General features: G+C 53.6%; 101 protein-coding genes and 1 tRNA gene (1 of these 102 running past the window's edge). 42 read left to right on the forward strand and 60 right to left on the reverse strand.

Annotation, left to right across the window (positions count from 1 at the left end; all coding sequences use genetic code 11):
• The 9 genes from HYT79_03555 to HYT79_03595 form a co-directional block, all read right to left on the reverse strand.
• On the reverse strand, nt 1-2,800 hold a 2,800-nt coding region (locus HYT79_03555; GenBank protein MBI2069655.1), incomplete at its 3' end, for a HEAT repeat domain-containing protein.
• A gap of 72 nt (nt 2,801-2,872) precedes the next feature.
• Nucleotides 2,873-3,280, reverse strand: a complete 408-nt coding sequence (locus HYT79_03560; protein ID MBI2069656.1) for a DUF2203 domain-containing protein — start codon at nt 3,278-3,280, stop codon at nt 2,873-2,875.
• Between the two features lie 71 nt (nt 3,281-3,351).
• On the reverse strand, nt 3,352-4,173 hold the full coding sequence (locus HYT79_03565; GenBank protein MBI2069657.1) for a hypothetical protein: 822 nt from the start codon (nt 4,171-4,173) through the stop codon (nt 3,352-3,354).
• 91 nt (nt 4,174-4,264) lie between these two features.
• Entirely contained in the window at nt 4,265-5,008 is a 744-nt protein-coding gene (locus tag HYT79_03570; GenBank protein MBI2069658.1) for a tetratricopeptide repeat protein, read from the reverse strand.
• Nucleotides 5,005-6,933 carry a protein BatD gene (locus HYT79_03575; protein MBI2069659.1) on the reverse strand — a complete coding sequence of 643 codons (1,929 nt, stop codon included), beginning with the start codon at nt 6,931-6,933 and terminating at the stop codon, nt 5,005-5,007. Before HYT79_03575 ends, HYT79_03570 begins: the two co-directional genes overlap by 4 nt.
• A gap of 7 nt (nt 6,934-6,940) precedes the next feature.
• Nucleotides 6,941-7,603 carry a tetratricopeptide repeat protein gene (locus HYT79_03580; protein MBI2069660.1) on the reverse strand — a complete coding sequence of 221 codons (663 nt, stop codon included), beginning with the start codon at nt 7,601-7,603 and terminating at the stop codon, nt 6,941-6,943.
• A complete protein-coding gene (locus tag HYT79_03585) occupies nt 7,600-8,616 on the reverse strand; it encodes a VWA domain-containing protein (GenBank protein ID MBI2069661.1) in 1,017 nt (338 codons plus the stop codon). Before HYT79_03585 ends, HYT79_03580 begins: the two co-directional genes overlap by 4 nt.
• A complete protein-coding gene (locus HYT79_03590; GenBank protein ID MBI2069662.1) occupies nt 8,613-9,647 on the reverse strand; it encodes a VWA domain-containing protein in 1,035 nt (344 codons plus the stop codon). The genes HYT79_03585 and HYT79_03590 overlap by 4 nt, the downstream gene beginning before the upstream one ends.
• Entirely contained in the window at nt 9,644-10,666 is a 1,023-nt protein-coding gene (locus tag HYT79_03595; GenBank protein ID MBI2069663.1) for a hypothetical protein, read from the reverse strand. The genes HYT79_03590 and HYT79_03595 overlap by 4 nt, the downstream gene beginning before the upstream one ends.
• 58 nt (nt 10,667-10,724) lie before the next feature.
• Here HYT79_03595 and gabT point away from each other — a divergent pair, with 58 nt between their 5' ends.
• From gabT to ychF, 4 genes are read left to right on the forward strand one after another with little or no spacing between them, the layout of a single operon-like run.
• The gene (gabT, locus tag HYT79_03600) at nt 10,725-12,110 is read left to right on the forward strand and encodes a 4-aminobutyrate--2-oxoglutarate transaminase (GenBank protein MBI2069664.1); all 1,386 of its coding nucleotides are present in this window, start codon (nt 10,725-10,727) and stop codon (nt 12,108-12,110) included.
• An 8-nt stretch (nt 12,111-12,118) separates the two neighbouring features.
• Nucleotides 12,119-13,651 (forward strand): gamma-aminobutyraldehyde dehydrogenase, encoded by a 1,533-nt coding sequence (locus HYT79_03605; GenBank protein ID MBI2069665.1) that lies wholly within the window; start codon nt 12,119-12,121, stop codon nt 13,649-13,651.
• Between the two features lie 29 nt (nt 13,652-13,680).
• Nucleotides 13,681-14,715 carry a 23S rRNA (adenine(2503)-C(2))-methyltransferase RlmN gene (gene rlmN, locus HYT79_03610; GenBank protein MBI2069666.1) on the forward strand — a complete coding sequence of 345 codons (1,035 nt, stop codon included), beginning with the start codon at nt 13,681-13,683 and terminating at the stop codon, nt 14,713-14,715.
• 14 nt (nt 14,716-14,729) lie between these two features.
• A complete protein-coding gene (gene ychF, locus HYT79_03615) occupies nt 14,730-15,818 on the forward strand; it encodes a redox-regulated ATPase YchF (GenBank protein ID MBI2069667.1) in 1,089 nt (362 codons plus the stop codon).
• A 1-nt stretch (nt 15,819) separates the two neighbouring features.
• Here ychF and HYT79_03620 read toward each other — a convergent pair whose 3' ends face one another.
• From HYT79_03620 to HYT79_03640, 5 genes are all read right to left on the reverse strand, one after another.
• The gene (locus HYT79_03620; protein ID MBI2069668.1) at nt 15,820-16,113 is read right to left on the reverse strand and encodes a hypothetical protein; all 294 of its coding nucleotides are present in this window, start codon (nt 16,111-16,113) and stop codon (nt 15,820-15,822) included.
• 9 nt (nt 16,114-16,122) lie between these two features.
• Complete coding sequence (locus HYT79_03625; GenBank protein ID MBI2069669.1) at nt 16,123-16,416, reverse strand: AbrB/MazE/SpoVT family DNA-binding domain-containing protein; 294 nt, start codon at nt 16,414-16,416, stop codon at nt 16,123-16,125.
• A 96-nt stretch (nt 16,417-16,512) separates the two neighbouring features.
• Entirely contained in the window at nt 16,513-16,782 is a 270-nt protein-coding gene (locus HYT79_03630; protein ID MBI2069670.1) for a hypothetical protein, read from the reverse strand.
• 54 nt (nt 16,783-16,836) lie between these two features.
• On the reverse strand, nt 16,837-17,448 hold the full coding sequence (locus HYT79_03635) for an NYN domain-containing protein (GenBank protein ID MBI2069671.1): 612 nt from the start codon (nt 17,446-17,448) through the stop codon (nt 16,837-16,839).
• A gap of 104 nt (nt 17,449-17,552) precedes the next feature.
• The gene (locus HYT79_03640) at nt 17,553-18,977 is read right to left on the reverse strand and encodes an aldehyde dehydrogenase family protein (GenBank protein MBI2069672.1); all 1,425 of its coding nucleotides are present in this window, start codon (nt 18,975-18,977) and stop codon (nt 17,553-17,555) included.
• An 84-nt stretch (nt 18,978-19,061) separates the two neighbouring features.
• Between HYT79_03640 and HYT79_03645 the strand changes: the two genes are divergently transcribed.
• Complete coding sequence (locus HYT79_03645) at nt 19,062-19,640, forward strand: GNAT family N-acetyltransferase (protein MBI2069673.1); 579 nt, start codon at nt 19,062-19,064, stop codon at nt 19,638-19,640.
• Here HYT79_03645 and HYT79_03650 read toward each other — a convergent pair.
• From HYT79_03650 to HYT79_03670, 5 genes are all read right to left on the reverse strand, one after another.
• Entirely contained in the window at nt 19,582-20,523 is a 942-nt protein-coding gene (locus HYT79_03650; protein MBI2069674.1) for a hypothetical protein, read from the reverse strand. The genes HYT79_03645 and HYT79_03650 overlap by 59 nt on opposite strands.
• A 60-nt stretch (nt 20,524-20,583) precedes the next feature.
• The gene (locus tag HYT79_03655; GenBank protein MBI2069675.1) at nt 20,584-22,008 is read right to left on the reverse strand and encodes a sodium:solute symporter family protein; all 1,425 of its coding nucleotides are present in this window, start codon (nt 22,006-22,008) and stop codon (nt 20,584-20,586) included.
• 14 nt (nt 22,009-22,022) lie between these two features.
• Nucleotides 22,023-22,970, reverse strand: a complete 948-nt coding sequence (locus HYT79_03660) for a tetratricopeptide repeat protein (GenBank protein ID MBI2069676.1) — start codon at nt 22,968-22,970, stop codon at nt 22,023-22,025.
• A complete protein-coding gene (locus HYT79_03665; GenBank protein MBI2069677.1) occupies nt 22,967-24,298 on the reverse strand; it encodes a glutamate-1-semialdehyde 2,1-aminomutase in 1,332 nt (443 codons plus the stop codon). The genes HYT79_03660 and HYT79_03665 overlap by 4 nt, the downstream gene beginning before the upstream one ends.
• Nucleotides 24,299-24,377: 79 nt before the next feature.
• On the reverse strand, nt 24,378-25,571 hold the full coding sequence (locus tag HYT79_03670; GenBank protein ID MBI2069678.1) for a hypothetical protein: 1,194 nt from the start codon (nt 25,569-25,571) through the stop codon (nt 24,378-24,380).
• A gap of 127 nt (nt 25,572-25,698) precedes the next feature.
• Between HYT79_03670 and HYT79_03675 the strand changes: the two genes are divergently transcribed.
• Nucleotides 25,699-26,664, forward strand: coding sequence for a PorV/PorQ family protein (locus HYT79_03675; protein ID MBI2069679.1), 966 nt, complete (start codon nt 25,699-25,701; stop codon nt 26,662-26,664).
• Entirely contained in the window at nt 26,664-29,075 is a 2,412-nt protein-coding gene (locus tag HYT79_03680) for an SBBP repeat-containing protein (protein ID MBI2069680.1), read from the forward strand. The genes HYT79_03675 and HYT79_03680 overlap by 1 nt, the downstream gene beginning before the upstream one ends.
• A 12-nt stretch (nt 29,076-29,087) precedes the next feature.
• Here the strand turns inward: HYT79_03680 and HYT79_03685 are convergent, their stop codons facing one another.
• From HYT79_03685 to HYT79_03705, 5 genes are all read right to left on the reverse strand, one after another.
• The gene (locus tag HYT79_03685; GenBank protein ID MBI2069681.1) at nt 29,088-29,855 is read right to left on the reverse strand and encodes a hypothetical protein; all 768 of its coding nucleotides are present in this window, start codon (nt 29,853-29,855) and stop codon (nt 29,088-29,090) included.
• Nucleotides 29,852-31,354 (reverse strand): FAD-dependent oxidoreductase, encoded by a 1,503-nt coding sequence (locus HYT79_03690; GenBank protein ID MBI2069682.1) that lies wholly within the window; start codon nt 31,352-31,354, stop codon nt 29,852-29,854. Before HYT79_03690 ends, HYT79_03685 begins: the two co-directional genes overlap by 4 nt.
• Nucleotides 31,355-32,758 (reverse strand): amino acid permease, encoded by a 1,404-nt coding sequence (locus tag HYT79_03695; protein ID MBI2069683.1) that lies wholly within the window; start codon nt 32,756-32,758, stop codon nt 31,355-31,357.
• Nucleotides 32,759-32,915: 157 nt separating this feature from the next.
• On the reverse strand, nt 32,916-33,629 hold the full coding sequence (locus tag HYT79_03700; GenBank protein ID MBI2069684.1) for a 7-cyano-7-deazaguanine synthase: 714 nt from the start codon (nt 33,627-33,629) through the stop codon (nt 32,916-32,918).
• Nucleotides 33,630-34,529, reverse strand: coding sequence for a DUF58 domain-containing protein (locus HYT79_03705; GenBank protein ID MBI2069685.1), 900 nt, complete (start codon nt 34,527-34,529; stop codon nt 33,630-33,632).
• Nucleotides 34,530-34,566: 37 nt separating this feature from the next.
• On the opposite strand from HYT79_03705, the gene HYT79_03710 reads away from it, so the two are divergent.
• The 4 genes from HYT79_03710 to HYT79_03725 all read left to right on the forward strand — a co-directional run bounded on the left by HYT79_03710 (nt 34,567) and on the right by HYT79_03725 (nt 51,357).
• Complete coding sequence (locus HYT79_03710; GenBank protein MBI2069686.1) at nt 34,567-35,964, forward strand: M20/M25/M40 family metallo-hydrolase; 1,398 nt, start codon at nt 34,567-34,569, stop codon at nt 35,962-35,964.
• A 25-nt stretch (nt 35,965-35,989) separates the two neighbouring features.
• Nucleotides 35,990-37,477: a tetratricopeptide repeat protein gene (locus HYT79_03715; GenBank protein ID MBI2069687.1), complete on the forward strand. Its 1,488-nt coding sequence runs from the start codon at nt 35,990-35,992 to the stop codon at nt 37,475-37,477.
• Between the two features lie 307 nt (nt 37,478-37,784).
• The gene (locus HYT79_03720) at nt 37,785-44,921 is read left to right on the forward strand and encodes a hypothetical protein (GenBank protein MBI2069688.1); all 7,137 of its coding nucleotides are present in this window, start codon (nt 37,785-37,787) and stop codon (nt 44,919-44,921) included.
• Nucleotides 44,922-45,111: 190 nt separating this feature from the next.
• Complete coding sequence (locus tag HYT79_03725; protein ID MBI2069689.1) at nt 45,112-51,357, forward strand: hypothetical protein; 6,246 nt, start codon at nt 45,112-45,114, stop codon at nt 51,355-51,357.
• 24 nt (nt 51,358-51,381) lie between these two features.
• Here HYT79_03725 and HYT79_03730 read toward each other — a convergent pair whose 3' ends face one another.
• The 4 genes from HYT79_03730 to HYT79_03745 all read right to left on the reverse strand — a co-directional run bounded on the left by HYT79_03730 (nt 51,382) and on the right by HYT79_03745 (nt 53,928).
• Nucleotides 51,382-51,792, reverse strand: coding sequence for a PIN domain-containing protein (locus HYT79_03730; GenBank protein ID MBI2069690.1), 411 nt, complete (start codon nt 51,790-51,792; stop codon nt 51,382-51,384).
• Nucleotides 51,783-52,034, reverse strand: a complete 252-nt coding sequence (locus tag HYT79_03735) for a ribbon-helix-helix protein, CopG family (GenBank protein MBI2069691.1) — start codon at nt 52,032-52,034, stop codon at nt 51,783-51,785. The genes HYT79_03730 and HYT79_03735 overlap by 10 nt, the downstream gene beginning before the upstream one ends.
• 62 nt (nt 52,035-52,096) lie before the next feature.
• Nucleotides 52,097-53,092: a MoxR family ATPase gene (locus tag HYT79_03740; protein ID MBI2069692.1), complete on the reverse strand. Its 996-nt coding sequence runs from the start codon at nt 53,090-53,092 to the stop codon at nt 52,097-52,099.
• On the reverse strand, nt 53,077-53,928 hold the full coding sequence (locus HYT79_03745) for a class II glutamine amidotransferase (GenBank protein MBI2069693.1): 852 nt from the start codon (nt 53,926-53,928) through the stop codon (nt 53,077-53,079). The genes HYT79_03740 and HYT79_03745 overlap by 16 nt, the downstream gene beginning before the upstream one ends.
• Nucleotides 53,929-54,006: 78 nt before the next feature.
• Here HYT79_03745 and HYT79_03750 point away from each other — a divergent pair, with 78 nt between their 5' ends.
• Nucleotides 54,007-55,410 (forward strand): aspartate ammonia-lyase, encoded by a 1,404-nt coding sequence (locus tag HYT79_03750; GenBank protein ID MBI2069694.1) that lies wholly within the window; start codon nt 54,007-54,009, stop codon nt 55,408-55,410.
• 126 nt (nt 55,411-55,536) lie between these two features.
• On the forward strand, nt 55,537-56,385 hold the full coding sequence (locus HYT79_03755; protein MBI2069695.1) for a hypothetical protein: 849 nt from the start codon (nt 55,537-55,539) through the stop codon (nt 56,383-56,385).
• Here the strand turns inward: HYT79_03755 and HYT79_03760 are convergent.
• The 6 genes from HYT79_03760 to HYT79_03785 all read right to left on the reverse strand — a co-directional run bounded on the left by HYT79_03760 (nt 56,382) and on the right by HYT79_03785 (nt 60,518).
• Nucleotides 56,382-57,425 (reverse strand): zinc-binding dehydrogenase, encoded by a 1,044-nt coding sequence (locus HYT79_03760; GenBank protein ID MBI2069696.1) that lies wholly within the window; start codon nt 57,423-57,425, stop codon nt 56,382-56,384. The genes HYT79_03755 and HYT79_03760 overlap by 4 nt on opposite strands.
• Before the next feature lie 12 nt (nt 57,426-57,437).
• Nucleotides 57,438-57,995, reverse strand: a complete 558-nt coding sequence (locus HYT79_03765) for a type 1 glutamine amidotransferase (protein MBI2069697.1) — start codon at nt 57,993-57,995, stop codon at nt 57,438-57,440.
• A gap of 17 nt (nt 57,996-58,012) precedes the next feature.
• Nucleotides 58,013-58,438 carry a TraR/DksA family transcriptional regulator gene (locus tag HYT79_03770; GenBank protein MBI2069698.1) on the reverse strand — a complete coding sequence of 142 codons (426 nt, stop codon included), beginning with the start codon at nt 58,436-58,438 and terminating at the stop codon, nt 58,013-58,015.
• A 68-nt stretch (nt 58,439-58,506) separates the two neighbouring features.
• The gene (larE, locus tag HYT79_03775; GenBank protein ID MBI2069699.1) at nt 58,507-59,346 is read right to left on the reverse strand and encodes an ATP-dependent sacrificial sulfur transferase LarE; all 840 of its coding nucleotides are present in this window, start codon (nt 59,344-59,346) and stop codon (nt 58,507-58,509) included.
• Between the two features lie 10 nt (nt 59,347-59,356).
• Entirely contained in the window at nt 59,357-59,869 is a 513-nt protein-coding gene (locus HYT79_03780; GenBank protein MBI2069700.1) for a hypothetical protein, read from the reverse strand.
• A gap of 52 nt (nt 59,870-59,921) precedes the next feature.
• Complete coding sequence (locus tag HYT79_03785) at nt 59,922-60,518, reverse strand: hypothetical protein (GenBank protein MBI2069701.1); 597 nt, start codon at nt 60,516-60,518, stop codon at nt 59,922-59,924.
• A 21-nt stretch (nt 60,519-60,539) separates the two neighbouring features.
• On the opposite strand from HYT79_03785, the gene HYT79_03790 reads away from it, so the two are divergent.
• Entirely contained in the window at nt 60,540-61,559 is a 1,020-nt protein-coding gene (locus HYT79_03790; GenBank protein ID MBI2069702.1) for a hypothetical protein, read from the forward strand.
• 167 nt (nt 61,560-61,726) lie between these two features.
• Here the strand turns inward: HYT79_03790 and HYT79_03795 are convergent, their stop codons facing one another.
• Together HYT79_03795 and HYT79_03800 are read right to left on the reverse strand one after the other, a co-directional pair.
• Nucleotides 61,727-62,494, reverse strand: a complete 768-nt coding sequence (locus HYT79_03795) for an NAD(P)-binding domain-containing protein (GenBank protein MBI2069703.1) — start codon at nt 62,492-62,494, stop codon at nt 61,727-61,729.
• Between the two features lie 106 nt (nt 62,495-62,600).
• Entirely contained in the window at nt 62,601-63,305 is a 705-nt protein-coding gene (locus HYT79_03800) for a M48 family metalloprotease (GenBank protein MBI2069704.1), read from the reverse strand.
• A 73-nt stretch (nt 63,306-63,378) separates the two neighbouring features.
• Here HYT79_03800 and HYT79_03805 point away from each other — a divergent pair, with 73 nt between their 5' ends.
• The 4 genes from HYT79_03805 to HYT79_03820 all read left to right on the forward strand — a co-directional run bounded on the left by HYT79_03805 (nt 63,379) and on the right by HYT79_03820 (nt 64,597).
• On the forward strand, nt 63,379-63,852 hold the full coding sequence (locus tag HYT79_03805; GenBank protein ID MBI2069705.1) for a cyclic nucleotide-binding domain-containing protein: 474 nt from the start codon (nt 63,379-63,381) through the stop codon (nt 63,850-63,852).
• Between the two features lie 59 nt (nt 63,853-63,911).
• A tRNA-Gly gene (locus HYT79_03810) sits at nt 63,912-63,982 on the forward strand.
• 121 nt (nt 63,983-64,103) lie between these two features.
• A complete protein-coding gene (locus HYT79_03815) occupies nt 64,104-64,385 on the forward strand; it encodes a hypothetical protein (GenBank protein ID MBI2069706.1) in 282 nt (93 codons plus the stop codon).
• 23 nt (nt 64,386-64,408) lie between these two features.
• Nucleotides 64,409-64,597 carry a type II toxin-antitoxin system HicA family toxin gene (locus tag HYT79_03820; GenBank protein MBI2069707.1) on the forward strand — a complete coding sequence of 63 codons (189 nt, stop codon included), beginning with the start codon at nt 64,409-64,411 and terminating at the stop codon, nt 64,595-64,597.
• 72 nt (nt 64,598-64,669) lie between these two features.
• On the opposite strand, the gene HYT79_03825 is transcribed toward HYT79_03820, so the two are convergent.
• The 4 genes from HYT79_03825 to amrB are packed head-to-tail and all read right to left on the reverse strand — an operon-like array spanning nt 64,670 to nt 67,511.
• Entirely contained in the window at nt 64,670-65,473 is an 804-nt protein-coding gene (locus HYT79_03825) for a hypothetical protein (GenBank protein ID MBI2069708.1), read from the reverse strand.
• A 45-nt stretch (nt 65,474-65,518) separates the two neighbouring features.
• Nucleotides 65,519-65,923, reverse strand: a complete 405-nt coding sequence (locus tag HYT79_03830; protein MBI2069709.1) for a retroviral-like aspartic protease — start codon at nt 65,921-65,923, stop codon at nt 65,519-65,521.
• A 44-nt stretch (nt 65,924-65,967) separates the two neighbouring features.
• Nucleotides 65,968-66,213: a hypothetical protein gene (locus HYT79_03835; GenBank protein MBI2069710.1), complete on the reverse strand. Its 246-nt coding sequence runs from the start codon at nt 66,211-66,213 to the stop codon at nt 65,968-65,970.
• A 53-nt stretch (nt 66,214-66,266) separates the two neighbouring features.
• A complete protein-coding gene (gene amrB, locus HYT79_03840) occupies nt 66,267-67,511 on the reverse strand; it encodes an AmmeMemoRadiSam system protein B (protein MBI2069711.1) in 1,245 nt (414 codons plus the stop codon).
• Nucleotides 67,512-67,596: 85 nt separating this feature from the next.
• Between amrB and HYT79_03845 the strand changes: the two genes are divergently transcribed.
• Nucleotides 67,597-68,469, forward strand: a complete 873-nt coding sequence (locus HYT79_03845; protein MBI2069712.1) for a hypothetical protein — start codon at nt 67,597-67,599, stop codon at nt 68,467-68,469.
• Here the strand turns inward: HYT79_03845 and dusB are convergent.
• Nucleotides 68,396-69,406 carry a tRNA dihydrouridine synthase DusB gene (gene dusB, locus HYT79_03850; protein ID MBI2069713.1) on the reverse strand — a complete coding sequence of 337 codons (1,011 nt, stop codon included), beginning with the start codon at nt 69,404-69,406 and terminating at the stop codon, nt 68,396-68,398. The two genes, HYT79_03845 and dusB, sit on opposite strands and share 74 nt — an antisense overlap.
• Nucleotides 69,407-69,619 carry a hypothetical protein gene (locus HYT79_03855; GenBank protein ID MBI2069714.1) on the reverse strand — a complete coding sequence of 71 codons (213 nt, stop codon included), beginning with the start codon at nt 69,617-69,619 and terminating at the stop codon, nt 69,407-69,409. It lies immediately after the preceding gene.
• A gap of 29 nt (nt 69,620-69,648) precedes the next feature.
• Here HYT79_03855 and maf point away from each other — a divergent pair, with 29 nt between their 5' ends.
• The 12 genes from maf to pip all read left to right on the forward strand — a co-directional run bounded on the left by maf (nt 69,649) and on the right by pip (nt 88,559).
• The gene (gene maf, locus HYT79_03860) at nt 69,649-70,269 is read left to right on the forward strand and encodes a septum formation protein Maf (GenBank protein ID MBI2069715.1); all 621 of its coding nucleotides are present in this window, start codon (nt 69,649-69,651) and stop codon (nt 70,267-70,269) included.
• Nucleotides 70,270-70,373: 104 nt separating this feature from the next.
• Nucleotides 70,374-76,742, forward strand: a complete 6,369-nt coding sequence (locus HYT79_03865) for a hypothetical protein (GenBank protein ID MBI2069716.1) — start codon at nt 70,374-70,376, stop codon at nt 76,740-76,742.
• A gap of 178 nt (nt 76,743-76,920) precedes the next feature.
• Nucleotides 76,921-80,082, forward strand: a complete 3,162-nt coding sequence (locus HYT79_03870) for a tetratricopeptide repeat protein (GenBank protein MBI2069717.1) — start codon at nt 76,921-76,923, stop codon at nt 80,080-80,082.
• Nucleotides 80,079-83,228, forward strand: coding sequence for an OmpA family protein (locus HYT79_03875; protein ID MBI2069718.1), 3,150 nt, complete (start codon nt 80,079-80,081; stop codon nt 83,226-83,228). The genes HYT79_03870 and HYT79_03875 overlap by 4 nt, the downstream gene beginning before the upstream one ends.
• Complete coding sequence (locus tag HYT79_03880) at nt 83,228-83,839, forward strand: MotA/TolQ/ExbB proton channel family protein (protein ID MBI2069719.1); 612 nt, start codon at nt 83,228-83,230, stop codon at nt 83,837-83,839. Before HYT79_03875 ends, HYT79_03880 begins: the two co-directional genes overlap by 1 nt.
• Nucleotides 83,840-83,853: 14 nt before the next feature.
• Nucleotides 83,854-84,408, forward strand: coding sequence for a methyl-accepting chemotaxis protein (locus HYT79_03885; protein MBI2069720.1), 555 nt, complete (start codon nt 83,854-83,856; stop codon nt 84,406-84,408).
• Nucleotides 84,401-84,805, forward strand: a complete 405-nt coding sequence (locus tag HYT79_03890) for a response regulator transcription factor (protein MBI2069721.1) — start codon at nt 84,401-84,403, stop codon at nt 84,803-84,805. The genes HYT79_03885 and HYT79_03890 overlap by 8 nt, the downstream gene beginning before the upstream one ends.
• Nucleotide 84,806: 1 nt before the next feature.
• Complete coding sequence (locus tag HYT79_03895; GenBank protein MBI2069722.1) at nt 84,807-85,238, forward strand: biopolymer transporter ExbD; 432 nt, start codon at nt 84,807-84,809, stop codon at nt 85,236-85,238.
• Nucleotides 85,222-85,632 carry a biopolymer transporter ExbD gene (locus HYT79_03900; protein ID MBI2069723.1) on the forward strand — a complete coding sequence of 137 codons (411 nt, stop codon included), beginning with the start codon at nt 85,222-85,224 and terminating at the stop codon, nt 85,630-85,632. The genes HYT79_03895 and HYT79_03900 overlap by 17 nt, the downstream gene beginning before the upstream one ends.
• Nucleotides 85,632-86,663, forward strand: coding sequence for an energy transducer TonB (locus HYT79_03905; GenBank protein MBI2069724.1), 1,032 nt, complete (start codon nt 85,632-85,634; stop codon nt 86,661-86,663). The genes HYT79_03900 and HYT79_03905 overlap by 1 nt, the downstream gene beginning before the upstream one ends.
• Nucleotides 86,664-86,675: 12 nt before the next feature.
• The gene (locus HYT79_03910; protein ID MBI2069725.1) at nt 86,676-87,602 is read left to right on the forward strand and encodes a hypothetical protein; all 927 of its coding nucleotides are present in this window, start codon (nt 86,676-86,678) and stop codon (nt 87,600-87,602) included.
• 9 nt (nt 87,603-87,611) lie between these two features.
• On the forward strand, nt 87,612-88,559 hold the full coding sequence (pip, locus tag HYT79_03915; GenBank protein MBI2069726.1) for a prolyl aminopeptidase: 948 nt from the start codon (nt 87,612-87,614) through the stop codon (nt 88,557-88,559).
• Here the strand turns inward: pip and HYT79_03920 are convergent.
• Nucleotides 88,549-89,523, reverse strand: a complete 975-nt coding sequence (locus tag HYT79_03920; GenBank protein ID MBI2069727.1) for an AI-2E family transporter — start codon at nt 89,521-89,523, stop codon at nt 88,549-88,551. The two genes, pip and HYT79_03920, sit on opposite strands and share 11 nt — an antisense overlap.
• A gap of 67 nt (nt 89,524-89,590) precedes the next feature.
• Here HYT79_03920 and HYT79_03925 point away from each other — a divergent pair, with 67 nt between their 5' ends.
• Together HYT79_03925 and HYT79_03930 are read left to right on the forward strand one after the other, a co-directional pair.
• Complete coding sequence (locus HYT79_03925; protein ID MBI2069728.1) at nt 89,591-89,926, forward strand: DUF971 domain-containing protein; 336 nt, start codon at nt 89,591-89,593, stop codon at nt 89,924-89,926.
• Nucleotides 89,927-89,959: 33 nt separating this feature from the next.
• Nucleotides 89,960-90,928, forward strand: coding sequence for a haloacid dehalogenase-like hydrolase (locus HYT79_03930; protein ID MBI2069729.1), 969 nt, complete (start codon nt 89,960-89,962; stop codon nt 90,926-90,928).
• A 2-nt stretch (nt 90,929-90,930) separates the two neighbouring features.
• Here the strand turns inward: HYT79_03930 and HYT79_03935 are convergent, their stop codons facing one another.
• Complete coding sequence (locus tag HYT79_03935; GenBank protein MBI2069730.1) at nt 90,931-91,254, reverse strand: hypothetical protein; 324 nt, start codon at nt 91,252-91,254, stop codon at nt 90,931-90,933.
• A gap of 85 nt (nt 91,255-91,339) precedes the next feature.
• Here HYT79_03935 and HYT79_03940 point away from each other — a divergent pair, with 85 nt between their 5' ends.
• The 6 genes from HYT79_03940 (at nt 91,340) to HYT79_03965 (ending at nt 98,961) form a co-directional block, all read left to right on the forward strand.
• Nucleotides 91,340-92,089: a tetratricopeptide repeat protein gene (locus tag HYT79_03940; GenBank protein ID MBI2069731.1), complete on the forward strand. Its 750-nt coding sequence runs from the start codon at nt 91,340-91,342 to the stop codon at nt 92,087-92,089.
• 98 nt (nt 92,090-92,187) lie between these two features.
• Complete coding sequence (locus HYT79_03945) at nt 92,188-94,698, forward strand: carboxypeptidase regulatory-like domain-containing protein (protein MBI2069732.1); 2,511 nt, start codon at nt 92,188-92,190, stop codon at nt 94,696-94,698.
• Nucleotides 94,692-95,204, forward strand: coding sequence for a prepilin-type N-terminal cleavage/methylation domain-containing protein (locus tag HYT79_03950; GenBank protein MBI2069733.1), 513 nt, complete (start codon nt 94,692-94,694; stop codon nt 95,202-95,204). The genes HYT79_03945 and HYT79_03950 overlap by 7 nt, the downstream gene beginning before the upstream one ends.
• Entirely contained in the window at nt 95,201-96,538 is a 1,338-nt protein-coding gene (locus tag HYT79_03955; protein ID MBI2069734.1) for a hypothetical protein, read from the forward strand. The genes HYT79_03950 and HYT79_03955 overlap by 4 nt, the downstream gene beginning before the upstream one ends.
• Before the next feature lie 30 nt (nt 96,539-96,568).
• Nucleotides 96,569-98,239 (forward strand): fused MFS/spermidine synthase, encoded by a 1,671-nt coding sequence (locus HYT79_03960; GenBank protein ID MBI2069735.1) that lies wholly within the window; start codon nt 96,569-96,571, stop codon nt 98,237-98,239.
• A gap of 20 nt (nt 98,240-98,259) precedes the next feature.
• Nucleotides 98,260-98,961 carry a DNA alkylation repair protein gene (locus tag HYT79_03965; GenBank protein ID MBI2069736.1) on the forward strand — a complete coding sequence of 234 codons (702 nt, stop codon included), beginning with the start codon at nt 98,260-98,262 and terminating at the stop codon, nt 98,959-98,961.
• Nucleotides 98,962-99,038: 77 nt separating this feature from the next.
• Here the strand turns inward: HYT79_03965 and HYT79_03970 are convergent, their stop codons facing one another.
• Together HYT79_03970 and HYT79_03975 are read right to left on the reverse strand one after the other, a co-directional pair.
• On the reverse strand, nt 99,039-100,418 hold the full coding sequence (locus HYT79_03970) for a cytochrome P450 (protein MBI2069737.1): 1,380 nt from the start codon (nt 100,416-100,418) through the stop codon (nt 99,039-99,041).
• A gap of 31 nt (nt 100,419-100,449) precedes the next feature.
• Nucleotides 100,450-101,415, reverse strand: coding sequence for a hypothetical protein (locus HYT79_03975; protein ID MBI2069738.1), 966 nt, complete (start codon nt 101,413-101,415; stop codon nt 100,450-100,452).
• Nucleotides 101,416-101,516: 101 nt separating this feature from the next.
• Between HYT79_03975 and HYT79_03980 the strand changes: the two genes are divergently transcribed.
• Complete coding sequence (locus HYT79_03980; GenBank protein MBI2069739.1) at nt 101,517-102,113, forward strand: hypothetical protein; 597 nt, start codon at nt 101,517-101,519, stop codon at nt 102,111-102,113.
• Nucleotides 102,114-102,139: 26 nt separating this feature from the next.
• Here HYT79_03980 and HYT79_03985 read toward each other — a convergent pair whose 3' ends face one another.
• Together HYT79_03985 and HYT79_03990 are read right to left on the reverse strand one after the other, a co-directional pair.
• The gene (locus tag HYT79_03985) at nt 102,140-102,445 is read right to left on the reverse strand and encodes a type II toxin-antitoxin system PemK/MazF family toxin (GenBank protein MBI2069740.1); all 306 of its coding nucleotides are present in this window, start codon (nt 102,443-102,445) and stop codon (nt 102,140-102,142) included.
• Nucleotides 102,446-102,497: 52 nt separating this feature from the next.
• A complete protein-coding gene (locus HYT79_03990; protein MBI2069741.1) occupies nt 102,498-102,752 on the reverse strand; it encodes a hypothetical protein in 255 nt (84 codons plus the stop codon).
• Nucleotides 102,753-103,168: 416 nt separating this feature from the next.
• Between HYT79_03990 and HYT79_03995 the strand changes: the two genes are divergently transcribed.
• Entirely contained in the window at nt 103,169-103,849 is a 681-nt protein-coding gene (locus HYT79_03995; protein MBI2069742.1) for a hypothetical protein, read from the forward strand.
• 259 nt (nt 103,850-104,108) lie between these two features.
• Here HYT79_03995 and HYT79_04000 read toward each other — a convergent pair whose 3' ends face one another.
• The 12 genes from HYT79_04000 to HYT79_04055 all read right to left on the reverse strand — a co-directional run bounded on the left by HYT79_04000 (nt 104,109) and on the right by HYT79_04055 (nt 114,779).
• The gene (locus HYT79_04000; GenBank protein ID MBI2069743.1) at nt 104,109-105,158 is read right to left on the reverse strand and encodes a zinc-binding dehydrogenase; all 1,050 of its coding nucleotides are present in this window, start codon (nt 105,156-105,158) and stop codon (nt 104,109-104,111) included.
• Nucleotides 105,155-105,730: a GTP cyclohydrolase I FolE gene (gene folE / locus HYT79_04005; GenBank protein ID MBI2069744.1), complete on the reverse strand. Its 576-nt coding sequence runs from the start codon at nt 105,728-105,730 to the stop codon at nt 105,155-105,157. The genes HYT79_04000 and folE overlap by 4 nt, the downstream gene beginning before the upstream one ends.
• Nucleotide 105,731: 1 nt before the next feature.
• Nucleotides 105,732-106,676, reverse strand: a complete 945-nt coding sequence (ispH, locus tag HYT79_04010; protein MBI2069745.1) for a 4-hydroxy-3-methylbut-2-enyl diphosphate reductase — start codon at nt 106,674-106,676, stop codon at nt 105,732-105,734.
• Nucleotides 106,676-108,178, reverse strand: coding sequence for a leucyl aminopeptidase (locus HYT79_04015; protein ID MBI2069746.1), 1,503 nt, complete (start codon nt 108,176-108,178; stop codon nt 106,676-106,678). Before HYT79_04015 ends, ispH begins: the two co-directional genes overlap by 1 nt.
• A gap of 18 nt (nt 108,179-108,196) precedes the next feature.
• Nucleotides 108,197-109,267 carry an Mrp/NBP35 family ATP-binding protein gene (locus tag HYT79_04020; GenBank protein ID MBI2069747.1) on the reverse strand — a complete coding sequence of 357 codons (1,071 nt, stop codon included), beginning with the start codon at nt 109,265-109,267 and terminating at the stop codon, nt 108,197-108,199.
• A 33-nt stretch (nt 109,268-109,300) separates the two neighbouring features.
• Complete coding sequence (locus HYT79_04025) at nt 109,301-109,936, reverse strand: LysE family transporter (GenBank protein MBI2069748.1); 636 nt, start codon at nt 109,934-109,936, stop codon at nt 109,301-109,303.
• Nucleotides 109,937-109,972: 36 nt separating this feature from the next.
• The gene (locus HYT79_04030; GenBank protein ID MBI2069749.1) at nt 109,973-110,899 is read right to left on the reverse strand and encodes a cobalamin-binding protein; all 927 of its coding nucleotides are present in this window, start codon (nt 110,897-110,899) and stop codon (nt 109,973-109,975) included.
• Nucleotides 110,900-110,932: 33 nt separating this feature from the next.
• The gene (locus HYT79_04035; GenBank protein ID MBI2069750.1) at nt 110,933-111,709 is read right to left on the reverse strand and encodes a hypothetical protein; all 777 of its coding nucleotides are present in this window, start codon (nt 111,707-111,709) and stop codon (nt 110,933-110,935) included.
• Nucleotides 111,710-111,855: 146 nt separating this feature from the next.
• Nucleotides 111,856-112,197 (reverse strand): hypothetical protein, encoded by a 342-nt coding sequence (locus HYT79_04040; GenBank protein ID MBI2069751.1) that lies wholly within the window; start codon nt 112,195-112,197, stop codon nt 111,856-111,858.
• Nucleotides 112,198-112,219: 22 nt separating this feature from the next.
• Nucleotides 112,220-112,972, reverse strand: coding sequence for a class I SAM-dependent methyltransferase (locus HYT79_04045; protein ID MBI2069752.1), 753 nt, complete (start codon nt 112,970-112,972; stop codon nt 112,220-112,222).
• A gap of 23 nt (nt 112,973-112,995) precedes the next feature.
• Nucleotides 112,996-114,240 carry a 1-acyl-sn-glycerol-3-phosphate acyltransferase gene (locus tag HYT79_04050; GenBank protein MBI2069753.1) on the reverse strand — a complete coding sequence of 415 codons (1,245 nt, stop codon included), beginning with the start codon at nt 114,238-114,240 and terminating at the stop codon, nt 112,996-112,998.
• On the reverse strand, nt 114,240-114,779 hold the full coding sequence (locus HYT79_04055; protein ID MBI2069754.1) for a thioredoxin family protein: 540 nt from the start codon (nt 114,777-114,779) through the stop codon (nt 114,240-114,242). Before HYT79_04055 ends, HYT79_04050 begins: the two co-directional genes overlap by 1 nt.
• A gap of 71 nt (nt 114,780-114,850) precedes the next feature.
• On the opposite strand from HYT79_04055, the gene HYT79_04060 reads away from it, so the two are divergent.
• On the forward strand, nt 114,851-115,343 hold the 5' portion of the coding sequence (locus HYT79_04060) for a glycosyltransferase family 4 protein (protein MBI2069755.1). 650 nt of this gene lie beyond the right edge of the window; only the first 493 of its 1,143 coding nucleotides appear in the window; its start codon is at nt 114,851-114,853; its stop codon lies off the right edge, out of view.

Here is a 115,343-nt window from a genome sequence, read left to right on the forward strand (position 1 = left end):
ATTTGGCGCCGTTACCGCGATCAAGCGCCTGCCGGGCCAAAGCTTTTGTTCTTGGGCTGGAAGTTTTTTCGGCAAGAGCGGCGACATCCGGGCAATCATCGCGGCTTAGAGAGGCTAAGGCGGCCACGGCCGCATCCCTGACCGTGTAGTCCGCGTCTTCCAGGATATCGCGGGCGATGCCGCAGAGTTTTTTATGTTTTGCCCAACCCAGGCCGACGACCGCCCATCGGCGCACGTCGCGATCCGGATCAGCGGCGCTTCCAAGCAACAGACGATCCGCCTCAGCCGCGGTTTGTTCAAGGGTTTTGATTCGTTCTTGCAGCCATGCCTGCGTTTGAGACGCTCGGGCGCTTAAGAGTTCGGCTGCCCGCGCCGTTTGATCGGCGGATGGGTTGTCTTGGGAAAGTCCGGGGACAAAGGCGGCCCATTCGTTTTTGGGAATTCCTATTTCGCTGAGAATAGTCAGCATTTCGATTTTCTGTTCCCGCGCCAGCCATTCGATGATTTTTTGTTTTTGATAAGGATCAAGCGCGCGGCGAAGATCGTTGAGTTTTTCGGCATGTTTGAGTTCGGCCAGCCGCGCCAAGCCTCGGGCCCCCTGGAGCCGGACTTTCCAGGAGGAATCTTTGAGGGCGGCCGTGAAAATATCCTTGGCCGCCGGTGTTCTCGCTTGAGCCAGAAAATAGCAGGCCCGGGCGCGTTCGATTTCCGTTCCCCCCCGCGCTTTGGCGGCCAGGGCCGCAAAGGCTGGTTGGCCCATCATCACGAATAGTTCTTCAAGATGAAGCAAAGAAAAAACATTGTGCGGATTAAAAAGAGTCGTCAGGATGGGTAATTTTGATTCATCGGTGTTTTGCCAAATAATGGCTTTGGCTTGGAGGCTCAGGCGTCCGCCGGAAGCTGCGGCGGCCAACAATTCGGCTATTCGCGAGCGGCCATCGAGGCGTTCGGCTTGAGCCAGGCGCTTTTTTAGGTGAGCGTCTTTCTTGTCGAGATCACGCAGATAGCCGGCGGTCGAATCCTTTTCAATTTCGAAGGCAGGTTGAAAATCCGAATTTTTGTTTTCCCAGCGGCCGAATCCGCGCTCGCCCTGCGGGCGCGTCCAGGGGCGCGAGGAGATGGTTTGCGTGATCGCGTCTCGGTCGCCTTGCGCGTCCAGCAAGAGCCCGATGCCGAAGGATTGCCGTTTTTCATCCCAAGAGCCGAAACCGAGCCCGCTGCTTGAGGCGATGTATTGATCGTTGCCTGAGCCGTCTAAGAGAAGCCCGACGGCTGAAGCGTTGGACGCGCCGATTTGAAGAAAGGCATTGGCATCCGTGGCATAAGCGTCGTTGCCTGCTCCGTCCCAGCAAAGGCCCAGCGCATAATCATGCCCCGAGCCAAGGCTCACCGCCCAACTCGCGTATTGATCATTGCCCGAGGCATCGAGCAGGGTTCCGGCCGCATAATGAACGCCTGATCCCTGGGCGTAGCGCCGGGCCTGGTAGCGGTCATTGCCGGAGCCGTCGAACAACAGGCCCCAACCCAGCCAGTAACCGCCGCCTTGGGCAAAATAATCGGCGATGTAAGCGTCATTGCCCGAGGCATCGAGCAGGAAACCGATGCCGCCGGCCGCTAAATCGCGCCAGCCATAGCCGAAACCCTGCGCCAGGCTTTGATAAACCTCTCCCTGCTTGAAGGGGCCGTAGTTTTCCTGCAAACCCCGCGGATCGAGTACGTGGCCGAGGGCGATATAGGCGTCATTGCCTGAGGCGTCGGATAAAAGGCCCAAGCCACCCGGCGCGCCCGCCCCTTGTCCGAAATAACCCAGGCGATAGATGTCTGCGCCGTTGCGGTCGATGAGCAGACCCAAACCCCAGGCTCCGGCTCCTTGCGCAAACGCCCGGGCGACGTACGCATCATCGCCTTCTTGGTCCTCAAGGATGCCGACGCCGAACAGGCCGCAGCCCTGGGCCATATCTTGCGCCGAATAAACATCTCGTCCCTGCGCGTCGATTAAAATATCGATGCCGTAAATACCGCAGGCCCCAGGCCCCCTGTAAACGTCGTTGCCGCCTAAATCAATAATGACGCGCACGCCCTGAGCTTCATCGAGTTCATAAACGTCGTTGCCGCCTAAGTCGAGCAGCAGCAAGGCCGGACCCTGATGTTGATCTGCTCCTGTTCCGGCAAGAACAATGGGTCCGTAGGGCGTCTCCAAGCGCGAGGGTTTGACGGCCGAAGGCTCGCGGCGCGCGATTTCTTTTAATCGTTCCAGTTCAGCTTCAAGAACCGTGGTCAGTTCACGGGCATTAAGGATAACCTGCGCCTTTGGGAATCCCTCAATGGTTTTGAACCGTTGTTCGGTTTTCTCCCACCAAACTTCTTGCGGCGGTTGGAGATTCTCCAACGGCGCTTCATCACCGATGAGCTGGGGTTTGATGTAATCGAGCAGTTCCCGGCGTTTGCTTGCCGGAATTGCGGACCAAAGGGTTTGATTTGTTTCAGCGGCGCGCCCGATCGCGTGAATAATCCGGGCAAGCGGTTCCGGGATTTCAGCCGGAATTTCGATTGAAACGGCCGGCTGCGCGCCGCCGCTTTTGGCGCGGCCGCCAAGCAATTGAAGCGATTCATCGAGCAGCCCGGAAATTTTTTCCCGGCGGATGATATTGAGTGCTTGGGTTTGGGACTTGGATAAAGCCGATGACGGATCATCAAGTAAAGCCGCTGGCCATGAGAGCCGGAAAGGATCGGGGATTTGCTCGTGTCTTAATTTTAAATCAGAGCGTTCCAGGTGCATACGTTGGAGCGTGTCCGTCAAAAGCTCCCCATGCAATGGCTGCCCAGCCGTTAGGACCGCCGCGAGGATAAGGGTAATCAATCGGTGAAGGGTCTATTCGACGTCTTTGTAGAGGACGTGGGTCGGCAGAGGTTTGCGGCCGGCATAGCCTTCTTCAAGGCCGTGATAGCAGGAAATATTTTCTTCGCCGTATTTCCAGCAAAGATAGACCTCGCGGCCGTTGAGGCGGTAGGGAAAATCCACCAGGCATGGGTCGAGGCCCTTGGCCATGGCGCCCATTTTGCCGATTTGTTCAAGCTGTTCTTTGATCTGGGCGACCAGAAATTCGGCTTGAGCCCGGGCAATGGCCACATTGGCGGCATTGGCCTTGGGGCTTTTTTCCAGACGATGGTAATCCATCACTTTTTTTCTGGCCTGGGTTTTGAGTTTGAGCACCCAGCTCATGATTTCCTGGAGCCGGGGAAGCAGGGACTCCGCTTCATCGTGTGAAAAATACCTCACATCTTCATTATAGCGAAATCGCCGGACTTGGGGCTTGGCAACGAAGAATTCAGCGCCGCGGTTGCGCGAGGCTATTTCGAGCGGCTATTGTTTTGGGCGTTTTTATCGGCGCGGGTGACGGATTCAAGCTCTTGAAGGTCGCTTTCAAGCGAGCGCGCCGTCCTGACCAACCCGACGATTTCGTCATTGGCTTGGCGCGAGAATTCGACAGCCCTCTGCATTTCATCCGTTTCCCCGTGGCTGACGCCGGCGCGCATGAGAAGGCGGGCATGTTTGATTTTCGGCAGATGCGTTTGTTGAATCAGGTGGCCGTAGCTGGCCATTTTGTTTCTGATGTCTTGAGCCCGGATGGCATAATCTTCGGCTTTATAGGCGTTGTCCTGCCAATGAGTGATCGAATGCGTGTAGTGGCCGTAATCCTGGCGATTAGCCAGATAATCCAAATGGCCGCCCAACTCTTTCAAGCGATTATCCCAATAAGCGCTGATCTGGCTGGCTTTGGCCGATAGTTGACCGAAGGCTTTGAGCGATTTCGAGGCGAAGTCTTCATGGCGTTTGATTTCCCGTTCGACTTTAATGCGTCCGGTGGTATAGCGAACGTCCACGTGACCATCGTGATAATAAAGGGAAGACGGCCCCTCCTCCGGTTGAGAGCCGTAGGTCATCAGCAGAGTCGCTCCCGGGCTTGAATCTTGCGTGGGGCTAAACAGCGGGCGAGCCTCCAATTCCCGCTCGCCGTCATAATGGTCATGGTGAGCGTTGTTGTGATGTTGTAGATCGTTGTGAGAACGGGCCGAGTGATGGACGCATCCGGAAAGGGCGACGCCGGCGGCTAAACAAAAAGAAACCAGGTTGTTTGGTTCGCGATTCGTTTTAGGAGCGTATTTCTGCATGTTGCCTCCTGATTTCCGGCCGTTTCTCCCCTCCGACGGCCTTCTAATTGGTTATCAGGAAAGCGGCATTTTTTCAAGGGGTAATTTTTCACTACCTCAACCAGCCTCGCAGCTTTTCTTTGCGCGTTTCAATGAGCGTCCAGGCGTCTTTTTTCTCCAGGATGCGCACGAAACGTCCTTCGGGAATCTGCACCGTCACCGGCAGGTTTTCCGAAGGGCCGGAGCGAAGCAGCCCCGGGACTTTAATGACGGCCCATTCGCGCCGCCCGGCCAGCACGTGAGAAGCGGCTATGGCCGATGTCAGCGCCAGCGTCGCGCTCAGAGCCCAGAGCCCTTGGCGGACGGTGTCGGTCATTTTCAGGCCGATTCGAAATTTGGCGGCGATCAACGCCAGAGCCAGCAGCCACCAGCAAATCAGGCTCAGCGCCACCCATTCCGTTTTGGTCAGCACATGCCAAACCAGGTAGAGCCCCACCGGGACGCCGGGCGGCGCAAAGACATCGCCGGTTTTTTGCGCGGCCAAATTAAGATTTTTGACGATGTTGGGGTTCCTTGGATTAAGTTCAAAGGCTCGCCAGTAATATTCCAGAGCTTCGGGATAACTGTTCGCCCTGAAATGGGCGTTGGCGGCATTGTAGTGGGTTTCCCAGAGAGCCGGATGTTCCTGCGCGGCGTGCTGGTAAAACTCGGCCGCTTTGGAGAAATCCCCGTCTTTGTAGGCTTGGGCCGCTTCCAGCCAGAGAGCCGGAAAGTGTTCGTCATGCGACTGGGCGAAACCAACGCAGGAGAAGGCCGCGTGAATGATGAGCGCCGCGACAATCGTCATGATCCTCATTTGCGCAGCTTCTCCAAAATAGTTTTGAGGCGCTGGACATTGCCCAGAAGCTCTTCAAGCATGGCCGGGCTTTTTTCTTTGGCCGGCGCAAAGCGCAGGAAATGAATGGTTTCCAAAGTGCGTCCGATCAACTCCTCTTCTTCATGCGAAATGCTTCCTGCCGCTCGTCTTGAAATTTCAGCGACTACGGCTTTCGACGTCAATTGAACGGCGGAGAGGCCTAATAATTCATGGACGGCGCTTTCCAGGGCGGTCCCCAAATGGCTTAAGGCGGGCACCGTATCGCCTTTTTTAGCCAGGGATTGGGCCTGTTTGACCGCGTCCGAGAGGCGTTCCAAAGGGCGCTTTTTGCGCAACTGTTTTTTTTCTTTCATGGTTTGCGCCAGCGTCATGGCCAGCCACAGGGCCAAGGGCAAAGGGCCGGTCACGGGCCAGGAGCGGGCTAGGCGCGTGATGGCTGCGGCCAATGGCCGGGGCGCGGGCGTTTCTTCGATGATGAATTCGATATCCTCGCTGATTTTTTTTGTCTCTTTGGAGGAGCCTGTTCCCGAGGCCTGGCGGATGGGTTCGCCGGTGACCTTGAGCGCCATGGGCGGGGTTTCTTTGCGCGCGTATTCTTTTGTTTTCGGATCGAAGTAGACGAAACGAATCGGCGGGATGGTCAGCGTCGGCCGTCCGGGAACCTGCGGGATGAGGAGCATCTTATAGACTTTTTTTCCGGTGATGACGCCCTTGTCCTTTGAGATGGTTTCTGATTTTTCGGTCTCATAGGACCTGAAGACGCCGTCGAGATTGGGATAGTAGGGGCTGGGCAGGCTCCGGATATTGCCCTGGCCGGAGATCGTGACCGTCATGGTGAGCGATTCGCCGACTTTGATATCCTTTTTATCGAGTTCCGCTTGGATGTCGAATTGCCCGACCGCGCCGGAAAAATCCTTGGGGCGGCCTTGCGTCGGCAGGGGCAGGCCGGTGATGGCCACGGGTTTAGTTTCCAAGGCATGCGTTTCCCCGCCGCCCATGCCTAGGAATTGCTGTAAAAATTTAGGGTCGAAGGGATCCGTGCCCAACCCCGCGCCGTGACTTTCCAACTCGACCCTGATTTTAGCCGGACCGATTTCCAATTTTCCGCTGGTGGTCGGGAACAAAATCATCGGAATCTCCGTGACATGATAATTGACGCCGTTGATCGTCGCCGGGTAGGTTTTTTGCGGTAGTTCTTCATGCCAAAAACCGCTGACATTGGGCGGCGCATATTGCGGCTGGGATAAAAATCCGACGCGGGTGTGAAAGTAAACCGCGAATTTGACGGGTTCGCCCACGAAGGCTTCTTTTTTGTCCGTTCTGGCATCCACGAACACAATGGGCGCGGGTTCGGCCGATTGCGGCGCGGACGGCGCCGCGCCGGGCGAGGGGGCTGATTTCTTGGGAGCGCCGCCTCCCTGCTGGCGCGCTTGCTTGTCGTTGAGCATGTCCTGAAGAGAGCGCCGGAATGCCGGCGCGGGGAATGCTTTCAAGACTCCCTGCGGGGTGCCGGGAATCTGCATATTTTTTTGATCAGCGATCTCCAGGCTGACGATTTCCGACGTGATGGCTTGGCCCCCGCCGACGTCCAGGCGCGCCGGACCCAATTTATACGATCCGGGTTTGGATGCGGAGAGAACCAGGGTGTAAACCACGGACGTCGTCATGTTCCAGTTGACGATTTCTATTTTTTGGCTTTTTGACTGAGAGAGGACGGAAAATTCCGGGGGTATGGTGATCTTGGGCTCCCCTAATCCGCCGGCGCTGCCCACGACCGCCACTTCCATCGCCACGTTTTCACCCAAGGCCATTTTGCCCTTTTCAAGGCGCAGGGTCAGCTTGATATCCGCCGACAACGGCGGGACGATTGCCATGGCCGGCAACAATAACAGAAACAGCCTCAAAACCCGCCTACCAGTCATTATCCACCGTGGGCTCTTGCGGCTTTTTCCGTTTCATTTTGCGGGCTTGATTCATCTGTTCCTGCTCGTAGCTTTGCAGCAGGGATTCCATCTCCTGTTGCTTCATCTGAGGCTGCTGCTGTTGGTTTTGATCCTGTTCGTTTTTGTCGTCGTTTTGATTTTGCTCTCCCCCGCCGCCGCCTTGTCCGCCCGGATTGTTTTGATTGTCCGGGGGCTTCACTTGGCGCATGGCCAGCGCCAGGTTGTGGCGCGCTTCTTCATCCCTGGGATTCAAGAGCAGGGCTTTTTTATAAGCCTCGATCGCCTCCTCCATTTTGCCTTGGCGAAAGTAGATATTGCCCGCGTTGTAGTGGCTTTCCGCCTGCAGCTTGACGTCTTTGCCGGCGAGGCCTCGGGATTGATTGAACGATTGCGAGGCGGTTTCCATGTCGTTGAGTTTGTAAGCGGCGCAGCCTTTGTTGAATTGAATGACGGGATTTTTCGGATCGAGATTCCCCGCCTGATTGAATGAATTCCATGCGGATTGATAATCGCCTTTTTTGTATTCGTCCACGCCTTTTCTAGTCGGCGCTTTCCAATTGGCGCCATAGGACAAGCTCATGGGCAGGAAGGCTGCCGGCAACAGGAGAAAAAACTTTTTGGGCGTCTTCATTTTCTTTTTCTTTCGGGAAGCGCGAATTCGGCCAGCAACAACAAGAAGCCCAGGCCCAGCGGTATCTGGTATCTGTTCTCCAGCCTCATTTCTTGTCCTTTGCCTTTTTTGGCATCCGCTTCTTCCGCGATATTTTTTAACTCGGCCTGGGGATCCGTGTTGTTATCGAGCCGGATGAAGCGCCCGCCTGTCTGGCGCGCCAATCCCTCCAGGGAATCCCCTTTGGCCCTGGTCAAGACCGTCTGTCCGCTCCTATCTTTTTTATACCCTAAAAAGTTCCCATTTTCATCCCTCTGTGGGATGGGCTCCCCTTCCGGGCTTCCGGTCCATAACACGGAAACGCGGATGCGGTTTTTGACCAGCTCGCCGATCATGGCCCGCGCGTCGCCTTCATGGTCTTCCCCGTCCGTGGCCACGAGAACATGGCGGTCGCCGCCGGCTTTAGACAAAATCGCTTGGGCTGTTTTCAGGGCGGCGGCGATATTGGTGCCTGGATGAGGCAGAGTGCCGGGCGCCACCGTTTCAAGAATAAAGCGCAGGGCATTGGCGTCCAAGGTCAGCGGGCATTGCAGATAAGCGCGCCCCGCGAACGTCACCAGGCCCACTCGCATGGGCGCCTGGCCGTTTTTTTTCGTGAAGGCCTCCACCATTTCAAGCTTCGAGCGTTCGAAACGGTTGGGCTTGACGTCCTGGGCGAGCATGGATTCCGACACATCGAGACAGATCATCAGATTGCTGCCCAGCAGCGGCACGTCCCGGCTTTTGATCCCCCATTGCGGTCCGGCCATGGCCAGGGCGATCAAAAGAAGCCCTGCGGCGACAAGAACGGCTTTTGATCCGCGCCGGTCCGACGACTCATCTCCGGCCAGCGCGCGTCGCAGTTTCGGCGCAGCCACGATCAGGGAAAGAAGCCGCCGGCGTTTGCCCGGTATCCAGCGCGTCAAGGCCAAGGCCGACAGCAGAGCGTAGAAAACGAGCCATAAGAATTTGGGGAAGGCGAAAATATCCATCATGGCAGCGTCAGCAGCAGCGTGCCTCGCAAAAGAATTTCCGTTCCCAGGAAAAACATGGCCACCAGCAGCAGCGGCGGATACAATTCTTCGAACTGATGCCGTTTGGGCGGCGTGACCTCGGTTTTCTCAAGCCTGTTGATTTCATCGAAGATCGCTTTGAGCTCGGAAAGCTCGCTGGCGCGGAAATATTTGCCGCCGGTCGACTCCGCGATTTTAATCAGGGTTTCTTCGTCGATTTCTTCTTCCGGGCGGTGCACGTAGCGCGTGCCGAAGATCGGATCCACGACCGGATAAATTCCCCCGCCTTTTCGTCCTGCGCCGATCGTATAGACCTTGACCCCCATGGCTTGGGCGGTTTTGGCTGCGGTCATGGGATCAACCGAGCCCGCGTTGTTTTTGCCGTCCGTCAGAAGAATGACGGTCTTGCTTAAACTCGGGATTCTTTTTAAATGCGTGAGCGTGGTCATCAGGCCCGATCCGATCGCGGTTCCTTCCGTCTGCGTCATGCCGATTTCAATGTGTTTTAGGAACGTGCCGACCGCCTCCTTGTCCAAGGTCGGCGGGCAGACCAAAAGGCCGGCCCCGCCGAAAACAACAAGCCCCATCCTGTCCGTTTTTCTTTTTTCGATGAAATCAGCCGCGATTTTTTTCGCGGCCTGCAGGCGATTGAAAGGCTGGAAATCGAGCGCTTCCATGGAAGCCGAGGTGTCGAGGGCCAGGATAATATCCACGCCCAGCAAAGGCTCCATTTCTTCGACGGTTACTTTTTGCGGCCGGGCCAGGGCCAGGGCCAGGGTGATGAAGGCCAGGAATCTCAGAACGCCCAGGGCGGCCGGCGTCGAATGGCGGGGTTCCAAGCCGAATTTTTCTTTCAGCAGGGCCCAGGAAAAAAGGGCCTTCGAATAAAGAATCGTGGCCTTGGGGTTGAAGCCCCGGCGATCGAGCATAATAATGAAGAGGAAACAGATGATGACCAGGCTCAGGGCGGCAAGACCCAGCCAGGGCGTCGCTAGAGTGATGCCGGTGGTCATTGACGATCCCCGCCGTCGGTTTGGGCTTCGGTTCGAGGGGGTTGTCCGGACGCCGGCTCAGGGTCGGGCGCCCGGCGATGATCGCCGACGAAGGCGGCCAGAGCTTCAATCACTTGTTCATTTTCTTTCACCGCCGGCGCATATTGAGCAAATTTAGCCAAATCCATTATTTCTAAAACATCTTTCAGGCGCACGAGGGCCGGCAGTTGAATGTCCAAATCATGGCGCTCGGCATGAAGCAGGCGCAGCAGTTCTCCGGTGGTCAGGCTTTGCGTGTCCAGGCCGAAGCGCCCGTCAAGGTAGCGGCGAAAAGCCTCGCTCAAAGCGAAGTGAAATTCCCGGAAACGCCGCGCCTGAATCAGTCCTGCGGTCTGAAGTTTCGCCAACTCGCGCTCGAAGCGCTCCTCAGGCGGCAAGGTTTCTTCAATGCGCGCCGCCGCTTCATTGAGGCGGCGGTTTCTGGCCCGCCACCACGCGTAGAGGGCCAGCAAGGCGAGGAACAGGCCTAACGACAGAGGGATGGCGATCCATGGCTGTTCCCAGAAATAACGCGGCTTGCGCGGGGTTTTGATGTCCTGCAATTGAGTCGGGTCCTTGGATTTCTGCGTTGGATCGAGAATGTTCAGCGGAATGGGCGGGGTTTTGATGATGGTGCCCGGAGCGTTTTCCGATTTGGTCGCGATCTCGATGGCCGGCATTTCGACGTCGCCGAGTTTAAACGGCAGAACCGTAACTTTAAGTTCGGTGACGGAAAAGCCACCTTCCTGTTTGAGTTTGGCCTGGAAATCCCATAGAACAAAATCGCCCCATTGAGTCTTTCCGGCTTGCCATGAAGAAAGGTCGAGTTTGATATTACCGGGCAGACGAATCGTATAGCCGATCTCAAGGGGCTCGGCCAGCAGCACTTGCGTTGTTTTGGGCGTGGCCTCAACGCCGATGGTGCCTTGGGCCGAGGCCAAGGTTAAATTGAAGAGAGCCCAGGCAATAGAGCCCCCAAGACTTCTCGCTCCCCGCGACATAAAAAATATTGTAACTTTTCATTACCGATTTCTATTCGGAGAATTGAGGCCTGATGAAATGAAAACATTGAACGAGAGAACCCTTAAACATTCGCCGGCGCCCGGCGGGCAATCCGCGCTTTGGTCCCGGCGCGAAGCCTCCGTTTCCAGGGCCCTTTATCACTACACCCGCATTTTTGCGGACCGGGCCAAGGGCGCGGTTTTGTGGGACACGCAAGGCAAGCGCTATTTGGATTTTGCGGGAGGCATCGGCACGTTAAACGTCGGCCATTGCCATCCCAGAGTCGTGGCCGCGATCAAGGAGCAGGCCGAGCGCTTTTTGCATACCTGTTTTCATGTGGCGCCTTACGAAGGCTATGTGCGGGTTTGCGAGCATTTGACTAAAGTCGCGCCCGGAAATTTTCCAAAAAAAGCCGTTCTTTTGAGCACCGGGGCCGAGGCTGTTGAAAACGCGGTTAAAATCGCCCGCCGCTACACCGGGCGCGAGGGCATTGTCGCTTTTAATTTGTCTTTTCATGGGCGCACGCTCATGGCTTTGACCTTAACCGGCAAGGAAAAGCCCTATCGCGACGGATTCGGGCCTTATGCCCCTGAGGTTTACCACAGTCCTTATCCTTATCCGTACCGCACGCCCGCGGGAGTGAGCGCGGATAAGGCGGGCGCTTATGCTTTGGAGCGGCTCAATGAGCTGTTCGAAGTCAAAGTTGATCCAAAGCGCGTGGCCGCCATGATCGTTGAACCGGTGTTGGGCGAGGGCGGTTTTGTGGTGCCCACGCCTGATTTTTTGCCCGGCTTGCGCAAGCTCTGCGATCGTCATGGGATTGTCCTGATTTTCGATGAGGTCCAGACCGGCTTCGGCCGCACCGGAACAATGTTCGCCGGCGAACATGCCGGCGTTGTCCCTGATCTGATGACCGTGGCCAAGTCGTTGGGCGGCGGGCTTCCCCTCTCCGGCGTTGTCGGTAAAGCCAAAATTATGGATGCCGTCAGTCCGGGCGGACTCGGCGGCACATACGGCGGGAATCCTTTGGCTTGCGCCGCGGCGTTGGCTGTTTTTGAAATATTCGAAGAAGAAAATTTGCTCAAGCGGGCCCAAGCGATCGGCCGTTTGATTGAAAAACGCTTCAAGGCCTGGGAACGGCGTTTTGATTTTGTGGGCGAGGCCAGAGGCTTGGGCGCCATGCAGGCGCTTGAGCTGGTGGCTGAGCCCAAAACCAAAGCGCCCTTGCCCGAGGACATCATGCGTTCGATCCTGGATCAATGCGCGGATCGAGGATTGATCATTCTTAAGGCCGGGCTCTATAACAACGTCCTGCGCAGTTTGGCGCCGCTTGTGGCTTCGGATCAAGAAGTCGAAGAGGGTCTGGATATTTTGGAGTCTGTTCTATCGGGCCTTAGGGTTAAGGCAAACAACGGGCATCGCTCATCGAGCGTCAAACGTTAGGAGGTTTTATGGCATCCGATATTCTTTCCAAAGAAAAGGGCGCGAAAGTCAAGGTTCACAAAATGTTGATCGGCGGGCAATGGGTGGGGCCCAGCAATGGCTCGACGAGGGGAATTCTCAATCCGGCCACAGGCAGGAATATAGCGGTTGTCCCCGAAGCCACGTCCGTTGATGTGGATAAAGCGGTTCAGGCGGCTCGAGCGGCTTTTGAAGACGGACGCTGGTCGAAAAAATCACCCGGCGAGCGCTCCGCGGTTTTGTGGCAATTGGCGGCCAAAATCGAAAGCAATATGGAGTTGTTGGTTGAAACCGAACTGGCCAATTGCGGCAAACCGATTAAGCTGGTTAAAGACGGCGATATTCCTTTTGCTTTGGACAATGTCCGGTTTTTTGCCGGGGCTCTGCGCTGCTTGGACGGCCGCGCCTCGGGCGAGTATGTGCCCGGGTATATGAGCCTGATCCGGCGTGAACCCGTGGGCGTGATTGCCTTGGTGGCGCCGTGGAATTATCCCTTTATGATGGCGGTTTGGAAAATCATCCCGGCATTGTCGGCGGGCAACAGCGTGGTGTTTAAGCCTTCGGAATTGACGCCCTTGACCGCGATTGAGTTGGGCCGGTTGGCGCTTGAAGCCGGTTTGCCCGAGGGCGTGCTGCAAATCATCACCGGCGCCGAAGAAGCCGGCAAAGCGCTCACCGCTCATGCCGGAGTGGACATGATCTCTTTTACCGGGGACACGCAAACCGGCAAAAAAATCATGGCTCAGGCCGCTCCGACCTTAAAGCGGCTTCATCTGGAATTAGGCGGTAAGGCTCCGTTCATTGTTTTTGGGGACGCGGATTTGGAGGCCGCGGCTCAAGGCGCGGTTGTGGGTTCCCTGGTCAACACCGGCCAGGATTGCACCGCAGCCACTCGCCTTTATGTCGAGCAAAGCGTGTATCCCAAATTTTTGGAACGATTGTTGGCCTTGATGAAAACCGTCAAAGTCGGCGATCCTAAGAATAAGCAAACGGATGTGGGGCCGCTGATTTCTCAAGAGCAGCGCGAACGGGTCGAAGGTTTTGTGGAGCGGGCCGTCAAGGCCGGAGCCAAGGTGCTGACCGGCGGCCGCCGGCCTTCATCCGACGAAACCGCGGAAGGTTTCTTCTACGAGCCGACCGTCATCGTTGAGGCCAAGCAGGATTCGGAAATCGTGCAGAATGAAGTGTTCGGTCCCGTCGTTTGCGTTCTTCCTTTCAAAGGTGAGAGTGAAGCCGTGTCCAAAGCGAATGATATTCGCTATGGCTTAGCCGGCAGCGTATGGACCAAAGACATTCAAAAAGCCTTGCGGGTTTCAGCCGCGCTCAGGTTCGGCACGGTGTGGATCAACGATCATTTGCCGTTGACTTCTGAAATGCCCCATGGCGGTTTTAAATCCAGCGGTTTCGGCAAGGATTTGTCGATTTACGCTTTGGAAGAGTACAGCGTGGCCAAGCATGTGATGGCCGACATGAGCGGAGCCGCCAGAAAGCCTTGGCACTATACGGCCTTCGGCCAGCCTTAACGCTTTAACGGGCGCAGGATTCTTATCTTATGAACCCTAAAAAAATCGCTGAATTTATGGAAGTGGCCGGGGAGCCTGCTTATCGCACCAAGCAGGTGTTGAGCGCGTTGTGTTCGGGCGTGGCTTCCTACGAAGAAATCACGACCTTGCCTAAAGGCTTGCGCGAGCGCATGAAATCCGAATTGCCCCTTCTTTCTTTTAAAGCCGTTGAGGTTTTGGTTTCCGCAGACGGACTCGCCCATAAAGCTCAATTGGAATTGGCGGACGGAAAAATGATTGAAACCGTTTTGATGCAGCCCAAACCCGGTCTATGGAGCGTTTGCGTCTCCTCTCAAGTGGGCTGCGCCTTAAAATGCAGTTTTTGCGCGACCGGGTTGATGGGATTTATACGCAATTTGACGGCTGAGGAAATTTGGGATCAATTTCTTTTTTGGCGGCAATACCTGCGCACGAAGAAAGTCGACGCTTCGCCGTCCAATGTCGTTTACATGGGCATGGGCGAGCCCATGCTCAATTTTGACGCGGTCAAAGAAAGCATCCGCAGGCTGACGGATCCGGAACTCTTCGGCTTGGGGCAGCGTTCGATTTCCGTGTCCACGGCCGGCATCGCCCCGGGCATCGAACGCTTTGCCGAGGAATTGCCTCAAATCAATTTGGCCTTGTCCTTGCACGCGGCCAATGACAAATTGCGCGAGAAGCTGGTCCCCCTCAATAAAAAGTACCCGCTCGAAGAGTTGAAGAAAAGCCTGGCGCGTTATTTTGAAACGAACAAAAGAAAAGTTTTTCTGGAGTACGTTCTTCTGGCGGGCGAAAACGATCAGGAAGAGCATGCCAAGGAACTGGTTCAATTCGTCAAAAGCATGAAATCCCCCCATCTTCTTCACGTAAATTTGATTGTTTGGAATCCCACGGAAACGCATCATCGGTCAACCGACCGGGATACGGCTAAAAAGTTCAGAAACTACCTCATTAATCGCCATGTCAGCTCCACCATCCGTAAAAATTTAGGCACGGATATCGCGGGCGCCTGCGGACAGTTGGTCGTCCGTTCAAGTCAGAGCTAGGCTATACTCCACCCATGGAAATCGGCATCGTCGGCCTTCCCAATGTGGGTAAATCAACGCTGTTTAACGCCCTGACTTCAGGGCACGCGGCCAGTTCTAATTATCCGTTTACGACCATCGATCCCAATGTGGGCGTGGTTTCGGTGCCGGACGCGCGCTTAAAGCGTTTGACGGAGATTTTTAAATCCGAGAAAACCGTTCCGGCCGCCATCCGTTTTGTGGATATCGCGGGCTTGGTGCAAGGCGCCAGCGAAGGACAAGGTCTGGGCAATAAATTTTTGGCCAATATTCGCGAGGTGGACGCGATTGTTCATATTGTGAGGTTTTTCAGCAATCATGACGTGGTCCATGTGATGGGCGGGGTGGAGCCCAAGCGCGATATTGAAGTCATCAATACCGAGCTGGTCTTGGCGGATTTAACATCCGTCGAAGTCCAATTGGATAAAGCTCAAAGCCAGGCTAAAAGCGGCGAGAAAACGGCCATCGAGCGCTATGAGTTGGCGAAAAAAATTCATGTGGTGCTGGCCGAGGGTAAACCGGTTCGCTCCATGGGTTTACCCCAGACTGCGACGCGCTCATTCGGGCTTTTGACGGACAAGCCTGTCCTTTATGTGGGCAATACGGATGAGCCCGGCAAGGCGGACCCGGCCTTGGTCAAGGCGGTTGAGCAAGTAGCCAAAGAAGACGGCGCCGGCCTTTTGGTTCTTTGCGGCAAATTGGAAGCTGAAATTGCCGAACTCGAAGGCGCGGAGCGGGAAATGTTTTTAAAAGAAATGGGTTTGACTCAGAGCGGATTGGACCGTTTGATTAAAGCGGCCTATGAGCTTTTAGGGCTCATCACATTTTTAACCGCCGGGCCCAAGGAGACCAGAGCCTGGACCATTACCAAAGGAACATTGGCGCCTCAGGCCGCCGGCAAAATCCATACCGATATGGAGTCGGGTTTCATTCGTGCGGATGTTTACCGCTTCAGCGATATGGATCGACTAGGTTCCGAAGCCGCGCTGCGCGAAAAGGGTTTGATCCGTTCCGAAGGCAAAACCTATGAGTTTCAAGACGGCGACGTCGTCTTTTTTCACTTCAATCCGCCGCGCGGGAAATAATTTAAGGTTTTTTGAGGCAGTCGTCATGATTGTCCGTGTTGCGCAGGGTAATCTCGCCTGAGCCTGGGCCGTATTCCCAGGTAAAACGATACTGTTTGTTGATGTAGGCCTCGAAGATCTTGCCGGCGTAATCGCCTGCCGCATGCTTGACTTCATGCGTTTGCAAAGAGGGGTGTCGTGGATTGGTTTCAAGCAATTGCAAACGTCGCGTTAGTTGTTGATAAATCGCAGCCGGGAGTTTAATAGCCTGCCTTTCAAAGCGCCCGGTCGTGAGCAGCCTGAATTTTTGGGGCACTTGCTTTACTTACGGACGATGCTTTTTACGTTGAGAATTTAGGTAGGCGACGAGGCGTTGAGCGCTCCGGTGTCGGTGCACTTTCCTCGTGCGAATGTCGCGAGAAGCCTCTCGTTCGCCCTCTTGCCATTGCTTGGTCCAGAAAAACAATTGGTTGATAGGAATAGAAACTTCAGGAATCAGCAAGATGGCGCCATCCTCTCTGCGTTCGCAGAGGAAGGAGTTGGTATTTTTGGGCACAAAGTTTTTGGGCAAGGTAATTTGATTGCGTCGTCCCAATCCAAGATGCGCCTGTGGCGTCATGATCTAAGTTTAGCCCAAGAATCATTATCCGTCAAGCGGATATTCCGCAAATCAGGGAAGCGGTTTGTGAACGCCAGGATCATTTTAACCGCGTTTTTATTCTTTATTGTTCTTAGAGAGAGTCAAAAAGCATAATGCTGCAGACATTAACACGAGAATCCATTGAATCGTTAGCCTTGGAATGTCAACGCGCGCAATCGTATCAGCATATGAAGGAAGGGATGGATTAAATAAAAAACCGTAACCAACAGAACCTGATACCCCCCCTCCTAGAAAATGCGCCCAGGGTGGAAAAAGCCCCATTGACACCATTAAAATTAAACTGACTGCCAAGATAGTTTTTAACCCTGAATTCTTTATATTCATAAAATCAACCAATTTTTTGATCGCAGTTTCTGGGGATGTTTTCTTTTGTCCTTTTCAAGGCTTGGCCAACGCTCTTTTTGTCAAATCCAGAGGTTTTGATTTTCGGATGACACCCGACTCGTCATCGGTAAATGTGATGCTTTCGTAGAAATTCTCCAGAGAAATAAAGGCCCCGATATCTTCAGCCCATTGTTTTAGGCGGGGATTGCATGTTCTCTCCCACGCGAGGACTTCGATGCCCCATCCTTTTTTATGCATACGTTCCAAGTCGGCATGAAAACCGACGCCATCAAGAAATCCCTTGCCGTCCCCTGTTAACATAACGGCAACGCCGGCTTGGCCGTTGTAATCGAATGCTTTCCTGAGCATATGAACCTGCAACGCCTGGTCGACGGCTTGCTCTTTTTCCGTTTGGGATCCACGTTCGTAGAGTTCTACTCTGACACCCGTTTGTTCTAATTTGTTCCAAATGTGGCGCAATTGGGGAGGTATTGAGCCGACAGCTATAGCGAACTCGAGAGGGCGGTTTGCCTTAGCCAAATCTAGAAGCTTTTGAAAATCAATACGTATTTTGTAGTAGGCGTCTCCACCCTCTTTTTCTGCGGCAACAGTTTTAGCGCTTACAAAGATATTGGAATTGTCCCAAAAGATGAATACTTTTTTCATTAGATTGATCTATTTTATCAAAGGACCAGGTTGCATAAAAGAGCCAGCTCATTTAACCTTTTTTTGGTTAACAACAAAGGAAAAGAGGTGTTTGTTTCTATTTTTTAAGCCGTTGGTTTAATGACCACCATTCGCAGGTTGGTCATTTCTTCGATGGCAAAGCGCACGCCTTCCCTGCCTAAACCGGACAGTTTATTGCCGCCGTAGGGCATATGATCCACGCGGAAAATCGAGGTGTCGTTGATCATCACGCCGCCGGCATTAATTTTTTTGACGGCTTTTAAAGCCTTGGCGATATTTGAGGTGTAAATGCCGGCTTGGAGGCCGTAGTCGGAATCGTTTAAGAGAGCCAAGGCTTGGTCGAAATCCTTGTAAGGCACCAGAGAGACAAGGGGCGCAAAAACTTCCTGGCACATCACTTTCATTTTTTCCGTGACATTGCCTAAAACCGTGGGCTCCACAACCGCGCCCCGGCGTTTTCCCCCGGTTAATACTTTGGCTCCCTGGCCGAGCGCCTCTTTAATCCAAGCTTCGGCGCGCACGGCTTCTCCCTCGCTGATCATGGGCCCGACATCGCAGTCTTTGTCAACCGGATTGCCCACCTTAAGTTTAGCCGTGGCCTCAACAAAGGCTTTGGAAAAAGGCTCGAAGATATCCTGATGCACGTAAAGCCGTTGAAGGGACAAACAAACCTGCCCTGAATTGGCGAAGGCGCTCATCACGCATCTGGGCACAGCCGCTTTCCAGTCCGCGTCCGCTTCAACGATCGTTGCGCCGTTGTTCCCCAGCTCCAGCGTGATTTTTTTCAAGCCTGCGCGCCGTGTGATGGTTTCGCCCACTGACGGGCTGCCGGTGAACGTCACCATGGCCGGACGTTTATCTTCAACAAGCCAGTTGCCGACGGTTGAGCCGCCGCCGACAACGACGTGAAAAACGCCCTCGGGCAGACCGGCTTCTTTGAGAATTGCCCCTAACTTAAACGCGGTTAACGGCGTTGTTGTCGCCGGTTTTAAAACCACGGCATTCCCTGCGGCCAAAGCAGGAGCCACTTTATGGGCCACAAGATTGAGCGGAAAATTAAAGGGACTGATGGCTGCGATCACGCCGATCGGCGTTCGTACGTAAAAACCCAGACGCCCTTCGCCTGCGGACGAGGCATCCAGAGGGATTGTTTCCCCGTGAATGCGTTTGGCTTCTTCAGCCGCGAATTTGAACGTTTCAGCGGCCCGGTCCACTTCAATAGTCGAATATTTCCAGGCCTTGCCTGCTTCGCGGCAAATGGTTCTCGCGATATCTTCTTTGTTTTTCAAAAGAAGCTGAGAAACCGTTTCTAGGATTTTCGCCCGGCGATGAGCGGGCAATTCAGCATAGGACTCGAAAGCTTTTTGAGCTTGGGCCAAGGCCCGGTCCACATCTTCTTTGGAGGCTTCGGGAACCCGGCCAATCGACTCGCCGGTGTATTTATCCAGAACCTCAATGCTTTTCGAGGCCTGGGCAACCTTCGGTTTTTCTTGAGTTTTAGGGCTCATATTCCCATGATACCACTTACTATTTTGTTCGATTTTTAAACTAAAGCACCGATTCCGGTCAATCCCAAAGACTATACTGTCGTCATGGAGCTCGTGCCTTGTGCCGCGGAAGATATCACGCTGACGCAAGCTTTAGAATGCGACCCCATCGTCATGAAAGAGCTCGGCGGACCGATGCCAAAAGAGCGGATTCCGCAAATCCACTCTAAGCGCTTGAAAAAAATGGCCGAAGGCAGCTGCTGGTGGTTCAAAGTCGTGCCTAAGACGGTCTCTGATGCCGTGGGAACCGTCGTTTTATGGGATAGCGAATACCACGGCAAGCCGATTAATGAAATCGGTTGGATGATTCTTCCCGCGTTTCAAGGTCGCGGTTACGCCAGCGCCGCGGTGCGGCTTGTTCTCAACAAGGCCAAGGCCGAGCAGCGCTTCAGTCCGTTGCACGCTTTTCCGGGCATCACCAACGCGGCGTCAAATGCAATCTGCCGTAAGGCCGGCTTCGTCCAGTTTGAGGAGTGCGACATCGACTATGCCGGGCGTTCGCTGCGATGCAATCACTGGCGGATCGACTTGAGGGATAGCGCTGATGCGGGCGACGGCGCGTCCTTCAATGCGCGCCCTGGCAAAAACTGCCTGCCAGAACCGCGCCTCGGCAGTTTTCCATGATGGATTCCCAGTCCCGTTCCGTAAGCGCAAAAAGATAAATCTCATCGTTGTCAAAATCGCCACGCTCGGGGTGATAGCAGTGGACATCGCAGCGGCCTTCGGGCGTTGGGTTGGCCTCGATGCGGGCCCGCAATTCTACGCTGGCTTCTTCTTGGAAACGGTTGTTGAGCTCATCAACGACGGCCTGGGCTTCACCTGACAGAGGAATGGCGCCCGCCCGGGTCACGGCCCGCCCTTCGATGCGCACCCGGGGCTCGAACTCACCGAGGTATTCAACAAGATCTTCCTTATCGGCCTCCCTGATCCAGGTTATGTCTTGCGGGGAAGCTTGGGGTTCGTCCGGAGGGACCGGTTCTTTGGATTTCGACGCGTTCGCATCAGCGTTTTCCAAGGTTTGCCAATTTGTCCGTTCAAACCAATAGCGGCCTTTCTTACCCCGGACGATCCACCAGGTATCGTCCGAATTCATGCGTTCGATGGTTTCGTGGCGTTGAGTCCAGGCATCGCCGGCTTGCTCAAGCTGTTTCCTGAGTTCCTTGAGCGCTTCGCGGCGTTCGCGCATTGGATCGAGCAGGGCATAGAGTTTCCCTCTGTGGGCCATGAGTGTCATCCTGTAAACCCAAGGATAAAGCAGAACGCCGGAAATCGGACCCTGCATGACAACATTGCCGGCTCCGGGGAATCGATAGGTGCGAGGATCCCTGAGCATGCCGATGGTTCTTGCGTCGCCCACTTGCGCTTTTGCCGGGTATCGCGGATACACCCAGCAAACGGAAAATTCAGCCGGAAAATCGGCCGTTCGTCCCGGATGGATTTCGCAATCGTCCATGGCATTGGCCGCAGAGCCGACACCGACTAAGAAGAGCGCCAGAAAAATCCGCATTTTACACCTGCTTGAGGGTAACAGGGGCGTAGTTGAAGCGCAAGAAGAGCGTTTTGATTTTTAGGCGACGGCCGGAACGCCGGGCCTCGCTCCAACTTGTTTTGATTGCGGGCCCAACAGGCTCAAGGCGGCCATGGCGGCCGCGCTGATCAAAAAAGCGAACAATTTGTGAGGATAGTTCTCGGGCATGGTCAGCGTCAGAAGAATCCAAGATGCGACCCCGGCCAGGGCGCTGGCCACGGCGCCTGGTCCCGTGGCCCGTTTCCAGTAAAGCCCGGCGACCAGCGGCACGACCAGGCTCACCAGCATCAAAGTCCAGGCTTCTTGGCAGAGCTTGTAGATATTCTGGAAGTACAGCGCCAACAGCAGAGAGCCGATCCCTATGACCGGAACGGAAAATTTGCACCAGGCGAGTTTTGTTTTGTCATCAACGCCTTTTTTGAAATAAGGCATGAGGTTATTGCCGATAATGCTAGCCGGAGACAAAATCGCGCTGTCGGCCGAGCTCATGATCGCGGATAAAAGCGCGCCCACCATCAGCGCAATCAAGGGCGCGGGCAAAGAACCCAGGATTAATTCGATCAATACGGAATCCCCTTTTTCAGCGGGCACGATCAAGCGTCCGAAAATGCCCAGGAGCACGGGCAAAAGCCCGATGGTCAGATACATGAAGCCGGAAACCAAAGCGCTCGCCTGAGCCACGCGCTCGTTTTTGGAGGCAAAAATACGTTGGATTAAATCTTGGGCGGGGATAGAGCCCAGGCCTACAATCATCCAGGATTGGGCGTAATTAGCCCAATCAAACCAAGAGGCATTCCTGGGGTAGAGATGGAAAAAATCAGGAGGGATTTGCGCTTTGGCCGTGGCAAAACCACCCAGTTTATTCATCACCATAGGGTACATGATCAGAAAACCCACGAGCAGAATCCCCATTTGAAAAACATCGGTCACCGTATCCGCCCACATGCCGCCGGAGTATGTATAAATCAGAACAACGGCGGTGGCGATCAAGACGCTGGGCATTCTGGGCAGGCCGGTCAGGGTTTCCAGGATAATGCCGAAGGCCAAGAGTTGTCCGCCGATCCAGCCCATGTAAACCGGAATGTAAAGGGCGGCGGAAAGTTTGCCGAATGTTTGGCCGAAGCGTTGATCAAAAAAATCGACGATTGTTTCCATATTCAACCGGTAAAGGGTGCGCGCAAAGAAAAGACCGGTCAGAATGAGGCAGAGGGCCGCGCCAAAGGGGTCGATAATAACGCCTAAAAGCCCTTTGTGATAGGCCGTGCCTGATGAGCCCATGCAGGTTTCGGCTCCGAACCAAGTGGCGAATGTGGTGCCCACGGCCATCCACAAAGGCAGGCGCCTGCCGGCCACAATATAATCGGCCGTGTTGTTGACCTTTTTGCTTGCCCAAAAACCGACGCCGAGCATCATGGCCATGTAGCAGCCGACTCCGGCCGCGATCCAAATTTGAATTGTTGTCATATTTCCCTTATTATTTATCGTTTCATGCAATGTTCGCGGGTTTCCGTGTGCACCCGTCCGCCGAAGTCAGTGAGCGTCAGCAGGGATTGGTTATACAGCTCCCTTGCGTCCCATTCCTCGTCGTTAAAAACAGCTTTCAGCAAAGCGATTTTTCTGATTCGGTTTTCCAAATCTTCGCGGTAGGCCGGGCAGCTTTTTCGTGAAGAGCCGTGACAGGCCAGCGTGAGGATTTTATCGTCCTTAAAAAGATTCTCGGGTTTGATGCCGATGACGGTTGAGTCCGGATAAAAAAATCCGATTTCAGCGGCCGCGGCTTCGGCCAAGAGTTCGCGGCCGGCTAAATCCAGCTTTGACGAGAGCTTGCCTCCTTTAAGCTCGCGGCAGGTTTTTTTGATAAAGGTCCTCTGGCGTTCTTCAAGCGGCATTGTTTCCGGCGGTAATTCTTCAACGGTTTCGCCTAGGATGTCTTGAGGATTTTTTCCGGCGGCCCGGGCTGCTTCCGCGATTGTCTCCGAAAGTCGTTTCACCGTTTTATCGTTGGAGCCCAAGACGCTTTTGCGGATGTCGAGCGCTTGCTTGTAAACGGCGAGGGCTTGATCGTATTCGCCGAGTTTTTCGCGCATTTCCCCGATGCATTCGTAGTCCAGGGCCACATTGACATGGTATTTGGTGCGCAGTTTTCTGTCCGTTTCAACCAAGCGCTCGCAGACCCCGATGGCTTCACGGTGTTTTTTCATGGCGCGAAAATACAAGGCTTCCAGGTTCAATATCTCGGCGACTTCCCGGCTGATTTTTCCTCTGGCTTTTTCGGCGGAAGCGCGGGCTTTTTGAACCGCGGTCAATCCCTGGTCGTATTGTTTGCGTTCATAAAGATCGTGGGCTTGAGTAAATAGCCGGCGCCATTCTTGGCTGAAAGCCGGAGGCGTCATGGAAACCAAGAAGCAGATGATAAAAAGAATCAAGGAACGAGCGTAGGCGCGATTTTTTCGAAGACGGCCAGGTGACGGTCGATATCGGCTTGGGTATGTTGAACGGAAATCGTCCATTGTTCATCCCAGCCGTAAGGCGTCGGGATGATCCCTTCATTGCACATGCCGAACCAGTAGCGTTTCCAAATTTCTTTGTTCGTTTGTGCCCACGTGCGGTAGTCGCGGACTTGTTCAGGCGTGAAATGGACCGTTCCAATGGGGCCGATCTCAGCCATGTGCCAGGGCAGACGGTTCTTTTTCATGATATCCGCGTAGCCGGACATCAGGCGCTTGTTTAAGGCCTGGGTTTTCGGGTACACGTCTTTGGTCAAAATATCGCGGCAGGTGACGGCGCCGGCTTTGATGCAAAGAGGATTGCCGTTGTAAGTCCCGACATGGCTGACCGAAAAATTTTCTAAAACCGACATCACTTCTTTTTTGCCGCCGAAGGCGCCCAGCGGGAGGCCGCCGCCGATGGTTTTAGCCAGGCAGATAAGGTCCGGTTTCAGCTTGTACGTTTCGCAGGCCCCGCCCCAAGCGATTTTAGCGCCGGTTTTGACCTCGTCCAGAATGAGAAGGGCGCCGTTTTGATGGCAAACATCCAGCAATTTTTGCAGAAAGTCATCCTGAGGCAGGCAGACGCCGGTGTTCATCATCACCGGCTCTGAAATCACCGCCGCGATTTGCCCGGGGTATTTTTTAAAGAGGCGCTCGACGGATTCCAAGTTGTTGAAGCCGGCGATCAGCGTGTTATTGAGGGTTTCTTCCGGAATGCCTAATGAGCCAGGCACCAGATTGGGAGCCGAGGGTTCCCCGATTTCCTTCAGGTCGGGCTTTGTGCTGGCTAAAACATAATCGTGACAGCCGTGGAAACCGCCTTCAAATTTGATGATTTTGTTTCTTTTGGTATAGCCGCGCGCGGTGCGGATGGCGTGCATGGTGGCTTCGGTGCCGGAATTGGTGAAGCGCACCAGGTCCATGGGAAAGCGCGACAGCAGGTTTTCCGCCAGATCGATGTCATGGCGGTGCGGCATGGTATACATGGAGCCTTCTTTCATCTGGGCATTGACCGCTTCCAAAATTTTGGGGTGAGCGTGGCCGACGAAGAGAGCGCCGAAGCATAAGCCGAAATCCAGATATTCATTACCGTCCGCGTCCCAAATGCGGCTGCCCTGGGCCCGTTCGATAAAAATGGGATTGGGATCAATAGCGCGATAATGGCTTTCCACCCCCAAGGGCAGGAGTTTTTTGGCCTTGGCATGGAGTTCCTGCGATTTGCGGGAGCGTTCAACCCAGCGCCGGAGAACGTCTGTTGATGTCACGGTTTGAGTTAACACGGGTTCATTTTATCTTGTTCTTTTGATGGCGGGAATGGATAACCGGCGAGGCCGGGTCTATACCTTAAGAAGAAATTTCTGTTTTATACGCTCTTAGAACGCGCCGCTTCATGATGGTTTCAAGCCGCTCGCGGCGTTTTCGTTCCAAGGGATAATACTCCCGGATTTTTTTCTTGGCCATCGCGCCTAAAGAGCCCGGCGGCGTGGGGAGATTTTCAAAATCCAGCTTGAGCGTCAATATTTCGTGAAAAATGACGTCGAGTTCGGAAACGGGAGAATAAAGCCCGGCGGCGGCCATCAGCGCGCCCCGAGCCTGAAAATTAGGCCAATTGGCCCCCGGCATTTTGAAAAGCCTCAAACAATCATAAACCAGCGCCAGCCGGTCCGGCTTATTTTGAAGATGGGCTTTCAGTGCGCTCAGAAAAACGCCGTGATGATAGCCCTCGTCTTGGGCGATGGGAACATAGTAATCGGCCATGAAGGGATCGATGGGTTGTCTTTTTTCCTCTTCGCTTAAGCGGTTCAACGGGTCCAGCCTTGGAATTTTGCCCAAAAAATAGCGGATCGCCTGCTGGTAGGTGCGTTGGGTCAGGAATTCTTGGATCGTAGCGTACGTTAAAGCCTCAAGAGGTCCGGCGTAGACCCCAAACTTAATGTGAAATTCGGCCATATTAATGGCTTTTTGCTCCAAGTCATAATCCGCGGGCAGATCATCCTGAATACTCATGACAAAAGCGGTCCCCAGTTGATGGTCAAACTCATCGGCGACCCAGTATTTAAGGAAGGGGGCCATGCTGGGCAGGTGCAAGCCCTTGTTGTGGTGCTCGTCGAGCATACGGACGAAATAGGCCAAGCCGGATTCCGTGCTGACGATGATGAGTTTGACCGCGGCCGCGACCGGGTCCTGGACGGGCCGGAAGCCGTACTCGCGCGTCCAACGGGCTATTTCTTCGGGCGTGAAAGAGCGGTCTGCCTCTTTGCGTTTGATCTCCAAGTACGCTTGAACGGCCTCCGGGCTCCTCCCCTCGCAGGCCATGTGAAGTTTGCGTTGTTCGGCAAGGGTCTGCCAGCCCCGGCGGCCGCGCACGCTTTCATCTTGCCGCATCCTGGCTTTTTCAATAAGACCATGGACGACGTCGGTCAACTCCGGATCCAAATAAGAAAGCTCTTGAGGATACTCCAGAAGGCCGGTGTCCTGGCTTGGAGTTTTCAAGACCAGGGATGCGTTTGGTTCGGAGGCTTCCAGGACAGGAGGCACCAATTATTTTACAAAGAATTCACTCTACCATCGGCCCCAATGTGCCGGCTGAGTAAATTCACATTGAAATAAGGGACAATGGAAGCTAGGCTTCTAAAAGGTGTTTTCGTTATTGTTCGGAGGGAGAATGAGGCGCTTAGGGGCGCTTGTTTTGGCGTTGTTGGCGTGCACGACGGCGGCGCGGGCGGTCAGTTTTTCCGAAAAGGCAAAAGGAACTTCCTCCGCGCAGGTCTTGAGGCTGGCCCAAGGCGCTCGCGCCATCGGCATGGGCGAGGCTTATGCCGCGTTAGCCGATGATCCTTTCGCCCTCTATTGGAACCCGGCCGGTTTAAATCATATCCAGCGTCCTCATGCCGCCGGATTCATGCATGCCTTTTACGTAGCGGACATCAATTTTGGTTATGCGGCTTGGATCAGCCGGTTACCCGGCGCCTTCGGTCGTTTGGGGGCCGCTTATCAGTACCTTAATATCGGCAAGATCGATCAGACGGATGATGGCGGCTTGGCATTGGGCAGCTATTCGCCTAAAGATACGGTCGTGACCGTGGGTTGGGCGGGTGCGCCTTTTTCGTTGCCGATCGGCATCGCCGCCAAACATGTCTCCTCAAAAATCGTCGCATCGGCTTCGACTTATGCGTTCGATGTCGGCGTCAACAGCCCGGTGCGCTTTTTGCGGGACCGTCTGGCGTTTTCTGCCGTCGCCAAAAATATCGGCTCCGGGCTTAAATTTCACACCGAAAGCGATCCGTTGCCTCTTGAACTGCGTTTGGGTTCGGCATTCACTCTCTATGACACCATGGCCGAGACATCATTGGATGTCAGCCGCGAGCGCGCGGTCGTTACCGTTGATGTTGTCGCAGTCAGGGACAACAAACACGCCGTAGCCGTCGGGATCGAGCACGCCAAAATCATGGGCAGTCCGATGACGGGACGCGCCGGATTCAATTCAAGAAGCTTCGACGATATCTCCGGCATGGCCGGTTTATTCATGGGTTTTGGCGTGGAGGTCAAAAGCGTTAACATTGATTATGCGTTGGCGCCCATGGGCCATTTGGGATTGACGCACAGGATTTCAATGGGGTATAGCTTCTAATGGGACGAGTTTTATGTCTACTGGCCGTCCTGGCCGCCTCTTATGGCCATGCAACCACCCTGGTTCTGCGTTCTTCCGCCACGATTGACGCCAGCGCCAGCACGACGGACGAGGATAAGGCGTTGGCCGTCGCTTGGGATGCAACCGCCAATGCTGTGTATGCGGCGGGCTCTTTGGATTTCGGAACATTCAAGGAATTCATCGTAGCGAAGTACAGTTCTTCATTGGTTTTTCAATCCAGCGTGACGATTCGCAGTTCAGCTTCCGGCGCTTCGGCGCAAGCCAGCGGTCTTACGGTGGACTCCAGCGGCAATGTTTATGCCGTCGGCTACATCGGGCAGTCGTCGACAGGTAATGATATTTTTGTCGCCAAATTTAATTCATCCCTTGTTCTTCAGTCGAGCGCCACGCTCAGCGGGACTTCGTCGTCCGATAATGATGCGGGCCAGGGCATCGCCTTGGATTCCAGCGGCAATGTCTATGTCACGGGTTACGTTACGCAAGGCGCGCAGCTTGAGAATATTTTTGTAGCCAAGCTTAATTCTTCTCTCGTGTTGCAAACATCGGCCACCATTAACAGCCCGACGGGCGTGGATAATGACCGAGGCCACGGCGTTGCCGTGGACTCCAGCGGCAACGTCTATATTACGGGATATGTGCGGGATTCCAGCGCAAACGGCTTCGAGAACATCCTGGTGGCTAAATACAATTCTTCGCTTGTTTTACAATCCAGCGCCGTCATCAACACGGGGTCGACGGATATCGGCTATGGGATTGCCGTTGACGCAAGCAGCAATGTTTACGTAACGGGGGCCGTCAACGGCACGGTCGATACCAATATTTTTGTGGGTCGTTTCAACACATCGCTTGTTTTTCAAACAAGCGTGACCCTCTCCCAGGCGACGCCGGATGTTGACGATGGACGCGCCATTGCACTGGATAGTTCGGGCAACGTTTATGTCGTCGGTCAAACGAGGGAGAATGTCGGCGGTACCAATATTTACGTCGCCCAATTCAACTCTTCATTGGCGTTGCAATCCAGCGCCACTATTTCCACCAGCAATATCATTGAATTCGGCTACGGCGTTGCCGTCGATAACAGCGGCAATATATTTGCGGCGGGTTATGCGGCAAATTCATATACGGATATGTATGTGGCCAAGTTGAGCGCCCCTTCGAGCGTCCCCGTGCTTTCCGGGACCGGGATCGGAACAAGTTCGATTACCTGGAGCTGGGCGATTGATATTTCCTCTCAAACGGGCTACCACGTGGCGTATGCCACGAATACGACGAGCTATGTTTCGACGTCCACGTTGGCGTCATCGGCGACATCGTTTACGGAAACGGGCCTCTCCACGAACACCGCCTATTCGCGCGTCGTGATTTCTTTGGAACCGGCGAGTAATTCCACCTCTTCCGCAAAAACAGTTTATACGCTCGCGGCTGTGCCCGGAAATTTGGCGGCGAGCCAGGTTTTTGTCAGTTCGATTGTTTTAACTTGGTCTGCGAACACCAATCCAGCGGGAACGACTTATAAATTGGCCTATTGGCTGGCGGGCAATTCAACGACGACGGTCGAAACGACGGATTTAACGACTACGCTAAGCAGTCTGGGCGGCGGCAATACGTATTATTTTCAGCTTTACGCCAAAAACGGCGATGGGGTTTTGACGGCGGGGACGACTATTATTTCGACCGTCACTCTCTCTGCGCAACCGACCGTTCAAACCGTGACCCCGGGCACAGCCGCGACAATCACTTACAATCCCTCTCCCGGCGAGGTTACCGTATCGATTCCGGCCGGCACTTATACGCAAAACGTGGATTTTACGGTCACAACGCCCGGATCAATCCCCGCTGCGACAAGCCCTCTGGCCGACCTTAAGGGCACGGGCGTTGCGGTTGAAATTACGCCGACCCCTGTTTTAACCGCCCAGTCCGACATTACAGTGACCATCAACTACCGTGATTCGGATGTTACGGGCATGGATGAAAACCGTTTGATTTGCGCCCGCTACGACGCCTTACGCGTATTCTGGGTTCCGGTTATCGATTCGACGCCGGACCCGGCCAATAACAGAGTCACTTGCCGGACGCGCGCATTTTCTATTTTCCAGATCATGGAGGCAACGGCGCAGTCGACATTTAATCAAGCCAAGATTTTCCCCAACCCTTTTATCCCTTCCAAGGGGCATACGGAGGTCAAATTTTCGAATTTGCCGGCGGACAGCACCTTGACGATTTATACGTTGAATGGAGAAAAACTTGCTGATTTCAACGCTTCATCCGGCGGCTTGGCGACGTGGAACGCGAGGAATTACTGGGGCGAGCGCATCGCCAGCGGAATTTACCTCATTCATATTCAAGCAGGCCCCGCAAGCAAGGTATTTAAGTTGGGGGTTGAGCGCTAGTGGACGCGTCCTCTAAAAACTCGCGCTGAGACCGCCTGAAAACATCGTATCAGGCGCCCCTTTCGATAAGCCGAAACCCAAGCTGCTGAGAATTTTCAGCCGGGAAGCGACATTGGCGGATAAAGCCATCTCAATTAATCGCGACGATGATTCTCCGGCGATCAGCGCGGTTTTGTTTTCAAAAAGAACGCCCAATTCCGCGGAGCCGATGCGCCGGCCAAGGCCGAACGCCACGGTCGTCTGGTTGCTGAGGTCCTGCCCCGGAGGATCGCCGATAAAGGCGTAATCCCAATTGAAATAACCGATCCAATGTTCGGCGGCTTGATGGCTGATATCTATGCCGATGCCGAAGTCGTGCTCCCCGGTTCCGAGCCCGTGTTTTTCATCAGCCGTCGGCCATTTGATCCTGGCCGTGAGATCGAGATTAGGGGTGGCATCGGTTTGCTGTAAAAGATAATAGCGGCCTTGGGTGACGACATCGGCTAAACCGGATTCGGAACGGACGGATAACTTTCTGCGTCCGCTTTGGGTGCGGTGGGCCCGGCCTGCGATGAATGAAGCTTCGTTGGTCGTTTCAACGGACAGGAGTCCGGTTGTGACGGAAGCATCCCAAGCGTCCCATTGGCGCCGCAGCGTCAACGGGTAATACCAGGTTTTAACCGGCGTCAGGCCTCCGTATTTACCGCTGGCATAAGAGGCCGAGCCGCTGAAACGCCAAGTCTGCCCATGGGCCTGCGCAGCCGTCAGCAATGCAATGAGAAGGGCGGTAATCTTGATCAAATATGTTTGGCGGCTTTTTGAGCCGCCCGGATGCCGGAGAGGCCGGCGTAGGCCAGATCCGAGAGTTCCCCCATGGAATCGGAGTGGGCGAAATAAATCGGAGGAAAATCGCGGCCCGCGACAGGCTGAATTTTGGTCAGAAAGCCGGGCGTGGACATATACATGGGATGGCCCCGGCGGTAAATGCGCACTTCTTCAAGATGTTTGAGCCAGCCGGGGAATAAATCCGTCAACTCTTCGACCGCTGATTTGGCCATGGCCAAGACTTTTTTATCCTCGAGCAAGTCCTCGCGAAGGGATTCGGGCTTGGGGGCGTAAACCGTGATGATTTGGGGGCGGTTTAAATCTCCCCCATCCGCGTGTGTGACCCAGTCTGCGGGGATGAAATCCGTGAGGTTTTTGCTCCCGATAATCCAGTTGTCGTAGTTTTGGTTATAGACGACTTTGTTGAAGCACAGGTTGTAAACGAGAAAAGGCGCGAAGCGGACATGGCCCATGGCCGTGACTTGATCGAGCGGCAAGTCCTCAACGATATATTTGGTGATGAATTTGGGCGTGGCCATGACCACGGCTTTGGCTTGCACCGTCCGGGGTTTGCCTTTAAGCATGTAACTGACCAGAACCTTTCCGTTTTGTTTACGAACTTTATAAACGGCGGCGTTCAACAGAATTCTGTTTTGAGCTTCCGGGCTCAGGTGTTCGTAAATTTTCCTCGAACCCATGCCCATCCCACCTTCGAAACTATAGCGTTCGCTTTGCCACCAATCACGCGCCGCTTGAATGCCCAAATAAGCCGATGTGTCTTCGCTGACCGCGCCCCAATTGGACGGACCGAACGCATCCCAAAAAGCCTTCAATTCCGGCGTGTAATTTTTAAGGATTTCGGAAAACGGCATACGATCCAAACGCTCTTTTTCCTGTTCGATGTCGATGGGGCCGATATGCCGGCAAAATTCCCGCATGCTTTCTTTGACGGAATCGGGATAGGGCAGTTTGTCGAGATTGGGATTATCGACCTTTCCGTTCCAGAAATCTTTAACCCAGACGCCGTTGAAATAAGCGGCGTCCACGCCTTTGATGAGTTTCATGTCGAATTTCCATCGTTTGAAAATGGCGTCGACTTCCGGGCTGAAAATACTGGCCCATGCCGCGCCCGTCGAGTAGTTCAAGCCGCGCCAGGATTCGGTGTAAGCGTTGCCGCCGACGTGGTTTTCTTTTTCAAGGAGAAGAAAATCCGAGTTTTGAATCTCATCGGCGGCCGCCAAACCGCTGGGGCCTCCGCCGACGATCACGATGTCATGGACGGCGGAGGGTTCGGGCAAGGGCAATTCGTGGCCGTCTTTGACTTGATGGCAAACTTTATTCGTTTCGCTTGTGAGTTTTCCTTTAGGGATTTTTTTGCGGCCAGGCTCAGCCTGCGCGCTCATCGGCCAGGGGCAAGCAGCCACGGCGCCGGCGCTGATGACCCACTTGATGAACGACCGGCGTGATAAATTCATTTACGTGGGCATGGCCTGCGCTGATTTTGGCGCATGGGGCGCCGTGGTCATCAATTCTTCCTCCGTGGCTGTCAGCTTCAATGGGCCTTTGAAATGTTTTTTAGCCCAAGCAAAATAGTAAATGACCAAGGCCGCCAGGACGCCGGCGAATGAATAACCAGCCAACTGGTTGGGAGGCGCGATAAAAAGAATGGAGACGAAACAGACCCACAATAGAGCCACGATATTAACGGGGGCTCCCCAGCGGCCCAAATTCCACGGGCCGAAGTTTTTCCAACGGCCGTTTAAACGCGCCCTTAAGCCCAGAAAAACAGGCATAACATAAGAAACATAGAGTCCGATCACGCTCATGGAAACAATGGCGGTATAGGTTTTGGAATAAATCGCAATGGCAAAGGCGAGCGCCACCAGGACCCATGTGGCCACGGCCGGGGTTTTATGGGAGGGGCTGATCGTGGCTAGTCGCCGCCAACCGGGGATCCCTTTGTCCCGGGCGAAGGCGAAGAGCATGCGCGCCGAAGAAGTCAGCGAGGAAAGGCCGCAAAACCACATGGCGCCTAAAACCATCCATAGAATCGCATTGGCCGTCCATCCGCCCAGTGCGTTCGTAAAGATGTAGAGGTAGGGGTTCTCAGCCTTGGCCGTAGCAGGCAAGTCGCCGATGGCCAGGGTTGTCACCAAGTTCAGAATGAAACCGACGATTCCCGAGATTAAGACGGCCAGAAACATTCCCCAGGGAGCGTTTCTTCTTGGATCAACCGTTTCTTCGGTGATATGCGCGGAGGCGTCATAGCCGGTCAATGTCCATTGGGGCTGCAGAAGCCCGACAAGAAACGCCCACCAGAAAGGATAAGAGGATGCGGTCCAAGTTTCCTTGAAAGCGAAGGAGACGGGTTTCATCGGCGCGAACAAAAGCAGGGCGCCCACGAGCACGGCTGAGCCGACAATATGATAAACGACGCTGAAATCATTAAGCCAAGCCACGATTCGGATGCCGTAATGATTGAAAACGCCGTGGGAAATTAAAACCAGGGCGTAAACGGTCAAGAAAACGGTTTGGGTTTGAGGCAGGCCAAGCAAAGGCACGGCAAATAGAGCGATGCCGTAATCAATGCCCGCTAAAATAGCGACTTGGCCCGCAAAATTAAACCACGCGGTGAACCAGCCCCAGCCCGGACCCCCCAAGGCCGAAGACCAATGGTACATGGCTCCGGCCGTGGGGTAAGCCGACGCGATTTCCGCCATGCTGGAAGCCACGAACAGCGTAAATATCGTGACAATGGGCCAGCCCCAGCCGTACACCATGGGCCCGCCGTAAGAAATGCCGTGCCCGTACATGGTGGCTGCGCCGGTGATGATCGAAATGATGGAGAAGGAAATGGCGAAATTGGAAAATCCTCCCATATCGCGCAAGAGTTGCTGCATATAACCCCAGTGCCGCAACTCAAGGTTGTCTTTTTTGATTTGTTCTTCGCGTGTTAAAGTGGGCATGGTTCGGACAACTCCTCTGGCTGCATATTTCCCCCTCGTTGTTCGACGAGGATTTTAACAAAATCGTTGATTAATCCGGCCATTTGTGGGCGGCCCAGTCGACAACCGGCGGTTTGCGGGCGTAATCTGTTTGGTCCGGCACGCCGGCTAAGACAAAGGCTTTCTGGCGCTCCGCGCATTTGTTGCAGCGATTGCCGCAGTGACGGCCGTTGATGGGCCGGGCGCAGGATAGGGTCAAATGAAGCGGCAGGTTTCGCCCCAGCTGGACAACCGCGGTTTTATTCAGGCCGGCCAAGGGCGTTATGATTCGGAGTTTGAATCCGAATCCTTTGTTGATCATCGTCTCAAAATTTCGAAAAAACGCTGGTTGAGAGTCGGGGTAAGGGTTGTTTTTCAATAAACCCAGGGCAATGGTGGAAAGTTTGTGTACGAAAGCATTCGTCGCTGCTGCCGTCAAAAGAGCGATATTGCGACCGGGGATGTAATTGGCCGAGTAACCGGCGTTGTAATGGGGATGATAGCCTCGGGGGCCCCAATGCTGATCCAGGAGCCTCCGGATCGGGAAATCAATGCGTACGGTGGTTTTGATCTTAGGTGAATTGATGGCCCTTAAAAATCGTTTCAGCGATTTAAATTCAGCTTCTTCCCAGGGATGCCCGTTGGCGATGAACAGAGGATGGATTTCACGGGCCTGACGGGACAAGCGGGCGAGTAAAACGCCGCTGTCTAAACCGCCACTGACTAAGGCCGTGATTCCGGCGTTGTTCGTTGTGCGGCCGGACATTTATCGTGCGCGGGTAAGTTTTTTTTGCTGACGGCGCCTAAAGAAGGCCATGAGGGCGTCCGTAAAGTCTTTATCGGTCGATAGTTCCAAAAGGTCGATGCCGGATCGCCGGAAAAATTCCCTCATTTCTTCTTTCCATTGCGCGGTTGATTCGGATAAGTAAGATAAATGGTCTTCGCGGCGCAGGTCGAGCTCGCCGATTAAGCCCGGGTTCTCGGCGTCTTCCAGAATCACGCGGGCCGGCAAAACCGGCAGCGTTTCCTCCGCCGGATCGTCCACGGAAACGGCGATGACGTCGTGTTTTTTACCCAAAATGCCCAATTCCGTTTCAAAACCGGTGTCCAAGAAATCGGAAATCAGAAAGACGATGGAACGTTTTTTGATCATTTGCAAAAGAAAGCGCATGCCCAAGCGCAGATCGGTTTTTTCCGATGAGGGTTGGAAGGCGACGAGTTCGCGCATGATGCGCAGGGCGTGGCTTCGGCCGCTCCTGGGAGGCAGAAAGAGTTCGGTCTGATCCGTGAATAAAAAAAGCCCGACGCGGTCTTTGTTTTTGAGCGCCATATACGCCAGAAGCCCGGCCACGTCCTGAACGAGCTCGCGTTTAGCGCGCTCTTTGGACCCGAAGTCCTGGGAGCCGGACAAATCGATGGCCAGCACCACGGTCAATTGCCGTTCTTCGATGAAGCGTTTGATGTAGGGCTTGCCGCCCGAGCGCGCCAGCGCCCTCCAGTGCATGGCCCGGATATCGTCGCCCCATTGATAATCGCGCACATCGGAGAATTCGATGCCGCGGCCCTTGAAAACCGACAAGTATTGCCCGGCGAAGATTTCCTCAACGAGCTTAGCGCTCGTGATTTCAAGACGCCGGACTTTGGCTAACAGATCCGCGCTAAGCATAAGACGGAAATTACTATAGAAAAGTTATAGTTGACGGATGCGATTGTTTTTATCGGCGTTATTTTTCCTGGGAAGTTTTGCCGCTCAGGTTGAGGCGCGCGGCGATTTTCTTGAGCGCCAATCGCGCGAATTCCTCGGGGCCTTGATTCGTCTTGACACATCCAACCCCCCCGGCAATGAGATCATTGCCGCGAATTATTTAAAAAATCATTTGGATCAGGCCGGCATCGAATCCCGTATTTATACCTCGACGGGAACGCGTTCGAGTTTAATCGCCCGGCTGAAGAGTTCCGGAGCGAAGAGGCCGTTGGTTTTAATGTGCCATAGCGATGTTGTGCCGGCCGATCCCAAGGAGTGGTCCACTCCTCCGTTCGAAGCCGTGGAAAAGGGAGGCTATCTCTACGGCCGAGGCGCCGCGGACATTAAAAGCATGTGCGCCGTGGAATTGGCGATTTTGCTTCATCTGCATCGCGAAAAAATTCCGCTTCAACGCGACGTTATTTTTTTCGCCCAGGCGGATGAGGAAAACGGCGGCGGCGATCGCCATATCGAGTGGTTGCTGAAGAATCACTGGGATGCTTTCGGCAACGCGGAATTCGCGGTGAATGAGGGCGGTGAAACGGCTTGGAATGGACGCCGCGTCACCGAGGTGCGCGTTCAAGCCGCGGAAAAAGAGTATTTGGACATCAAATTTGAAGCGCGGGGCGAATCGGGCCACTCATCGATCCCCAGGGAAGGGAACCCTGTCGTTTCCGTGGCCAGGGCCGTGGCCCGCTTGGGCGATTATAAGGCCCCGGCTCGGCTCTTGGATATTGTCCGGCAGTTTCTAAGCCGCCAGGCTGAGTTGACTCAGGATCGGGACCTAAGAAAAATTATCGAAGCGGTTCTTAAAGCGAAGCCGGGTCCGGAGTTGGATGAGGCTGCGGACCGTTTGGCCGTATTGAAGCCAGATTTTGCGGCCATGCTCAGAGACACGTTGGTCCCGACGATTCTTCAAGCCGGTTATAAACCCAATGTCGTTCCGGCCTCGGCCCAGGCTGTTCTTAATGCGCGCCTTTTGCCGGGGCGTTCTGTTGAAGCGTTTATTCAGGAATTGGTGCCTGCGCTTGAGGACCCTGTGATTGAAATTAATTACGAGGCTTCCAAAAGCCGCGAGGCCGGCCCTATGCCGACGGACACGGAGCTTTATCGCTCGGCCCAAAGCGCGGCCAAAAAAGTACTGCCCGGAGCCGCTGTCATGCCTTTTATGTCCGCATGGACCACCGATTCCCAAGACTTGCGCGCCCGCGGCGTGATTGTTTATGGCATCGATCCCCCTCTTTCCGCGGATGACGCCGAGCGCGTTCATGGCAAAGATGAGCGCATCAATTTAGAAGCTCTTGATCTTTACGCCAAATACCTGCTTGAAATCGTTCTTCAAGTCGCCAAGCGATAGGGGGCAGACGCCAAAAATTGACAATGTGTTGTCAATTTCTGCTATCTGCCCCCTATTTGTTTTTGGCGTTGGCTTGGCCGTTTACCTCAACACCTTGGGCAATGATTTCGTTTATGACGATATTCGCGCCATCGTTAATAATCCCGCGATTTGTGATTGGCGCGGGATTCCAGGTTTGTTTTTTCAGAGTTATTGGTCGTCCTCCGCCGAAGCCATTTACCGGCCCCTGACCGTTATCAGTTTTGCGCTGAACTATGCGTTATTCGGTTTGACGCCCTGGAGTTTTCATCTAGTCAACGTTGTTATCCATGCGATTAACTCCACGCTGGTTGCCGTATTGTTGAGGCGTTTGACCGGCGAAATGACTGCCTTAATGGCCGCTTTGCTGTTCGCGGTTTTACCCATCCACACCGAAGCCGTGGCTAGTATCGTGGGTCGCGCCGAACTTTTAGCCTTCGCTTTTTCCATCCTTTTTTGGCTGACCCATAGCAAGGGACGAAAAATTTGGGCCGCATTCTCTTTGGCGATGGCTCTTTTTTCCAAAGAAAACGCTTTGGTGATTTTGCCTTTGGTTTTTCTTTGGGAACATTTGCCGTTGGAGAAGGCGCGGATGAGGAGTCATTATGCTTGGTTGATTTATGCGGGGGTCGCCTTCGCTTGGCTTCTTTTGCGCCGCTTGGTTCTGGGACAATGGGGCCTTGACCTCGAATTTCAGTATTTCGGTACGACGGATTCACTGACCCGCGTTTTAACGATGTCCGTTTTCGCTTGGCGGCATTACGTCTGGCCCATGGTCACGGGAACCGGCCTATGCGCTGATTTTTCCCCCTGGAGTTTTCCCTTCGTTGATGCCGGCGATGTTTGGGGGTGGCTGAGCTTAAGCGTTTGGATTACCGTCCTTGGTTTTTCTATTTGGCTTTTGTTCTCATGGAAAACAGCCGGCCGCAAATCATTGTTGCGTCAATGGTCGGGCTATTGGATTTTGTGGTTTTTGATCGGCCTCGCTCCGGTCACCAATGTTTTCATGCCCATCGGGACCATCGGCGCCGAACGTTTTCTCTATCTGCCTTCTTTGGGTTTTTGCGTGATTTTGGCCTGGGCGATATCCATTGTTTTTAAACCCTCTCCCCCGAGGGGAGAGGGCAGGGTGAGGGGTGCATTAAAATTGGGCATCCTGGTTTTTTATTACGGCGCCTTGATCGTTCAAAGAAACACCGTCTGGAAAAACCACAGGACGCTTTTTGAAGATACGGTGAAAAAAGCCCCGAATAATTCCCTGGCTCACAGCATGCTGGGCATTGCCTTGGCCAAAAACGGCGAGTATGGCCGGGCCATCGAGCATTTTCAACGCGCCCTTGAAATTAACCCGACCAGCGAAGCCGTTTATCAAAATTTGGCCAACGCTTACCGCCAGAGCGGCGATTCGGCGATGGCCGTCCGGGCATTGACTCAATGGATGACCCGTTTTCCAAATAATCCGGCGCCCAGAGAGCTTTTAAAATCCCTCCATTAGATCATTCCCTCCGAACGAGAAACATTGTTTCTTTAGCGTTTCCCTGTTAACCTAAAGAACAGCCGAGGCGTTCTTGTTGGTGTTTATCTTGAGATATGGAATTAGACTAAGCCGTTTAATCCGCCTGCTTTTAGCGTTCTTTCTTTTTGTCCCCCCCATCCCTTCAAGAGCTGAAAATTCCGGCTCCGCACCTCGTGAATTTTTGAACCTCAGCGCTTTAACGGAGGAAGACGCCCGGCGAATTTATGGTGATTTTGAGGCAAAAAGAAATGAATTCCGCGATCCTCGAATTATCGAGCTATTCAACATGTATGAAGGCGATCACCTGGCTTTTACGCGAGCGGTGCTTCGCCTCACCGGCTTTACCGATTTACCAAGCGCCATAGAACAGGCCGGTATTTGGAGCAATGATCCCACAATCTTGGCCGAAGATTTTGGTGATGCTTCAGATCGAGGTTCCCGTTCCGGGCGCGACGGTTCCGCTGATTCCAGAAGGGGGGAGGAGCCGGATGAATCGGCTCCGGACGCTGACGCTTCGGTCCGGCTCAATGCAGCAAATAATCAGCCTGGCGACACAGATCGGACCAGCCATGCGGCGCATGTTTTAAATCCCGGGGCACAACCGGGCAATGCCGCTGGGCCGAATATCCCCGGCGTTCAACGCCGCGACGCGCCGCCGCCAACGGCCGAGAATTTGAGCAACACATTCGATCAAAATCAAAACCGGGGCCGGGCGAATTTGGGAACCGGGGCTGATTTGGGCTCAAGCGGCGGCAACGCGTCGGGAACAGGTTCTCTCTACTACGCGACCTATTACGAATATTTTCAGGCTCATCTTAAAAAGATGATTGGTTCTACGAATGAAGCGGGTTTTTTCAATACGAAAATCAGCAAACCCGGGGAGAAAGCGAAAAAGAATCAATTCACCCCGCAGCAATTCGACCGAGCTATCATCGCCTGTTTGCCTAAAATGAACGACAAACATGCGCCCGGCGCTTCGGGTGAAGCTCCGACTTTAGACGACATCGATGCTTATGCCCGTGAAGCCATATTCCAGTGCGCGATCGGCATTTTAAAATCGGCCAACAGCGCGCAAGTTCTGGCTGCCGTCGATGATGAACGTCCCCTGCTTTTGCCCGGAATCAAACCGTCGAAGAACCGGCCTCAAGACACAAAAGCAGCGCAATCTCAGAGTAAAACCAAAATCCCTTATCGGCTCCGCCGCGAATTAACCGCGGCTGTTCTAGCCGGATTAGCACGGGCGCCTTCCGTGCCCGAACCTATAGCCAAGAAAGCCAAGGGTTGGTTCTATGCCGAAACTAAGGTTAATGTGGTTTTAAGACGCGGGGACGCCGCGCTTGCCTTGCTTGAAAAGCTGGGAGCCGATGACCCCAAGTTCGCCGAGCTTTTCAAAAAACTGAAGGATCATCAAGGCAAATACGAAGAGATCATGAATAACCCTGATCCCAAAAAACGCCAGGCGCTGATGGGGCAATGGCTGACGGAACAATCCCGGCTCCTGGCGCAGGCCGGAGCCGCCGTCGAAGAATTCTTGAAGAAGAATCCGGATGCCGTCGCCAAAAACGATCCTATCCTGGCGGCTTACGCTCAAACGCAGGCCGGAGCCGCCGCTTTTTACAGGGAATGGCTTATGTCCAAAACCGCGCCTCCGGGCGAAAAGTTTTATCCCGAAGATTTGGGGCTTGATTTTCTCGCTAAATTTACGGCCCCTTTAGGTCTCGACGCCGGAAAAATCAAGCACATCATGATCGATGCAGTAGCCAGTGTCATCACAGGCCAAGGGCCGCAACCGCTGACCGGGTATCGTTTTTACTTCATGGACGGTTCTTCAATGTTCGTGAGTTATGGCGGCACGCTCACGCAGGTCAAAAGCAATAAAGGCCAATCGGTGACGGTTCAGGAACACCAAGGCAAGGTGCATAAATATATCGTAGACCCTGCCAGGAAAGCCGTTCAAGCGGGCGTTTGGAGCAAAGATGGAAGCATGCTTGATGTTATAGAAACCAGAAAGGCCGGTTCTGTCGGAACCATTAACGGCATGAAAGTGATTTTTGGGTACGGCAATACCCGCACCGTCAATGGAAAAGTCGTTTATTACGAACAGGAATTGACTCCTCAAGGCGGGCGCAAGCATTGGGAAAAAATCGATAGGACGGCTAGGGAGCAGGTCGTTATCGATGACCTTGGCAAGGGCATGCGTCAAGTTAAGCGGGCGTCTTTGGATGAGGATGGCAAGGCCGGCGAGGAATTAACCTATTTTCTGGACTCAGAGGGCAGAGCCATTGTGAGAATAGTGTCTTTTGATAAGGGGTTGGCAAAGGAGGGCGACCTAGGGATAGCCGTGTTCGGCAACGAGCAACAGTGGCTCAAGGGGGCGGCTGCCCAGCAAATTGAGATCAATTTAACGCTCCTTGTCCTTGCTGAGGCCTATGGGATTTCGCAAGAGAAATTGGCGGATACCTTGGCCGGCGAAGTCGTCCGGCTGATGAAATGGGATCAAAATAAGAAAGCGGCGCTCGCCACCGCTTTTTTGTACCGCACGGGACCCTGGCAGCATAAAAATACGGGTTTGTCGTTCTTTGTCCCCGCAGGCACGAAAAATCTGAAATTTTTTGTCTATGGAGATAAGATGGAATTCCGCTACAGTTGTTCCGATTGCGTTAAAGACGATGAGGCTATAGCGAGATCATACGACCCTAAGCAAAAAATAAAAACAAAACTACACAACCCCATTAGCGGCCTGGCGATAGAATCTGCGCAATTCGGCGTCGGAAAGGTTGTCAAAGACCATGCGCTGATTGCCAAGCAACCCGTAATTTTCGAGGAAAGGGAATATGACGAATCCAACTCCAAACCCAAACCCTTTCCGCCTGAACAACAACCCATGTTTGCGGGCATCAATATCGAGAACGAGTATCACGCGAATGGGACGATCACGCAGTTTGATGTCAGGGTGAAAGAAAGGGAAAGCAGCACGGCCATTGGCGGGAAGATCACGATCTATTACATGGTTTATTGCTACCGCATGAGAGATGGATCGCTGGTTCCAACCTGTGGAGGACGTAGCGGTAAACCTGTCGAAATTGAGACCGATTCAAGCTTTCTTAGGCAGGGCTTGAGTGAATTAAGCGATATCCCAGTGATCAAACAGGTCGGCGATGGAGTCGGCTTTGTCGCCAATACCGCCTATCGGAATCTTCAAGCCGGCGTCCAGCGCATTATGTCGACTGGGATTGCGGACACGCCTGGGATTGATAGTGGGGATAGGAATGCAACTTACGATCTTTGCGGCTTGGCCAATCAATATCGCGGGAACACTTTTTCCCGCGACATGGCGTTAAGGGAAATCGCTAGAAAGGATTTTTTTAAAAAAACCATCACAGCCGGCGCTTATGAGTCTTGCGTCGATAAAAAATATAACGCGGGTCTGTCGCGTGATCGGATGGATGATTCTGACTATGACCAGCGCGTGCACCGGCCATGCAAAGCGTACTCTAATTCCGATGACGGAAAAATCGAGCACCTAAAATACTATTGCACCGGCAAACACGTCGCCGACGTGGGCGGCACGGCCGGCGCGCTCTTGGGCGCTTTTGATGACGCCGGCGCAATCGGAGCCAATTTGGTTTTTTTTGTGCCGGCTATCAGCGGCACCGGCGCCATCCTCGGCCGCGCCGCCAGTTTTGGAAAAACGATAGCGACCGGTGAATTAGTGACGACAGACGCTGCCGCTTTCGGCCGGATTGTACAGGGGACGGCAAGAGCAGGTCAAGTCTATCTTTATGGCGGGATGACGCTATCGGATGTCCCGGATATCGGCATTGGTTTGCTGGAGGGTTTTACAGGAGATAGTCTCTATAAAAAATTAAATGGTTTCCTCCAAGCAGCCGGTGAAATAGCCGGTGAGAAAATGGTTTACGGCAGGGCTATGCCTAAAAAAGATGGGCAAGGGAGCAACGTATTCGTTTCAGAGGCCGCGGATAAAGCCGAGAAACTTTTAAATAAAAAATTAAACGACGAGCAGCGGCGAGCCGTTGAACATGCCCACCGGGTCGGCGATAACGAATCCGGTATCGATGGCAATCCCGCGGGCATCGGCAACTATACGATAGTGCAGATTCGTAAAAAGAACGACTCTCTACACAAGAACGATTTATTTTCTATCCAAGAAGCCCGCATTCTGATGGAAGGCGGGGCTGTCGGTAAGCATCAAGCCGCAGGTTCCGGCGATCCTGTTGTTGCTTCTCGAGACGAAGCCGTGGGCGCGGGCGTGGTTGCCCGTCCGCCGCCACCTACCCTCAATACGGATACAGGGCCGTTAGATGTCCGGTGGACCGGGAAAGGCGATTTGGTGGCTAAACAGGGAACTTCAGGCGGCGAATTGGTTTGGGTCAAAGATTTATCCGGCAAGGAACTGCCCATTGAGGCGGAACTGCTGCCCACTCAAGCAGCGCACAAGGCGGCGCAGGGTATGGAAATTATTGAAGCGCCTTGGGCGAGGGAACATTTGGTCGAGGGTGAGCCAAGATTAGTCACTGAGCACTTGCCGCGCGGCGGCAAGATTGAGGCTAAGGAACTGATCGACTATTACAACACCAAGACCCATCAATGGGAACTTCCCCCCGGCCTCAAACTAACCCGGGAAGAATGGCAGGCGTTCAGGCGGGAATACGACAAAATTTTAGAGCAGGGCGTCGCCCACGGCGACCTTCGCCAAAATTTGAAGATGTGGAAAGACAACGGCCAGTTGAAAATAGGCCTGATTGATTGGGAAACAGGACGACTTAGAGAGAAAAACCTGCACGAATTTGACAAAGCTAGAACCAATGACATCGATGTTCTTAATGCCATGGAAGTGGATTTCTTCGGCGAGCAATTTAGCAAGCGGGGCGAGCCTGCCGATCCTGTGATCCAGTTGTCTAAAGACGCCTGGGATACATTCTCCAAAGGCGATGAAAACAGCCGCTTTCTGAAGGATACGGTTGTGAATGAGGATGGCACGGCGTTATTAACGGTTCATGAAAAGCCGCAATTTGCCGATAGTCCCGTTTACACGCTGGATCAAGTTAAACCCGTGCTACAAAAGCTTTTCCCGGAAATAAAACAGCCGGCGGCCAAAAACCAAGTGATATTGCCGCGCATGGATCAGCTCATCGCTAAAGTTAAAGAAGTTTCCGGGTTTCACTTGAGCTTGGCCGAGGCCGGTCGGCCCGAAAGTTTTGTCAAAAACGATCGGGATTTTTTACGCAAAATAGCCAACGAAGAATGGCCGTTTCAGGACATCCATGACCTGACGGTTCACATCCCCAAGCTTTTAAACCCCAACATCGTTAATTCCAAAATTTATGCCGAGGTCGCCGGTTATACGCTTCATTGGATCGAAGCGGCGGAAAAACATCCTGATTTGAGGATTAAAAATACCATGGCTTCACTGGAAGGCCATGCCGCCGTGAGCATCGACCTGCTGGCCGGCGGTTTAGATAAAGAATTCGCGGCCGATCACATCAACGGCCGTCCGACAGTCGAAGTTTGGCGGGAAAGGTTCCCCCAAAAAATCGCTGATTTAATCCGCAGTTTTGAAAAAAGTCCTGATGGCCGCGAAAAAATAGCGCGATTTCTTCATGAGCAAAACATTCTTGGCCTTGAGGTTGCCCGAGAGCTGGGTTTTGCGCCCCAGGATCGCATGTTTACTTTCGGCGTGTTGATTGAAAAATGGGCGAATCTTGATTATCTCTACAGCGCTATCAGCACGGGCGACGGCACCATTGTTCTTAAAGGCCGTCGGAATCCGTCTCATGCGGAGCTGATCCATGACTTAGAAACAGTAGGTTTTAAGGTTTCTTTTGATGGCGCCGCCCAAGCCCCCCGGCCTCAACGCCGCGGCGCGGAACAGAGGGCCGGAGACGACGGCAGGCCTATTTATCAGGACGAAAACACCATAGCAGCGGATAAAGCTTTAACGTCTTTACGCGCAAAGTACGGCAGGAAGGAAGTTTTAAATTACGTTCAGTGGATTGATCCGTCTAAGGGCAGAGTTATTTTGTCGGACGGTCCCTTGGCCAATGAATTCGTCGCTCATTTTAAAGCCCGAGGTTTTGACAGAGTCCAGATTGGCAAATATGAAAACGCGGATTGGGCTGCGGACGTTCTTAAAAATGATTTTCCGGAGGGTTTAAGTGATCAACAGCGAGACGCCGTTGAAAAAGCCCATCGGGAAGGCCGGGGTGAAATGGGCAAGGACGGCGTCAGGCCGGCCGGCGTCGGCAATTACACGCTGGGACAACTTTACCGGAAAGCCAAAATTCTTTACTTCGAAGGCGATTTCACTTTTTCTCAAATCCGCCGGCTCATGGAGCATGGCGTGGTCGGGGATGCGGCATCGGTTGACGGCGTCCTCAGCCCCGACGTGTTAAAGGCCTATCAGCAATTCACGGATCGCGTCGGGACTCAGTATGAGATGTTCAATATCACCTTTCTTGAGTTCGGGAACAAACTTTATGCGGCGAGTCCTTGGAAATTTCATATCAGCGTTTCCCCCCAGCACCCGGCCAAGATGCTGGACTCGGTCAGTGGATTGCTGCGCAATGAACGTGTTCGTCATAAAATCCCCACGGATCATATTGCCTTGCAGAGAATGTTGAATCCCAATGATCCCGGCCAACGCGGAAAAATCATCACCGTTTACCCTAAAGACAGGGCTCATGCCGTCGAGCTCATGAAAAAAATAGACAGCCTGCTGGCTAAAGATGGTTTTAAAAACAAAGACGCGTCGCTGCTACCCCCAGAAAACAACCTCATGCCCAACAGCGAATCAGGATACCTCTCTTACCGCTACAGCATCCCCAAAGAAGGCGTTACGGTGAACGGAAAAAAGATTTACGATGACCGAAGCATTAAGAATCAACACGAGCTTGTCGGCGAAACGGATTTGTTTAAAGAGGTTGGCCCTACTGCCGCAACGCCGCAGCCCGGTAAGCCGCAGCAGCAGTCTAAGCCGGTTGAACAATGGCCTTTGAAAATAAAAACTCCAAAGGGTGAAGAGGTAAAGTTGACGTCTGAAGATTGGAAACATATCGTTGAAGGAGAAAAACGGGGAGCGGGATCAGGGGGACCGGGCCACCCTGAAATCGGTGAATTTTTGCAACCCCGGCATATTCTTGAGGCGGTCGGCAGTAAGAGCAGCGGCCAGATTCAAGGAGACGGAACGCGCGTCGTTTATATGCCGGTGGCGGAATTAGGCATCGGCCGGCAATCGGTCGCCTATAAGGACCCGGTTGACGGCACAAGCCGCACGGGCGCTTATTTGGCCGTTGTTTATAACCCCAACGCGGGCCGGGTGTTGACCGCCGTTTTTGTCGACGGCCCGGGTCGCTACCAGAGCCGCCGAATGAACAATCAAAACCGCAAGACGGTGAAGTTTTAGGCTGCCGAATTCCTCGAACGCGAAGCATTGTTTTAGAGGCGTTTCCCTGTTAACCTAAAGAATAACCGAAAGCATTCTTTTGGTGTTCAACATGGGCTATGGAACCAGGCTGATTGTTTCAATTCGCCTATTCTTTTCCATTTTGCCATTCCTCATATTAATTTTTCCTTTACCATTAGGAGCGCAATTTATGGACGGCACACGGGCATCCACATGGGACCAGGGTTCTATGACTGATGATGAGGCCCGCAGCATTCACGCGTTTTTTTCTTCCCGCAAGGATGAAATTCGGCGGTATTTCACTGATGACGAGGGCAGGCGTTTAATCGCGATTTTAGACGCTCAGTCGGGCAATCCGCGGGTTTTCGCCGAATCGGTCATTAGACACATGGGATTGCCGAATGCCGCTACGACTCTCGATATGCTTGAGGGTTCGGCGGACGATCTCGTTGAGGTTACCTCGGCGCTTTCAGGCGGCGTGGAGAATCTGCCCGCTTCAGCGCGCGATATTCCCGTCAATCCTGCACGAGATGAAAGGCCCGATGAGCCGGGACCTGCTGATGTTAATGCCCGTTCCTTTGCCCCGATCAATACAGGCGGCAATCAGGGGATCGGTAACAGTGATGATCCGGCCGTTAACCCAGATCATGCAGCGCACGCGTTGAATCCCGGCGGACAATTAGGCAATCCGGCCGATCCTCAAAACGCCGGGGTTTTGGGTGTGATCAATCGTGGTGGGTTAAACAACGTGACTCCTAAAGCGGATAAAGGCGTTTCAGATCAAATGTTTGAAGGCGTCGGCCCGGGCGGAACTCCCGGCGCGGGCTTAAGTATTGACGGCACAGCTGATGGGGATGCGGACCAGGGCGCAGGAAGTAAGGGAAAAGGCAAAGGGAAAGGAAAGGACAAAACGCTTTATCAGGGAGGAGAGGTCCCGGAATTCATCACGCAAAGCCCGGAACCTTTGCCCGAGCGTCCTTGGCGCGATATCCTTATGGACTACCGCCCCGATGCCGAAGTTTTGGCGGACATGAAACCTGAGGATGTCCAACGCTTAGCCCAGCAATGTATGCAAGCGCGCTGGAGGGATGTCGCCGAGTTTATTGATCCCGGAGAGTTCGGCAACTGGAATCCTCAAGACAAGGCTTATCTTTTTTATTGCATTGCCCAGTCTCAATACTACTTGACCTATTACGAATACTTCAAACCGTTGGCCAAGTTAGGCAAATATAAAAAAGACCCGTTTTTACACGATGACAAATCCTGGCAATCCATTTTTTTGGGCCTGGAGAAAGATCGGCATACGGCTGATTTCGAGGTTGCAGTCGCCAGTTGCGTCCCGCAAGTTTCCCCTCCTCGCGATCAGGCCGGGAACGTGGACTTTACGCTTTTTAATTTCGATAACGTCAACGAAGAAACGCGCTTCGCCGTATTCGAATGTTCCATGGTTCAGGTAATCGAGCGTTTCGATAAAAGAAAGCTTGAGGCAAAAAAAGCCAAAGGAACAAAACTAAAACCGGCCGAAGAAAAAAGGCTTAAAGAGCTTACGGCAAAATACCCCACAGAAGCCTTAGCCCCTGCGTTGTTTGCCCAGGCGGGGGCTGACGGCGACGCCGACGATCAAGCGCGCCCCTTGATTTATCCAGGCCGCAAACCGATCCCGGGTCAGAAAAAGAAAAAACAGGATATCTCCGTGCAGCGCCAGGATCACATTCGGCATTTGAGCATAGCGGTTTTGAGCGGATTGGCCGTCAATCCGGTTTTGCCTGAGCCTATGCAGAATCAGGCGAAAAAGTATCTGTTCAAGGAAGCCCATCGGGATTTGGTGGAAAATCGGGGTCAACCGACGATTGATTTTCTGCAGGTATTGGCCGTCCATGATCCTTCCTTGCGAAAAGTGGCGCAAGGATTGATGAATCAGCAGGAAGAGCTGAAAAAAATTAAAGAAGAACCGGATAAGAAAAAAAGGCGGGAAAAACTAGCTAAGTGGGAGAAAAAACAGCGCGAACTGCTTACTGAAGCTGATCAAGCGATCGCTGAATTTTTTACCGATCATCCCGATTTGATTCCCGAGGACGACCCGAAGCGTTTAGCCTACGTTCAATCGCGCGCCGAGACCGCGGAATTTTATCGTCAATGGCTTGATTCGGGGGCCGCCGAGGACGGGCTGAAGGTTTCGCGCGAAGAGCTGGCCGATCCTGATAAGAAATTAAATTACGTCGAGGCGGATACCGTCTGGGGGCATCAAGGGCTGCGCCGTGTTTACAAAGGCGGTTTAAGCATGTTCGTGAGCGATGATGGTTTGGTGATCGAGCGTGCGGGGGTCGTGAATAAGAAAATCCTTAATTATTTCAAGAAAGCCGGCCTTCTGACCGACGAGGAAAGCGACGGCATGCTCGAGAACGATTCCACCAGAGGCACGACTTATGTGGAAATTTTGCTTCTAAGCTCAGCGGAGGATCCCGATGAACGTCAAGTTATGAAGCGTCATTTAAAAACCAAGCGATTGCTGGGCAATCATCTTTTTTATTTCGATATCAAAGATAAGTATGGTTCCGGAGGCAAATTGCTTGAGCGGGTGAAGGAAGACTCGGATTTAATGACGCGCACAACCATCAAATCCGACAATACTATCGTCATTGAAAATTTGGATCAGCCCACAAAATGCCAGCCCTGGAAAAAACAGGAAGGAATTTTGACGGATGCCGATTCCCAAGAGAATGAAACCCCCCCGCCGCCGAATCCCGGGGACCGGCAACAGGCGAACGGCTGCCCCCTGCCCGAAACGGTCGAAAAGAAAGGAAAAACCGATACCAAAGGGAAGGTTTTCAAGCTGTTAAGGGTCACCAATCGCCATGGTCAAGTTTGGGTTATGGAACATAATCGGCCGGTGCGCCACCCGGCCGAAGGGGTGACCGCTTATGCCGGAGAGGGTTGGGAAACGGCTTATTACAGCATCAGCCACAAAGGCATGGGCGTTGACATCGATCCTAACGGCGATGGCCAAATGGATTATCCGCAAGATAAGTGGGACGTTCCGGAGCCGGAAGCCTACAACGCGACATTGGATCAGCGCATCGGCGCCGTCGCTCGCGAGTTAGGCTGGGATGAGAATAAAAAAACGGCCCTTAAAGAGTTTCTGTACCATAAGGCGCAATATGCCCGCCAGATTCATATCGATACTTCCGGGTTTATTGAGGTCGGGGTCGCCAATTTCATGAATCCAACCAGCTGGAACGAGGTGTATTTGCCGACTTTAGTTTACAAAGCTCAATTCTTAAAGCATGACCAGGAAACCGGGCCGAACGCTTGGGAAAAGATGGATGAAGTCTTGGAAATCAGGCAGTTTGAAAAGAGGCAGGTCGAACGTAGGGTGCCCATCAATGAGACGACATCCAATGTTTATCAGGATTATCAGGATTTCCCCGATGATGATTACTCATATTACGATGAAAAGCAGAAAAAGACGGTGCATGCGCGGTATTCGCATTATGAGTTCAACGGCCATGGCGAATATGGGTATATCCAAGAAGGAACGATGAATAATTCCGAAAAATTGGAGGGTTTTAAACGAATCACCACATGCTCTGTCTATGCCGAAAGTTACAAGGAATGCAAATCAAGGGAAGGATCCTGGACTATTAAAAAATACCCTAAATGGTGGCAGGAAGCTTTATCGGATATAGGGGAAGTTCCCGTTCTCAAACAGGTGATTGAAGTCGGCAAATCCGCTGTTAACGGCACGATCGGGCTTCTGGAACACGCTGCAGCCGACAGCTTGGATCAAATAGGCCTTGATCAGCAGGCAGACTATATGCGCAGTTTGGCTTATTCAGCTTGGTCCGACGTGGGCGTGAGCATTCCTTTTACCGATATTTCGACCAAAGAAGAGGAAATAGCGTTAGATTTCGCTCGCGAATACAATGACAAGGCTTGGGGACAGGGCGATGCCGCGCTCGGAGCCCAGGATTATCATTTAGAGGCGGTTAATTGGAAAGGCGATCATCGGATTTACCGGCAGGTTTTCGGCAATCAGGGTCAAGGCGCAGAGATGCAAAGGGCCTTCATGAAAGGCGAGTATTCGCCGGCCGGGATGCGCCAACAGTTGATTTCAGGAGAGTTTGGGTGGGGCGGCCGGGTCTTGGGCGTTTGGGGCGAGGTCGGCAATATGTTTATTGAGAGCGCGGTTATGCCGGGAGCCGTTCCTTTGGGAGCAAAATTGCTGGAACGCGGAGCCGTGGAGTTTACCTTGTGGACCGGAGCAAAGTTGGGCACGGGTTTACGCGTCGGGCGCGCCGTGGCCGGAGCAACGCATGGCTTGATGATCGGGAGCATGGCGGTCCCTCTAGGATTCCAGCTTGGGGATACGATTTATACATGCGCCACAGGCGGCGATTGCACGACGGCCGTTACTGCAATGGCAGCTACCGGGCTGGGCACATGGGCATCTATAGGAACCACTTACATGAAGGGCGGAGGATTGGAAATTATCAATCAGAGATTGGGCGGTTGGACGTCAAGATCGGTGGCGCGCGCAGCTTTAAAGAAAGGCAATGTTGATCCCGCCAGTCCTAAGGGCCGCCTATTAACTGATATCGCCGATACCGGGACAGTTCCCACTTATCTTAAGCCATTTATTGAGAATTTACCGCCAAAACAAGCCCGGCGGTATCAGGACCCACAAAAATTGGCCGAGGATATTTACTTGGGCAAGTTTGAGATTACACCTGAAATGGGTCAGGCGAGGCAGTCTTATCGTGAGGCTACAGAGGGCATTAATGCTTTAAAGCCTGATATTCGGCAGCAATACGTTAAGGCTCATTATCGACAAAACGGGAAGAACGTGGCGGAAGTTTTTGTGGATGCCGGTTCAGAGGCTGACGCCGTTATCTCCTTTTTGCAAAGCGAGGGATATGAAGTCATCAGGGTCAAGAAAGTCCGAGGCGCCGCAGCCGATGGTTCCACCGATCAAGCCGCCGGCGAAGATGCCGTAACGCCTAGATTGGAACCCGAGGGTTTCAGCGAGGATTTTTACCGGCAGGCTGCCGAGGCCAATGTTGAAGTGATTTATTCTTTTGAGCGGCAAGCTTTTATTCTTAAGGTTCCGGAGGGTCAGCGCGGGCATTGGGCTAAGTTGGCCAAAGAACACGGGGTTGAGGTAATTTTTGAAGGCAAGCCGGAGACGACCGGGGCGGTTACGAAAGTGTCGGGGCCGGGAAATAAGTCCCCTCCCAAGAAAAAGGGAACTCAATCCGATGATGCCACGATTGAGCTTACCGATGAGGATATCACCTTCCTTGACGAACCTTCGCCTTGGCCTGAAAACACCGTCAAACCGAAAGGCCAAAAAGTCCGCGACAATTCCTTCCTAGACCGCGCTGATTTTATTCAAGAGCTCGAAACGAATTACGGCAATGTCCATGAAGTCGTGCGCATGGCTGAATTGGGCGGCGCGCAAGGTAAAAACGGCACGGTTGTCCTGCGCGGCCGCCGCAACCCCAAGTCCAAGGCCCAAAATGACCTAGTTAAGAAATTTAACGAGCACGGCTTTAAAGTTGAATTCGATAATGTCGGAGAAACTCCCCTCTTGGCCGAGCGAACGGATGTCGCTGAGGCGCCGGCTCCGGCTGACGACGCGGCTAATGGGCAAGGCACCAAGGTCATCAAGAAAAAGCCGAATAAGCAGGACGCTCAGGCGGATCAGACTCCGGAAACGCCTATTGAATTTGAGGGCCCCGACCCTTACATGGGGGGCCCAACAACAGAGGTTTTGGGTAAAGCCTCGCATAAAGCCCGGACGAAACCCAGAGAGCTGACTAATGCAGAAGCAGAAGCCATCATTGAGCAGGCTATTTTGGAAGATCGCAGGGCTTTGCTTGAAAAACAGAATGTTTCCGATTTGGGAGCTTGCAGCGTGCAGGGCGCCTGTGGCTTATCACAGGCCGATGTTGTCAGGCGTTTGCAGCATTATGCCGTCGACGCGCTCGAGGTTTATCACCATCAAGCGGCGAACCTTTTTGGGTCCGACTCCTTCAGGCATGCTTTTATCGTGGTTCGCGTGAAATCAACCGGCAAGATTTATCTTGTCGATGCCACGGCCCGGCAATTTTTTCAAAAGGGCAAGCAGAATACTAATCAGATCGGCTATGCGGGCGATATTATGCGCAACATGTCCGGCGGCAATGTCATCGCCGATCGGTTGATTAAATACGGTTATATCGAACTGACGCCCGAAGTCGCTAATGTGTACGGCCGTGGTTTAAGCGGCTCGCCGCGCGGCCCGCCCATTACCCGTGAAACGTACCTGAAGGAACCAACGCAGCCCCTTAAGGACTATGACGCCGATGATCTTAATGATTTTATGGGTCCCCTTGAGCCTATTCCTGAGGCTGGAAAACAACAGGCTCAAACCGGAGAACAGGACACTAAAAAGTAGCAATTTTAGAATACGAGTTCCATTTTAAGGGACGATTTCAAAAGCGCGGGCATGTTTGGGTTTAAATGAAGCAAAATGGCGTCTGTCAAAAGTTGCGATTTTGACGATGCGCAGCCGCTCGGCTACGGCGATGGTTGAGGCGTCGACGAAACCTAACTCCGGACGTCTTTCCAGTATCTCCAAGATGCGGTCGATATCGCCGGGCTCCAGGTTCTCTATGTTAATTTCGCCTTTTTGCAAAGAGCCGATAAAGGCCGTTTCGGCTCGGGGTCCAAGAAATTTATGAAAGAGATAGCAAACCTCAGGAATAACACTTGCGCAAACCATCAAAGTCTCTTTGGTCTTTTCAAAAAACGCGACCGCTTGATGATGTCCCCCGTCCCCCCGGTCGGCCAAGGCGTAGAGCGGTCCCGTATCAATAAGGATTAGAGCCATCCGGTTTTTTTGTTTAAGCGGTTCTTGGCGATGTCTTTAGCTTTGCGGGAGACGGCCTTGTTTTTTGGGCCGAGACCGATGCCGACGAAAGAGAGCCGTTTTTTTTCAGAAGTTTTGCTCGTGATATAGGCAGTCAGGGCTTCACGAACAATTTGAGAAAGGGATGCGCGTTCTCGACGGGCCAATGCCTGGGCTTCGACATAAAGTTCCGTATCAGTGACAATCGTTGTCCTTTTGTTCATACCTCATAATCATACATCATAATCATCAAAATAACCAGGCCGGTTATCTTAGGTTAGAAGGGTTAGGGTACGCCGACGGTTTCGAAAATCTCATGGATGATGTCTTCCGATGAGATATTTTCCGCTTCAGCCTCGTAAGTCAGCAAAATGCGGTGGCGCAGCACGTCGAACGAAATAAAACGGATATCTTCAGGGGTCACATAGCCCCGGCCTTCCATGAACGCGCAGGCTTTGGCGGCTTGAGCCAGATAAAGAGTCGCGCGCGGGCTGGCTCCATAGGCGATTAGAGATTTTAATTTTTCCAGCTTGTGCTCCTGTGGGAATCGGCTCGCGAAAACGATTTCAATAATATAGTCCTTGAGCTTGGGGTCCAAATAAATCTGGTGCACGATTTTGCGCGAGCCTAGAATGCTTTGAGGATCGAGCACGGGCTGAGGTTCCCGGCCAGGATCTCCCGAATACCGGTCCAAGATTTCAATTTCCGCCTTTTTGGATGGGTAAGCCACTTTGAGCTTCATCAAAAAACGGTCCACCTGGGCTTCGGGCAAGGGATAGGTGCCTTCCTGCTCGATGGGATTTTGCGTGGCCAGGACCAGAAAGGGCTCATCAAGTTTGAATGTTTCTTCGCCGATGGTCACTTGGCGTTCCTGCATGGCTTCCAGCAGCGCGGATTGGGTCTTGGCCGGAGCACGGTTGATTTCATCCGCTAAGACAAAATTGGCGAAAATCGGGCCTTTTTTGACCACGAAGGTTCCGTCTTTGGGTTGGAAAATCGGCGTGCCCACAATATCTCCGGGCAAAAGATCGGGCGTAAATTGAATGCGTGAATAACTGGCCTTAATCAATTTGGCCAAGGTCTTGACAGTGAGCGTTTTGCCTAAACCCGGCACGCCCTCGATCAAGATATGCCCGTCGGCTAAGAGCGAAATAATGGCCTTGTGGATTAACTCGTCTTGACCGATGATGTAGCGTTCAAGCTCACGGCGGAGCTCTTGAAACGGCAGCGCTTGCTGCCGGATCATTTCAGACATTTCCCTTAGACTTAAATTCTCCGCCATGGAAATCTCCTCGTTTGATAAAGGATGAGGCCATTGGATTCTTCGGCCACGGTCAGGCTGTGCATGGGAACAACCGTCCAGCCCGGCTCCTGGCCGAGTTTTTCGGAGCCGATGACCAAGCGGCGTCCGCCCTCGCTGAGTTTTAAAGCCAGCCTGTTGTAAGGCTGGTCTTTGAGGCAGAGGGATTTCGATTGAGCGGGCATCAGCGAATGGCATAAGGCCCAGAGGCGCCGGCCGTCCGAAACCGCGGCGTTTAGACCCGTATATGGATATTTCCAGCCTTTGCGCCGGCTCTTGGGCAATTCACGCCATAGTTGCCAAAGCTCTTGGGCGGTTTTTTCAAACGCGCGAGCCACGTCGCCTGTCTTGCGGTACCATTTGTAAAGAATCCAAAAATAGATTTCGCTGTCGTTTTTCCCCTTTAAGTTTTTCCGGTACGGGCCTAAGAGCCGCTCGCGGGCCGCAGCCGCGATATTGATGGTGCCGTTGTGGGCGAACGTCAGGTTCGAGGCGCCGAACGGCTGATTATGTTCTTTCGCGATTAATTGGCGTTTGGGAAGTTTGAGCGGATTCGACGCAGCCCGGATATGGGCGATCACGATGCGGGATTTGCCGCCACGGGCCGCTTTCTTAAGCAGCTCGGCTTCGCGATAAATCGGGTTAGGGCTCTTGAAAATTTTGAATCCACGACCGTTCAAGGCCGCAATGCCCCAGCCGTCTTCCTGGAGGAAGTCCTTTTTGGCTTTGCTTTGGGCTAACAGAGAGCAGCTGGAATGAACAATGTAATCCGACGGGTCGCGCTCATCAACGGCAATTTGGGCGAAGATTCGGCACATTGTCGATTCTTATTGTAGCCATTTTTATTATTGATTCTCAATTTTTAGGTAAAATACATTCCTTCAAATCATAAATTTATGGGCATGCGCAAAGAAAAAGACTCCCTCGGCGAAAGAGAAGTCCCGGAACAAGCCTACTGGGGCATTCAAACCCTGCGCGCGTCGGAAAACTTTCCGGTCAGCCACCTCAAGGCCCATCCTATCCTTGTCCGCGCTTATATTTTTGTCAAAAAGGCCTGCGTTTTAGCCAATCGCGACTTGAAAACCGTCCCGGATGACAAGGCGGAGGCGATTATTACCGCGGCCAATGAAGTGTTGGAAGGCAAGCTTCAGGATCAATTCATCATCGACGTCTATCAGGCCGGCGCCGGAACGTCGTTTAATATGAACGTCAACGAAGTGTTGGCCAATCGCGCGTTGGAAATTTTGGGTAAACCCAAGGGTGATTATGAAACGGTTTCCCCAAACGATCATGTTAATCGCAGCCAGTCGACCAACGACACATTCCCGACCGCGACCCATGCCGCCATTCTTCTGTTGCTGCCGAGGTTGACCAAGGCCCTCGAAGCATTGATTAATGCTTACGCCAAAAAAGCCAAAGAATTTAAAGGCGTTTTAAAGTCGGCGCGGACCCATCTTCAAGACGCGGTTCCGATCACCTTGGGCCAGGAATTCGAGGCTTACGCCGTGGCCCTGGAAGAGGCGTATGCCCAGATTGAAAGCGCAAGCCAGGGCTTGCGTTCGGTCGCCTTAGGCGGCACGGCCGCGGGAACCGGCATGAACGCGCCCTCGGGTTTCAAGGATTTGGCGGTTTCCTACCTGGCGAATCTGACGTCGATCAAGCTGATGCCCAGCCGCGACAACCGCTACGCGCTGCAAAGCCATTTTCCCATCGCTAATTTTTCCGCGTCCTTGCGTAATTTATCGCTTGAGCTCATCCGCCTGGCCAATGATTTAAGGCTGCTGGCTTCAGGCCCGTTGACGGGATTAGGCGAAATCGTTTTGCCGGCGGTGCAACCGGGCTCCTCCATCATGCCCGGCAAGGTCAATCCCTCCATGGCCGAAGCCATGAATCAAATCGCTTTTGACGTGATCGGCGCGGACCAGACCGTGGCCTTGGCCGCTCAGGCGGGGCAGTTGGATTTAAACGTGATGACGCCCGTGGCCGCTTACCGGGTTCTTCATTCCATGGAAATTTTGTCCAATTTTTTGCCGGTCTTCGCCAAAAAGGGCATCGAGGGAATTTTAGCGGAGCAGGAGCGCTGCCAGGTTTATTTCGGGACAAGCCCGTCGTTGGCCACGGTGTTGACCCCTAAAATCGGTTATTTGAAATCCGCCGAAATTTTCAAGGAAGCGTTGGCCACTAAAAAGACGGTGCTTGAATTGGTCAAGCAAAAAAATATTCTTTCCGACGAGGAGATGAAACAGCTTTTTGATCCCAAGGTTTTAACGGGCGAATCGGATTCGACCGGGAATCCCTAAAGGACTGCCGGGGTCCCACCTCTGCCGGGGCAGTTCCGCCTCAGGCGGACCGGCGTACCCGGAGCTCTGCGAAGGGTGCAAGGTGGGCCAGCGTCCTCGGAGTTCTGCGAAGGAGGAGTTAAGATATTGTCCGCGCCATTGGTGGTCGGTAGGATTCATAGCCCGTCGGCCCAGGTTTATTTCAACAACCTCAAGCTGTTCAGCCCATGCATGGCTTTCCCGGTCAGCTCATCCGTGCTCGCCGATCTCGTGCTTCGCGGCAGAATGGCGGCCGGACCCGTAACAGCGCTTGATTTTGTGCGTTTGACGGCCCAAGGCTGCCCGCCGCTGGCTGATTTCGGCATTTTCGTCAATCCTTATTTTGCTTACAACCAAGGAACCGATCAATCGGATCGAGCCGCCTTGATCCATGCTCCCTTCGTTTTGCTGGTTAAAAAACCGGTCGAAGAGTACGCTCGTATGCGCGTGGGCGTTTCCGAGGAAATTTTGAGCCTGGGGACGGAAGCTTTGCTTTTGGTCAAGCTGCTTCTTTCCATGTATTGGGAAATCGATCATGAGATCGTCATGGAGCTTTCCCTCGACGACGACGCCTGGCTGTGCCAGGGCGGCCCTTATATCAGCTCGCGCTCGAAACAATTTTTCGGTTTCAGCTACGCTTACGATCTGGCCTGGGAGTGGTACCGGTGGAAGCATGCGCCCTATCTGATGTACCGGTGGGTTTGCAATCCTGATATCGATGAAGAATCCAAAGAGGAATTGCTTGTCATCATGCGCCGCACGCTTGAGCTCAATATGAGGAACCTGGCCCAATTATCCGCTCATGAAGCCGGGGCCAAAGGTTTGGAACGCGGCGAGGTTTTAAATTATTTGCAGAGTTTCGGCTATCGCCTGGGTTTGTGGCAGCGCCCAAGCGAGACCATCCTGCGGGACTTGGCTTCCCTGCTTAAGGAATCCGAAATTTCCACTTTTCGTTAAACCTTAATGACGATTTTTCCGAAGAAATCCCGCGACAGCATTTTTTCCTGAGCCGCCCGGGTTTCCTCCAGCGGAAAAATAGAATCAATGACCGGCTTGAGCCGGCCCTCGGCCATCAGGCGCGTGATTGTTTTCATCTCCTCAAGCGTTCCCATAATGGAGCCCTGCAGGCGCAGCTCTCTCATAAAAAAATAGCGCAAGTCCACGGCCGCTTGAGGGCCGGATGTGGCCCCGCAGGTGACAACGATTCCCCCCTTCCTCAGCGACTTGACCGAGGAGTCCATGCTGACGGAGCCTACATGCTCAAAAATAATGTCCACGCCTTCGCCCGAGGTGGCCTTAAGGACGTCCCGGTAAAAGGCCGCCTTGGCGTCGCGCGGAACGAGAATGCCCTGATGCGCGCCCAGCAATCGGGCTTTGTCGAGTTTCTCTTTGTTTGATGCCGCGGCCAGGATCATTCGGGCGCCGGCATATTTGGCGATTTGAACCGCGGCCTGCCCGACCCCCGCACCAGCGGCTAGGATCAATACGTTTTTTTCCGGGCCGATGCCCGCGTGCGCAAACAACATGTGCCAGGCCGTCAGAAAAACGAGCGGGTACGCGGCCGCTTCCTCGAAACTTAAATTGGCCGGCTTAGGCAGGATTTGAGTCGCTTTGACCTTGACATATTCGGCCAAGGCCCCGTGCCTGTTTTCGCCGATGATCGAGTATTGTTCGCAGATATTATCCCGGCCGCTTTTGCAAAACGCGCATTGCCAGCAGGAGGCGCCGGGGGCGATGACCACGGCCTGCCCTTCTTCGATGCCGCGCGCGTTTTTGCCCGCGCGAGCCACTTCACCGCTGGCGTCGCAGCCGGAAATATGAGGCAGAGGCAGTTTTAGGGCCGGGATGCCTTGCCTGACCCAAATATCGAGGTGATTGAGCGCGCAGGCGCGAACGCGCACCAAAACTTCGTCATCGGCAATGACGGGTTCGGGAAAGCCGGCGACGTATTCGAGCTTGTCCGGGCCGCCGTATTCGCGGAAAATAACGGCTCGCATGAAAGGATTCTTTTATTTTCTGACGAGGGATCGGCCGTGATTTTTTGAGGCCGGACGGTTTAGTTGCCTGATGATGGCCAGGCAAAAAGCGGGCAAATCTTCCGGCTTGCGAGAAGTGACGAGGCGGCCGTCCACCACGACCTCGCTGTCTTCATAGCGGGCGCCCGCGTTTTTGACATCATCCGCGATCGCGGAAAAGCAGGTGGCCCGTTTGCCTTTTAAAATTCCGGCTGAAGCCAAAATCCAGGGGCCGTGGCAGATGGCGGCGACCAGTTTGCCTTGTTCATAGGCCTCTCGGACAAAGCTGATCGAGGGAGGATAACGGCGAAGAAAATCCGGAGCGAATCCGCCGGGAACGACGACCGCGTCGAAATTTTGCGGCTCCACTTCCTGAAGCGATCGGTCGACGGGCGCCGGGTACCCGAATTTGCCTTCATAGATTTTTTTTTCCGGAGCCACGAGTTCGACCACGGCTCCCTCTTCTTTTAAGCGCAAATAAGGATACCAGACCTCCAGGTCCTGATAATCGCGTTCGATTAAAATGGCGATTTTTTTGCCGCGCAGCGTCATGGCCTGATGGGTCCTGGCTATGACGACGGCCGGGATTCGAACATGGCTTGGCAATTCATGCAGTAACGGCTGTAGGGCAGCACGCGCAAGCGTTTCAAGGGAATCGGTTTTTTGCACTGGTCGCAAATGCCGTACGTTTTGTTTTCGATGCGGCGCAGGGCTTCGTCGATCTGCATCAGGGTTTCCCGTTCGCTGCCGGTGATTTCAAAAAGCATTTCTTTTTCGTAGGTTTGCGTGGCGACGTCCGCGTCATCGCCGGGCTCGGCGTCCATCGCTTCCTTGAGGTCCTTGCTCCTGACTCCTTCGAGTTCCGAGGAGAGCTTTTGACGCATCTCGAAGAGTTCCTTTTTAAACGCTTTTAGTTCGGAGGCGGACAGGGGCGAAGTTAAAACAACGGTCTTCGCAGGCTTTTTAGCGGCGGTCTTCGTTTTTTGTTTTGCCATATGTTCCCTCGCTTTTAATTCTTATTCTTTAACATGTTTCATGGTTCTTTTCAAGTCCGGTATTATACTCATTGAGGTGCGTCCAACGCAGCTTCGGCGGTTGCCGGGTATAAGCCGAAGGCGACGCGCGTAAAACCCAACTCTGAGAATCGCCGGATGATTTCTTGGCGTTTCTTTTCAAGCGCGGGCATTTCTTCGGACGAGGTTTCAATTTTTGCCGTATCGAAGGCCAAATGCCTCACCCGCACGACGCGCAAACCGAAACTTTTGATGATGCGCTCAGCCTGGTCCACCTTTTCCAAGGCCTCGCGGGTGACAGCTTGGCCGTGCGGAATTCTTGAGGAAAGGCAGGGGCTGGCCGGCCTGTTCCAATTAGGCAAGCCGCTGTGACGGGCGAGTTCGACGATTTCAGGTTTGCTCAATCCTGCTTCCTCGAGCGGATGGAGCACATTGTTCTGCCGGGCCGCCAAGTAACCCGGCCGGTGTTCTTGAAGGTCGGAGAAGTTTGAGCCGTCGATCACCGTGAGATTGCGTCCGCGCGCCAAGGGCATCACGGCGGCGTAGAGTTCGGTTTTGCAGAAATAGCAGCGATCGGCGTTGTTGGCCAGATAGGCGGGGTTGTTGAACTCAGCGGTTTCGATCCATTCGTGGCGGACTCCGGTAAATAAAATCCAGGCGGATATTTCTTGCCGGGATTCCTCCGATAAACTGGGGCTGACGGCTGTTGCGGCCAGGACATTGTCGCGGCCCAAGGCCTTAAGGGCCGCGTAGCAAACATAGGAAGAATCCACCCCTCCCGAAAAGCAGACTAAAACGCGGTTGAGGTTTTTGAGGATTTCAAAAAGACGAACGCGTTTTTGTTCGAGATTCTCCGCTGCCCCGGGTTCGAGGAACGAAGAAATTTCCAAAGCGCGGCGTTTAGGCGGTTTGTTTTTGGCGGCTTAGGACGCCGATGTTTTTTTCAATAAGGCCGGCCGCAAGGAAAAAAGCGCCGCCGTAAAGGAAGTTGGCCGCCAATTCGTTCCTAAAGAAAGGCAGGGCGGCCAAATAGCAGGACCAAAGCCCGCCGCCGGTGTGCGGGTACATTCCCGAACCCAGCCAAACGCCGAAATTGCTGATGATGAAGAAAATCGCCGATGAAAGCCCCAGGCCCAAGACCCGTCCGGCGTTGGAGGAGCCCATGATGCGGCCCAGGGCGACGGTGATCAGAAAGCTCGCGTAGACGAAGGGAAGGGTTCCGTGTAAGCCGATTACCAAATCGGAAAGCGCCAGAATGGCCAGGGGCGCAAGGAACGCGGCCCACTTATTCGTTAATTTGTTGCCGCCGAAGAAGGCGATGGCTCCGGTTGGCGTGAAATTGGGCGGGTGCGGCAAAACGCGGGCAACGGCCCCCAAGGCGATCAAACCAAGATAGTAGATATTGGATTTCATGAAGTTTAACCTCTCTGCATATGGCGTTAAATTAGGCGTCGACGGGATCAATTTAGCGTTTTTGTTCCATTGGTTCAACTATCAAAATGGAGGCGCTTTTTTCCCGTCTGGGGTTGTAGGGGTCGGTGACTTTTTTTCCGTCGCTGATGAAATTATATTTATAAATTCCCGGGGCGACGCTCAGGCGCGCTCTCCAGACGCCCGGCTTTTCTTTCTTCATTTCCAGGCCTTTCCATTCGTTAAAATCCCCGGCCAGTTCCACTTTTTTCGAGCGGTAGTTGATATAGGTGAATAGAATATTGCGCGGAAGAAGCGCATGCACGTCCGTCGCCGTCTTGGCTTTTTCGAGATCAAGGGAGGGCGGCGTCGCCTGTGCCGGCGCAGGTTTGGGCGCAGGCGGCTGAACCGACACGGTTGGTTTTTCCTCCTTTGGCGCGACCGGCCCTCGTTTGATGAGAACCGGAGCCGGTTCTTCGGCGTCCACGGTTTTGACATAGCGATAGGCGGCCGTGTACCCGGAAAGGAGCGCCACCAGAAGGGATAAGACGATAATGGCCTGATACGACAGGATTTCTTTTTGCCCACCCAAAAGATTTTTTTTAGCCGGAGCGGGCGGCGTTTCTTTGTTCGGCGCAGCCGGTTCAGCCATCACTTCAATATATAATAAACGTTGTTTTTCCTCTTGACGAGCAGCCTCATCCTTTTGGCTTCGGCCGCCGAGCCTCAACCCCAAGGTCCATTCGCGATTTATGGATTCCATATGCTTTCGTGGAGCAGCGATGGCTATGGCAATGCCGAAGAAGGGCTGGCCGCGCTCAGTGAAGTGGCCGCCACCGGAGCGCAATGGGTTGTGTTCGTACCCACCGAGTTCATGCCTGTCGCTACCAGCACTCAGATTGTGTCCGGCGAACGCAGCCCTTCCGATGAATCTTTAATCGCGGCCGTGCGCCGGGCGAAAGCCTTGGGGATGAAGGTCGCGATCAAGCCTCATGTCAACAGTTTGGACGGCACATTCCGCGGTTATATCAGACCGTCTAATGAAACGGATTGGTTTCGAAGTTACAGAGTGTTTATTTTGCGTTACGCCCGCTTGGCGCAGGCTTTGCAGGCTGATGCTTTTGTCGTCGGCACCGAACTTTATTCCATGACCCGCGCCCGGCATGAGGCTCCTTGGCGCCATTTGATCCGCCGCGTTCGCCAGGAGTATCAGGGCCCGTTGACTTATGCCGCTTTTTGGCTGGAGTGGGATTCCGTGCCGTTCTGGAGCGAGTTGGACGCGATCGGCGTCAACGCTTATTTTCCCATGGGTTTGCCCGGATCCGGCGACTCTGCCGCGCGATTCGTCCGCGTTTGGCGGGAGCATTACATCCCCCGTCTTCGCGGCTACGCCCGCCGCCACGGCAAGCCGATTATTTTTTCCGAATTTGGAATTTCAAGTCAAAGCGGAGTCTATGTTTTCCCCTGGGTTTACCGCCGCCATGGGGGCGTCGACATGCGGGTTCAGCAAAATTATTTCGCCGCTTTCTTCAACGCTTTTCGCGATCAGGGCGATTGGTTTTTGGGATTTTGGCAATGGGGCTGGACCGTGCACAATGATGACGGCGGTCCGGAAGACATCAGCCACACCGTGCAAGGTAAACCCGCGTTAGAAGTGTTTAGGCGCGAGTTTTTGCGCGGCGCCGGACGCTGAGTACACGCGGGGCTAAATTGTGATTGGGTTTTTCGAGGCGATTTTGGCCCGGATCGAAGCGAACCGCAGCGAGCATACCCGAAGCGGTATGTAAGCGAGGATTCGCAAAGAGCCGGGGCAAAAGCGTCCGAAAAACACGGTCAGAATTTAGTCCCGCGTGTACTGAGTTATTTGTTGTTCTTGTATAGGCTGGCGGCCTTCTCGGCCGACACGACGATTCCTTTAATCAACGCCGAGCCGAATCCTTCATGTTCCATTTGGTTCAAGCCTGCGATGGTGCAGCCTTGAGGCGTGGTGACTTTGTCGATTTCGGTTTCCGGATGATTTGCTGAGGAGAGGAGAAGCGCCGCCGCGCCTTTGGCGGTTTGAGCCGCCATCATCAAGGCCTCGGAGGCGTGGAAACTGATTTGAATGCCGCCTTGAGACGCCGCGCGGATGGCCCGAAGAAAGAAGGCGATGCCGCAGGCGCACAACGCCGTGGCCGGGACCATTTGATCTTCTTCGATAACCAGGGTTTTGCCCACCCCCCCGAAAAGCGCAGCCGCCGTGTCCAGCGTTTTTTGCGGCGTTGTTTCATGAGCGGACAAACAGGTCATGGACTCGCCGATAGCCACCGCGGTATTGGGCATGGCCCGGACGACCGCGATGGATTTACCGGCTAATTTTTTGATTTCCTCGATGCTCACACCCGAGGCCACGGAGATGACCGTATGCCGGGCAAGCTCAAGAACTGGCGCGATTTCTTTGATCAAGGCCGGCATTTGTTTCGGGGTGACGGCCAAGATGACCACGCCTGACTCGCGCACCGCTTTTTTATTGTCCGCGCCCACGCGGAAGCCTTCGCGCTCGAGCGGTTCCAGGGCTGCTGTTTTGCGCCGCGTGATCATGATTTGCCCGGGCGCAAGCGTTTTGGAAAAAACGAACCCGCGCGCCATGGCTTGGCCGATATTGCCGCCGCCTAAAATCGCGAGCGTTTGTTTTGAAACGAAAAACTTTTTTGTTTGTTTCTTCACGGCCTGAGTATATCTTTCTTGCCGCCGTTTACCGGGCTTGCGCGGCTTCGGGGCAGAGCGTGAGAAAAAGGCGCTCGCGTTCTTCGGGAGTCTCGTGGGTTCTGCTTTTTTCAAAAAATCGTTTGACGTCTTCGCGCGTTTTTCCCCTGACGGCCCAGAGATAATCGGCGAAGTGCCGGAATACCCGCCGCGCCTGGGCGCAACGAAAGCCCGCTTGCCGCATATACGGAACGGCCTGAAGATCAGCCTCCTTTTCCTGGTCCCAGATCAATTGATGGAGAGCTTGCCGGCCGGCGGTTTCCGGCGCTCCTTCCATGGCGATGATTCTGATTTCGTTGTGGCCGAGTTTAAGATGCGCGAATTCATGGGCCATAACCAGGGCCAGCTCATGTTCGTTGCGCACGATGTCGAAGAGCATGGGATGGACGCCCACTAAGGCGACATTCGGATCGCATCTGCCTAACAGGCAATTGGCCGCGGGGTTTTCTCCGGTGATATCGGGATTGCCATAGGCTAATTTGGTGGGCGTTCGGTAATCGCGGCGGCGCCGGAGAGCCTTTAAAAGGCGGTTAAAGACACGCTCTGTTTCTTGGCGGGCATCGTCGTACCAGACAACGCTTCGGGGAGGGTCTTCGGGATTAAAGTCGTAGACGCCGGGAGGCGTCTCCTGCGCATCAAGCGCGGTGATGACGATGAGGCAACCCCAAGCCGCCGCAATGCTGATTTTTGACATATGGGCATTATAAGGTTAACCCAAATTCGGTCAAAAAGGTAAAATAAGATTTAAGAACGAAGAGGAGGCTAGGATGCCTTTTGACGATACGCTGTTTCTAAAGAGGTCCGTCGATGTCTTGGGTTTCTTCGATGTGGAGCAGCTCAAAAGAATAACCCCGGATATCGTTCACTCCAAATATAAAAAGGGTCAGACCGTGATGCTGGCCGGAGAATTTTCCGCCAATTTTTTCATCATTAAAAACGGAAGCATCAATATTTTTACCAAGGAAAATCCGAAGGACCCGGCCATGACGCTTAAAAAAGGCGATTTTTTCGGCGTCATGAATTTATTCAGCGGCCAGGCTTCCGTGGTGGCCATCAAAGCGGCCGAGGATTTCACGGATATTATTGAAATCCCCTACGCGTCGTTTCAGAAGCTGTTGGAGATGCAGCCTCTGTTGAAAGAAGCGCTCCTGAAAAAAGTCGAGGAGCGCATGAAAGGGGTCAATCCGCAGCCGGCTCCGCCGCCCCCTCCAACGCCGCCTCAAAATCCCCCGGCAGCCTAGGTTCCCGGTCTTTAGTAAAATTCCCCCGTACTGTTTTTCAGCGTTTAGGCTCTAAAATTGCGGGTGTAGTACAATGGCAGTATGACTGCTTCCCAAGCAGTAGACGTGGGTTCGATTCCCATCACCCGCTAATTTGTTTGACTATAACCTGCGAAATTTGATTCCCCATGTTGCTCAAAATTCCTTACGGAAGCGTCATGGAATGGCGTGTATAATGGCAACAGAGAGCAATCCGAATATACGGACAGTAAATGAAAAACGAATTTATTTTTTCAAGCGCCATTATTAAGCAGCCCAAAGGCTATAGCGCCCTGTGCCTGGATTTAGATGTGGCTTCCAACGGGGCTACTCCGGAGCAAGCCCAGAGAGCTTTATATGAAGCCGTAACACTCTATTTGGAAACAGCCTTCGAAAACAACCTGCCCCATTTGCGCCCCGTTCCGAGGGACCAGGACCCAAGATTCCAGAATCCCGACAGCATCCTTCAAACCTTTAATCTTCGCGTGGATTTTAAAATCCAGGCGCATGCCTAAACTGCCTGTCTTAAGGCCAAAAGATTCCGCTCAAGGCCTTGGAAAAAGCGGGATTTATTTTGATTCGCCAAAAAGGAAGTCACGCCCAGCTTAAGAAAGCCAACCTGTTGGCGACGGTTCCCATGCACACCGGGGACCTAAACCCAGAAACCTTGAAATCCATCATACGGCAAGCCAGGATGACGGTGGATGAGTTGTTGGCTTTGCTTTGAAAAAAATTTAGTTTCAAGTTTGGCCTACGTCAAGCAGTACATGTGGGTTGGGTTCGATTCCCATTCATCTACTTACGCTATACTTCTGTTGAAAAATCTCCAAATACTATTTTTGAAATTTTCGACCAAGGACTCTTTGTCTAAATCCGGCATTTCTTCTTTTGCTTTTATTTTTTTAAAACAATAATCGTACGCAACAAAAAATAATTTGCAACTTATCAGAAAAGGTGTCAGAACAGAGTTAAAATTTTTTTTGAGTTTTGGTTGCCGAGGGAAGATGATCCCACTACTGCCAAATTGTTGATTTTCGACTAATCCTAAAGAGTTTGGGTGACATACCTCGGAGAGAAAATCGTATTGTTTGCGAATAGGAGCATTTCGTAATACAGTGCGAATATCATCTGATGAATTTTTACCCATATCTTTGAGAAAAGTATCGATGGCGTCGATTAATGTTAAACAATTGATTGGTTCCGGAGTATCAGGTTGTTTTTCTTTTAAAGGGGCATATCTTGATCCAAGACAGCTTCTGTCTAATATCTCCTGCAATTTATTTAAATCCAATTTATTGGCGTAATACTTGCTTAGATTAGTAGCCACGTGACACACGGCGCCAGTTGTTTCCATGTGAGCCCTTGCAGCTAGGAATCCTAAAAGAGGGGAGACGTCGCATTCAGTGAAGCCTAAGTAAAGGAATCGTGACCTTTGAAGAATTCCCATCAAAAAGAAGGTTGCATGATGACCGAGCATTGAATTGATGTAACTTTGTCTCGGTCTAAGGCGATAAAAGTGGCGCTTATCGTATTCTGTGATGTAATAATTTAACTCGACAAAATCCTTTGGAGATATAACAGGCTTTAAATTTTGGTTTACCATAAGGATTGCGAGTGGATTATAGAGGACGTGATTGGCGGTCCATGCCTAATGTTTTAATTTTTTGGATGGCAGCGGCGTCAGTTCTATGCTTCCTCTGTGGGCCGCTAGTTTGATGATGAAATGATCCAGAAAACCTTGAATGCCTAGGAGAGGCATTTGCTGTTGATCTTCTTTAAGAAAGAAAATTACTGTTTCGAAACGATAGGCTCCGCCGATTTCCAGATGCAGACGGTGTGGATAACCTAAAACCCGCTGACCGGCAATCCCGCCGAATTCCTGGCCTTTTCCTGTTTCTGTGTCCGCTATGTCGTTGATTCCAAGGACTTTAGCCACGCTCGAAGGAAACAGGTTTTTTGAAGCTCCGCAATCAATCAGCGCGTCCGTATCAAAAGAAAGATGAGTTGTAGGGTTAAGAACGTTGATCGGAATGATGGGAAGCGCAACAGCCAAGGGGCTGGTTGAAGTTTTTCTGAATTTGAACTGCAAGAGGATGATTAAAGGGCGAAATTTAAATCAGCGGGCGGAATATGAATAAATCTCGGATGATCGTAGCCCTGTCCTTTGGCTTTTTTCGCCAATAGCGTCAAGTCCGGAGAGTGACCGAGCAGTTTTGATTCATCGGGCGTGAGGGCAACCCACTCGTTTTTGTAGCGAGCATAAACCTGGTATAGGTCATCGCGATACTCTCGCCGTTTGTTCATCTTCGTTTCCTTGATATTAGGATAGATGGTATTAATCATATTTACCAGTATTTAAATTTTACCAATTGCCGTTTATAAAAATTTTTTGGGATTCAACCTTCCGTAAACGCCATGCTGGCGAAGGAGACTTCGCCTCCGGCCGGGTCGGGGGCGTGGCCGTATTTCAGAAGTTTTCCCTGGGCTTCGGGGTGCAGCCGTTTGAGTAGCCAGGTAAACGCATAGAGGCATCCTGAGCCGCAGACTTTTCTTTTGCCCCCCTCGGCCATCACGGAAACGAAAAAGCCCGGCGCGTTTTTTTCCAGCAGCCGGTCGATGCTTTTGGCATCTTCGGTTTTCATCCAGGGCAGAAGCTCGGCCACGGGCTCGGCGTCGCCGAAGCGCGGACCGATATGCGCGAAATCCGCGCCCGCCAACAAACAGATCCGGCCGGGATAATTTTTTAGGAGTTTGGCCAAATGATCCAGCGTCTTTTCAACGCGGCGCAAGGTGCCGTCTTCTTCCGTGAACGAGGAGCAGAGAATGGGCAGGATGCGGGCTTCTTTTTTTAATTTTTTTGCCGCATAAGCCAGCCAAACGGCTTGAAATTCGATGGAATGCTCCCGGCGATGAAAAAATTCATGCTCGGTTAAATCCGTTCCGGCCGCCCGGGCAAGAGATTCGGCCAGATCGTCATCAACCGCGACCGGCCCAAACGGCGTTTCATAATCTTTTGTTCCCAGCACCAGAGGAACGGGCGGTCCGGCATGAGCCACGCCGAAGACGACATAAAGATCGGCCATCGCGCGGCTTAGGATTTCCCGGTAGGCCCAGGCATAGGCCCATCCGCCCCGTGGAAAGTCGATATGCGGGGCCACCAAGCCGAGCAATTCTTTGCGGCCGTCCGTTTCATTCTTGCCCGGCCCGGGTTTTTTGAAATAGCCGTCGAGTTCGGCTTCAAGGGCCTCATGGCGGGCCTTATAGCTTAGCCCTGCGAAGACCGTAGGCCGGCGTTTTAAGCGGCCATACTCCGCGCGCACGCGGCGCAGGCGTTCTTCAAAATTGGGCGATAAAAGCAGGAAATTGCCGTCGAGAAGGCGCACGACATCATCGATTTCTTTGACCGTTAAAACGCGCCGGCCGAACTGCCGGCTGAAAGCAGTCTGAATTTCCTGCGGTCCGGATTTCCCATCCAAGCAGGCGGCGATAAAAAATTGTTCCTTGGTCAAAACCACCGGGTTTTGCGTCAGGCCGTCCATGTCCTTGAGATAAAAAAGATTTTGTCCCCGATGGCGAACCGGAATCACGTCCAGGGCCCTCATCGCAGGGTAGGGCTTGGGGTTCTTGGTTTTATTCTCCATGGCGCAAGTATTCCAAAAAATATCGTCAAAGTGTTTTTTGCTAAATTAATGTCGGCCGGTCCCGTTAAACGGCCCGGAGGGGTGCATGTTGCGTCGTTTGCCTGTTTGTCTTTTTAGCTTGCTTGCGACCGCGATCGTCCTTCAAGGGGCCGATGCCCCTGAATCCCTTTGGCGCGCGGGCCACGAAACCGTGGCCGCTTCAGCGCGCTCTCGTCGGGTCCGTCGCCGGCCGCCTCAGCGTGATCCTAACGCCGGACCAGTTATCGAGCAGCCTCGCGTGATTAAAACCAGCCCGGAGCGCCCTCAAGGCGAACCCGTGGGCCGGACTGAGCTGGCCCCTCTTCTGGATAAGCTCCTTGTGTTGTTGAACCTTGAGTTAGGGGCCCATCCTTGGTTTACCGGAGCGGCGGTCAATCCCGGCGGCGATCAGTTTTTCCTGACTTTCATGCCGCCGAGCAAAGATGGAGTGGTCGTCGAACCGCTGGATGTGAACCGTTTGCGCGGCAATGGGCAAGTGGTGACGTTGGATGAAGCGACGCTTTATCGCATCAAGCTTCAGGTGAACATTTTTAATCCGGTCCGGGGAAGCACCATCCATTTGACGCCAGAGAAACCTACACAAGGATCAAGCCATCGCTTGGGCACCGGACAACTCCTTGATTTGATTAAAAACAATTCTTATGTGTTTCGCGCCAAGGGCAAGGAATTTTGGTTTCTCTACGGCACGGATATCGACGCTCAAAACCGCCGCTTCGCGGAAACCAAAAGCCTGGGTTTTTTCGCGGAACGCGGGATGAATTCCAAAATGTGGACGCTGCCCGAGGCGCAATTGCCTTCCGAACAGGCGGTGGACGTGGCGTTAGGGGATACGGTGATCAGGCTTTTTAAGACGCAGGAAGGAGAGCTTCTGATTTTTGAGGCTCCGCCTCCCGCTGCTCTTGCATCTCTACGGCCTTAAACCAGCCTTCTTTAAACAGCGCCCAGGCTTCCCCTGCGCTTTTGGACGTGAAAATTTTCTGGCGCAGGGCCGCGGAGCCGTACATCCCCTTCGAATACCACACCAGATTTTTTTTGACCTGAAAATCCACGTCGCTTTCAGGGACATGGGCGTGAATCAATTCCTGATGGCGTTTGATGACGCGGTATTTGCGCGCCCATCGGGTTTGCTCGTCAAGTTCTTCAAAATGAGCGTCGAAAACCCAGGGCTGGCCCAAGGCGCCGCGTCCGATCATCACGGAAACGGCCCCGGTTTCATTCATCATGCGCCGGGCATCGGCCCAGGAGCGCACGTCGCCGTTGCCCGTGACCGGAATATTTACCGAGCGGACCACGTCCGTGATCACATCCCAAGGCGCTTGGCCTGAAAATCGCTGGGCGCGCGTGCGCGGATGAACCGCGATGGCGTCGACGCCTTCGGCCTCGGCGATTTTGGCGATCTCAACGGCGTTGACGGTTTTCTCATCCCAGCCGCTTCTGATTTTAACGGTGAACGGCAAGCGGATCACCCGGCGCAAGGAGCGCAAAATTTCGGCCGCTTTCAACGGGTCTTTCATTAACGCCGCTCCTTCCCCTTTTTTGACGATTTTGGGCACCGGACAGCCCATGTTGAGATCGATAATGTCCGCGCCGGCTTCTTGGAGCCGTTGAGCCGCTTCAGCCAGAATATCCGGCTCGCAGCCTAAAAGCTGCATGATAATGGGCCGCTCTTGAGGAAGGTACAGCGTGCGCAGACGGGTGGATTCCGAGCCCATCAAGAGCGCCTTGGCGTCGATTTCTTCGGTAGTGACCAGGCGGCTGCCGCATTCCCTGGCGATCAGGCGAAAAGCGATGTTGGTGATATCCGCCATGGGCGCCAAGCGCACGGGCGAGGCGGCAAGAATGGAACGAATATTCATTTAGTTACGTTTTTTAGCGACGATATAGAGCGCGCCGATTTTCTCGGACACATGCGGGATATTCCTGGCCTCAAACTCGCGGCTGACATTGTTGAAATCATCCGGATTGCCGTATCCTAAAATCAAATTGCCGCAGCCGTCGCACACGGCCCGGTCCCGGTGCTTGAGGATATTTTTTTGAGCTTCTTGGCGGCAGCAGTCTAAGAGCGGCATAAGTGTTATTTTACTCCTAAAATTGATCGATGCCCTCGTTGATTTTAGCTTCCGCCTCCCCCCGGCGCCGCCGCCTATTGTCTGAGATCGGCTTGCGTTTTAAAGTCAGCCCCAGCCGTTTGCATGAGGACGTGCGCGGCCTGCGCGATCCGGTCGCCATATGCCGGAAATTGGCCGTGGATAAGGCGAAATCAGTAGTCCGGCATCATCCGGAGGATTATGTTTTGGCGGCAGATACCATTGTTGTTTTTCAAGGCCGAATCCTAGGCAAACCCAAAAATCGAAAAGAAGCCGTTGACATGCTCACCATGTTATCCGGGCGGCGCCATGAGGTGCTGACTTGCGTGGTGTTGGCGGCTCCGGGGCAACGCATGACATCGGTTTTAGCGCGAACCAAGGTTTTGATGCGCCGTTATAGTGATCAGGAAATACGGCGTTTCGTGGCCTCCGGCCGCGCCCTGGATAAAGCCGGAGCTTATGCCATCCAGGACCCTAAATTTTGTCCGGTGGCTTCTATCAAGGGTTGTTATTGCAATGTCGTCGGTCTCCCTGTCAAAACCGTTTTGATTTTGTTGAAAAAACGAAATTTTTTCTCGCCCGGCCGCCTTCCCCGACTATTTGCTTGCCGGGAGTGTCCGCTGGCCCGATGATCGTTGCTTTGAGCCGGCAATTCCACAATCACTGCTGATTAGAGCTGGCGGCTCTAACGCATTCCTGTTACGCTAGAAGCGTAGGCCATCAGCGTCATTGATCTATGTTGTTTTTATTGGTCTCTATTTTTTTTGGGGTTGTTCAGGCCGCTGAAGAACCATCAGGCATCAGGCCTTCTCTGCCGGACGGCTACACCTCCTATTACGATTATTTCCAGGCCAATAAGGATCGCTTCCCTGAGTATTATCAAGAGCTTCTTGATCGCGCTCCGCGCGTACGCTTCGATGAATATATGCGCAATGCGGCTCCCGGATTGCGTTCCGAAAATTTTCGCGGCTCCGGGCGCACGCTGGATGATTTGGTTGATTTCGACGAAGCCGTTTATTTGCTTGATGAAGCGGCGGGCTGGGCTGTTTTAGAAGACGGCTCCAATCATGACGGGAGAACTCCGCGCGGGGGCGATAGGACCGCACCGCGCGATCCTGAGGGAACGCAAGCAGCTCCTCGGCGCGGCGATGAAGCTCCGTCGTTGCGCGGCGAGCACGACGACGCAGCTCACGCCGCCCATGGTTTTGCGCCGGGCTCATCGCTGGCTTCAAAAATAGAACCCGGATCAACGGCCGCTAAATTAAAAGGCAAGGCTCCTTCGGCTGCTCCACCGTCCGATCTTTCCAAGGCTTTCGACGGCCGCCGCAACACAGCCGCAGATATTTCAGGCGCGGCTTTGATGGGTCCCGAAGAAATGGCTTTATCCGGCATTTGGCGGCATCTAAGCGGGCGCTGGAACGCGATTGCGCCGCAACTGAACGATCAGGAGCGCCGGGCGTTCGATCGGTGGTCATCCCTTGATCCTTATTTAATGGCCGCGGCGCTCGCCGGCTGTCTATCCGAGGATGAATCGCCCAAGAAAAGCCTGGGATTGATTCAGAAGAAGAATGACCGGGAACTGGCTCAGATTGCCCGCTGCGCTTTAACCACCTTGGAAAAAAATAAAGCAGCCTTGGGTAGGCTGGCCGATAACGGCCCCGACAAGGCGACGATGGCCGCCCAGCGCGCCGCAGGGCGGCGCGCTCTTTATACGCCGGTGGCTGTGGCGCAGCAGCGAGGGGCGGCGGGCGTTTCTTCGGGAGAATTGCCGGCGTCAGGAGTTGAATCCGCCTTGACCGGCCTTGCGGAATCCCCCATCCCCAGGCCGCTTAAACGATACGCCTTATCCGCTTTGGCCGCTGAAAACCGCCGGCTGGCGCGGCAAAACATGACGGAACTTGCCGATCAGGCGAACCGTTTATTGACCAGGCTTAAGGAGGAATCCGCTAAAAATCCGCGCGCCAGGCGAACCATTGACGGCTTGCTGAAAGATTTGGAAAAAATCCGGACCCTGAGCGATCCTCAGAAAAAATTTCAAGAACAACAGGCTTGGATCGCGCGGGCGCGCAAACAGCTGGAGCAAGGCGACACCGGGTTTGCGGCCCAAGGCCGGGAACTGATGCGCCGGTTGGAGAAAAATGAGAAAGCCTATCACCAGGCGCTCAAACGTTTGCTGAGCCTTGATTCTTACCGTGAACTCGCTTCAAAGAATCCGGAAATGCCGAATTATTTGGTTTTTTATCTTGAAGACCCGTCAAAGTTGTCCGGTTTTTCCAATTTGAAACCAAGGGAGCGTGAAACCGCCAAAGCGGCGATGGAGGCTTTGAAAACCAACGGCGGCGCCCGGCGTTTATTGGAGCAATTGAGCGGCGCTTTCGGCGAATTCAGGAAGGCGGGGATTGAGTTTGAGGCTTTTTTTGAGGCCAATAGCGATTTGACCGGTTTTTATTTGCTGTTTGAACGCTATCGAACGGCCCAGCGACGCTACCTTCAAAACGTTTTATTGGCCGGCGGCCCTGCGGATCGAAATAAGGATGAATGGATTTATTTAGGCGATGACGGCCTGGAGCGGGTGCGTTTGGGGCGCCGCTACGGAGCGTTCGGCGTCGAACTTCGGTCCGCGACCGGCTACACGCGTTTTCTTTCCGCGGACGGGCGCATTGTGGCCGCTCCCCAGAAGGATGAGCAGGGCTGGCATGCGGTTGTCCGGCGTTTTGACCGTTGGGGGTATTTGCGAGCAGAAAGCATTCCCGAGCGGGGCATTAAACGCACGTTCGGCTATGACCGCCGAGGGTTGCTGGCCGAAAAACGAGAAACAAATCCTGAGGGCGCCAGTCATTCGATTTTTGAGCGCAACCGCCGGGGACGCATCGAGCTTGAAGCGCGCCAGGATTTCGACGTCAATGGGCAGTTCGCCGCGCAACTGGAGCTGGATCACCGCAACAACAAAGGCGTCAACGCGCGGTTCGCTCCTTATCGGGGCATGCGCATGGAAGTCAGCCATTTTGATTCAAAGACGGGCGCCGAGTCCCGCCGGTATTTGATTACGCAAGAGGGCGCCATTTGGGAAGGGCGCTGGATCGCCGCCGGCGGGGACGTGGTGCCGGTGGCCGTTGATGAACTCAAACCCGACGGAACCATGAGCCGCATCGCCACGCGTTTCAACAAAAACGGCTCGACCCAGGAAATTGAGAGTCAAAAACCCGACGGCGCCGAGACCCGGTCCATTATTGAGCGTGATAACAACGGCGCCCTTTTATCCGAACATTCCAGGCGCTATGACAAGGCCGGGCGGCTGCTTGACGAGCAGGAAGTGGATTTCCGGCATAAGGAAGTCATCCGGGCTGCCTGGGGACCGGGCAAGGTTTTCCGAGTGGACGTGATCCGGCGCGGCTTTGACGGCAACATCGTGCGCCAATACACGGTTGACGGCGCAGGACGGGCCTTGGTTCCGTTGGGCCAAGGCCTGAAGGGTTATGTCAGTTATGGCAGCGCCCTGGATTACGATCGCCAAGGCGATACGGCCGGGCGGCTTGGGCTTAACGTTGATTTGGAGAATTTGATTAAGCTGCGCGATCAACCCGGCAAACTCAAAGATGAAAGCCTGCGCGTGGCCCAAGCCGTTGTTGCCGCTTCAAAAATGCCTGATCCGGAAAAATACGCCCCCATGCTTGCCGACTGGCTTTATGACCAGACGACTTTGCCTGATCCTGACCGTTTGCGTCTTGAGATTGATTATGGGCGAGGCAGCGTTCAGAGCATCGGGTTCCCGATTAAATTGTTCGAGACTCAAATCGACGCCAACGGCGTTGAGTGGCGCAACTTGCGCGTGGCGCGTTTTGAGCAGGGTACGCCTTGGGGAGGAGGTTTCTTTAAGCCGAAATCTCAACAAATAACGCTTTCCGTATTGGAGCCGTTGAAATTCGACAAAAACGGCAAGCCGGAGAATCAAGCCGGGCTCAAGCGCGCTTTCGAATATACCGCAGACGGCAGCAAGCGCGTCCATGAAGGAGGCTCGACGCATGAATCGAGCTTTTGGACCGGAGGAGAGGCCACGGATTATATGGCCTTGCGGGAAAAAGTCCGGGGAACCGATGGGCGATGGCAAGACAGCGGACGCTTCGAAATCGTCCACATAAGAACCAGGGAAACGCACGGTTCTTTTTGGGGCGAATATGCGAAGAATTTGGCCGAGCTGCCCGTTGTCGAACAATTTGTCGATGCCGCCTCCTGGGTCAGCAAGAGCGCTTTTCATGGATTGAGCGCGGACATGCAATGGACGATGTGCGATCCAGCGGCGCGGGACAATGATTATTGCTTTGCGTCTTTAGCCGCCGCCTACCGGGCGCCGGTTTATCGCGCCATTCATGATGATCAGTGGTTTATCGATCAGATCAACGCCAATAAAAACATTAAGAATGTCCTTGATATTGAGGTCAAGAAGAAACGCCTGGAATCCCTCCGTGAAGAAGGTTTTACTGAGGAGACCATGGGATTCGCCGCTTACAGGGCCTTTATCAATGAGCAAGAGTCGCGCCCGGTCACCGATAAGGAACGACTGGCTGTTTTATCCGGGCTTTATTCCCCCCAGCATTATGTCGAGTTGGGCTCTCAAGTAGATGGTTTTGAGGGCGGGCTGATTAAAAGCATCGGGGTTTTCGGAATCGTCGGGGAACAAGCGGCGGACTTTGCGGTCATGATGGCCCCATTGAAAGGGCTCGGCATGCTGAGCCGGGCCAAGCCTTTATGGGGCGCTTCGGAATCAGCGGCTCTGCGCTGGGCGGGCCAAGCAATCCCAAAGGCGGCTTCGGTGACCGAGCTTGCCATCGCCGCCCCTCTTGCCGGCATGGGCGCAGCAGGTTCCGTCGATAATGCCGTGACCCTGGGCAAGGCGATTCAACGCCATGATACGGCGGCGGCCTGGGGGGCGGGCGTGGGCATGGCTTTCGATGCCCTGACGTCGGGAACCGCGGCTAAAATCGCGCGCCGGGCCGTCTCAAAGTTTCATCGGAAAGAACCTGCGCCGCTGCCGGAAACGGTTGAAGTTCCACGGCATGAGGAAGTCAAACCGGACCAATCGCCTGATCCGGCCGATCAATTTAAAGAAAACTATGAAAATTACCGCAAAGAGTTGCTGGATTCATCCAAAATCGGATCATCGTCCGGTTTTTACATAAATCCCGACGGTTCGGCATGGATTCAATATTTTCCCGGAAAGCCTCAAACGTCCTTATTGCAGGGGATTAAATTCCATGTCAGCGCTTCCCCGGAAAACGCTCTTGCCGTCGGCCGCGCCATCGGCGCTTACCTGAGAACCGAAGGCATTCTGCATAAATTTCCGGACCCTAAAATTTTATCCACAATTTTCGGCAAAGAAGGCACTCAACGGGGTAAATTCATCACCGTGTATCCCGATTCCCCAGCCCATGCCCAAAAACTTATGGCCGAGATCGACCGAATTCTTGTGGAGCGCGGCCTGACCAACGGCGATGAGTCGATCCTGCCCCCTGATTTTCACTACGGAAAATCCGGATTGTTGACCTGGAGAATCGGCCAGATCAGCGGCGAGCCTAATGTTCCCGGAGCCGCGCATGTTTACGATACGAACGGCGCCAAGATTTCAGGGAGGGTCCGCGATCATTACCTTCGCGACCGCGAGGGCCGCGTGATTCTCGACGGCGAAGGCCGGCCCGTCAAGGACAGCCGCGCGGATCCGATGGCCAACCTGCAGGCCATGCTGAAAGCCGGATATTTCAATCCTGACGAACTTCGTTTGATTTTTAATGAGCTTGGCGCCAGCAGCGCGTTGCTACCGAAAGCCTCGGGAGCGGATTTTGATCCTGGTTTGCGTCAGCAGTTGGAAAAAATGCCGCCGGACTGTTTCCGTGCGAATTTCGTTGATCTTTTTAAGGGCCGCCATGAGCATCTGTTGGAAATCGCCGTCCAAAATCCCGATCTGCGTCTGGCCGTTGTCAGAGACGTTCTTGGCGAATCTCATTCGGCGATCGATCTGAGGGTGCGCGGCGGAACAAAGACCACCACCGAATCGAGCGACAGGCATGAACCTGCCTCCATCGAACTGAGGATTATCGACGACAGCGACCCGGTCGCCCAACAGGCCGAAACTGCCGACGGGGGATTGGTTTGGGTTAAAGATTTATCCGGAAAAAAGATACCCATAGAACAAGAGATCGTCCCCACTCAGGCGGCCCATGAAGCGGCGAAAGGTTTGAGCGTGATCGAGGTGCCTTGGGCCAGGGAGCATCTGGTCGGCGGTGAACCCAGATTAATTTTGGAGCATTTGCCGCGCAAGTCCGGAGCTAAAAGTGAATTTTTGGCGAATTATAACAGCAAGAAACGCAAGTGGGAGACTCCCGATATCAAGATGACCGGCCATGAGTGGCAGGCTTTTAGGCGGGAGTACGACCGGTTGCTGGATCGAGGCGTGGTCCATGGGGACCTGATTCAAAATTTATTGGTTTGGAGGGAGAACGGGAAGTTGAAAATCGGGCTTATCGACTGGGAAAAAGGCTGGACCAGGGAAAAAAATCCCGACGAATTTGAAAAAACGAAAACCAAGGATATGAAGACCCTGGATGAGCTGGAACAAGATTTTTTCCCCGTTCAATCGACCGGCGGCCACGGTTCCCAAAAGACGGCCGGAGTCATCGATGAATCCCGGCGCGTTTTGCTGCCGTCGGAGCAACCCTTGGCCCAATACCTTAAAGATCAGGGCCATCACATCGCGACGATTGCCGAAGGAACGGGGCCCGGCCGTTTTGCCGACGTTCTTTTAGACGGCGAACCTGCCGAATTAAAGCAACTGGCTTCCGGCGCCGTTTCCACAACGGTTCGTAATGCGGTGCGCCGATCCCTTGACCGGGGCGCTCAGGCGCCCGGCATCGTCATCGACGCCCGCAAGAGCGGGTTAGACAAGGAAGAGGCGGTCAGAGGCTGCGCGCGCGTGGCCGGGTATTTGGCGTTTCGCGTTCGACAAGGCCATCCTCCTCGCTTAGACAGGCTTAGGATTGTCGGCGACGATTACGATTTGACGGCGGATTTCGCTTCCTCCGCGCCTAATTTTTCCGCAGCCTGCCCTCGCTGATTCGCCGGTTTTTCCATAAAAACCGATTTTAAACCGTTAAAAACGCCCTAAAAACAGCTAGAACGGCCCAATTCCCCTTCCATAGAAGGGAGAATATTGGGTGTTGATTTTTAATTTGGCGCGCCTCATAATTTAATGGTTCACACAACTTGAGTCCGGCATCGATTCTGGGGAGGGTATGGAGAGATTATCGTTCGCGCTCGTTTTATTTTTATTCGGCCTTTCTCCCTGCCTGCACGCCAAAGAACCGCTCAATGAAGACGAAGCGTTCGAAGCGGCCGGCCGTCTCTACCAGGATGCGCGCCAGGATAAATTAGGCGCCATCGAAGCCTTCAAAAGATTCGCCGATGAATTTCCCTCAAGCCGCCGCGGTGCCGACGCTCATTTTTTAATCGGAGAATCCCATTTTGAGCGTGCTCAGCGCGCTTTGGAAAGCGATCCCGCCTTCATCCGTGACGGCCTGGCTGCCAAGATTCCCTCAGGCGCCTTGCGCGAGATGGAGCAGGCGGAAAAAGCCTATCGCAGCGCCCTCAAAAAAGCCGATGACCAGGGATTAAAAAGTTCGGTCATGTACCGTTTGGGCGAGATCGCCTACAACCGGCGCGATTGGAAGGAAGCGGTCAAGGCGTTCGCTTCCATCGAATCGTCATGGCCGAAAAGCTATTTGCTGCCGGAGAGTTTGCTGGGGTTGGCCTACGGGCATTTGATGCTCGATGATTTCACCAAAGCTGAGGAAAGCATGGCCCGGCTCACCCGGAATTTTCCCCAGCATTTGAAAAATCCGCAAGCCCAATTCGTTCAAGGCGTGCTGGCCTTAAGAAAAGGCGATTATGCCCAAGCCGACAAGCTGTTGGAGCCGTTGCCCGCGCCCGAGGCGCGATTCTACCTGGCGAAAACTTACCTGAACTCCGGCAAGGCGCTGTTGGCCGCCACGATTCTTAATCGCCTGCTCAAGGAAGAGATCGCTTCGGATTTGAAAGAGGCCGCGGCCTTTTTCATCGGGGACGCTTTTTTTCTTTCCAAGGATTATGACGGCGCCATCGTCAAATATAAAGACTTGCTGAGGCTTCATCCCTTTTCCAAATACAAGGTCGCGGCGCTGTACCGCATCGGCAGCGCTTACTTTCAGAAAAAAGAATATGGCCAGGCCAGGCTTTCTTTCTCCGCCATGATCGCCCAGAGCCCGCGCGATTTTTACGCGCCCCTGGCCCAATTTTTTATCGGCGAGTCGCATCTGGTGATGAATCAAATGCGCGAGGCCTTGTTTGCCTACGGCAAAGTGGTCACCGGGTACAAGGACGCCCCAATTCATCCGTTGGCCCAATATCGTTTGGCCTGGGCTCAACAGGAGGTCGGCGATCACGCCCAGGCCGTGGAAACGCTCAAGAGTTTTGTCGGCGCCAATCCGGGTCATGATCTGGCTATGAACGCTTACTTGATCATGGGCAACAGCCTGGCGCGCATGAAAAAGCATGAGGAAGCCATGATGGCCTGGCAGAGAGTCGTTGATCAGGCGTCCGGAACCGAGGTCGCGGAACAGGCCTTATTTTTGACGCTTAAACTTCATGATGAGGCCAAAAATTACGGACAAATCCTCACCTCGTATCAATACATTTTCCGCCACCTTCCTCCCTCGCAGTCGAAATGGCGCAGCTTGACGTATGTGATCGGCGCCGAGGCGTACCTGGCGCAGAGTAAAATCGAGGAAGCCCAGGGGATTTACGAGATGATCCTCAAGGTTTATCCCAAAGAGGAGGCCGCGTTTTACGCCCAGGACGGCCTGGCTTGGTGCCTGACCCTTTCGGGCCGCCATGAAGACGCGGTCAAGGCCAGGGAACGCTTGAGGGAAATGATGTCCGTGGCTTCCTCCACGTTTTCCTTCGCGCCGTTTAATGATTTGGGTTTGGCGGACAGTCTCTATAACCAGAAGGCTTATGAAGACGCGTATCAGTTGTACGATAAATTCAGCCGCGAGCATCCTGAATCTCAGGCTGCGGAAGTCGCCTTATACCGGGCCGGGCTGTCCCTTTATCGCATGAGGTATTACAGCCAAGCCGTGGAAGTCTGGCAGAAACTTTGGGAACGGCCCGCATCACCCATCGTTGAGCGGGCCCTGCATCAGGCCGCGGACACGCTGTTTCGCGGCGGGCGCTACCCTGAAGCCGTAGCCGCCTATAAGAAAATTATCGAACGCTACCCCTCCGGCAGCCAGTTGGCTCTGGCGCATTTGAGGCTGGCCCAGGCCGCTTTCCAGACGGGCAAGGACGCGGATGCGCTCAAGGAAGCCCAGTTCATCTTGATTCATTTGACGAAGGCGCCGGAAACAGTGGATGCGCTGGATTTGGCTGAAGCGGTTTTTGATCGCAGCCCTGCTCATGATTTCGGCGCTTTTTTCAGGTTGATTATCGAAGCGAACCCCAAGGGCCCGGTGGCTGCTGAAGCGCAGTTTCGCTGGGCGAGCCGGCTTTTTGAGCGCAAGGATTTCGAGGCTGCGGCCAAAGGTTTTCAAACGTTCAGCGTGGAATATACCGACCACCAATCGTTGCCCAAAGCCCAACTTTTACTGGGCGAGTCTCAGTTTAATTTGAAGAAATACCTTGAGGCGGCCGGCGCTTACGAGCGTTACACCGCTAATTACCCGGATGAAGATCAGGTCCCGCTGGCGTTGTTTCGATTGGGCAGCGCGCAGTACAGCCTTCAGAATTTCGAAGCCGCGGCCGGCGCTTATCAGAGATTGGCCAATGATTTTTCCAATTCCGAGTACGCCAAAACCGCGCAGTTTAATTTGGCCCTGGCCTATAAGGCTTTAGGGCGTTCCGAGGAGGCCCAAGTCGCTTATCAAAAATATGCGGAGGGCGCGACCTCCGTGGAAGACGGCACGGCCGCTCTTTGGGAGTTGTTCGGTTTGCAAAAAGAACAGAAGGATTACGCCAATGCCTTGAAAACCTTGGAAAAAATTCGCTCGCAGGCCGCTTCAAACGTTGAGGCTGTTTTTGAATCCGCCTACTACACAGGCGAGATGCATTCGTTTTTGGGCCAGCAGCAGCAGGCTCGTTTGGCCTGGGAGCAAGCCGCGTCCATGAAACCCTCGGGCCACGCTTACCGGCTGCAGTCGTTAGCCAAGCTGGCGGAAATTTATGAAGGCGGCGCCGAGTGGGCTAAGGCTGCGGCCGCTTATGATGACTTGGCGAAAAATGCACCCGTCGCAGGCGTGGCCGCAGCCGCGCGCGAGCGGGCCCAGGCCATGAGAAAAGCCGGCTCAGCTGGAAAGGCGCCAACAACGCCCTTGACCAGAAACGGCGGTGAGTCACAATCCAAAGGGGCATCCGGAGGACCATGATGGCTGTCTCAAATTTCAAATTTCAAATTTCAAATCTATCCAATTTGTGGGCGTTTATTATTTGTTTGACGGTTTCTTTCGCCCGGGCTCAAACCGAGACGGCGCAGGTTTTTTTCTCCCCCAACAGCGACGGCATCATCGATTCCGCGGTTTTCCGGTTGTCCGTGTCGAATGCGTCCAATATCGCGGAATGGGTTTTCGTGGTGACGGATAACTCCGGCCGGGAGATCAAGCGTTTTACAGGCAAGGGCGCGCCGCCGTCAGGCCTTGATTGGAACGGCAAGGACGAGCACAATCAATTGATTCCCGACGGCACCTACCATTACCGGCTGTCCGTGGTCACGTTGGCCGGCAACAAGGTGGAAATGCCGCCGCAGGAGTTAGTCTGCGACCGGCAAACGCCCACCGCGCAAGCCGGCGTCGAACCCGCGTTGTTTTCTCCGGAAGAGGGCAGCGCCAAACCCACGGCCCATTTTATGATGGACGCTTATGACGCCAACGGCATTCATAGCTGGATTTTAAAAATCGTCAACGCGCAAACCGGCTCAGCCGTCAAGTCTTTTTATGGGAAAGGGCAGCCGATGCCCAAAGCCGAGTGGGACGGACGCTCGGATGCGTATGATCCGGCGCCGGACGGCGAATACTCATTCACCTTCGCGGTCCGCGACCGCGCGGGGAACACCACGATCACCAGCCCTAAAACAGTCACTATCGATCGGGCCGAACCCATGACCTCCGTTGAGGCCGAGCCGCCGGTTTTTTCCCCCAACGCGGACGGGGTTCAAGACATCGTCACGTTTGAAATCAAACCACCGCCCGTCATCAAAAAGCAGATCGAAAACTGGTCATTGTCGGTCAAGGATATGAAGGGCCGAGCCCTTAAAATGTTTGAGGGTTTGGGTGAGCCGCCGCGCGCCATCAGTTGGGACGGCAAGGACGCCGCCGGAAAAATAGCCGCGGACGGTATTTATGCCTACAGTTTTCTCACCGTGGATCAAGCCGGAAACAGGGGCTTCGCCTTGCCTAAAAATTTGGTTTTGGATACGACCCCGCCTCAGGCGACGATCGATCTCAAGCCCTTGCTGTTATCGCCCAACGGCGACGGTTTCGGCGACAACGGCACTTATCATATGGAAGTTGTCGAAGCCAACGGCATCAGGTCTTATGCCTTGGAAATCAAAGACGATGTCGGCACGTTAAAGAAAGCGTTCCGCGGAGAGGAAACCCCGGCCAAGCAGCTTCAATGGGCCGGCCAGGATTCTTCCGATAAAACCCTGGTGGACGGCAAGTATTCCTATACCTTGACGTTGGCGGACAGGGCCGGCAATAAAACGACGGTGGAGCCTAAAGAACTGCAAATCGACGTGACGCCGCCGGTCGTCGATTGGATGGTTGATCCAAGATTGATCTCTCCAAATGGGGATCAACAAGAGGCCCATATGCGGATTTCGGTTCACGACGCCTCGGAGATCGAACAATGGCGGCTTGAAATCAAAGACGCCGCCTCCAAAGTCGTGCGTCGTTATACGGGCCAGGGCGCTTATCTTGACCCCATCGCCTGGGAAGGGCGCGACGAATCAAAAAACATGGTTCCGGACGGCGTTTACAACGCTTTTTTTTGGGTCCGGGACAAAGCGAATAATGCAGTTTTGACATCGGCCCAGCAAATCGTTGTCGGCGCCCAAATTCCGGAAATTACCGTTACGGCCGCCCTGAACAATTTTTCCCCTAACGCCGACGGGGTTAAAGATACCGCGGCGTTCGCTCTGAAGTCGCGTTCCTTCAACAAAATTAAGCAATGGGCCCTGGCGTTCACGGACGGCGGCCAGACCCTGATCAGGGAATTTCAAGGCTTGGGCGCGCCTCCGGCCGAGATTATTTGGTCCGGGGAGCGCGACGATAAAACGCCGTCGCCGGACGGGTTTTATCGCTACGTTTATCGCGTGACGGACGAGGCCGGCAATAGAAATCAGACGCAGCCCCAAAACATTCAAATCGACACCCTGCGGCCGGAAATCGACGATCGGGCCGTTCCCGCGCTTTTTTCGCCCAATGCCGACGGCATTTTAGACGACATGATTTTTAAGTTGTCTTATCGTGATCAAAGCGCGGCTAGGGAATGGTCCATCACCATCAAAAATGAGGGCAATAAAGTCGTGCGCGTTTTATCCGGACAAGGCGCCTTGCCTCAGGATGTGCGCTGGGACGGCCGCTCGGACGCGCAGAAGGCCGTTCCGGACGGACCCTACACATTCGTTTTAACGGCCGAGGATGCGGTGGGCAACCGTTCCGCCACGTTGGATCAAATTATTCGTCTGGATACCACGCCGCCGCAGTTGACGATTGCGGCGGAACCCACGCTGTTTTCCCCAAAATCCTCAAGCGACAAAGACCGCACGGTTTTTAACATGACGGTCCAGGATGCTTCGGATTTGACCCGGTGGTCGCTTAAATTTGTGGACGCGAAGAACAACGAGGCGCATGAAATCAAAGGAGACGGACGTCCGCCCGTGGAAATCGTTTGGGAGGGTGTCAATCACAAGAACGACGTTTTAGCCGACGGGTCGTACAAGGTGTATCTGGTGGTTAGAGACGAGGTCGGCAATGAGGGTAAAAGCCAGCCCGCGACCGTGACCATCGACACCTCCAAACCCGTGGTTGCGGTGGTGACGCATGAAGAAATGGTGCCCAGTCTAGTGCCGGAGGTTCAGTCGGTGGAGGGCAGCCGAGGGATCGTCATCAATTTGGCGGCCGAGGTTCTTTTTGAAACCGGCAAGGCGCAGATTCGTCCGGAAGCCTTCCCCATGCTCGACGAGGCCGCGGGCGTGATCAAAAAGTACCCCAAACGCCATGTTTTGGTCGAGGGCCATACGGATAATGTGCCGATCCGCAACGAAGAGTTTCCGAACAATCAAACGCTTTCCGAAGGACGGGCCAAGGCTGTGGTGGATTATTTCGTCCGCTACAAGCAAATCGCCGCCGCCCGCCTGACGCCCAAAGGCCACGGCGACAGCCGCCCGGTCGCCGACAATGAAAATCCCGAAAATCGCCAGAAAAATCGCCGCGTTGAAATCATTATCGAGAGAGAGAAGCCGCAGGCTTCTTCTTCCCCGGCAGATAATTCCAAAAAGCGAGGTGAGCCGTAATGACCGATATTAATTACCTTGAGATTCTCAGGAGCAGCTTCACGCTGGTCATTCTTATTTTTTGTTCCATCCTTTCCATTACGTTTGCGGTCGAGCGGTGGCTATTTTTTAGAAAAATCGATCCCAACCCCGGCCCTTTTTTGGCCAAGGTTAAGCAATTGATGGAGGAAGGGCGCTTTAAGGAGGTGCTTGAGGTTTGCGAAAAAACGACCGGGCCCGTGTCTGCGCTGGTGAAAACAGCGGTCACGAACCGGCAGAAAGAAGAGGCGGAGATGGACCGGCTCTTGGGCGCCGCGCGTCTTGACGAGCGTTTGAAAATGGAGCGGTTTTTGGCGATTTTAGGCACGCTGGGGAACACCGCGCCCTTTATCGGGTTGTTCGGAACCGTGGTGGGCATTATTAAGGCGTTCCGCGATTTGGCGTTGGCGGGCGCCGGCGGCCCGGCCATTGTGGCCAAAGGCATTGCCGAGGCCTTGGTGGCCACGGCCGCGGGTCTGGCGGTCGCGATTCCGGCCGTCATCATTTATAACTACTTCACGAAACGAGTGAAAGCCGTTTCATCGGTCATGGAAGCCGCTTCATTGAGGATCACCACTTACCTTAAGCCTTAACGGAGGAGGTCGCAGTGACGAAGCTTATCGAGAGACTGCGCGGGTTGTACGTGGACCCGGAACTACAGTTTCGCTTTGTCATTTTTTTGGTTGTGTTGATCATGGTTGAAAGCGTTTTTGTGGGCCGGGGATTGGTGGCCTTGGTGTTTATGGCGCGGGATTGGCGGCGGCCCGATTTGTTGTTTGACTTTTTTTTGTCTCTTCTTTGGCTCTTGGCGCCGCTGTTGGCCGTGAACGTCGGCTTGGGGCTTTATTGGTCGGCGCGCATCGCCAGGCCGTTGAAAGCCTTGGATAAGGGATTAAAAGATTTGCGTGAAGGGCATTTCAGCCCCATCGAGGATTTGCGCCCCAGGGACGCGCTCAAGGATTTGAGCCAGAATTTTAATGAGACCGTCGGCCGGCTGAAATACCTGTTGACGCGCGACCGGCGTCTAGTTTTGGAAGCCCTAGCGGATTTAGATCAGGCTCAAGCCGCCAAGCCCGGAGACCGGGAAAAATTCCTGCTTCAGGCCAAGAGCAAGCTGTCCATCGTGAACGCTCACTTCCACAAGGATGGGTCCAATGGCTAAACGCGTATTGGTTATTGACGATGACGATGATTTGAGGGAAGTTCTGGTGGATTGGCTGGAAATTAAAGGTTTTACTCCGGAAAAAGCCAGAAACGCCAAGGAAGCTCAGGAGTTTTTGGGCCGTTCCGTGCCTGATCTGATTTTGCTCGATATCATGATGCCGGATATGAACGGCATCGAACTTTGCCGGTGGATCAGGTCTCAACCTAAGCTTAAAGACGTCCCCATTCTGCAGATGAGCGCCTTGGCGGACGAAACGACGATGAAGGACGCTTTGGAAATGGGGGCCATGGACTATATCACCAAACCCATCGATTTTAAAACGATGATTTCCAAAATCCAAGCTGCTTTAAGCCGCATGGAGCGCCGCTCGGAGGGCGACGGGGAAGGTTTCTGATATGGCCATGTCTACCGGCGCAGACGAGGATGTGATTACCGAGATCAACGTCACGCCCCTGGTGGACGTTTGCCTGGTGTTGGTCATTATTTTTATGGCGGTAGCGCCGTTCGCGCTTCAAGTCGGAATCAAAGTGTTGGAATCACGGGCCAAAACCGCGATCGGCAAGGTGACGGCGGCTGAGAACGTTCAGGCCCGGCTCTCAAGGGACGGCCGTTTGACGATCAATGGCCGCGCCAGCGGCTGGGAGCGTCTCGATCAAGATTTAACGTCGGCTCTGGCGTCAAGCCGCGACCGCACCGTGATCGTGACCGCGGACGACAAAAACAGGGTCGGCGAGGTGGTCGCTATTTTGGACGCGGCTAAAGTGGCGGGCGCGGCCAAGGTCGCCATCATGAAATCAGGAGGAGGTTCCGGTGCAGGCGGGCGGTGACGACGAGGACGTGATCACGGGCATTAACGTCACCCCGCTGGTGGACGTTTGTCTGGTGCTGGTCATTATTTTTATGGTCACGGCGCCCATGCTCTCGGAACCCATGTTCCGCGTGGATTTGCCCCAATCGCGCACTCAAGAAGGCGAGGAAAAGCAGAAAATCATGGTGACGGTTTCAAAAGACGGCCGCTTGGCCGTCGATGATAAAGAAGTTCCGAGTACGGAGGAATTCAGCCGTGAAATCGCCCGGCAATTGGCGCAACATCAGGACGGGTTTGTGGTTTTCAAGGCTGATCGCGACGCTTTTCACGGCTTGTTGGTCGAGTTGATGCAGCGCGCCAAGGATGCGGGCGCAAAATCGTTGACCATCGCCACGCAAAAGAGGAGCCGCTGATGTTCGCAGACCGGGAGCTCGGCTTATCATTGAGTCTGTCGGTCGGTTTTCACATCGGGCTTTTTCTTCTCTATATCTATCTGATTACCAACACTCCGAAGGCGGATATGACCACGGTTACGGATGTGGATCTTATTTTGCCGGCCTTCCTGAAAATGGCCCTTCCTCAACTTCCGGCGCGCGCCATGCAGGAGCCGGTTATTAAAGAGGACCGCAAACTGAATATCCCCCGGATGCTCGAGGAGCGTCAAGGCCGCGTTGAAACCCGTTCCGAGCTGAAAATGGCCTTGTCGCAAAAAAGCATGAATTTAGCCGAAGCTGCGGCTAAAAATATCGCGCATCGCGAAACCGGCCAGGTTCCTATGGCCGCAGCCCTTGAATTTGAGGAGATCGGGGCGCGTCGCGCGCCTGCTTTGCCTGCGGACTTAACCATGGAAAATACGGGGCTGCCCACGTTCAAACCGAAGACGCTGGGCGAGGTCAATGCGTTTGTGGCCGAACAGCGCCGTCGCCCAGTGGCTCCGGCCGGATTGGCGCCCCAGGCCGTCGGGACGCAGGCGGCTTCGGGTTCAGGCGGCGGCTCGCGAGTTTCATCCATGTTCTCGGCGCCGGCCTTGGATTTTGGGGGAGGCGGGCAAGGCGGCAGTCCCAGGGGCCGGGCGAAAGTCGAACCATTAGCGGCCGCTCCTGCGCCGGCAAGGCAAAAAAAGCCCATCGAACAGATTACCGCCCCGTCGCGGCCGGTTGAAATCACGGGGCCCTTGAGCCAGCGCAAAGTGGTTCGCATGTCCTTGCCGCCGTATCCTTCTTGGGCCAAGGACCAGGGAATTTTAGAAGCTGCGGTATCGATCCGGTTTAATGTGTCCAGAGACGGCCGCGTGTTGCCGGACATGCGCATCGAGCGCAGTTCAGGCTACGGAGCGCTCGATCGCCTAGCCATGGATGCTTTAAAAAATTGGGTTTTTGCGCCTGTTGATTCGGGTCCGGACAAGCAATGGGGCGTGATTACGTTCAGGTTTGTTTTGGAATAGAGGGGTGATGATATGAAAAAGTTATTTTTAACGATTTTATCCGCAGCCTGCGGTTTATGTCCGGTTTTCGCTCAGGAACAGAAAGCGGGCGAGCTCGGCGAAGTTGTGATTAAAGCCGAAGAAAAAGAAAGTCCCAGCATTTCCAAGCCTGCGTTGGGGCTCAATGTGGACGTTTACGAAACGGTCAGGGATTCTTTAAAACCCAAGGAATTGCTGTTATTGGCCGATTCTCCGGCGGCTCTTTCCTTCAATAAAAGCTCCCCCACGGTGCTCAGGAACCGGCGCGTGATCGAGCCGTGGCGCACGGCTTTGGCCGAGGATATCGATTTAAATTTTCAGCCTCTCCAAAAATTGAGTCAGGTGTTGGGCCGCAGCGTCACCCATAAAGAAACCAAGAATTTTCGTTGGAGTCTCAATATTGCCGATGAGGAAGGCAAGGTCTTCCATCGTTTTTCGGGCGACGATCATCCGCCCAAGGAGCTTCGATGGAACGGCGTCGCGCAAGACGGCGCGTTGATGAAAGCGGGGCAGGCCTATTCCGCGGTTTACCAGTTTACCGACGCTCTTGGCGTTAATCATACGGCCATGGACCGGCCCATTAAATTTGCCGGAGTCGTTCACCGCGAGAGCGCCGGCATTACGGCCGGCCTTGATTCCGGCATTCTGTTCGGGCCGGCTAAGGACGCCCGGCAAATCGTTAAGCCCCAGGGCGATTATTTAATGCGTTCGGCCGTCGATTGGATCAAGCGCCGGCATTTCGGCGCCGCGCTGCATGTGCGCGTTTACGCCAAAGACGCGTCTTTGGCTGAGGAACAGGCCCAACTGATACGCGCTTATTTGGCTCAGGAACTGATGGTTTCCCCGCAGGCCATTGCCTGGGAAGGTTTTGCCGCGGCGCATTCCAAGCAGCGCGTTGATTTGTTTGTTTTAAGCCGATAAGATCGGATTGTGCGCAAGCTCTATCCACCCATCAAACCCTACCGTGAAGGCTTTCTTAAAGTTTCCCCTTTGCATACCATTCATTATGAGGAATCCGGCAACCCGCGTGGAAAACCAGCGATTTTTCTTCACGGCGGCCCCGGCGGCGGCATTTCCCCTTCCTACCGGCAGTATTTTCATCCCAAAAAATGGCGGCTTATTCTTCTCGATCAGCGTGGCTGCGGAAAATCAAGGCCTCATGCCGAGCTTCGTGAAAATACGACCTGGGATTTGGTCGAAGACGTTGAGGCGCTGAGGCGTTTTTTGGGCATCGAACGTTGGGTTGTTTTCGGCGGCAGTTGGGGTTCCACGCTGAGTTTGGCTTATGCCGAGAAATACCCGCAGTGTTGCCGAGGCCTGATTTTAAGGGGCATTTTTCTTTTGCGCCGGGCGGAATTGCTTTGGTTTTACCAAGAAGGCGCGAGTTGGATTTTTCCGGATTTTTGGGAGGATTATCTGCGCCCGATTCCCCCCGCTGAACGTTCGGATATGATGGGGGCCTATTACAAGCGCCTGACAAGCCCCAACGCTAAGATTCGCGGTGAAGCAGCCGGAGCCTGGACTCTTTGGGAGGGACGGACCAGCAAGTTAAGGCAAGAGCCCGAGCATTTGAAGCGTTTCAAGCTGCCTAGCTTTCAAGATGCGTTTGCCCGAATTGAATGCCATTATTTCGTCAACCGCGGATTTTTGAAGCGTGATGATCAACTGTTGCGCGATACCCGCCGTTTGCGCGCAATCCCCGGCGTCATCATCCAGGGCCGCTACGATATCGTCTGCCCAATGAAAAGCGCCTGGGACCTGCACTGCGCTTGGCCTAAGGCCAAGTTTGTTGTTGTTCCCGACGCCGGTCATACCATGTATGAGCCCGGCATTACGGATGCTTTAATTGACGCCACGGACCGTCTCGTTAATCTTTGACCGCAACCGGGATCGCGCGCATTTCTTCCTTCATGTAATAAAGCATGGCCGGCGCCAAAATGATGCCCGGCACGCCCATCACCGTTTCCCCTACCAAAATACCGACCAAGGTTTGCCACATGGGCAGTTGAATGCTTGAGCCCACGATGCGGCTGTTGAGAAAATATTCGGCTTTGTGAATGACGATCAAAAAGATTAGGGCGGCGGCGGCCAGCTTAGGGCTGATGGTGATGGCCGTGGCCACGATAAATGTGTTGCTGATGACATTACCCAAAATGGGCAGGATGCCCACGATAAACGTCATGGGCACAAGAAAATGAACATAGGGGAATCCGGTGGCCAGCAGGAAAATGGCCGTGGCCGCCGTATTGATGGAGGAGATGATGACTTGAGCCCCTAAAACGCGCTCAAATCCCTCCATGAATTCTTTAATGCGCTGGTCGAACTCGTGGCGCACCGCGTCAAAAAGATTGGGCCCAAAACGCGTGTCATGCTCCGTAAAAAAGCAGAGCACGGCCACGAACATGCCGGCGATGATATGGAAAACTTTTTTGGAAAGAAGCCCGCTGGCCTTGGTGATTTCAGGCGCATTTTCTTTCACTGTTTTGATCAGGACTTCGCGGAATTGATAAATGTCGTCGAAGGGCAGGCTAAAGCCGTAGCGTTCGGCCAGATCGATGACCACGGGGATCGCCGTGTTCGCGATTTTGGGCAGGGTGCTCAATAGCTGCCGGATGAAATAGGAAAAAATCCAGACAACCGCCGTGGCCACGATCAGGAAAACCAGGAAGGACAGCCACTGGGCGTAGATTTTTTTCATGCGTTTTAAAAATCGCCGGTTGGCCAGATCGAGGACCATGTAGGAAAAAAGGCCGGCGAGGAGAACTCCCCCCAGCTTAAGGAAGACGACCCCTAGAACCAGGGTTCCGAAAAGAGCGAAAGAGACTTTTTTACCCCGGCTCATTGGTGCCTATAGGTTAACACCCATTTGACCTTGACGCTAGCGGATTTTGGGATAATAAACAATGCTGATGAAAATCCCGATCGATGAACCGCAACGCATCGAATCCGCAGCTCAACGGGAACTTAGAATAACCTGGAAGGACGGCCATGAGTCCGTTTATGGCTATGCCTATCTCCGGCGGCTGTGCCGCTGCGCCTTGTGCCGCCATGAATGGACCGGACAGCCGATGTTGGATCCTAAAAGCATTCCCGACGATTTAAAGGCCCTGAAGGTGTTCCCTAGAGGAAATTATGCATTGAGCTTTGATTTTTCAGACGGACATACCACGGGTATTTATAGCTTTGAATTTTTGCGGCAAATCTGCCCCTGTCCGGATTGCGTACGGCGATCGGCATTCTCTTAGATGCGCATGAGGCGGTTGATTGCAGGAACAACGATGATCACCATAGGGCTGGCTCCACTTGACGCTTTAGCCGGAACTCGATTGGCGCGCGGCGCCTGGACCGCCGACAACTACCATGCTTTGGCCGCTTTTCTGCACCGCTCCGAAAATATTTACGGGCCGAAGGTGGCTGTTTTTGACTTCGACAACACCTGCATCCTCAACGATATCGGCGACGCTGTTTTCTACTACATGACGGACGAGGCCTTGTTCGATTTTGAAACGATTTTGGCGGATCCTTCGCTCTGGGCGTATTTTGCCAAAGGCGAAGAGAATCCGGTCCTGCAGGCGATCGAGGCGTTCGTCAAGGAAAAAAAGTCTTTCTATCCCCGTTACCGTAAAACGCTTTATAAGGCCTACGATGATCTCTGCGACATGGCGGGCAACGAAACTTGCTATGGCTGGGTCGTGCGCCTTCAGGCCGGCAAAACGCCCTATGAGATGCGGCAAATTGCGGCCCGGGCTCTTAAGAGAGAATTAAAAAAGCCCGTCGGCCGGGACATGGTTTTAGCCGGCGAGGACGATCGCCTTCCCCTGGCTTTTAATACCGGCATTCGGCCTTATCAAGAAATCAGCAATTTGATGCGGGTTTTAAAGGGCGCCGGGTTCGATATTTGGATTGTTTCAGCCTCAGGCCAATATATCGTCGAAGCTGCGTCCCGCAAGCTTTTCGGAGTGCCTGCGCAGCGCGTGATCGGCGTGCGCTCGCGTCTGCAAGGCGGACGGCTGAGCGCGGATATTGAACTGATGACTTATCGGGCCGGCAAGGTGCGGGCCATCGATCAGGTGATCGGTTTTCGCCCGCTATTTGCAGCCGGCGACAGCGACACGGATTGGGAAATGCTTGATTATGCCCAGGACTTGCGTTTGGTGATTGATCGCGGCAAAGCCGTTTCTCGCCATGCCGTCGAAGAAAAAGCCACGGGCAAAGCCTGGCTGATTCAGCCTAAGTTTTTGCAGTAGGGTTAGTCCAACCCGCCTGGCATACAGCCTCCGCCGCCGCAGGCTTCTGGACCGCAAGGGCTCGATGCCTCAGGAGCGGATTCCGAGACTCCCTGGGAAGCGACTTTAGGGATATCACTGGAAACTTTCACCACTTTGCCCAAAGCCCGGTCAAAAATGTACGAGCCGGTAACGCCTGCGTTGCCATTGGCGGCCATTGCGGCCTGGACGGCCCGCGCCGGTGTCCTTGTCGCGGCCGCGGTTTTTATCTTATTGCCGTTTTTCTTAGAAGCGGCTTTGAGCATTGGTTTTTTCTTAAGTGTCGCTGTTTTTTTTATTTTGGGCATATAAGATTCCTCCCCACTTAATGATTTCCCCTTAGGGGGTTATCTTTACTATTATTAAAAAATTCTAAACTTAAAAAGCAAGACCATGAAATTATCGGTTATTTTTTTGGCCTTGGCGTCAACGGCCGGGGCTCAAATGGTCACCCAAACCACTATTTCCGCGGTCGCCCTCTTGAATCAGGCTCAAGAGGCCTATAATCAGAGAGCTGACATGACCAAGGGCCGCGAAGCGATCGGACTTTGGGAGTCGGCGCTTAAAGCCGAGTCGGAAAATTATGAATCCCTCTGGAAATTGGCCCGCGCCTATTATTGGCTTGGCAATCGTTTACCTGAAAAAGAGCAGCTGAATATTTTTACCAAAGGCAAGGAATACGCCGAAAAAGCCGTCAAAACCAAGCCCGGCGGGGTCGAGGGTCATTATTGGCTGGGTGTTTGCCTGGGCCGCTACGGCGAGACCAAGGGCATCCTAAAAAGCTTGATGCTGGTCAAACCTATTCGCGACGAAATGGAGACAGTGTTAAAGTTTGACCCCAGGCATGCCGGCGCTTATCATGTGTTGGGCGTTCTCCATCGAAAGGCTCCCGGAAAACCTTTATCAATCGGTAATAGAAAGAAGGCCCTTCATTACGCCAAAAAGGCGGTCGAACTTGATCCCGGCTCGATCAAATACGCCCTCGGCCTGGGCGAGGCTTACGAAGCTTTGGGCGAGGATGAAAAGGCGGTCGAAGCGTTTGAAGAGGTCAAGAAAATGCCTCCTAATCCCGAATATCTCCCCGAGTCCCTCGAAGACAAAGAAACCGCCGAAAAATTGATCGCCCGGCTTAATAAGAAATAACACGCATCCTGATTTTGTTATTTCAAAAAAAGCCCGCCTCAATCAACTGGTGAGTAATCTTACATGGCAAGTCTTACTTTTGCTATATAAACTAAGTGGTGAAGAGTAGGCGATCGACTTTTACCGGTGGTTTTGACAAGGGTTTAACCTTGATCGAAATCGTGGTAACGTTGCTGATCGTCAGTACGGTTTTTGTCTCTTTTTCGACGATTTTCAGCAGCGCTTCCAAATCCATGCATTTTTCCCGCGCCCGGACCCTGGCCTCGAATCTGGCCCAGGAGAAAATGCAGATCATCAAGCAGCTTTCCTATCACAATATTTTAGTCACGACCACCACTTTATATCGAACAGAGTTCGACCCCGACCTTCCCTACGATGACGGTTATTATCCGGTCGAAGATATCAAAGAAGGCGGCATCAATTACGAGCGCCTGACCTATATTCAAATGGCCCAAGAAATCAGCGGAGAGCTTCAATTTCAAGGGGCGACGCCGGACACGGGCATGAAAGCCATCACCGTTTCCGTCATCTGGCAACAGGGTAATGAGGATAAGATCGTTCAGGTGCGCAATGTCGTTTCTAATCTTAATCTCGTCAACGCCAATGCCGCCGTCAAAGGCAACGTTGAAATCGAGGGAACCTCAACGGATATCGAGGGCGTTTTGTTGGTCGTCGCAGAAAATGCCGGCTGGCAGGATATTACCGATTCGGGAGGTGATTATTTAATCAATCTAAGGCCCGGTTCTTATAATTTAACCGCCTCAGCAGCCGGGTATTTCACGAAAACCATTCCTTTCACCGTGACGGACGGTCAAACGTTGCCCCAGGATATTGAATTGAAGGCCATGGACAAGGGAACGATTCAGGGCGAGGTTTGGATCAACAATCATTTGGTGATCAGCGCGGTTGTTGCCTCGACAACCCCGGCGGGCATGTTCGAAACTTTTGAATTGATCGAGCTTTATAATCCAACGACCTATAGCTGGACCATTAATGCCGGCAATTTGGAAGTGATGTATAGGAACAAAGATACCGGAGGTCCCGCCGATGATATTTTATTGACGTATACCACGGATACCGTGCGCTCTTGGCATTATTACTTGATCGCCAGCACGTCGCCTATTCTCTACGGCAATCAATGGCTTACTGCGGACGCCATTTACAGCGATTTGCAAGCCAAAAATACCATTGTTAACGATTCCGACGGCGGCATCGGCATCCGTTATCCCGGAGCATCGACTTATTATGACCGGGTCGCTTGGTCAAATTCCAGCGGCGCTGATCCTCCTTCTGAATTTGTGGAAACGTCGGCCTTGGCTTTAGCAAGCGGATTAAATGCCGGCGAACAAATACACCGTTTTGCCAGGCCATGGGCCCTATGGAGCACCCTCGGCAGATGCTGCGATTCAAATAGGAACTCGATTAATCTTTACCCATGGGTTATGGACGTTAAAAATTCAACCACCAGCCATCGGCCGAATTGCGGCGGTTTGGCCACGGGCGCCGTTGTTACGGCGACGGATGGGCTTTCTCTATCGACAACCACCAAATTGGTATCCGGAGCAACAAGCGATTATTCAACGTTTACATTGACTTCAGTAGCCACGGGAACCTGGTATGTCTATATTTCCAGCGACAGCTATACCCTGCAAATAGCGACGGCGGAAGTCACGGCAAATACCGTCATCAGCATTCCCAATAGCGTAACCGTTCCTACTTATCCCTATACCAGCATCTACGCATCAATTCTTTCCCAAGATAATACGGAAGGCTATATCAGCGGCTCGGTAAAAAATGTCGCTGGTTCAGCTATCAATCCGGCTGTCAAGGTCAGCGCCGGTTTCTATGAGGAAGAGGCCAGCGCTTCGCACGGCGGTTATTTAATGGCTTTGACTCCCGGCACCTATGATATCACCGCCAATCCTAATAACGGCAACAGCAGCTACGTATCCCAAACTTCGCAGTCAGTCGTCGTTGTATTGGGCAAGGTCACGTCCGGTGTTAATTTCACTTTATCCCAGGGTGGAAAAATTCGAGGTTTTTCAACGCGCGACGGCATCAATGCTTTGCCCGGCATCGCCTACACCGCCTATAACGAAAATGATATTGCGATGGCTAACGAAGTATCCGGCTCGGACGGCCGTTTTCTTTTGACCGATTTGGCGACTGGAACGTATTCCGTTGAGCCGATCCTGGGATCGGGCGAGACATCTTCGCCCGCTTCCATTTCCACGACGGTTGCCATCGGTGATGATCTTCATATCGGCACATTCACCATCAGCAACGCCTTCGGCAAAATAACCGGCACGTTCAAATCCGGCGGCGAAATCATTAAAACCGGGGTCCTGGTTATCGTCACCACGACAACAATCACGACGCCGCCGGCTTTAAGTTCCAATACGTTAACCGGCGCTCCTTACTACATGACGAACAGCTATGAAGACGGGACCTACAGCGTTGATGTCAGGGGTTCCACTTCAACCAAATACGAAGTTTATGCGTACTATTTCACTTTCAGCGGGGACACGCCGGTAATCAATTCGAGCGCCACATCCAATGTCACGGTCACCGCCGGACAAACAACTCCCGATATCAACCTGTCATGGTAAAACAACGATTAAGCTCATACGGCGTGACTTTGCCTGAAATTATGATTACCATGGCTATTTTAGGCGGCATGATGTTGGTGTTGGGCGAAGTGTTGCAGCAAACCAACAGATTCTATATTTTGAATCGTGCCAGGCATGAACTTCAAGCGGAAGCCCGCGGCATTATGGAAACGGTCAACAGAAATCTCCGCCAAGCAAAAACCAGCTCGATTAAAATCGATCGAGCGACGAGCAGTCAGCCGTATTATTCCCGTGTCAGTTTTACGGACGTCAACAACACGAATTATGTTATTTATCAGGACAATAAAAAATTGAAATTGACGGCGGGCACCGTTACCGACCGCGTGCTGTCTAATAATATTCGCTATTTGGCATTTTCATTTCCCAAGTCGGATGACTTGGCGATTATCTCCGTAGCCATGACGCTCGAAAAAACGATCAGCCTCCAAAAAAGGCAATATGCTTTGCATATGGCTTCGGAAAAAATCAGGGTGATGAACGAATGAAAAGAAATGAGCGCGGCGTCGCCCTGATCACCGTCTTGATGACCATGCTGGTTCTCCTGATCACGGTTCCCGCCATCGTCGATTGGCTGACCACGGAATCCAAGCTTACGATCAAGGTCCAGAAATCCACCCGCGCCTTTAACCTGACCGACGCGGCCGTGGACCGGGGTATTTGGAAATTGAAGTCCTCAACCTCTAGCTGGACTAATGCGGTCAACGGAACCGTGATCACGAATTACAATTTTGATAAGACCTACGATGATATTGCCGGAGGGTACTACCGCATCAAAATAACTTCGGGTCCGAGCGACAATCAAGCCACCATTTATGGCGAGGGACGGGACGTTGACGCAAAAGAAACCCGCGCCATAAAATGCATTGTTGAAAATACGGTGGTCAACAGCGCGTTGTTTTCCGAATCCCAGCTCGATGTCAAAAATCACGTGGCCATCGTCAATTGGGGACCGATTATGTCCAATGACAATATCGATATGACGGATAACGCTTCGGCGGGGCGTTATTTCCCGCGCAAATACGCGAAGCAGGTCGTGGACGGACACGGCGGCGATCCCAGAGACACCAATGGGCTTAATCCCCCGAATACAGATAATGTGGAATGGTGGTCGGATTATGATGTCCCTGATTTGCCGCTTATTCAATTCAACGAATGGCGCTCGTCAGCCAGCGCCAACGGCACGTTGAACGTTTATCGTTACTGGGACGACAAACTGGGCGCTTATGTCACCGGCGATTCAGCCAGCCCTTATTTTGAAGATTCAGACGCCTACGCAGGCTCGCAAGATAACCTGAATTGGTACTGGGACGGCAATGTCGAATTCACGGATACCATCGGCATTAAAGGCAATGTCGTCATCCGGGGGAATATGCATATATCCGGAACTTATGTCATGAGTTACACGGCTGATGTGCCCAGTAATGCTTGGAAAGAATATCAAAAGAAGGATACTTCCCTGGCGGATGAATACCCGGCCGACGCCGGACTCAACACGAACGACCTGACCTTCGGATTTGGCACGGAAAATTGGAATTCAGGCGCCGTCTATACCAGCAATCCTGATGTCCCCGCGGCTGCCGACACAAAAATTGACTTCAAAGGATTCGTGTATGTCGGCGGCAATATGACATTTTCTTCGCAGGTCAATATTCACGGCGCCCTTTGGGTTGTGGGCACGACCGAGCGGACGACGGGAACAGGATTGATTTATATCTATTACAACAACAAACTGAAGGATATTCCGGTTTCAAACGTGGTCCTCGTGCGCATTTCCTGGGACGAAACGTCGCCCAGCAGCCAAGCCTGGGCAGCACCGTAATGCGCCCATCATTACCGGCCGACTGATTTAATGAAACGGCTTTCCGGCGGAGCGTTCATCGCCGGGCTTCTATCAGCCCTCGTGACATCCGGATTTTCATTTATGGTTCTTGAGATTTTATTTTTGCGCGAACTGTTGATTACGCTGGGCGGGGCGATCTATGCCTCAAGCGCCATGTTAGGCGCGGTGATGCTGGGATTATTTTTGGGCAGTCAGATATTCGGTTATTTGACCATGCGCTTATCCAAAGTGACCGCTCTTTTTATTGTCATGGAGCTTTGTTTGGCCGGCGTATGCGCGGGGATTATCCCGGTCTTGCGTTCGTTCGGTCTCATTGCTCATTGGCCGGCGCGCTATATTTTTTCATTTATCGTCATTATGCTGCCCTCGGTGCTTGTCGGCGGCGAAATTCCGGTTGCCATGCAAATGATCGAGCGGTATATTTCCAAAGGCCGCACAGGTTTTTATACCGGTTTGATTTACGGAGCCGATACCATGGGCGCTCTGATCGGCGCCCTCCTCTTGCCGTTTGCGCTTTTGCCCGAATTGGGCGCTTACAAATCCAGCCTTGTGGCTGCGGCGGGCGAGCTCGCCAGCGCTTTGATTATTGTCGCTTTAAGCAAGCAAGCCATTTTTACGTTCACCGGTGGGACTCTTGGGCTTCTCATCGTTTCAGCTTTTGCATTTGCCTGGAGCCCTCGACTAGACGCCGACAGCGCGGTCTGGGCCATGCGTTATCGCTATAAATTCCTTAAATCCCCCGAGCTCTTGTCTCATAGCTTTCAGGATTCGATTTATCAGCGTATCCAGATGGCCGATATTAAGCTGGGATCCCTAAATCAGCCTATTCGCGTATTGTTTTTAGACGGCCTGATTCAATCGTCAACCTCCCCTCAGCGGACGTATCAGGAGATGATTTATTTCGGGCTTACGGCCCACCCTAATCCCAAACATCTGCTTTTTATCGGCTGCGGAGACGGGGATTTGATCGCCGCCGCCCTGGCTGATCCCCGTATCGAATCCATTGATCAGGTGGATATTGACCGGGCGGTTATTGAAACGGCCGGAGCCCGCCTTCCCGAACTTAACCACGTCAAGGGCCTTTCCATATGGGACAATCCCAAGGTCCACCTTGCGATCGGCGACGGGCGGCAATTCATCAGACAAAATAACCGGCATTATGATTTGATTTTTTCCGATCTTCCGGATGCTTCGCAGGAAGGCTCGGGTATTTTTTATTCCGTTGAATTCATGCAAGAAATTCATAGGCGGCTTAATCCCGGCGGTATTTATATGACGCATGATTATCTGGCGCCGGAGGTTTCCCGCAATCGCCGGCTTCAATTGACGTCTTTGGTTTTGGGCGCCCGCACTCTAAAAGCCGCTTTCGGTGAGTATGTTTATTTGATGAGCCCGAAACTTTGGCCCAATAAAAAAGCCTCTGAGGATAATAGGCAGGTCACCTTTTTAATGGCCTCCAAAGGCCGGCCTATCGCCGTTGATGAGCAGGCTTGGAGCAAGCGATTTCAATCATTCGATCCTCAGCCCCAATGGTTCAACCCGGAACGCTTAAAGAGATGGCTTGACAACAGCTACCATCCCGAAGGGCTTGATGATCTGCCTGTTTCCACGGATGATCGGCCGGTTATTTTGCATCCTAGGCGCTGGAGCCAAGCTAAAGCCGTCCTGGCTATTGAATAATTTAACGCCAAGGCATCGGCATGAACGTTGATCTGCTGAAAGCTAAACTTCGGGCCTTGGCAAGCCCGAAAAAAGCCGTGATCCTTCAAGGTTTTTTCAAAACCGGCCCAGGCCAATATGGCGAAGGCGACCGTTTTATCGGCGTAACCGTGCCCCAAATCCGGCATATTGCGCGTTCGGGTCCGGACTTGCCGCTTGAGGGCATACGGGAGTTGCTGCGTCGCGGCGTTCACGAAGAAAGGCTTTTGGGATTGTTGATTTTGACGGAGCGTTTTCAGGGGGCTTTCGGCAAGGAGCGCTCCAAGCTTTTTAAGTTCTATCTGCATCATTTGACTTGGGTGAATAATTGGGATTTGGTGGATTCATCGGCCCATCATATCGTCGGGGCTTATCTGGAAGACAAGGACCGGTCTCTTCTTGACCGCCTGGCCGCTTCATCAAGGCTCTGGGACCGGCGCGTGGCCATGGTGGCCACGCTTCATTTCATACGCAAAGGCCAATTTGACGACACCCTTCGTCTAGCGCGTTCCTTGCTCAATGATCAAGAGGATTTGATGCATAAAGCGGCCGGATGGATGCTGCGCGAAGTGGGCAAACGCAACGAGGCGGTTTTAACAGGATTTCTTGAGGCGCATGCGCCTTCGATGCCCAGAACCATGCTGCGCTACGCTATTGAACGTTTAAGCGCGGCCAAGAAAAAACGATTTCTCAATAAGAAATAAAAAGAGGCTCATGAGCCTTGTTTAAAAACAGGGACGTCTTTAGGGTAACAGGATACAGGGGCCGGGTCAAGCGATTTTTATGCGCGCGGGCGCAGCGTCATTTTTAAGCCGTAGCGGGGCCGCAGGGTGATGAGCGGCTCGGGCTCGACGGGATGGCCTGGGACCAAATCGAGGCAGTAGCGCTGGGCGATGGCGGCCAGGAGCAAAGGAGCCTCCATCATGGCGAAATCCTTGCCGATGCACAGATGCCCGCCCCCGCCGAAAGGAAAATAGGCGAAGCGATGCCTGTCTTGATTTTTCCCCTCTTCAAAACGGCCGGGATCGAATCCCTCGGGATTTTTCCAGAATTTCGGATGCCGGTGAGTGACATAGGAGCTCATGAAAACAGTCGCTTTCTTCGGAATTTTATAACCGCCGATCACGTCGTCCTTGACCGCGGCGCGCGAGATGATCCAAGCCGGCGGATAAAGCCGCATTGATTCCTGGAGCACCATTTTTGTGTAAGCAAGCTTGGGCAAATCCTCAAGACCCGGCGTTTTTCCCTGAAGCGTTTGGTCAAGTTCATCGTGAAGGCGCTCGGCGACCGTGGGCTGGGTCGATAAAAGATACCAGGTCCAGGCCAGGGTATTGGCCGTTGTTTCATGGCCGGCGAGCAATATGGTCAGGAGCTCATCCCTGAGTTGTTTGTCGTCCATGCCCTCATTCGTCTCAGGGTCCTTGGCGTGCATGAGCATGGACAAAAGATCATCGGCGTTGTTTTTGCCGCTGCGGCGTTCATCAATGATGTCGTAAACGATTTTATCCAAGGTGCGGATCGCTTTCTGAAATTGTTGGTTTCTCGGCGTGGGCACGCAATGGGGCAGCTCAATGGGACAAGAGGTATCGTCGCTGACATGTTTATTGATTACGGTCAGCGCATCGCCGACGGCTCGCGCCACGCGGCTGACGTCGGCGCTTAGAAGGGTGTCCGCCGCAATGTGCAGAGCCAATCGCATCATTTCTTCCGCCGCGTCGAAGGTTTCCCCCGTGGTTTCATAGCTTTGCCATCTGCTGAGCATGGCTTCGGTCGCCTGAACCATTCGGCCGGCGAACATAGCGATTTTTTGCCGGTGAAAGGCGGGTTGGACGGTCCGTCGCTGCTTGAGCCAAAAAGATCCGTCGGTGGTCAGCAGGCCCCGCCCCAGAGCCGGCATCATTTTTTCATAGCTGATGGTTTGCCTGGAATAATTGGCGTTATTGTCCACAAAAACGCGTTGGACATGGTCGGGGTGAGCCAAGAGATAGGTTTCAATGGGGCCGAATTGAAACCGGACCAAATCGCCGTAATCCCGCATGCCGCCCAAGAGCATTTTGAGCGGATTGTTCCTGATATTGGAGAGGCTTTCCGGAATCCGGTACCAAGGTGGACCGGGCGCACGCTTTTGAGCGGCGGAGGCTTTGGCTAATTTAACAGCCATCGCTTGCGATTATATCTTTCCGGAGGATGAGCTACTTTTCGTAATCACCGAAAGACCAGGTCAGGGAAAACCGGGTCATTTCCAAGCCTTCGTAAATCGTAGGCATATAGAGCGAGCTCAGCGCGCCGCTTAGGCTGAATCCTAAACCCCAGGGCCTGTATAAAATATTAAACCCAATGGACGGCAAGGGAAAGTTTTTTGCTTCCAGAGTTTCTTCGCTGCCGGCCGCGAACCCGGCGTTACTCGATTCTTTAATGCGGATTTTAATGTCGCCGTCATTGACCACGGGTATGCCGACATAAATGAAGGGCGTCAGTCGCAATAGGCCGCCTAAATTCCGGTCCGCTTGAAAGCCGAAGGCCGGTCCGAATTGTTTGGAATTTCCTTCAACCGTGCCGCCCATTTTGGCGCCGTTGGCCGCTTGCTCGGCCCAAGTGGTTTTGGAATCCGTTTGGCTGTAGAAGATTCCCATAAAACCCACCAGGCTCCATTGCTTCGACCGGAGGAAATTGTTAGCCCCTCCCAGATAAACCGCGTAGCTTTGAGTTGGGCCTTGCAGAAGATTGGTGTCGTCGTTTTGCTTGACGGAGGCGGGCGCGTCTTCGCCGGAGCCTGTGCCGCTCATGGAGCCTGTCATGCTCACAGCCGACACAAAACCATGGATTTGCCTTTTTTCAGTAATGGCGTAGCTGGCCCCCAGGCTTCCTCCGGAACCGCCCAGGCTTTCCCCGTACCAGCGTTCCCCCGGCGCGCTTTGGTCTTTAAAGGAAGCGAGCCGAGCGGTTTTAACCGTAAAGTAGGTGGGTTTAATGGTCATCCGCCACTGGCCTGCCGAATAATGGCTCATGGGCAAGGGTGGATCAGAAGCGATTGCGCCCACGGCGTTTCTGGCTGAAACCATAGGCGCATCCAAATAACGGAAATGTTCGCCTCCGTGCCCGGCTAAAGCGTAAAAGGGGATCGCCTCAAGCAGAACAAGCAGGAATATCCTAAACATGGAGTCGCTTGATCGTATCAATAAAAAGCTCTCCTTGAAAGGAGCGGCTTCCGGGGTTAATCTTAAATACGCGAATGATTTGGGCAAACGGAGGAGTATCGATGAACATCGTTGTGGTTTTGCTGGTGACGGGCGCCGGTTTTTTATCCGCCCAGGATCGAACCGTGGGCAATGCGTCGTACACACGGGATGAATTTCAACGTTTGACCGTCAATGTCCGCAGCAATTGCGATGGTTTAACCGAGGATGAGGTTTATGTGGAATACACCACGGAGCTGGAAAACGCCGCTGAGTCGCAGGACGCCAGCAGGGATGTTTTCGTTCGTCATTGCGGTTTTTTACTTGGGGCGATGGAGCGCATGGGCGAGACGGATTCCCGCGTGGTGTCCATCCCCATTATTGAACGGACAAGCGGCAGCGGACGTTACGATTCCGAAGGACAAGAAATAAGGACAACTGTCCGTATTGATTTTCGAGATCAGATCAGAAGGCTTTTTAAAAATATCCAGAAAATTAAAAGAGCCGTAAGATCGGAAAATTGGCGCGCCGACATCGAGACGATCAAAAGCGGGGATTTTCAATGGCCGCAATTAGAAGCGGTCGAGAAAATCAGGCTTTTAGAGAACGAAGCCATCAGCGCCATTTATCTGCTGCAAGAGCGCACCGGCGGCGACAGCTATAAAAGCAAAAGCCCGTAAATTAAGTTAGGCGGCTTAGATTCGTTTTAGGGATGAGGGTAAAAAGATAAACCCATGCTGACGGCAATGGCGCGGTCCAAAATTTTTAGATAGATGGGTTCAATCCGCCCCAACAGCTTCGTAAAGGCTGATTTATCCAGTGTAAAAAGATGCCCGCAATCGGCCGCGGAATCATGGCTTAAGCCGTTGGCGCGCGAGGCTTTAACGGCAAAGCATTCTGGGATTAAAGCGGCTTTTGGATTGGAGCGAATGGCTGCTACCGTGATATGCTGAGCGGCCTCATTTCGAATATTGTTTGAGACGACCAGAGCAGGCCGTTCTTTATCCAGCATTAAGAGGTAGATTTCGCCCCGAAGCGGAAATCCGATGGATGGCAAATTCCTGTCAATCCTTGGGCCAATGTTTGGCTGCTATCTTGCCCCCGGCTTTCGCCAGAGAAGCGGACTCAGCGGCGACGGCCTCATAAAGCGGCCGGGCTGCTTTGACAAGGTCTGCCTGCAAACGCGGTTCTAACCAAGCCTCAATCGCCTCTCTGACAAGATGACTTGCCTGTGTGATGCCTTCCCGTTTGGCGTAGGAAATCGCCTGCTGGAATTCCTTTTTCGGAACGCTGATCGTTAATTTTTTAGTATTACCCATATACTACCTTGATATTACTATAGTACTACTTTATAAATTTATCAAGAAGGGTCCTTCGACTTGAGGTGAAATCATCATAAGCGAGGATTTATTTTTTAACGGAATTTCAGTTGAAAGCTCGATGGCTAAGGTAAAGGTGTCTTGCAAAACAATCTATAACCGAATTCTAGATAGACACACCTGTTGATTTTTTTACACAAAGCAACCCTTGCATTTTTGCGGGTCGGAAGATAGGCTTAACTATGCGAGAAAGCCTTCCCATGAGGGTCGGGTGTTTCTTCAGCCTGTTTTTGCTTATCGCCGGATGCGGCGTTACTTTTGGGGCAGAATCAAGGGGTGCCATCTCTTGGCATATTATTGATGTTGAACATGGGCGCATCCATTATGCCAAGGGGTTTACAAAGGACGCGAAACTCATGGCCAAATTATGGGGAGAGGCCGTTCGTGCCCTGGAAACCGAATTCCAAGATCAAAATCCGGAGGCGCTCATGGAGGGCGTGACGGTGAAGGTGTATCTCCATCCGAAGCCCGTGGAAATGGCAAACGCCCATACAACCACCTTAACAGGGGAATACGCTAAAGGCCGGGCCGAGCTTCATTATCTGTCGCCCTCACTATACACCGATCAAGATAGAGGCGCGGCAGGGGAGCCCATGAATAATCCGGATTACCATAAGCAAATTTTAGTTCATGAGCTTTCCACCATATATTTGGAGCGGATAACGGCTGCCAAGGGCGGAGGCTGGAGATTCCTTCGTTCCCCGAATTGGTTCATTCAAGGATACGAAGAGTATTTGCGCTTGAAGCTTACTTCGGAGTATACCCGGACCACGCTTCAAGAGAGGTATTTTTTGAAATATCTTGAATCGGGCGGCATTGAACTGGACAATACACAGTTCGTCGTGCGCGATTCTTACCGCAACGGCCAGGTTCTGGTTCGGTTTATGCATGAGGAGTTCGGCGTGGACAAGATACATGAACTCCTTCTAAACCGCAAAGCGTCCTTTTGGGCGGCTGTTGAGGAGGCGCTTGGTGTGACACCCAGCGGTCTTTATCAACGCTTCGAAGCCTGGAAAGATTCCAAATACAAGCGGTAAACCAGATGTCAACCGTATTAATGCCCCCGTCCTGCTTGTTGGAGACAATCTAAAAAAAGATTTCGGCGATTGACGCCCACGGTTGATGATTTCCCAACCGCCATTTTCATCTACGAACTTCTCTCCGTAAGCTGATCCAAGTGAACTCGCTACTTTCTTTTTCCATTCTGGAGCTGCTTGCTGGGCATGGCCTAAACGCAATCCGGATAATATCCATACACCAAGAATAGTCGAAAAAACAACGAGTCTTTTGTTCGTTCTACGGGATTAAAACCACTTTGCCGATGGATTGGCGGGAGTGGATGCGGTGGTGGGCTTCGGGGGCTTTCTCTAGCGGGTAGGTGCTGTCCACGATGGGTTTTAGCTTGCCTTGGTGGAACAGGCTCATCAAATCATTGGTGACGCGGCGGTAATAGGCCGGGTCCTTGGGGTTGAAATAAAACAACATGTTCAGACCGAACACGCCTTTGTTGTTGTTGGCGAGCCAGAGGGGATGGAAAATCGGCGTTTTCAAAAGCCCTGTGATGACTTTGAGCCAATCCGTCTTTTCCCCTCCCACAAAAGAGGCCATGCCGTAGATGATCACTCGGCCGCCGGGGCCCAGGAGGCGCAAATCTTTCTTAATGGTGTCACCGCCCAAGGCGTTGAAGCTGATTTGAAGGCCCGCTCCTGAAGCGCCGTTTGAAATTTTTCCGGCTAAGAGGCGGCGGACGTTTTCTTCGTAATCGCCGAAGCGGTAATTGACGATGTGCTGGACGCCCATGGCTTTCAAGCGTTCAATTTTTTGGGGCGAGCCCGCGGTGGCGATGACCGTGGCTTTGGCTGCCTGCACTAACTGCACTGCGGCTGTGCCCACGCCGCCCGCCGCGTTATGGATTAAAACCTTATCCCCCTCCCGGATGCGGCCCATTTCGTAAAGACCCACATAAGCGGTCATGTAATTGACCGGGATCGCGGCCGCTTCTTCAAAGGAAATGGAATCAGGCAGATGATGGGGTTGAACCGCGTCAACAGCCACAAATTCGCAGCAGCCGCCGAAACGCGTGGGCGTGACGACCCGGTCGCCTTTTTTAAACTCGGTGACGCCCTGGCCCACTTCTTCCACGACGCCGGCCACTTCATAGCCCGGGACAAAAGGCCTCGGCGGCGCATCCCGGTACAGGCCCATGCGCATAATGCAATCCGCGAAATTGACCCCCGCGGCTTTGACGCGGATTAAAACCTGATTGTTTTTAATGTAGGGCTTGGGCCAGTCTTCGACTTTGAGGACTTCGGGACCGCCGGTTTTGCGGATGACTAAAGCTTTCATCGGGGCGGGTTGGCGATCAAGTTGAGGAATTCGGAACGGGTCATCGAGCAATCCTTAAATTTGCCCAAATAAACGCTGGTCACCATTTCCGATCCGGCGGCTTTGGCGCCGCGCATTTCAAGGCACATATGCCGCGCCTTGACGATGACGCCCACGCCCAGGGGGTTTAACTTCGTTTCAACGGCCTGGGCGATTTGCCGGGTCAGGCGTTCTTGGAGCTGGAGCCTGCGCGCGAAAACCTGGACGATGCGCGGGATTTTGGACAGCCCGATAATTTTTTCATCGGGCATATAGGCGACATAGGCTTTGCCGTGAAAGGGCAGAAGATGATGCTCGCAAAGAGAGTGAAAACTAATATCCCGGACCAGAATCAATCCGGAGTTTCCCTCCGCCGGATAAACCGCGCCGTTGACGATCGCGTCGGTGTCCAGGTTGTATCCGCTGGTCAATTCCGAAATGGCCTTGGCGAAGCGTTCCGGGGTTTTCTTTAAGCCCAGGCGCGAAGGGTCCTCGCCGATTAAAGAAATCAGCTCGCGGACGACATCGGGAATGGACCGGGTCTTGGTTTCCATCTTATGAGACGGGAATGAGTTCGATTAATTCTTTGGGCAGGGCGAAACTCATGTTTTCTTTTTCGAAAATCGTTTCTTCAACCGCGTAACCTTCGCGGCGGAAATAATCCGCGACTTCTTGGACCAGGCTCTCGGGCGCGCTGGCGCCGGCGGTCAAACCTAGCGTTGTTTTGCCCTCCCAGTCCTCCGGCCGGATATCCGTGGTCGAGTCAATCAGGCGCGATGGGACGCCCAGGGTTTTGGCCACTTCACAGAGCCGGTTGGAATTGGAGCTGTTCTTTGAGCCGATGACGTAAATAAATTGGGGCTGATGGGCGCCGATCAAGAGCTTGACCGCGGCCTGGCGGTTGGTGGTGGCATAGCAAATATCTTCTTTCGGGGTCAGTTGAATCCACGGAAAGCGCGATTTTAAAACATCGATCACTTTTTGCGTGTCGTCTACGGAAAGCGTGGTTTGCGTGAGGATCACGGTTTTTTGGGGCGGCGCCGGGATTTGAGCGGCTTCCTGCGGAGTCTCGACGATGGTGATTTTATCCGGGGCCTCGCCTAGAACGCCGACCGCTTCGATATGATTTTTGTGTCCGATATAAAGAATGCTGTAGCCTTTTTCAACGAAACGCTGCACTTCAAGGTGGACTTTGGTAACCAGGGGGCAGGTGGCATCGATAACTTTTAAGCGGCGGCGCTTGGCCTCTTCTTCAACATTCGGAGCGGTGCCGTGAGCCGAAAAAACCACGATTTGCCCTTCCGGCACTTCGCCGGCTTCATCCACAAAAACAACGCCGCGCTTTTTATAGGACTCAACCACGGTTTTGTTGTGGACGATTTCATGGCGGACGTAAACGGGAGTTGGAAAATGCTCGAGAACGACGTCTAAAATTTCAATGGCGCGGTCCACGCCCGCGCACCAGCCGCGCGGCGCCACGACGAAAAGTTTTTTTCCCATCAATTGAGGCCCAGCAGATATTCGATCAGCGTGCGCGCAATGGCCCCGGTGCCGCCGGGCGGGCAGGTCGGGGTCTCCCCGTCGGTCCACGCCGTTCCCGCAATGTCAAAATGCGCCCAGGGCTTGGAGTCCACGAATTCCTGAAGGAACAGGCCGCCGATAATGGTTCCGGGCTCCGTGCCGCCCCGCGTGGAAATATTCGCCAAATCGCCGACCTTGCCCTTGATGCGCTCTTTGTATTCTTCGACCAAGGGAAGCTGCCAAACTTTTTCTCCGGCTGATTTGGAGGCGGCGATCAAATCCTGGGCCAGCTTTTCGTTATTGGCCAGAAGCCCGGTCACATGATCGCCGAGCGCCACGACAACGGCTCCGGTTAAGGTGGCGATGTCGATAATCGCATCAAGGTTCTGTTTGGACGCAAAGGACAGGGCATCCGCCAAAACAACGCGGCCCTCGGCATCCGTGTTTAAAATTTCAATGGTTTTGCCGTTTAAGGCGCGGACAACGTCGCCGGGCTTGTACGCATTCTCCCCGGGCATATTTTCCGTAAACGGGGTAAATCCATGAACTTCATGGGGCACCTCGAGCGCCTCGCAGGCGCGTAGCACGGCCATGACCGTGGCGGCGCCGGCCATGTCCACTTTCATAGTGAGCATGTGATTGCCGGTTTTGATGTTCAAGCCGCCGGAATCGAAGGTAATGCCTTTGCCCACCAAACCGATTTTTTTCTTGGGCGTTCCTTTAGGCCGGTACACAAGGTGGACAAACGCGGGATCGTTGACGGAGCCCGCATTGACGCCCAACAACGCGCCCATACCCATTTTTTCGATTTCGTTTTTGCCGTAAACGCGGACTTTGAGGCGGCCGCGGGCTAAGCCGCGCGCGGTGCGCGCCATTTCCGTGGGGCGCTTCCTGCTTGGCGGCTCATTGACCAGATCGCGGATAAAATTGACGGTTTCGGCAAGGACGCGGCCTTTTTCAATGCCGTTTTTAACGGCCGCCGCTTCATCGGGCCTTTCAACGACCAGCACCACTCGTTTGACCGCCCCGTCTTTTTTCGATTCCTCGTCGGATTTATGTTTATTGTAGCGGTAGCGGCCTAAGAGAGCGCCTTGGGTTACGGCCTGGGCCAAAGCGGCCAAGGATATTTTTTCCGGCCATCTGGGCAAATCGATCCACAGCGTGTCCGATTGTTTGCTGGATGCTTTGTAGGCTTTGGCCGAGGCATCGCGCAATGCTTCGAGCTTGGCTTCTTTTCTTTTGCCCAAGCCCGCCAGGATCAGGCGCGTGACAGGCTCGTCGCGTTCCGGGTAATAAGTTAAAAGCTCCGCGGTTTTGCCTTTGAATTGTTCGCGTTTGGTGACGTCATCCAAGGCCTTTTCTTTTTTTGAATCAAGCCATCCTTCCGAATTGAATTTTTCCCCTTCCCAGGTGAAAAGAACCAGCGTGTCTTTTTCCCCTTTAAATCGGGACCGGTCTAAGCATTCGATGGTCAGGCTCATGAGCATCGCTCCTTAAAATTAGGTTTGGATGATTTGCACGACGGCCGAGGCGTCCAGGGTGCTGATTTTTGCGGCCATGCGCGTCGCGATATCGCGATAAATTTGAGAAATCGGGTGTTGCGGGTTTGAGGCGGCGATGGGCTTGCCGGTTTCGCCCAAGCGGCAGATTTCCGCATCCAGAGGAATTTGGCCCAAAAGCTCGACGCCGTAGTCTTTGTTTAGGGCTTGGCCGCCGCCCTCCGCGAAAATTTTGGTGAGTTTTTCGCAATGGGGGCAAATGAATCCAGACATGTTTTCAATCACGCCCAACACATTGGTCTTGGCCTTTTCGAACATGCGGATGGTTTTGCGCACGTCGGAAAGAGCCACGGTTTGGGGCGTGGTCACCAAAATGGCGCCGGTTAACGGCACGTTTTGAACGAGCGTGATCTGCACGTCCCCGGTTCCCGGCGGCAGGTCGATGATCAGGTAATCGATGTCCCCCCATCTGACGTCATGGAGGAATTGGGTCAGCGCGCCGTGGAGCATGGGTCCGCGCCACATGACCGGGTTGTCCCCTTCGAGGAAAAATCCGATGGACATGAGTTTGACCCCGTAATTTTCCGGCGGGGCGATTTTATTGTTTTCATCCGGGATCAGCGCGGCCCGGTCGATACCCAGCATTTGGGGCTGGTTGGGGCCGTAAAAATCAGCGTCCAGGAGCCCGACTTTGGCGCCTAATTTGGTCAAGGTGACCGCCAAATTGACGGCAACCGTGGATTTGCCGACCCCGCCTTTGCCGCTGCCCACGGCAATGATGTTTTTGATATCCGGAAGTTTGGCTTGCTCCAAGCGGGTGTCCTTATAGGTATTGGATTTCATGTTGACGGCCACGTCCGTCACGCCTTTGACGCCCATCACCGCTTGCCGGGCTTGTTCCTGAAGCTGGTCGCGGACCGGGCAGGCGGGCGTGGTGAGCACAAAGTCGAAACTGACGCTGCCGCCATCGACTTTAAGGTCCTGAATCATGCCCAAGGAGACGATGTCCCGGTGCAGATCGGGGTCTTGAACTTGGCTTAAAGCTTCGAAAATGTCGGATTGAACGGGCATTAATGACATTTTAGTAAAGAACGAGGAAGAAGACTATCTGAAAAAAGGCGTTAAAAGGCCTAAAACAACGATTAAAACGCCCGCTGTTTTGTTCATCAGTCTCAAATTGCGTTCATTGAGCTTGATGTTGAGCATCAGGATCGCCCCGTTTAACAGGCCCCACCAAACAACAGCGCCTATGATAATGCCGCCGATCAGCCAGGCTTGGGCCTCGCGACCGGCCTGAGCGCCGGTGGCGCCCACAGCCGCGAGCAGAGCCGCGAAGGTGAGGATGACGGTCGGGTTGGCGAGCGTCAAGAGGAACGTTGAAACGAACATTTTGATCAAATTTTTTCCCTTATTAAGATCCTCTTGAAGGTGGGTCTTGCTGAAAAAGGTTTTAATGCCCATGGCGCAGATGACCGAGCTGCTGATAAGCCAAATAAACAATTGATGCGCGGCCAGGAACCCGGCCACGAAGGTCAATCCGATGATGGCGATTAAGCTATAGAGCACGTCCGCGACCGCGGTTCCCATGCCCGAGGCAAAACCCGCCCATCCGCCTTCGGACAGGGCGCGCCGGATGCAGAGAACGCCGATCGGCCCCAAGGGCGCGGCGCTGACGAATCCGATAATCAAGCCGCCCAGTAAAAATTGATTGCTTTTTAATGAAATGAGGATGGCGTCCATTAGGAGATTCTACCTGAGGATGCGCGCGTGCGCCAGCTATAAATGTCGCCAACCGGTATTCTGATGACCGAAGCGAAATTGTCCGGGATGGAGAATTTCGGACAAAATTTCCAACGACTCGGCCAGGCGCGGGCCGGGGCGGTTGAAATATTGATTGCCGTCCGCCAAGTAGACGCGATTGTTCTTAACGGCCTTAAGTTTAGGCCAGTCCGGTTTTTGGGTCAGCGCCGGCAATTCCTGGCGAGTTTTGGCGATGTCATATCCGCAGGGGACGATGACGATGATATCCGGGTCCTGGGTTTTGAGCTCGTCCCAGCTCATCCACGGGGAATGTTTCCCCGCTTCGCCGAAGAGATTGACGCCGCCGGCCATCTCGATTAATTCAGGCATCCAATTTCCTCCGGCCATGAGCGGGTCGATCCATTCGATGGAAGCGACCCTGGGTTTGGGGCCGAGGCTGCGCGCTTGATCCGCAATGGTTTTCATACGGGCTTTCAAGCGGCTGATGATCACCACGCTGCGCTCCGACGCATTTAAGGCGGCGGCCACGCGGGCGATATCAGCCCAAACATCAGCCAGAGAATTCGGACAAAGAGAAACGATTTTCGGTTCGCCGTCTTTAAGCCGGACCCATTCGCAAAGCGCTTGTTCCACGTCTTTTAGGCTGACGGCGCAGACCTCGCATTGAGTTTGGGTAATGATGAGCGTGGGGTTGAGCTCTTTTAATTGCCGCGCGTCGACCTGGTAAATGGAGAGCCCCTGCTCCAGGAGCGTTTTAATTTCCCGGTCGATTTGGGCGCTGCCGACGTTGACCTTGAGCTTGGGATGGGTGATGGCCGGCAGGCGTTTGACGGTTTCCGGGTAATCGCATTCATGCGAGCGAGCCACCAAAACATGCTCGAAGCCCAGAGAGCAGAGGATTTCCGTGGCGCTGGCTAAAAGAGAAACGACTCGATCCGGCACATGGAAAGAATATCAAACTGGAGCCGGTCAGCCCTACTCGGTCGAAGCCACTAAATTTTCATAGGGCATGCCGATTTCTCGCATGAGTCCGTCTCCGCGCACATAATAGACCATGGCGCCTTGGCCGTCTTTAATCGGCGTGGCGATGCGCCATTTAAGAACCAAGGTCATGGCCGCCAAGGGATTTTCCGCGGTTCCCGCGTTGGTGACGGTCAAAACCTCGGCGTTTAAGTTGAACCGGTAGCCCCAAAGCACTTCGACCAAGAGCGGCTGAACCGAAACATTGGCCAGATACTTGCCTTGGCCCCGGTAACTGCCGCCGTCGGTGCGCAGCACCTGGTAGCGCACTTTGACGACGCGCATCCCGTAGACATTTTTGGCGGTCATCTCATAGATTTCTCCGTGCGGCTGGTTCCAGTTTCCAAGCTGAAACGGGTTGGTGATGCCTTCGGGCACGGCCGTGGCGTATTGATTGGTCACATCCACCACCGGACGGTTTCTCTCGATAATCCCCCAGATTTTCAAACCCAGGTTGATGATGCGGTCGATGAAGACGATAGGATCGTCGGGAGAACCGGGCAAGGGAGCGGGGGCGGGCGTGTTCGGGTTGGGCGCTGGCGTCGGCAGCGGAGGGTTCATTTTTTCAACGGTGACGGATGCGGGGTCGATGGTGAAGAAGCGGGGATTGCGGCGGGCTTGCTTCATTTCATCTGGGGTGAACCTTAATTGGGCGGCTGTTTGCCGCAGGGGAGCGGCGAGCGCGAGCGCGGCGAATACGAATAAGGTAACTCGGCGAGTCGCGGATTTCATGGCACCTCCGGATCGCGGTAATAGCCTGGAAGTCCTGGCTAGGACTTTAGGCCCAATTACTCTATACCGGAAGGCCTATATTTGAGTAGGGCCTAAAGTCCCATTAAAAAATGGGACTTTAGGGAATTTAATCGAACCGATCTGTTTTATTCGGTGGGCGGTTGTTCCGCGTTTTGATGAAAAGGGCAGCTGGCGGCGGAACCCTTTTTGGCATGGCAAGTTTTGCACAGCGTGCAGGCAAGAGCGGCCAAACTCGCCAAAAGAATAATCCAGCCCGTGCCATGGCTGACCCATTTGAACCAGCCCGTGTCTTTATCTTTTCTGGCGGTTCTTAACACCCAATAACCCAAAGCCAGAGTGCCCAGAAGCAGGATTTTTCCGGCTCCTGCGTGCCCGTCACAGGCGCCGCCGTGATCGCAGCCCGCGTAAGCCGCCAACGGCAGCGCTATCGAGGCGGCGGCAAGCCCCAAGGTTTTCATGATTTTCATTTCCCCTCCCTTCTGTTAATGCTTAGTTTTTCGGCGCGATGGCAAAAAGCTCTTTCATGTCGAAGGGCTTTTCGTAAATCGTATAGCGCCATCCCATATCCGAAAAAATTTCTTTGTAAACGTTCAGCGGCCAGTAGCGGACGTGAAAAGCCTCGTGGGTTTGGCCGTTGGGTTGGGTCAGGTAAGAGGTCAAAATATAAACGCCCTTGGGCTCCAGGCTGTTTTGGATATTTTTTAGCGCGCTTAAGAGCTGAGAGCGGTTGGTGATATGTTGGGTGACGTCGAGCATCACGATGTAATCGTATTTTTCCTGGGTCGGTATGCCTTGAACCGCGTCCGCGCACCAAAGTTTGTAGTTGATCCCGTTCATTTGCTTCAAGACGTTGTCGACTTTCTGTACGGCGGTTTGGGAAATATCCATGCCATGGAGAATTTTGGGTTTTTTCTCCGCCAACAGGCGCGTGAAGAATCCGGCGCCGATGCCGATTTCTAAAACTTTTTTGCCGGCGAGATCGAAACCGTTGCGGTCAAGAAATTCGCTGATCGTGGCGCGGGATTGGGCGTAAACTTTTTGATTGACCTCTTCCTGTTGGGACGGCCCCACGGCTCTTAAGTCGTGGTAATAGCCGTGCAGGGTTTCCCAGTAGTTTTTGCGATCGTCCAAGTATTTATCTTCGAGGTAGCGCAAATGAGCCCAGCGGTAAACCTCGATGGCCTCTCTGATCCTGTCGACCAGGGTTATTTTTCTGATATGGCGTTTCCACAAATCAGACATATCGATTCAAGACTAGCAAATGGTTAGACTTCGGAAAAGTAATCCGGCCAGCCGGCTAGACGCCGGATCAAAATCAGCCAGGTAACGGCATGGCCCTCATCGCTGATTAGCGTAATCTGGCGGCCGGCGTAAGGGATATCCAGCACGTCCGAGCCCTTGGTGCTGCCTTTGGCCGCAAATTTAAGCGGCACGTGAAGCATGAGTTGGGAATTGCGGAAAGCCAACCCATGCTGGTCGATCCGCACCGATGCCGGTTCAAAGGGGGCGTCGCTTTCGTCGGTATTCTCACGGACGCGTGCCGAGACTTTCGAAGCCACGGTCAGGTCTTCGGAATTTTTATTGCGCAAGGCGTTTTGCATTTGATGAAACCACGCGGCAATGGAGCGGGGCGTTTCATCGCCGGTCGCGCGCCGGGCGGCCAAGCCATGTTTTAAGACGCGTAGCTCAAGCAGGCAGCGGCTGCAGGTCAGCAGTTTGGTTTTATGGTTCCAGGCAAGGCCGCTGGGCTGGGCGCATTCCGGACAAAAGCACAGGAGGCGCGGGACGGCTTGCGGCCTTCCCCGGCGCGTCAGCACCGTGGCTTCGGGTTCGCCCCGGGCGGCTTGATCCAGCGAACGGCGGATTTCCCTGCGCTCGGATTCAACATCGATGCCCCGGCGCCGGTCGTAAACGTCTTGGGGTTTCCCGTTTAATCGCGGGGATTCTCCGGTTTTGAGCATTTCCACGAAACGCACGCGCACGCGGCCCCAGGGTTGTCTGATTTGGGGATCCCAGCGCGGCCAGGAATCATAAGCGCCCTCAAGAGCCACGGTAGCCACGGGGATTTTAAGCTTGGCGATTAATTTGACGGCTTGCGTCATGGGCGGCATGACTTCTCCATGGAGGCTGCGCGCGCCTTCGGGGAACAGCACGCAGAGCTCCCCGTGGGACATGAGCCGTAGGTATTGGCGCAAAGCGTAGGGATCGGGCCGGGACCGGTCCACCGGAACCACGCCGGCCAGCCACATCACCCAAGCCAGCAACGGGTTGGAAAATGTGAAGAACGCGTCTCCGATGAAACGGGGCGGACGCGGCATGGTGGCTAAAGCAAAGATGGGGTCAAGGAAGTTGACATGCGGGGCGATGATCAGCGCGGGCCCTTTGGCTAAATGTTCCAACCCTTCGCTTTTGAGGCCGAAGAGCCGGCCGATCAAGCGGCAGCCAACCCAGCAGAACCAGCGGCAGAATGCCGGAGCATGCGGGTACCAGCGGCGTTTCGGGTAAAGCACTATTTTTTATTTTTCCATTTGATCGTGCAGCCCACCGGAAATGTTTCGGTTTGTTGGGGCTTTTGCCCGGCCAATAACGCTTCGATGGCCTGCGCCAAATAGGGCTTCTTCGCTTTCGCCGGATTTTCCCAATTGTCATCGATGGCGCCCGCATAGCGAATGCGGCGATCCTGATCAAGCAAAAACACATGGGGTGTGCGCGAAGCGCCGTAGGCCTTGGCGATGTCCTGGGTTTCGTCTTTAAGGTACGGAAAGTTAAATCCCTGTTCCTTGGCCCGGCGCACCATATGATCGAAGTTGTCGTCCGGATAATTTTTATCGTCGTTGGGGTTGACGGCGACCATTTGAAAACCAAGGGGGCCGTATTTTTTTTGGATGTCGATCATGCGGCTTTCGTAGGCCTGAACATAAGGGCAATGATTGCAGGAGAAAACGACGGCCAGGATAGGTTTGTCCTTGAAGGAGCCGAGGCTCCACAAGCCGCCGTCAATGCCGGTCAAATTGAAATCAGGAGCTTTTTCGCCGATTGCCGTTGCCATAATAATGTGACCTCCTTGAATTCTCTCTAATTATTATTTTAGGACTTCTGAATTTGTGTAATGAACGGCAAGTGGCCGGGAAAATAAAAGTCTTTTACCTGATCACGTCGAGCGATTTCGGCGGAGCGGAAACGCTTTTTTATCAGCAGGCTTTGCTGCTCGACCCCGCGCGTTTTGAGCTTTTGCTTTGTTCCGTCAAGCCAAAAGGCGAAATGGCGTCGGCCCTTGAGAAGAAGGGCGTGCGCGTGGAGTCTCTTAATTTTGATTGGCGCTCGGAAATTTTACGGCCCTGGCGCCTCGCCTCCTCGGCGTTTCATCTGTCGCGCCTGATTCGTTCGTTTCAGCCGCAAATCCTTCATACGTCTTTATTCCAGGCCAATGTCCTGGGGGTTTTGGCCGGGTGGAGTTCGGGGGTGCCCGCGCGCATCGCCACCGTGCATATGGTGCTTAAAAAGAAATGCTTCGAACTTGTGCTTGAGCGTCTGTTGTCTTTCGCCGTCACCAAATATGTGGCCATTTCTAAAAATATGCGCGATATCTGCGTGCGGCGTTTTTTTTGGCCGC

It is taken from the genome of Elusimicrobiota bacterium (assembly GCA_016180815.1).
In the GTDB taxonomy this organism is placed as follows: domain Bacteria; phylum Elusimicrobiota; class Elusimicrobia; order JACQPE01; family JACQPE01; genus JACPAN01.

Excerpts from the sequence above, each read along its gene's own strand:
- HYT79_03925 (MBI2069728.1), top strand. The coding sequence starts at position 89,591 with ATGAAAATCCCGATCGATGAACCGCAACGCATCGAATCCGCAGCTCAA.
- HYT79_03795 (MBI2069703.1), bottom strand. The coding sequence starts at position 62,494 with ATGGCGCGCGGGTTCGTTTTTTCCAAAACGCTTGCGCCCGGGCAAATC.
- HYT79_03985 (MBI2069740.1), bottom strand. The coding sequence starts at position 102,445 with ATGCTGGATAAAGAACGGCCTGCTCTGGTCGTCTCAAACAATATTCGA.
- ychF (MBI2069667.1), top strand. The coding sequence starts at position 14,730 with ATGGAAATCGGCATCGTCGGCCTTCCCAATGTGGGTAAATCAACGCTG.
- HYT79_03590 (MBI2069662.1), bottom strand. The coding sequence starts at position 9,647 with ATGACCACCGGCATCACTCTAGCGACGCCCTGGCTGGGTCTTGCCGCC.
- HYT79_03835 (MBI2069710.1), bottom strand. The coding sequence starts at position 66,213 with ATGATTAATACCATCTATCCTAATATCAAGGAAACGAAGATGAACAAA.
- HYT79_03845 (MBI2069712.1), top strand. The coding sequence starts at position 67,597 with ATGTTGCGTCGTTTGCCTGTTTGTCTTTTTAGCTTGCTTGCGACCGCG.
- HYT79_03815 (MBI2069706.1), top strand. The coding sequence starts at position 64,104 with ATGAAAAACGAATTTATTTTTTCAAGCGCCATTATTAAGCAGCCCAAA.
- HYT79_03780 (MBI2069700.1), bottom strand. The coding sequence starts at position 59,869 with ATGAAATCCAATATCTACTATCTTGGTTTGATCGCCTTGGGGGCCGTT.
- HYT79_03890 (MBI2069721.1), top strand. The coding sequence starts at position 84,401 with ATGGCTAAACGCGTATTGGTTATTGACGATGACGATGATTTGAGGGAA.
- HYT79_03580 (MBI2069660.1), bottom strand. The coding sequence starts at position 7,603 with ATGAAGACGCCCAAAAAGTTTTTTCTCCTGTTGCCGGCAGCCTTCCTG.
- HYT79_03910 (MBI2069725.1), top strand. The coding sequence starts at position 86,676 with ATGAAAAAGTTATTTTTAACGATTTTATCCGCAGCCTGCGGTTTATGT.
- HYT79_03770 (MBI2069698.1), bottom strand. The coding sequence starts at position 58,438 with ATGGCAAAACAAAAAACGAAGACCGCCGCTAAAAAGCCTGCGAAGACC.
- gabT (MBI2069664.1), top strand. The coding sequence starts at position 10,725 with ATGAAAACATTGAACGAGAGAACCCTTAAACATTCGCCGGCGCCCGGC.
- HYT79_03940 (MBI2069731.1), top strand. The coding sequence starts at position 91,340 with ATGAAATTATCGGTTATTTTTTTGGCCTTGGCGTCAACGGCCGGGGCT.
- rlmN (MBI2069666.1), top strand. The coding sequence starts at position 13,681 with ATGAACCCTAAAAAAATCGCTGAATTTATGGAAGTGGCCGGGGAGCCT.
- HYT79_03730 (MBI2069690.1), bottom strand. The coding sequence starts at position 51,792 with ATGGCTCTAATCCTTATTGATACGGGACCGCTCTACGCCTTGGCCGAC.
- HYT79_03655 (MBI2069675.1), bottom strand. The coding sequence starts at position 22,008 with ATGACAACAATTCAAATTTGGATCGCGGCCGGAGTCGGCTGCTACATG.
- HYT79_03625 (MBI2069669.1), bottom strand. The coding sequence starts at position 16,416 with ATGACGCCACAGGCGCATCTTGGATTGGGACGACGCAATCAAATTACC.
- HYT79_03570 (MBI2069658.1), bottom strand. The coding sequence starts at position 5,008 with ATGAGGATCATGACGATTGTCGCGGCGCTCATCATTCACGCGGCCTTC.
- HYT79_04045 (MBI2069752.1), bottom strand. The coding sequence starts at position 112,972 with ATGTCTGATTTGTGGAAACGCCATATCAGAAAAATAACCCTGGTCGAC.
- HYT79_03750 (MBI2069694.1), top strand. The coding sequence starts at position 54,007 with ATGGGCATGCGCAAAGAAAAAGACTCCCTCGGCGAAAGAGAAGTCCCG.
- HYT79_03990 (MBI2069741.1), bottom strand. The coding sequence starts at position 102,752 with ATGGGTAATACTAAAAAATTAACGATCAGCGTTCCGAAAAAGGAATTC.
- HYT79_03935 (MBI2069730.1), bottom strand. The coding sequence starts at position 91,254 with ATGCCCAAAATAAAAAAAACAGCGACACTTAAGAAAAAACCAATGCTC.
- HYT79_03690 (MBI2069682.1), bottom strand. The coding sequence starts at position 31,354 with ATGAATTTATCACGCCGGTCGTTCATCAAGTGGGTCATCAGCGCCGGC.
- HYT79_04000 (MBI2069743.1), bottom strand. The coding sequence starts at position 105,158 with ATGAAAGCTTTAGTCATCCGCAAAACCGGCGGTCCCGAAGTCCTCAAA.
- HYT79_03800 (MBI2069704.1), bottom strand. The coding sequence starts at position 63,305 with ATGTCAAAAATCAGCATTGCGGCGGCTTGGGGTTGCCTCATCGTCATC.
- maf (MBI2069715.1), top strand. The coding sequence starts at position 69,649 with ATGCCCTCGTTGATTTTAGCTTCCGCCTCCCCCCGGCGCCGCCGCCTA.
- HYT79_03735 (MBI2069691.1), bottom strand. The coding sequence starts at position 52,034 with ATGAACAAAAGGACAACGATTGTCACTGATACGGAACTTTATGTCGAA.
- HYT79_03875 (MBI2069718.1), top strand. The coding sequence starts at position 80,079 with ATGATGGCTGTCTCAAATTTCAAATTTCAAATTTCAAATCTATCCAAT.
- HYT79_03720 (MBI2069688.1), top strand. The coding sequence starts at position 37,785 with ATGTATGAAGGCGATCACCTGGCTTTTACGCGAGCGGTGCTTCGCCTC.
- dusB (MBI2069713.1), bottom strand. The coding sequence starts at position 69,406 with ATGAATATTCGTTCCATTCTTGCCGCCTCGCCCGTGCGCTTGGCGCCC.
- HYT79_03825 (MBI2069708.1), bottom strand. The coding sequence starts at position 65,473 with ATGGTAAACCAAAATTTAAAGCCTGTTATATCTCCAAAGGATTTTGTC.
- HYT79_03635 (MBI2069671.1), bottom strand. The coding sequence starts at position 17,448 with ATGAAAAAAGTATTCATCTTTTGGGACAATTCCAATATCTTTGTAAGC.
- HYT79_03980 (MBI2069739.1), top strand. The coding sequence starts at position 101,517 with ATGAACATCGTTGTGGTTTTGCTGGTGACGGGCGCCGGTTTTTTATCC.
- HYT79_03865 (MBI2069716.1), top strand. The coding sequence starts at position 70,374 with ATGTTGTTTTTATTGGTCTCTATTTTTTTTGGGGTTGTTCAGGCCGCT.
- HYT79_04020 (MBI2069747.1), bottom strand. The coding sequence starts at position 109,267 with ATGCCCGTTCAATCCGACATTTTCGAAGCTTTAAGCCAAGTTCAAGAC.
- HYT79_03965 (MBI2069736.1), top strand. The coding sequence starts at position 98,260 with ATGAACGTTGATCTGCTGAAAGCTAAACTTCGGGCCTTGGCAAGCCCG.
- HYT79_04025 (MBI2069748.1), bottom strand. The coding sequence starts at position 109,936 with ATGGACGCCATCCTCATTTCATTAAAAAGCAATCAATTTTTACTGGGC.
- HYT79_03970 (MBI2069737.1), bottom strand. The coding sequence starts at position 100,418 with ATGGCTGTTAAATTAGCCAAAGCCTCCGCCGCTCAAAAGCGTGCGCCC.
- HYT79_03960 (MBI2069735.1), top strand. The coding sequence starts at position 96,569 with ATGAAACGGCTTTCCGGCGGAGCGTTCATCGCCGGGCTTCTATCAGCC.
- HYT79_03760 (MBI2069696.1), bottom strand. The coding sequence starts at position 57,425 with ATGCGAGCCGTTATTTTCCGCGAATACGGCGGCCCGGACAAGCTCGAA.
- HYT79_03640 (MBI2069672.1), bottom strand. The coding sequence starts at position 18,977 with ATGAGCCCTAAAACTCAAGAAAAACCGAAGGTTGCCCAGGCCTCGAAA.
- HYT79_04015 (MBI2069746.1), bottom strand. The coding sequence starts at position 108,178 with ATGAGCCTGACCATCGAATGCTTAGACCGGTCCCGATTTAAAGGGGAA.
- HYT79_03710 (MBI2069686.1), top strand. The coding sequence starts at position 34,567 with ATGCGATTGTTTTTATCGGCGTTATTTTTCCTGGGAAGTTTTGCCGCT.
- HYT79_03930 (MBI2069729.1), top strand. The coding sequence starts at position 89,960 with ATGATCACCATAGGGCTGGCTCCACTTGACGCTTTAGCCGGAACTCGA.
- HYT79_03785 (MBI2069701.1), bottom strand. The coding sequence starts at position 60,518 with ATGGCTGAACCGGCTGCGCCGAACAAAGAAACGCCGCCCGCTCCGGCT.
- HYT79_03765 (MBI2069697.1), bottom strand. The coding sequence starts at position 57,995 with ATGACGCTGCGCGGCAAAAAAATCGCCATTTTAATCGAACGCGATTAT.
- HYT79_03630 (MBI2069670.1), bottom strand. The coding sequence starts at position 16,782 with ATGAATATAAAGAATTCAGGGTTAAAAACTATCTTGGCAGTCAGTTTA.
- HYT79_03585 (MBI2069661.1), bottom strand. The coding sequence starts at position 8,616 with ATGATGGATATTTTCGCCTTCCCCAAATTCTTATGGCTCGTTTTCTAC.
- folE (MBI2069744.1), bottom strand. The coding sequence starts at position 105,730 with ATGGAAACCAAGACCCGGTCCATTCCCGATGTCGTCCGCGAGCTGATT.
- amrB (MBI2069711.1), bottom strand. The coding sequence starts at position 67,511 with ATGGAGAATAAAACCAAGAACCCCAAGCCCTACCCTGCGATGAGGGCC.
- HYT79_03745 (MBI2069693.1), bottom strand. The coding sequence starts at position 53,928 with ATGTGCCGAATCTTCGCCCAAATTGCCGTTGATGAGCGCGACCCGTCG.
- HYT79_03650 (MBI2069674.1), bottom strand. The coding sequence starts at position 20,523 with ATGCGGATTTTTCTGGCGCTCTTCTTAGTCGGTGTCGGCTCTGCGGCC.
- HYT79_03700 (MBI2069684.1), bottom strand. The coding sequence starts at position 33,629 with ATGTCCGGCCGCACAACGAACAACGCCGGAATCACGGCCTTAGTCAGT.
- HYT79_03725 (MBI2069689.1), top strand. The coding sequence starts at position 45,112 with ATGGACGGCACACGGGCATCCACATGGGACCAGGGTTCTATGACTGAT.
- HYT79_03645 (MBI2069673.1), top strand. The coding sequence starts at position 19,062 with ATGGAGCTCGTGCCTTGTGCCGCGGAAGATATCACGCTGACGCAAGCT.
- HYT79_03895 (MBI2069722.1), top strand. The coding sequence starts at position 84,807 with ATGGCCATGTCTACCGGCGCAGACGAGGATGTGATTACCGAGATCAAC.
- HYT79_03955 (MBI2069734.1), top strand. The coding sequence starts at position 95,201 with ATGAAAAGAAATGAGCGCGGCGTCGCCCTGATCACCGTCTTGATGACC.
- HYT79_03995 (MBI2069742.1), top strand. The coding sequence starts at position 103,169 with ATGGCCAAATTATGGGGAGAGGCCGTTCGTGCCCTGGAAACCGAATTC.
- HYT79_03950 (MBI2069733.1), top strand. The coding sequence starts at position 94,692 with ATGGTAAAACAACGATTAAGCTCATACGGCGTGACTTTGCCTGAAATT.
- HYT79_03680 (MBI2069680.1), top strand. The coding sequence starts at position 26,664 with ATGGGACGAGTTTTATGTCTACTGGCCGTCCTGGCCGCCTCTTATGGC.
- HYT79_03905 (MBI2069724.1), top strand. The coding sequence starts at position 85,632 with ATGTTCGCAGACCGGGAGCTCGGCTTATCATTGAGTCTGTCGGTCGGT.
- HYT79_04035 (MBI2069750.1), bottom strand. The coding sequence starts at position 111,709 with ATGAAATCCGCGACTCGCCGAGTTACCTTATTCGTATTCGCCGCGCTC.
- HYT79_03855 (MBI2069714.1), bottom strand. The coding sequence starts at position 69,619 with ATGCCGCTCTTAGACTGCTGCCGCCAAGAAGCTCAAAAAAATATCCTC.
- HYT79_04055 (MBI2069754.1), bottom strand. The coding sequence starts at position 114,779 with ATGGCAACGGCAATCGGCGAAAAAGCTCCTGATTTCAATTTGACCGGC.
- HYT79_03880 (MBI2069719.1), top strand. The coding sequence starts at position 83,228 with ATGACCGATATTAATTACCTTGAGATTCTCAGGAGCAGCTTCACGCTG.
- HYT79_03605 (MBI2069665.1), top strand. The coding sequence starts at position 12,119 with ATGGCATCCGATATTCTTTCCAAAGAAAAGGGCGCGAAAGTCAAGGTT.
- HYT79_03975 (MBI2069738.1), bottom strand. The coding sequence starts at position 101,415 with ATGTTTAGGATATTCCTGCTTGTTCTGCTTGAGGCGATCCCCTTTTAC.
- HYT79_03675 (MBI2069679.1), top strand. The coding sequence starts at position 25,699 with ATGAGGCGCTTAGGGGCGCTTGTTTTGGCGTTGTTGGCGTGCACGACG.
- HYT79_03565 (MBI2069657.1), bottom strand. The coding sequence starts at position 4,173 with ATGCAGAAATACGCTCCTAAAACGAATCGCGAACCAAACAACCTGGTT.
- HYT79_04040 (MBI2069751.1), bottom strand. The coding sequence starts at position 112,197 with ATGAAAATCATGAAAACCTTGGGGCTTGCCGCCGCCTCGATAGCGCTG.
- HYT79_03870 (MBI2069717.1), top strand. The coding sequence starts at position 76,921 with ATGGAGAGATTATCGTTCGCGCTCGTTTTATTTTTATTCGGCCTTTCT.
- HYT79_03705 (MBI2069685.1), bottom strand. The coding sequence starts at position 34,529 with ATGCTTAGCGCGGATCTGTTAGCCAAAGTCCGGCGTCTTGAAATCACG.
- HYT79_03695 (MBI2069683.1), bottom strand. The coding sequence starts at position 32,758 with ATGGGAGGATTTTCCAATTTCGCCATTTCCTTCTCCATCATTTCGATC.
- HYT79_03740 (MBI2069692.1), bottom strand. The coding sequence starts at position 53,092 with ATGGCGGAGAATTTAAGTCTAAGGGAAATGTCTGAAATGATCCGGCAG.
- ispH (MBI2069745.1), bottom strand. The coding sequence starts at position 106,676 with ATGGGAAAAAAACTTTTCGTCGTGGCGCCGCGCGGCTGGTGCGCGGGC.
- HYT79_03805 (MBI2069705.1), top strand. The coding sequence starts at position 63,379 with ATGCCTTTTGACGATACGCTGTTTCTAAAGAGGTCCGTCGATGTCTTG.
- HYT79_03595 (MBI2069663.1), bottom strand. The coding sequence starts at position 10,666 with ATGTCGCGGGGAGCGAGAAGTCTTGGGGGCTCTATTGCCTGGGCTCTC.
- HYT79_03920 (MBI2069727.1), bottom strand. The coding sequence starts at position 89,523 with ATGAGCCGGGGTAAAAAAGTCTCTTTCGCTCTTTTCGGAACCCTGGTT.